91 protein-coding genes, 1 tRNA gene and 1 pseudogene (1 of these 93 only partly in view) are annotated in these 115,343 nt (G+C 43.5%); 66 read left to right on the forward strand and 27 right to left on the reverse strand.

The window, feature by feature from the left end; translation table 11 throughout:
• The first annotated feature begins 197 nt into the window (after window positions 1-197).
• Genes ALT761_RS01185 through ALT761_RS01195 form a run of 3 tightly spaced genes read left to right on the forward strand, consistent with a single transcriptional unit; the run spans window position 198 to window position 3,076 of the window.
• Window positions 198-1,538 (forward strand): MFS transporter, encoded by a 1,341-nt coding sequence (locus tag ALT761_RS01185; protein WP_129735766.1) that lies wholly within the window; start codon window positions 198-200, stop codon window positions 1,536-1,538.
• A gap of 54 nt (window positions 1,539-1,592) precedes the next feature.
• A complete protein-coding gene (locus tag ALT761_RS01190) occupies window positions 1,593-2,186 on the forward strand; it encodes an HAD family hydrolase (RefSeq protein WP_126872643.1) in 594 nt (197 codons plus the stop codon).
• Between the two features lie 29 nt (window positions 2,187-2,215).
• A complete protein-coding gene (locus tag ALT761_RS01195) occupies window positions 2,216-3,076 on the forward strand; it encodes an alpha/beta hydrolase (protein ID WP_129735767.1) in 861 nt (286 codons plus the stop codon).
• A gap of 371 nt (window positions 3,077-3,447) precedes the next feature.
• Here ALT761_RS01195 and ALT761_RS01200 read toward each other — a convergent pair whose 3' ends face one another.
• On the reverse strand, window positions 3,448-4,449 hold the full coding sequence (locus ALT761_RS01200; RefSeq protein WP_129735768.1) for a LacI family DNA-binding transcriptional regulator: 1,002 nt from the start codon (window positions 4,447-4,449) through the stop codon (window positions 3,448-3,450).
• A 284-nt stretch (window positions 4,450-4,733) separates the two neighbouring features.
• Between ALT761_RS01200 and ALT761_RS01205 the strand changes: the two genes are divergently transcribed.
• The 11 genes from ALT761_RS01205 (at window position 4,734) to ALT761_RS01255 (ending at window position 19,778) form a co-directional block, all read left to right on the forward strand.
• Complete coding sequence (locus ALT761_RS01205) at window positions 4,734-5,750, forward strand: aldose epimerase family protein (protein ID WP_129735769.1); 1,017 nt, start codon at window positions 4,734-4,736, stop codon at window positions 5,748-5,750.
• Between the two features lie 201 nt (window positions 5,751-5,951).
• The gene (locus ALT761_RS01210; RefSeq protein ID WP_129735771.1) at window positions 5,952-7,007 is read left to right on the forward strand and encodes a UDP-glucose--hexose-1-phosphate uridylyltransferase; all 1,056 of its coding nucleotides are present in this window, start codon (window positions 5,952-5,954) and stop codon (window positions 7,005-7,007) included.
• Window positions 7,000-8,139 carry a galactokinase gene (galK, locus tag ALT761_RS01215; RefSeq protein ID WP_129735773.1) on the forward strand — a complete coding sequence of 380 codons (1,140 nt, stop codon included), beginning with the start codon at window positions 7,000-7,002 and terminating at the stop codon, window positions 8,137-8,139. Before ALT761_RS01210 ends, galK begins: the two co-directional genes overlap by 8 nt.
• A 271-nt stretch (window positions 8,140-8,410) precedes the next feature.
• Window positions 8,411-9,973 (forward strand): sodium/sugar symporter, encoded by a 1,563-nt coding sequence (locus tag ALT761_RS01220; protein ID WP_129735775.1) that lies wholly within the window; start codon window positions 8,411-8,413, stop codon window positions 9,971-9,973.
• A gap of 282 nt (window positions 9,974-10,255) precedes the next feature.
• Window positions 10,256-10,843 (forward strand): single-stranded DNA-binding protein, encoded by a 588-nt coding sequence (locus ALT761_RS01225; protein ID WP_129735777.1) that lies wholly within the window; start codon window positions 10,256-10,258, stop codon window positions 10,841-10,843.
• Between the two features lie 256 nt (window positions 10,844-11,099).
• Complete coding sequence (locus tag ALT761_RS01230) at window positions 11,100-13,292, forward strand: DUF3857 domain-containing protein (protein ID WP_129735778.1); 2,193 nt, start codon at window positions 11,100-11,102, stop codon at window positions 13,290-13,292.
• 18 nt (window positions 13,293-13,310) lie between these two features.
• Window positions 13,311-14,654: a tetratricopeptide repeat protein gene (locus tag ALT761_RS01235; RefSeq protein ID WP_129735780.1), complete on the forward strand. Its 1,344-nt coding sequence runs from the start codon at window positions 13,311-13,313 to the stop codon at window positions 14,652-14,654.
• 123 nt (window positions 14,655-14,777) lie between these two features.
• A complete protein-coding gene (locus ALT761_RS01240) occupies window positions 14,778-15,695 on the forward strand; it encodes a dihydrodipicolinate synthase family protein (protein WP_129735782.1) in 918 nt (305 codons plus the stop codon).
• Window positions 15,696-15,702: 7 nt separating this feature from the next.
• A complete protein-coding gene (locus ALT761_RS01245; RefSeq protein WP_172602833.1) occupies window positions 15,703-17,001 on the forward strand; it encodes an MFS transporter in 1,299 nt (432 codons plus the stop codon).
• Between the two features lie 161 nt (window positions 17,002-17,162).
• Window positions 17,163-18,440: an alpha/beta hydrolase family protein gene (locus tag ALT761_RS01250; protein ID WP_129735785.1), complete on the forward strand. Its 1,278-nt coding sequence runs from the start codon at window positions 17,163-17,165 to the stop codon at window positions 18,438-18,440.
• Between the two features lie 222 nt (window positions 18,441-18,662).
• Complete coding sequence (locus tag ALT761_RS01255; RefSeq protein WP_129735786.1) at window positions 18,663-19,778, forward strand: tetratricopeptide repeat protein; 1,116 nt, start codon at window positions 18,663-18,665, stop codon at window positions 19,776-19,778.
• A 45-nt stretch (window positions 19,779-19,823) separates the two neighbouring features.
• Here ALT761_RS01255 and ALT761_RS01260 read toward each other — a convergent pair whose 3' ends face one another.
• From ALT761_RS01260 to glpK, 6 genes are all read right to left on the reverse strand, one after another.
• The gene (locus tag ALT761_RS01260) at window positions 19,824-21,968 is read right to left on the reverse strand and encodes an alpha-galactosidase (protein WP_129735788.1); all 2,145 of its coding nucleotides are present in this window, start codon (window positions 21,966-21,968) and stop codon (window positions 19,824-19,826) included.
• A gap of 156 nt (window positions 21,969-22,124) precedes the next feature.
• A complete protein-coding gene (locus tag ALT761_RS01265) occupies window positions 22,125-22,868 on the reverse strand; it encodes a SapC family protein (protein WP_129735790.1) in 744 nt (247 codons plus the stop codon).
• Between the two features lie 31 nt (window positions 22,869-22,899).
• Window positions 22,900-24,447, reverse strand: a complete 1,548-nt coding sequence (locus ALT761_RS01270) for a tryptophan halogenase family protein (protein WP_129735792.1) — start codon at window positions 24,445-24,447, stop codon at window positions 22,900-22,902.
• A 12-nt stretch (window positions 24,448-24,459) separates the two neighbouring features.
• On the reverse strand, window positions 24,460-25,902 hold the full coding sequence (locus ALT761_RS01275; RefSeq protein WP_129735794.1) for an SLC5 family protein: 1,443 nt from the start codon (window positions 25,900-25,902) through the stop codon (window positions 24,460-24,462).
• 67 nt (window positions 25,903-25,969) lie between these two features.
• Window positions 25,970-28,714, reverse strand: a complete 2,745-nt coding sequence (locus tag ALT761_RS01280; protein WP_129735796.1) for a TonB-dependent receptor — start codon at window positions 28,712-28,714, stop codon at window positions 25,970-25,972.
• A gap of 292 nt (window positions 28,715-29,006) precedes the next feature.
• On the reverse strand, window positions 29,007-30,491 hold the full coding sequence (gene glpK, locus ALT761_RS01285) for a glycerol kinase GlpK (RefSeq protein ID WP_129735798.1): 1,485 nt from the start codon (window positions 30,489-30,491) through the stop codon (window positions 29,007-29,009).
• A 157-nt stretch (window positions 30,492-30,648) separates the two neighbouring features.
• Between glpK and ALT761_RS01290 the strand changes: the two genes are divergently transcribed.
• The 27 genes from ALT761_RS01290 to tldD all read left to right on the forward strand — a co-directional run bounded on the left by ALT761_RS01290 (window position 30,649) and on the right by tldD (window position 58,881).
• Window positions 30,649-31,407, forward strand: a complete 759-nt coding sequence (locus ALT761_RS01290) for a DeoR/GlpR family transcriptional regulator (protein WP_013785874.1) — start codon at window positions 30,649-30,651, stop codon at window positions 31,405-31,407.
• Between the two features lie 346 nt (window positions 31,408-31,753).
• The gene (gene glpD / locus ALT761_RS01295; RefSeq protein WP_129735799.1) at window positions 31,754-33,280 is read left to right on the forward strand and encodes a glycerol-3-phosphate dehydrogenase; all 1,527 of its coding nucleotides are present in this window, start codon (window positions 31,754-31,756) and stop codon (window positions 33,278-33,280) included.
• Window positions 33,281-33,412: 132 nt separating this feature from the next.
• Complete coding sequence (locus ALT761_RS01300; RefSeq protein ID WP_129735801.1) at window positions 33,413-33,961, forward strand: histidine phosphatase family protein; 549 nt, start codon at window positions 33,413-33,415, stop codon at window positions 33,959-33,961.
• Window positions 33,962-34,053: 92 nt separating this feature from the next.
• Window positions 34,054-35,019 (forward strand): hypothetical protein, encoded by a 966-nt coding sequence (locus tag ALT761_RS01305; RefSeq protein WP_129735803.1) that lies wholly within the window; start codon window positions 34,054-34,056, stop codon window positions 35,017-35,019.
• On the forward strand, window positions 35,016-35,645 hold the full coding sequence (locus ALT761_RS01310; RefSeq protein ID WP_129735805.1) for a PilN domain-containing protein: 630 nt from the start codon (window positions 35,016-35,018) through the stop codon (window positions 35,643-35,645). The genes ALT761_RS01305 and ALT761_RS01310 overlap by 4 nt, the downstream gene beginning before the upstream one ends.
• On the forward strand, window positions 35,642-36,286 hold the full coding sequence (gene gspM, locus ALT761_RS01315; protein ID WP_129735807.1) for a type II secretion system protein GspM: 645 nt from the start codon (window positions 35,642-35,644) through the stop codon (window positions 36,284-36,286). The genes ALT761_RS01310 and gspM overlap by 4 nt, the downstream gene beginning before the upstream one ends.
• Window positions 36,279-36,620 carry a hypothetical protein gene (locus ALT761_RS01320; RefSeq protein WP_145988251.1) on the forward strand — a complete coding sequence of 114 codons (342 nt, stop codon included), beginning with the start codon at window positions 36,279-36,281 and terminating at the stop codon, window positions 36,618-36,620. The genes gspM and ALT761_RS01320 overlap by 8 nt, the downstream gene beginning before the upstream one ends.
• Window position 36,621: 1 nt before the next feature.
• Complete coding sequence (mshL, locus tag ALT761_RS01325) at window positions 36,622-38,295, forward strand: pilus (MSHA type) biogenesis protein MshL (protein ID WP_129735810.1); 1,674 nt, start codon at window positions 36,622-36,624, stop codon at window positions 38,293-38,295.
• Window positions 38,296-38,297: 2 nt separating this feature from the next.
• A complete protein-coding gene (locus ALT761_RS01330) occupies window positions 38,298-39,212 on the forward strand; it encodes an ExeA family protein (protein WP_129735812.1) in 915 nt (304 codons plus the stop codon).
• Entirely contained in the window at window positions 39,209-40,435 is a 1,227-nt protein-coding gene (locus ALT761_RS01335; protein ID WP_129735813.1) for a tetratricopeptide repeat protein, read from the forward strand. The genes ALT761_RS01330 and ALT761_RS01335 overlap by 4 nt, the downstream gene beginning before the upstream one ends.
• A complete protein-coding gene (locus tag ALT761_RS01340; protein WP_126872561.1) occupies window positions 40,432-42,168 on the forward strand; it encodes a GspE/PulE family protein in 1,737 nt (578 codons plus the stop codon). The genes ALT761_RS01335 and ALT761_RS01340 overlap by 4 nt, the downstream gene beginning before the upstream one ends.
• Before the next feature lie 11 nt (window positions 42,169-42,179).
• The gene (locus ALT761_RS01345; RefSeq protein ID WP_129735815.1) at window positions 42,180-43,406 is read left to right on the forward strand and encodes a type II secretion system F family protein; all 1,227 of its coding nucleotides are present in this window, start codon (window positions 42,180-42,182) and stop codon (window positions 43,404-43,406) included.
• Window positions 43,407-43,489: 83 nt separating this feature from the next.
• Window positions 43,490-44,008, forward strand: a complete 519-nt coding sequence (locus ALT761_RS01350; protein WP_129735817.1) for a hypothetical protein — start codon at window positions 43,490-43,492, stop codon at window positions 44,006-44,008.
• 44 nt (window positions 44,009-44,052) lie between these two features.
• Window positions 44,053-44,676, forward strand: a complete 624-nt coding sequence (locus tag ALT761_RS01355) for a prepilin-type N-terminal cleavage/methylation domain-containing protein (protein ID WP_013785861.1) — start codon at window positions 44,053-44,055, stop codon at window positions 44,674-44,676.
• Window positions 44,677-44,784: 108 nt separating this feature from the next.
• Window positions 44,785-45,288: a type II secretion system protein gene (locus ALT761_RS20850; RefSeq protein ID WP_013785860.1), complete on the forward strand. Its 504-nt coding sequence runs from the start codon at window positions 44,785-44,787 to the stop codon at window positions 45,286-45,288.
• A gap of 14 nt (window positions 45,289-45,302) precedes the next feature.
• A complete protein-coding gene (locus tag ALT761_RS01365) occupies window positions 45,303-45,860 on the forward strand; it encodes a prepilin-type N-terminal cleavage/methylation domain-containing protein (RefSeq protein WP_129735818.1) in 558 nt (185 codons plus the stop codon).
• A complete protein-coding gene (locus ALT761_RS01370; RefSeq protein ID WP_129735820.1) occupies window positions 45,850-46,392 on the forward strand; it encodes a prepilin-type N-terminal cleavage/methylation domain-containing protein in 543 nt (180 codons plus the stop codon). Before ALT761_RS01365 ends, ALT761_RS01370 begins: the two co-directional genes overlap by 11 nt.
• Complete coding sequence (locus ALT761_RS01375) at window positions 46,392-47,255, forward strand: prepilin-type N-terminal cleavage/methylation domain-containing protein (RefSeq protein WP_129735822.1); 864 nt, start codon at window positions 46,392-46,394, stop codon at window positions 47,253-47,255. The genes ALT761_RS01370 and ALT761_RS01375 overlap by 1 nt, the downstream gene beginning before the upstream one ends.
• The gene (locus tag ALT761_RS01380) at window positions 47,245-47,805 is read left to right on the forward strand and encodes a pilus assembly PilX family protein (RefSeq protein WP_129735824.1); all 561 of its coding nucleotides are present in this window, start codon (window positions 47,245-47,247) and stop codon (window positions 47,803-47,805) included. Before ALT761_RS01375 ends, ALT761_RS01380 begins: the two co-directional genes overlap by 11 nt.
• Before the next feature lie 270 nt (window positions 47,806-48,075).
• Entirely contained in the window at window positions 48,076-49,119 is a 1,044-nt protein-coding gene (locus ALT761_RS01385; protein ID WP_013785855.1) for a rod shape-determining protein, read from the forward strand.
• Window positions 49,120-49,156: 37 nt separating this feature from the next.
• Complete coding sequence (gene mreC / locus ALT761_RS01390; RefSeq protein ID WP_129735825.1) at window positions 49,157-50,074, forward strand: rod shape-determining protein MreC; 918 nt, start codon at window positions 49,157-49,159, stop codon at window positions 50,072-50,074.
• Window positions 50,067-50,543 carry a rod shape-determining protein MreD gene (gene mreD / locus ALT761_RS01395; RefSeq protein WP_041453083.1) on the forward strand — a complete coding sequence of 159 codons (477 nt, stop codon included), beginning with the start codon at window positions 50,067-50,069 and terminating at the stop codon, window positions 50,541-50,543. Before mreC ends, mreD begins: the two co-directional genes overlap by 8 nt.
• A 17-nt stretch (window positions 50,544-50,560) precedes the next feature.
• Window positions 50,561-51,148, forward strand: a complete 588-nt coding sequence (locus ALT761_RS01400) for a Maf family protein (RefSeq protein ID WP_129735827.1) — start codon at window positions 50,561-50,563, stop codon at window positions 51,146-51,148.
• The gene (rng, locus tag ALT761_RS01405; protein ID WP_013785851.1) at window positions 51,148-52,614 is read left to right on the forward strand and encodes a ribonuclease G; all 1,467 of its coding nucleotides are present in this window, start codon (window positions 51,148-51,150) and stop codon (window positions 52,612-52,614) included. Before ALT761_RS01400 ends, rng begins: the two co-directional genes overlap by 1 nt.
• A gap of 25 nt (window positions 52,615-52,639) precedes the next feature.
• Entirely contained in the window at window positions 52,640-56,635 is a 3,996-nt protein-coding gene (locus ALT761_RS01410; RefSeq protein ID WP_129735828.1) for a YhdP family protein, read from the forward strand.
• Entirely contained in the window at window positions 56,628-57,446 is an 819-nt protein-coding gene (locus ALT761_RS01415) for a carbon-nitrogen hydrolase family protein (RefSeq protein ID WP_129735830.1), read from the forward strand. Before ALT761_RS01410 ends, ALT761_RS01415 begins: the two co-directional genes overlap by 8 nt.
• Window positions 57,439-58,881, forward strand: a complete 1,443-nt coding sequence (gene tldD, locus ALT761_RS01420) for a metalloprotease TldD (protein WP_129735832.1) — start codon at window positions 57,439-57,441, stop codon at window positions 58,879-58,881. The genes ALT761_RS01415 and tldD overlap by 8 nt, the downstream gene beginning before the upstream one ends.
• A gap of 119 nt (window positions 58,882-59,000) precedes the next feature.
• Here the strand turns inward: tldD and ALT761_RS01425 are convergent, their stop codons facing one another.
• Both ALT761_RS01425 and yjgA read right to left on the reverse strand, forming a co-directional pair.
• On the reverse strand, window positions 59,001-61,424 hold the full coding sequence (locus ALT761_RS01425; RefSeq protein ID WP_129735833.1) for an Ig-like domain-containing protein: 2,424 nt from the start codon (window positions 61,422-61,424) through the stop codon (window positions 59,001-59,003).
• Window positions 61,425-61,442: 18 nt separating this feature from the next.
• Window positions 61,443-61,988 (reverse strand): ribosome biogenesis factor YjgA, encoded by a 546-nt coding sequence (yjgA, locus tag ALT761_RS01430; protein ID WP_013785846.1) that lies wholly within the window; start codon window positions 61,986-61,988, stop codon window positions 61,443-61,445.
• Window positions 61,989-62,060: 72 nt separating this feature from the next.
• On the opposite strand from yjgA, the gene pmbA reads away from it, so the two are divergent.
• A complete protein-coding gene (pmbA, locus tag ALT761_RS01435) occupies window positions 62,061-63,392 on the forward strand; it encodes a metalloprotease PmbA (RefSeq protein WP_129735835.1) in 1,332 nt (443 codons plus the stop codon).
• A gap of 66 nt (window positions 63,393-63,458) precedes the next feature.
• Here pmbA and ALT761_RS01440 read toward each other — a convergent pair whose 3' ends face one another.
• On the reverse strand, window positions 63,459-64,493 hold the full coding sequence (locus ALT761_RS01440) for a helix-turn-helix transcriptional regulator (protein ID WP_129735837.1): 1,035 nt from the start codon (window positions 64,491-64,493) through the stop codon (window positions 63,459-63,461).
• 116 nt (window positions 64,494-64,609) lie between these two features.
• Here ALT761_RS01440 and ALT761_RS01445 point away from each other — a divergent pair, with 116 nt between their 5' ends.
• Entirely contained in the window at window positions 64,610-67,792 is a 3,183-nt protein-coding gene (locus ALT761_RS01445; RefSeq protein ID WP_129735839.1) for a beta-galactosidase, read from the forward strand.
• A 151-nt stretch (window positions 67,793-67,943) separates the two neighbouring features.
• Here ALT761_RS01445 and arcA read toward each other — a convergent pair whose 3' ends face one another.
• From arcA to ALT761_RS01475, 6 genes are all read right to left on the reverse strand, one after another.
• Window positions 67,944-68,651 carry a two-component system response regulator ArcA gene (arcA, locus tag ALT761_RS01450; RefSeq protein ID WP_013785842.1) on the reverse strand — a complete coding sequence of 236 codons (708 nt, stop codon included), beginning with the start codon at window positions 68,649-68,651 and terminating at the stop codon, window positions 67,944-67,946.
• 155 nt (window positions 68,652-68,806) lie between these two features.
• On the reverse strand, window positions 68,807-70,462 hold the full coding sequence (locus ALT761_RS01455; RefSeq protein WP_129735841.1) for a sensor histidine kinase: 1,656 nt from the start codon (window positions 70,460-70,462) through the stop codon (window positions 68,807-68,809).
• A 101-nt stretch (window positions 70,463-70,563) separates the two neighbouring features.
• Window positions 70,564-71,988, reverse strand: a complete 1,425-nt coding sequence (gene glgA, locus ALT761_RS01460) for a glycogen synthase GlgA (protein WP_013785840.1) — start codon at window positions 71,986-71,988, stop codon at window positions 70,564-70,566.
• Window positions 71,989-72,140: 152 nt separating this feature from the next.
• Entirely contained in the window at window positions 72,141-73,220 is a 1,080-nt protein-coding gene (locus ALT761_RS01465; protein WP_129735843.1) for a methyltransferase, read from the reverse strand.
• On the reverse strand, window positions 73,220-73,939 hold the full coding sequence (gene trmB, locus ALT761_RS01470) for a tRNA (guanosine(46)-N7)-methyltransferase TrmB (RefSeq protein ID WP_129735845.1): 720 nt from the start codon (window positions 73,937-73,939) through the stop codon (window positions 73,220-73,222). The genes ALT761_RS01465 and trmB overlap by 1 nt, the downstream gene beginning before the upstream one ends.
• Window positions 73,940-74,042: 103 nt before the next feature.
• Entirely contained in the window at window positions 74,043-74,747 is a 705-nt protein-coding gene (locus ALT761_RS01475; RefSeq protein ID WP_129735847.1) for an alpha/beta fold hydrolase, read from the reverse strand.
• Between the two features lie 111 nt (window positions 74,748-74,858).
• On the opposite strand from ALT761_RS01475, the gene mutY reads away from it, so the two are divergent.
• The 3 genes from mutY (at window position 74,859) to ALT761_RS01490 (ending at window position 76,444) form a co-directional block, all read left to right on the forward strand.
• Window positions 74,859-75,920 (forward strand): A/G-specific adenine glycosylase, encoded by a 1,062-nt coding sequence (gene mutY, locus ALT761_RS01480; protein ID WP_129735849.1) that lies wholly within the window; start codon window positions 74,859-74,861, stop codon window positions 75,918-75,920.
• Between the two features lie 26 nt (window positions 75,921-75,946).
• Window positions 75,947-76,219, forward strand: a complete 273-nt coding sequence (locus tag ALT761_RS01485) for an oxidative damage protection protein (RefSeq protein ID WP_013785835.1) — start codon at window positions 75,947-75,949, stop codon at window positions 76,217-76,219.
• Window positions 76,220-76,368: 149 nt separating this feature from the next.
• A tRNA-Phe gene (locus ALT761_RS01490) sits at window positions 76,369-76,444 on the forward strand.
• A gap of 751 nt (window positions 76,445-77,195) precedes the next feature.
• On the opposite strand, the gene ALT761_RS01495 is transcribed toward ALT761_RS01490, so the two are convergent.
• Genes ALT761_RS01495 through ALT761_RS01525 form a run of 7 tightly spaced genes read right to left on the reverse strand, consistent with a single transcriptional unit; the run spans window position 77,196 to window position 85,115 of the window.
• Window positions 77,196-78,461 (reverse strand): aromatic ring-hydroxylating oxygenase subunit alpha, encoded by a 1,266-nt coding sequence (locus ALT761_RS01495; RefSeq protein WP_129735850.1) that lies wholly within the window; start codon window positions 78,459-78,461, stop codon window positions 77,196-77,198.
• A 46-nt stretch (window positions 78,462-78,507) separates the two neighbouring features.
• The gene (locus ALT761_RS01500) at window positions 78,508-79,620 is read right to left on the reverse strand and encodes an ABC transporter permease (protein ID WP_129735854.1); all 1,113 of its coding nucleotides are present in this window, start codon (window positions 79,618-79,620) and stop codon (window positions 78,508-78,510) included.
• A complete protein-coding gene (locus ALT761_RS01505; RefSeq protein WP_129735855.1) occupies window positions 79,617-80,531 on the reverse strand; it encodes an ATP-binding cassette domain-containing protein in 915 nt (304 codons plus the stop codon). Before ALT761_RS01505 ends, ALT761_RS01500 begins: the two co-directional genes overlap by 4 nt.
• A gap of 13 nt (window positions 80,532-80,544) precedes the next feature.
• Window positions 80,545-81,993: a hypothetical protein gene (locus ALT761_RS01510; protein WP_129735857.1), complete on the reverse strand. Its 1,449-nt coding sequence runs from the start codon at window positions 81,991-81,993 to the stop codon at window positions 80,545-80,547.
• Window positions 81,993-82,826 (reverse strand): SagB/ThcOx family dehydrogenase, encoded by an 834-nt coding sequence (locus ALT761_RS01515; protein WP_129735858.1) that lies wholly within the window; start codon window positions 82,824-82,826, stop codon window positions 81,993-81,995. The genes ALT761_RS01510 and ALT761_RS01515 overlap by 1 nt, the downstream gene beginning before the upstream one ends.
• 15 nt (window positions 82,827-82,841) lie before the next feature.
• Window positions 82,842-84,176 carry a YcaO-like family protein gene (locus ALT761_RS01520; RefSeq protein WP_129735860.1) on the reverse strand — a complete coding sequence of 445 codons (1,335 nt, stop codon included), beginning with the start codon at window positions 84,174-84,176 and terminating at the stop codon, window positions 82,842-82,844.
• A gap of 9 nt (window positions 84,177-84,185) precedes the next feature.
• The gene (locus tag ALT761_RS01525) at window positions 84,186-85,115 is read right to left on the reverse strand and encodes a TOMM precursor leader peptide-binding protein (protein WP_129735862.1); all 930 of its coding nucleotides are present in this window, start codon (window positions 85,113-85,115) and stop codon (window positions 84,186-84,188) included.
• A 1,042-nt stretch (window positions 85,116-86,157) separates the two neighbouring features.
• Between ALT761_RS01525 and ALT761_RS01530 the strand changes: the two genes are divergently transcribed.
• The 6 genes from ALT761_RS01530 (at window position 86,158) to ALT761_RS01555 (ending at window position 96,002) form a co-directional block, all read left to right on the forward strand.
• Entirely contained in the window at window positions 86,158-87,558 is a 1,401-nt protein-coding gene (locus tag ALT761_RS01530) for a TolC family protein (RefSeq protein ID WP_129735864.1), read from the forward strand.
• The gene (locus tag ALT761_RS01535) at window positions 87,558-88,745 is read left to right on the forward strand and encodes an efflux RND transporter periplasmic adaptor subunit (protein WP_129735865.1); all 1,188 of its coding nucleotides are present in this window, start codon (window positions 87,558-87,560) and stop codon (window positions 88,743-88,745) included. The genes ALT761_RS01530 and ALT761_RS01535 overlap by 1 nt, the downstream gene beginning before the upstream one ends.
• Window positions 88,745-91,888, forward strand: coding sequence for an efflux RND transporter permease subunit (locus ALT761_RS01540; protein WP_129735867.1), 3,144 nt, complete (start codon window positions 88,745-88,747; stop codon window positions 91,886-91,888). The genes ALT761_RS01535 and ALT761_RS01540 overlap by 1 nt, the downstream gene beginning before the upstream one ends.
• A gap of 1 nt (window position 91,889) precedes the next feature.
• Complete coding sequence (locus tag ALT761_RS01545; RefSeq protein WP_232043515.1) at window positions 91,890-92,564, forward strand: response regulator transcription factor; 675 nt, start codon at window positions 91,890-91,892, stop codon at window positions 92,562-92,564.
• Window positions 92,561-93,814, forward strand: a complete 1,254-nt coding sequence (locus tag ALT761_RS01550) for a sensor histidine kinase (RefSeq protein WP_129735871.1) — start codon at window positions 92,561-92,563, stop codon at window positions 93,812-93,814. Before ALT761_RS01545 ends, ALT761_RS01550 begins: the two co-directional genes overlap by 4 nt.
• Before the next feature lie 1,294 nt (window positions 93,815-95,108).
• Window positions 95,109-96,002, forward strand: coding sequence for an aspartyl protease family protein (locus ALT761_RS01555; protein ID WP_129735873.1), 894 nt, complete (start codon window positions 95,109-95,111; stop codon window positions 96,000-96,002).
• Between the two features lie 75 nt (window positions 96,003-96,077).
• Here the strand turns inward: ALT761_RS01555 and ALT761_RS01560 are convergent, their stop codons facing one another.
• On the reverse strand, window positions 96,078-96,893 hold the full coding sequence (locus ALT761_RS01560) for a hypothetical protein (RefSeq protein WP_129735875.1): 816 nt from the start codon (window positions 96,891-96,893) through the stop codon (window positions 96,078-96,080).
• Between the two features lie 365 nt (window positions 96,894-97,258).
• Here ALT761_RS01560 and ALT761_RS01565 point away from each other — a divergent pair, with 365 nt between their 5' ends.
• Window positions 97,259-97,435: a DUF2986 domain-containing protein gene (locus ALT761_RS01565; RefSeq protein ID WP_129735877.1), complete on the forward strand. Its 177-nt coding sequence runs from the start codon at window positions 97,259-97,261 to the stop codon at window positions 97,433-97,435.
• A 1-nt stretch (window position 97,436) separates the two neighbouring features.
• Here the strand turns inward: ALT761_RS01565 and ALT761_RS01570 are convergent, their stop codons facing one another.
• On the reverse strand, window positions 97,437-98,399 hold the full coding sequence (locus ALT761_RS01570; protein ID WP_129740537.1) for a TDT family transporter: 963 nt from the start codon (window positions 98,397-98,399) through the stop codon (window positions 97,437-97,439).
• Window positions 98,400-98,667: 268 nt separating this feature from the next.
• On the opposite strand from ALT761_RS01570, the gene ALT761_RS01575 reads away from it, so the two are divergent.
• Window positions 98,668-100,722 (forward strand): TonB-dependent receptor, encoded by a 2,055-nt coding sequence (locus ALT761_RS01575; RefSeq protein ID WP_129735879.1) that lies wholly within the window; start codon window positions 98,668-98,670, stop codon window positions 100,720-100,722.
• 18 nt (window positions 100,723-100,740) lie between these two features.
• Entirely contained in the window at window positions 100,741-102,000 is a 1,260-nt protein-coding gene (locus tag ALT761_RS01580) for a PepSY-associated TM helix domain-containing protein (protein ID WP_129735881.1), read from the forward strand.
• A 45-nt stretch (window positions 102,001-102,045) separates the two neighbouring features.
• Here ALT761_RS01580 and ALT761_RS01585 read toward each other — a convergent pair whose 3' ends face one another.
• Together ALT761_RS01585 and ALT761_RS01590 are read right to left on the reverse strand one after the other, a co-directional pair.
• A complete protein-coding gene (locus tag ALT761_RS01585) occupies window positions 102,046-103,440 on the reverse strand; it encodes a sensor histidine kinase (RefSeq protein WP_129735883.1) in 1,395 nt (464 codons plus the stop codon).
• Complete coding sequence (locus ALT761_RS01590) at window positions 103,437-104,126, reverse strand: response regulator transcription factor (protein ID WP_013785779.1); 690 nt, start codon at window positions 104,124-104,126, stop codon at window positions 103,437-103,439. The genes ALT761_RS01585 and ALT761_RS01590 overlap by 4 nt, the downstream gene beginning before the upstream one ends.
• A gap of 174 nt (window positions 104,127-104,300) precedes the next feature.
• Between ALT761_RS01590 and ALT761_RS01595 the strand changes: the two genes are divergently transcribed.
• The 11 genes and pseudogenes from ALT761_RS01595 to ALT761_RS01640 all read left to right on the forward strand — a co-directional run.
• Window positions 104,301-105,038, forward strand: a complete 738-nt coding sequence (locus ALT761_RS01595) for an META domain-containing protein (protein ID WP_129735885.1) — start codon at window positions 104,301-104,303, stop codon at window positions 105,036-105,038.
• A 278-nt stretch (window positions 105,039-105,316) separates the two neighbouring features.
• The gene (locus tag ALT761_RS20855) at window positions 105,317-106,504 is read left to right on the forward strand and encodes a methyl-accepting chemotaxis protein (protein ID WP_269472491.1); all 1,188 of its coding nucleotides are present in this window, start codon (window positions 105,317-105,319) and stop codon (window positions 106,502-106,504) included.
• A 59-nt stretch (window positions 106,505-106,563) separates the two neighbouring features.
• Window positions 106,564-106,929: a response regulator gene (locus ALT761_RS01605; protein ID WP_013785776.1), complete on the forward strand. Its 366-nt coding sequence runs from the start codon at window positions 106,564-106,566 to the stop codon at window positions 106,927-106,929.
• Window positions 106,930-106,965: 36 nt separating this feature from the next.
• On the forward strand, window positions 106,966-109,092 hold the full coding sequence (locus ALT761_RS01610) for a chemotaxis protein CheW (protein ID WP_129735887.1): 2,127 nt from the start codon (window positions 106,966-106,968) through the stop codon (window positions 109,090-109,092).
• Entirely contained in the window at window positions 109,089-109,592 is a 504-nt protein-coding gene (locus ALT761_RS01615; RefSeq protein ID WP_129735889.1) for a chemotaxis protein CheW, read from the forward strand. The genes ALT761_RS01610 and ALT761_RS01615 overlap by 4 nt, the downstream gene beginning before the upstream one ends.
• 51 nt (window positions 109,593-109,643) lie before the next feature.
• Window positions 109,644-109,790, forward strand: a pseudogene (locus ALT761_RS20920) (hypothetical protein); the annotation flags it as partial.
• A 270-nt stretch (window positions 109,791-110,060) separates the two neighbouring features.
• Window positions 110,061-112,184, forward strand: coding sequence for a methyl-accepting chemotaxis protein (locus tag ALT761_RS01620; RefSeq protein ID WP_442858138.1), 2,124 nt, complete (start codon window positions 110,061-110,063; stop codon window positions 112,182-112,184).
• Window positions 112,185-112,187: 3 nt separating this feature from the next.
• Window positions 112,188-113,018 carry a CheR family methyltransferase gene (locus tag ALT761_RS01625; protein ID WP_129735893.1) on the forward strand — a complete coding sequence of 277 codons (831 nt, stop codon included), beginning with the start codon at window positions 112,188-112,190 and terminating at the stop codon, window positions 113,016-113,018.
• Between the two features lie 14 nt (window positions 113,019-113,032).
• Window positions 113,033-113,665, forward strand: a complete 633-nt coding sequence (gene cheD, locus ALT761_RS01630; RefSeq protein ID WP_013785771.1) for a chemoreceptor glutamine deamidase CheD — start codon at window positions 113,033-113,035, stop codon at window positions 113,663-113,665.
• Entirely contained in the window at window positions 113,637-114,683 is a 1,047-nt protein-coding gene (locus ALT761_RS01635) for a protein-glutamate methylesterase/protein-glutamine glutaminase (RefSeq protein WP_129735895.1), read from the forward strand. The genes cheD and ALT761_RS01635 overlap by 29 nt, the downstream gene beginning before the upstream one ends.
• 411 nt (window positions 114,684-115,094) lie before the next feature.
• A protein-coding gene (locus ALT761_RS01640) for a hypothetical protein (RefSeq protein ID WP_129735897.1) crosses the window boundary here: on the forward strand, window positions 115,095-115,343 show its 5' portion. The gene runs 15 nt beyond the window's last position; only the first 249 of its 264 coding nucleotides appear in the window; the start codon lies at window positions 115,095-115,097; its stop codon lies beyond the right edge, outside the window.

Here is a 115,343-nt window from a genome sequence, read left to right on the forward strand (position 1 = left end):
GAAAAAAAGAATCAGTATGCCATAGTCGTCAAGCAAATTGATATTGCATTGCATGATCAAGTTATACTGATTGGCTATCAATGAGATCAACTTAAGATTACATTAATCGATTATTGTGAACGTGGGCAGCTTATCAATATATGCTACACTTCGCGCCCACACTATCTGTCAGACTGATTTAGAGGAACGGTACAGCTTTGAACGCTTTGGAATTGCGCGCCTCGCTAGCGCTAGCATCGGTTTATGTATTACGCATGCTGGGATTATTTATGGTGATGCCGGTATTAGCCGTCGCTGCTATGGATTATTCAGACTACTCACCTTTAATGGTGGGGTTAGCGGTGGGTGGATACGGTTTAACACAGGCTGCTTTGCAAATTCCAATGGGGATGATGTCTGACAAATGGGGGCGCAAGCCGGTCATTTTGTTCGGCTTGGCTGTATTTGCGTTCGGGAGTTTCGTGGCGGCCAACGCCGACACTATGGCATGGCTTATTGTAGGTCGAATATTACAAGGAGCAGGCGCCATCGCCGGTGCCATTATGGCATTAGCCACTGACGTTAGCCGTGAAAGCCAAAGGGCAAAAGTACTGGCTGTTATCGGCATTGCTATTGGTTTTTCTTTTTACATGGCTGTGTTGTTAGGGCCATTAATTGCTAACAATTGGGGCTTGGCGGGTATTTTCGCTATTACCGGTGTGTTAGCTATTGTTTGTATGCCTCTGGTGCAATGGGTTGTGCCTAATGGCGAAATACTCAGTAGCGGCGATACGCTACCGCAAAAGGGTCAACTTAAACGCTTAGTGTTCTCTTCACAGCTTTGGCGCTTGAACGTCAGTGTGCTTATTTTGCACATGCTTATCACTTTGTTATTTGTACAACTGCCCTTAACGTTACTGCATTTCGACATGGCCCTTGATACCCATTGGACCGTGTATTTACCGGTATTAGGTATTTCCGTGGTGGGACTAGTCATAATGATGGGGATGGCCCGAGGGCGTACGCCGAAATCCTTTCTATTTTTCGCCGTGGTGCTGATGGGCAGCGCGTTTGCAGCCCTTGCCATGAAAGACCATAGCTGGTGGGTAACTACGGCAGCTGTTGTACTGTTTTTCACTGGTTTTAACTATTTAGAAGCCAACTTTCCCTCTCTTGTTTCGAGTATTGCGCCAGCAGGTCAAAAAGGCACTGCCATGGGAATTTATGCTAGTTTCCAGTTCTTCGGCGCATTCTTAGGCGGAATGTTGTCTGGCTTTGTGACCGATATTTGGACGCCTGATATTGCTTATATGGTTGGGGCGTTAAGCACATTGGTTTGGCTGTATATTATTTGGGGGCTAAAGGAAGTAAGCCGCGTTAAGCGTGTCATGATGAACGGTAGCTTTACTGAACATCAGCAAGACGCGTTAGAGAAAAATATTTCTTTGGTTCCAGGTGTTTTAGAGGTGACTTTAAATAGTCAAAATGGCACGGTATATTTAAAAGTAAATCGAGATTTCGATGCTACCCAAGCTAGAGCGGTAATTGATAGCGCTTAGTAGAAAACACATTGGCTTTCATTGCCTAGAATAACGAACGTAAGGAGTGCGACCGTGATAGATTTATCGTCTTTTAAAGGCATTATATTTGATATGGATGGCACCCTAGTCGATTCAATGGGTAGGCATATCAATGCGTGGCAAGTGACTTGTGAAGTATTCGGCTACCCTTTTGATGCCGATTACATCCACAGTTTAGGCGGCGTACCAACACTCGAGACCGTCGAGATGTTGAATGCTAAATACAATATACAAAACGATGTCGAAGAAGTGGCAGGTTTTAAAAAGCGTGCCTCAGAAAAGTTACCTGATATCCCTATGTTAATTCCAGATACCCTCGCCGTATTTAATCATTACATTAAAAGTCATCCAATTTCTGTGGGCACCGGCTCTGACAGACAACATGCTGAGTGGTTATTAAGCCATCATAATATTATTGATCAATTGAAAGTATTGGTCACCGCCGATGATGTCAAAAACGGCAAACCCCACCCAGAAACCTTCCTAATGGCTGCAGAAGCAATGCATGTTGCGCCAGAAGATTGTGTAGTATTTGAAGATACTGAAATGGGTCAACGGGCAGCGCTAGATGCAGGGATGACATGTGTTATGGTAAAAGACGGTAAGATAGTAAATTCATTGGTATAACCAAACACGTAGCCAACAAGGATTGTGATATGACATTTTCAAAAATATTCACTGTGGCTGTTATGTCATTAGGCTTGGTCGCCTGCGCGATTAATGTAACCCCAAGCGCTTTTTTTCATCAAGACAGCCAAATAAAACCACTGACTACCACAAAGCTACATGCCGCCATCGAGCAAGACCAAACTTCGGCTGGGATTACTCGCGTAGAAATTGATAATGATCAAGGCCTCACCTTAAGGGGGGTAGCGGTGTCGTATGCTGAGCCTGTAGTGAATATTGTTTTTTACGCCGATAACCGTATGCCGGTGAGTGAAAACAACAGCGTATTGCATCGCTTAGGCAAGATTCCAGCGAATATTCTTTGGATGGATTATCAAGGTGTGGGTGCCAGTGATAAATCTGAAAAGCTTAGCATTAATGCAATTAAAGCCGACGCATTGACCGTATTCGATTACGCCGAGGGTATTTTCGATAAGTCACTACCCACTATTGTGCATGGCCGAGGCGTAGGCAGTTATTTTGCAAGCTATGTGGCGGCCAACAAACCTATTGGCGGGCTAGTGCTCGATGGGGCGTTTAACGACATATCCGATCTTATTGCCAATATGGTGCCTGGGTTTTCTAATTCACTAACCAGCATGAAACTTCACCCTGAAGTACACTTAATGCAAATAGCGCCTATTTTGCGACATTACGAAGGCCCACTTTGGTTATTGGTAGGCGAGAAAGACGTCATCACACCATTTGAAATCAGCAAGCAATTATTGGCGACCGCCGCTAGTGATGCAAAGTACATTAGTGTGGTACCGGGTGCTACCCATAACGCCACGCTGAAACACGACTTCGCGATAGAAGAATATCAAAGGTTCATCAGCCATATAAGCCCGTAAAATCAAGGTTTATCCCATTTTCAAGCCTGTGGATAAAGTGTGGATCAAGTTGTTGGTAACTCCCTAAGCTTATAAATTTAAAATAAGATCATGATCGACCTAGACTAACTGGTCAGATCACGTTAGCTCAATTAAATCAAGGGCTGTAGCAAGTTTATTTTAGATCGGTTGATAAGTAGATCTTTAGCGGCATCAGGATCGTTAGTAGTAGGGGATTGGGGATAAAAATTTTCGCTAACAGATCAAGCTCAGTAAGTTGTCAAGATCTATCATCCATGAAATTTTCTAACAGATAGCGACTTACCTTCATAATTTTTTCCTATTTATAAAGGTAAGTACCAAACCACTTGCCAAAGTAAGAAAATAGCGGGCTAGACCCTTACAACCGAGTCACGTTTAACGATAGTGGGCGTGTATTTAAAGGTTAGGCCTTCTTCAGGTTTTGCCCCTGCAGCGTATTTCAGTGCAAGTTCTGCCGCTTTTGCTGCCATCATTTCTATGGGGTAACGTAAGGTTGTCAATTTAGGGCGACAATATTTAGCTAACAACACATCATCATACCCCATCACCGACACTTGCTCGGGTACGGCAATACCATGGTCTTGTAACATGGTCATTGCTCCAGAGGCCATAGCATCGTTATAGGCAAGCACCGCAGTAAATTCAGCACCAGTAGCGAGTAAGTTCTGCATAGCTAATTCGCCGCCCTCTTGATCTGGGGTCGCATACTCAATCATGCTTTCAGGTAAGGTAAGCTTAGCGGCTTCGGTAGCGTTTACGATGCCTTCTAAACGGTGATTCGGATCATCGATACGGTATTGGCTGCTAATGACGGCCAATTTCTTATGCCCTTGGCTAATTGCATGTTCAGCCATCAAGCGCCCACCGGTTACGTTATCTAACCAAACGCAACGATTAGCAATTTCAGGAATGTAGCGGTTGATTAATACAAAGCCCGGTACTTGCTTAGCAAAGTCGATAAGGGTTTTATCATCCAATGCTTTGCTGTGAACCACCATGGCTTCAACGCGGTGTTCCAGCAAAATTTCGATGGCACGCAATTCGGTTTCTTTTTCTATCGAGCCCGCACTTAATAGAATTTGAACGTTATTCTTACGAGTAACCGTTTCAACGCCATGAGCCAGCATAGCGAAGAATGGGTCGTGGAGTTCAGCTAATACTACGCCTAGCGACGCACTGCGCTTAGTCACCAAAGCTCTGGCATTCGCATTGGGCCTATAACCCATTTCTTCCATGATAAGTTTTACCCGTTGACGGGTATCTTTGCCAACTTTAGGGCCGTTATTTATAACGCGTGAAACGGTTGCAAGCGATACACCTGCAGCCTGGGCAATGTCTTTAATCGTAGCCATACAGAAAAATTAGCAATTATTATTAGGTTATAGAAGTGAAGACACGCAGTTTAGGTAGGCCAGTAAGCAATTTTGCTACTTAATTTAGCCATATTGGCTGCAACTATCCTCTGTTATGGCGTACAGCGTACAGTATATTTACAAAAAAACATAAAAATGTTCTATCAAATAGCACTATAAACAAAATAAGAAAACGTATACCCTTCTTGCTGTTGAGGTCGTGCCAGCCTGCTAATTAAAAAATGGTAATCTTCATTTCTTGCAAAAAAGGTTAATGCATTGTTATGAAAGTTGAAGCGTCTGATTTTGGTGTCGTTGATGGTGAGAATGTCACCCTTTACACGTTAAGTAATTCACAGGGTATGCAGGCAAAAATTTTGAATTATGGCGGCATAATTCACGAATTAAATGTGCCAGATGACCAAGGTAAGCTTCATGCTTGCGTGCAGTCTTATTCAACGATAGATGGCTACGTGGACGATCCCAGCTATAGAAATGCCATAGTGGGGCGCTTTGCCAACCGTATTGGGCATGGAACGTTCACATTAGAAGGTACGGAGTATCATCTAGATAAAAATGGCGGTGAACATAACTTGCACGGCGGCATTCCTGGTTTCCATAAAAAGCTGTGGAAGGCTAAAGCAGAAACGCATGCAGACAGTGCTTCGTTGTCTTTAAGCTTAAGTAGCCCCGATGGCGAGGGAGGTTTTCCTGGCAACGTAAACGTTGAGGCTATTTATACCCTAGATGATGCTAATACGTTATCGTTGTCATTAAATGCTACCACAGACAAAGCGACCCCTTTCAGTCTCACCCAACATGCTTATTTTACGTTAAGTAAAGATAAGACAGTGGGAAGCACCTTCGTGCAAATTGACGCAAAGAAAGTTACTGATGCAGACAATACCCTGTTGCCAACAGGCAGCCTTGTAGAAGTAGCAGATACGCCGTTCGACTTTAGCGTACTTACGCGGGTGAACGAGAACAGCGCGAAATCACATGATTTGTATAATCTAGTGGGTGGATACGATCATAACTTCGTATTAAATGAATCGGTTGCTGGAAAACCTCAGGCTCAAGTTTTTGCTGAAGATACACACCTGCAAATGGATTTATATACCGACTTACCGGGTATTCAGTTTTACACTGGAAGACTACAAACTGACAGTCAGCTTGGCGCATTATGTTTAGAGCCTCAGCACTTCCCCGATGCACCGAATAAGCCACAGTTTCCTGATTGCATTATTTATCCCGATAAACCTTTTACCGCTGAAATTCGGTATCAATTTAAGCTGATTTAAACGAATAGATAGTAAACTTCAATTGTTAATTTATTTAACAATGTATTATCTTTATTCGATAATTGATAATCGCGAGCCCTTAATATATCATTGAGGGTAAACGTTTAACCTTTTGGTTTGATTACACCCATTCACACAAAGTTTGTTTGGTGACGGTGTGGCAAAATTGCAACGAAAGCCAAATAAATAGTGAGAGAAATTATGGGAAAGCCCTTCGACCCAACTGACGACCCACATCGCCGTTATAACCCACTACTAGGTGAATGGGTTTTAGTGTCGCCACATCGCGCTAAGCGCCCTTGGCAAGGACAATCTGAAGAGCCTTCGAACGAGCAAAAGCCTGTCTACGATCCCACTTGCTACTTATGCCCAGGAAATACGCGGGTAAACGGTGAAGTGAACCCAAGCTACACGGGCACATTCGTTTTTGAAAATGACTTTGCCGCATTGAAAAAAGATACTCAACAAGCCAGTGAAAAAAGTGGGTTGTTCCAGTTTGAAACCGAGCAAGGTTGTAGCCGTGTTATCTGCTTCTCTCCTGATCACAGCAAAACGTTGCCGGAACTTACCGACGATGAACGTGCCGATGTGGTGAGTTGTTGGAAAGCACAAACCAAAGAGCTGGGTGAAGAGTTTACCTGGGTTCAGGTGTTTGAAAATAAAGGCGCTGCAATGGGGTGTTCAAACCCGCATCCTCACGGTCAAGTTTGGGCGCAGCAGCATTTACCTTCAGACCCAGCTAAAAAGCTGGTTCAACTAGGTCAATACTATGCAGAAAACCAACGCCCTATGTTGCTCGATTACGCCGAACAAGAAGTGGAAAAGCAAGAGCGAGTAGTTTGTCAAAACGATGACTGGGTTGTAGTAGTACCGTACTGGGCAGCTTGGCCATTTGAAACCTTATTGCTTCCGCGCTTTAACGTGCAGTCATTAGATAAAATAACCGATGCGCAATCTTACTCGTTGGCGCAAATTATTGGTGATGTTACCAGTCGCTACGACAATTTATTTGAAACGTCATTCCCTTATTCAATGGGCTGGCATAGTGCGCCGTTCGATAACGAAGCGCACCCAGAATGGACTGTACACGCCCATTTCTTCCCGCCACTTCTACGCTCAGCAAGTGTACGTAAATTTATGGTTGGCTACGAAATGATGGCGGAAGCTCAGCGCGATCTTACGCCCGAGCAAGCTGCAGACCGATTAAAAGCACTGCCTGTAGTGCATTATAAGAAACGCGAGAACACCAATGGATAATCAGTTACTGTCATCAGAATTTACACGTTGTTTCGGCACAGAACCTACACTTATTGCCCACGCGCCGGGTCGAGTGAACCTAATCGGTGAACATACCGACTACAACGAAGGATTTGTGTTTCCAGCCGCCATTAACTTTGGTACTTGGGTAGCTGCGTCCAAACGTGAAGACAACGATATTGTTGTGTCTGCGCTTGATTATGAAAACCAACAAAACCAGTTTTCACTTAACGATATTCAGTATGACGATAATCAAGGCTGGGCGAATTATGTGCGTGGCGTGGTTAAAGTGCTTAAAGATGCCTTACCTGATTTTGCTGGTGCTAATCTTGTCGTTACGGGCAACGTTCCACAAGGCGCAGGCTTAAGTTCGTCAGCGTCTTTTGAAATTGCCATTTTGAAAGCCCTTAGCGCGCTCTATGCATTACCTTTAGATGGCGTTCAAGCGGCCTTGCTTGGTCAAAAAGCTGAAAACACCTTTGTAGGTTGTTCATGCGGCATTATGGATCAACTGGTATCGGCCATGGGGCACGAAGGCAATGCAATGCTACTTGATTGCCAATCGCTGGCAATTGAACATTCTCCGCTGCCTTCATCACATCAAATTGTGATTATCAACTCAAATGTAAAACGTGGTTTGGTAGACAGCGAATACAACTTACGCCGTGAACAGTGTGAGCAAGGTGCGTCGTTGTTAAGCGTTCCTTCGTTACGTGAAGCAACGATAGAAATGCTGGAAACCGCTAAGCCTCATATGCCTGAAGTGGTATATCGCCGTGCTCGTCATATTATTACCGAAAATGCCCGAACATTAAGTGCAAGTGAAGCATTGAAGGTAGGTGATATCACTACGGTGAGCGAGGCGATGGCAGAGTCGCATGTTTCTATGCGCGATGACTTTGAAATTACCGTACCGCCCATTGACTACCTTGTAGAAATTATTGGTGAAGTACTAGGTAAAACCGGTGGTGTTCGTATGACTGGCGGTGGCTTTGGCGGCTGCGTTGTGGCGTTAGTCCCCACCGATTCGGTAGATGCGGTTAAGCAAGTGGTTGCTGATAAGTACTTTGACGAGACTGGCTACAAAGCCGATATATATGTATGCACTGCTACTCAAGGAGCATTTGCTTAATCATTATATGTAATACACAAGATTCCCGTTAACAATTACTTGTGCCCCTTGCGTTGTTTTGAATTTCAAAACAACGCTTTTTTTTGCCTTAAATTTACAATTCTTGTTCATCTACGTTAATAGAATGTGATATTAATGATGCGCTTTTTGGCAAAGTCATAAAGAAAGTCATGGTGTGGGCTTTAACTTTAATAATAATACCAATAGCCTTCATCGACCCTGCATCGAAAAATTCACACCGCAAAATTAAAAATAATCGTTGGGAAAAACTATGAAATTAGCATCGTTAGATATCACAGTATTTGTGATCTATGTGGTGGCGCTTATCGGCATCGCATGGTGGGTATCAAGGGAAAAGCAGGGGCACGAAAAAGATACGAACGACTACTTCCTAGCCGGCTCTAGCTTGCCTTGGTGGGCAATAGGTGCGTCGCTTATTGCAGCAAATATATCGGCAGAACAAATTATTGGTATGTCAGGTTCTGGCTATCAGCTAGGTTTAGCCATCGCGTCTTATGAGTGGATGGCAGCCATCACACTTATTATTGTAGGAAAATACTTTTTACCTATTTTCTTAAAGCACAAAATATATACCATGCCGCAGTTCTTAGAGCAGCGTTACGACCATCGAGTGCGTAAAGTCATGGCAGTATTTTGGTTAGGGGTTTACGTATTTGTAAACTTAACCGCGGTATTGTGGTTAGGCGCTTTAGCCATTAACACCATTGCTGGTGTGGACATGGTGTATGGCATGATATTCCTAGGTGCGTTCTCGCTGGCTTACTCGTTATACGGTGGGCTAAAAGCCGTGGCACTCACCGATATTATACAAGTGGTGCTGTTAATATTCGGCGGCCTGTTTTTGTCTTACACCGCGCTTAATTTAATCAGTGGTGGTAATGGCCCCATTCAAGGCTTTATCGACCTTAGCGACCAGCTGCCTGAAAAATTCGATATGATTTTATCGAAAGACAATCCGCATTATATGGACTTGCCGGGCATTTCCGTACTCATTGGTGGTATGTGGATAATGAACCTGTCGTACTGGGGCTTTAACCAATACATTATTCAGCGCACATTGGCGGCGAAAAGCCTACAAGAAGCCCAAAAAGGGATTGCGTTTGCGGCATTCCTTAAACTGTTAATGCCATTGATTGTGGTGTTACCAGGCATTGCGGCAGTGTTATTAGTGCCGGAGCTTTCAAAGCCTGATCAAGCCTACCCATCACTAATGAGCATGATGCCAGTAGGGTTGAAAGGGGTTATTTTTGCCGCGTTAGTAGCAGCCATTGTGTCGTCGTTAGCTTCGATGACCAACAGTGTATCGACTATTTTTACGATGGATTTATACAAAGACAAACGGCCAAATGAAAGCCAACATCACTATGTAAAAGTAGGCCGTATAGTGAGCTTTGTATCACTAATTATTGCCATGATTACCGCAAAACCATTGTTGGGTAATTTCGACCAAGCCTTTCAATATATACAAGAATTTACGGGCTTCTTTACGCCAGGTATTTGTGCCTTGTTTGTATTGGGTATGTTCTGGAAGAAGACCACAGCAACCGGTGGACTGTGTGCGGCATTAGGTTCCTTTGTGCTTAGTATTGTCTTCCGTCAATTCTGGCCTGAACTGCCGTTTATCGACCGCGTTGGAATTGTGTTCTTACTTTGTGTGTCTGTGGCTATTATCGTGTCACTTGCCGAGAAAAAAGGTGTACATGAAAATGCGGTAGATTTAGATGAGGTCGAATTCGCTACAACGAAAGGGTTTAATATTGCCGCGTTCGCCGTAGTGTGTTTGCTTATCGCCTTCTACGGCGCTTGGTGGTAAAGCGCTGCTGATAATAAAGAGCCGCTGGAGTTAGAAAGTAATTGGTAATGGTTTGGGCGCTTAAGCTATCAAGCGCCCGATAAAACCATGCGAAAGTTCAGCCGACAAGCGATGAATATTTTGATAGCGTTCAAATTTGAAAGCACACGGGAGAGAAAAAACTTAATTTCTCCCGTTCAAAATAAGATATACTAATCGGCTAATATCGATGAAACTTTCGCACTTGTTGTTGTCACAAAGTGATAGAGCAGCAAGGCACTAAATACGTTACAGGAGACACCAATGGCAACGAAAGGCGTTAACAAGGTCATACTTGTGGGAAATCTAGGTAATGATCCTGAAGTACGATACATGCCTAACGGTAACGCCGTTGCGAACCTAAGCTTGGCTACCAGCGAAAGCTGGAAAGATCCGCAAGGCCAAATGCAGGAACGCACTGAGTGGCACCGCCTTACTATGTACCGTCGCTTAGCAGAAATTGCCGGAGAATACCTGAAAAAGGGTTCTCAAATTTACGTTGAAGGTAAATTGCAAACGCGTAAGTGGCAAGATCAGTCAGGCCAAGACCGTTACACTACAGAAATCATTGTAGACCAAATGCAAATGCTTGGTGGTCGCGGTGGTGAAGGTGGCGGTGGTAATGCGGGTGGCGGTTATCAACGCCCTCAGAATAACCAGCAAGGTGGATACCAGCAACAAGGTGGCCAGAATCAAGGTGGTTATCAGCAGCAAGGCGGTCAAAATCAAGGTGGTCAAAACCAAGGCGGTTACCAACAACAAGCGCCTAATCAAGGCGGTGGTCAGTCACAGCCTAAGCAGCCTCCAATGGCTGAGCCAGACTTTGACTTTGATGACGACATTCCGTTTTAAATTCTGATAAAGCTTTTTTGTAAATCAAAAATAGATACTAAGCCCTTATTATAAGGGCTTTTTTTTGTTCTAAATTAATCGATTAGTAGCTAATTAGCTCGTTGTGAAGCGCGATATTTATCAGACAAATTTAAAGGGGCACTGATATAAGAAATCTCTTATCGACAATTAACGCAAGATACGGCAGCATAACTTAAAAAATAAACAGTTGAACGCACGCGTTTGGTTGGAATTTGTATCAACAAGGAAGAATGGGATGGCAATATATATCCGAGTGTTCGTTATCTTTTTGAGCTTCTTATCGATAACTAACGCAAGTGCAGAAACGACGAGTATAGGTCCCGATGCCGAGACCTTATTAGCACTCAAAACAGACGCTACAGAATATGCAGACAGCGGGGCGGTAATACTCAGTCGCAGAACCGAAATTACGGTCGACGAGCAACGTTTAGAGTCCACCAAATATTACCGTGCTATCTATATTGCAAGCGAAGAGGCGGTATCTGACTATTCAAAATTAGTTAACTCGTTCAATGCTTATTATCACACTAGCAGTATCGATTTTGCTCGGGTAATTGCTGCCGACGGTCAAATTTTCAATATGCAAGATGATGCTATCTCTGAAGTGTCAGCTAATAATGACGATTACCTTGATGATATGAAGCGTATTGAGTTCGCTGTACCTCAGTTAAAAGTCGGTAATATTATCGAATACCAAATTAACGAAATGCAGACGAAAGCGATTATAGATGGTGAATGGTTCACAGGCATTCGCTTTAATCACGTAAAATTTTTACCGCAAAAAAACTGGGTGAGAATCGATCCTATTCTGTCCTCGTTAACCACACTCACTATTCCAAACGCCGTTGATTTATATATCGAAAATCGAAACACGGATTTGTCTCCGCTTGTGACAAAAAGTGAAAGTACAACGCAATACGTGTGGAAAATGGATAAGCTAGAAGGCATAGAAATTGAGTCTGGCATGCCGCCTATCGATGAAACCCTACCTCTCGTTTACGTCTCTACGATGAACAATTGGAAAACAGTAGATGATTGGTACTGGGACTTATTCAAGCCAAGCTTGATGCCAGCAGATAATGTTACCGCGTTAGCGAATGAACTGTTTAGTGAGCAGGACACCCAGACCGATAAAGTAAAAGCGGTGTTTGATTACATGCAAAAAAATGTTCGTTATATAGGTGCACATGTTAATCGTGGGGGCTATCAGCCTCATACTGCGCAAGAAGTGCTGCAGAACGCCTATGGTGACTGTAAAGACCAAACAACTCTTATTGTGGCGCTACTCAACGAAGCCGGTATAAAAGCATCACCAGCACTCGTAAATACCTACAATGGAAGTGTTGTATTTGACGATTTACCAGCACTTAACTTTAACCATATGATCACTTACGTTACCACGGATGAAGGTAGTTATTGGCTAGATACCAGTGGCCAAACGGGCACTTTCCCGGGCTTAAGTGCCATGCTTGGGGGCAAACGTACATTTGTGGTAACCGGCAGCGCGGGTGAACTAGTAAAGGTTCCCCATGTTCAACCTGAAGAGAATGTGGCAAAAGTGGCGGTTGATTATTCGCTGAATGATTCTGCATTAGACGCATCAGTGAAGATGAGTTTTGACGGTCAGGTAGAAACGAACCTTCGTAATTATTATCAATTTTCGCCAGAAAAGCGCGCTGTAGTAGAGCAACTTCTGTCGCCATTTGTTCACGATAATCGAGTAACGTCGTTTACCGCAACGGATCCCGCAGACTCGGCTACACCTTTTGAAATAGAGGGAGATTTTGTAGATTTACTCTCTATTACTGAAGACATTTCTCGTTTTCATTACAGCATGAATTATGCGCAAATTTTAAAAGTCTTTACCGGTTTTTCCATCATGGAACCTGTATCTGAGCGCGACCAAGACCTTTATATACAAATACCCATTACGGTGGAACTTTCTATTACCTATCCAGCTCCATGGCCGGATGCTGAGCTAGTGCAAAATGGCCCTGCCAGCAATTATCAAAACCAATTTTTTGAAATAACACATACTGCGCAGCCTAGTGATAACGAAGTAATAAGTACCTCAAAATTCGTACTGTATGCGCAAACCATACCGGTTGAAGAATACGCAGCCTTTTTTAATGCTATTGATGCCTTTCAAAAAGGCAGCGAGAGTATGTTCGTATACGACAAGGTCATGGCAACATCACCGCAAAGCCACGAAGCGTTATCTATAGAAGAGCAAATAGCGCACTCGCGCGCCCTGCTTGATAGTGGACACTTTGACGAGGCGTTAGAATACGTAAGCGAACTTGCTAATAACAATAAAGACAATGGAGAAGTGCAGTATTTATTGGGTATTGTGCATGGTTTCAATGGTAAAGACGCGCTGTCTGAAGCGGCGTTTGAGCGTGCTGAGTCTCTTGGCTACCAGTATTAGTACATAAAGGATTATTAGATGATGTTTTACCGAATTGTACTACTTGCTTGTGTGATATTACTGAGCGGCTGCGAATCTACTTCAACCCAGAATGCAAATGCCTCGCCTGAACTCGTCGGTTTAGAGCAACAGGTTGAGCGTTACCCAAATGATTCTCAGGCATTGCGTAATTTGATTGAGTACCAGTTAAAAGCGTTTGACCGAGAGCCAGATTATGACTTATTGAATAAGCTGCAAAGTAATTTGCAACAAGGCATAAAACAAGCGCCTAACGATCGCTATTTTGCTTTTCACTACTATCGATTGAATTTGCAATTGGCATTTGTAGAGCAAGAGTACGACGAACAAAAGTGGCAAGCGTTTTATACACAGCACCCGTTTTTAAGTACATTAGACATTGCGCCGCCGGTGTATGTTTCATACTTACTCGAGCAACCCCAAGATGAAAAAATGTTAGCGGCGTTAAAGCAAACGGTTCGTGACAATCCATTTTTTATGAATGGGGCTTTAGAGTTAGCTTATTATTATTATGATCAGGAACAGCTCGAATTAGCCATTTACATTGTTGAGGCGGCGCGAAAGCGAGATGATAGTAATCCTGATGCAAAGTCGGACTGGGTGCTTTATCAAACGGAATACGCACTTAATAATATGTGTGATACGGGCACTTATAAACCATTAGACGATATCATTACCGAAAGCCGTCTTCTGACGCAGTCTTTTCCTAATGATCCATTTCATTTTAATTTACTCGCGGAATTATTCCGTATTAGCAATAAAACCACGTTGGCCGTCTATACCGCACAAAAAGCGGCTAAATTAGATCCTAGCTATCAGAGTTATTTAAATGAAATGTATTTATGGGATACCAAAATCGATAAAGTCATCGACTATGAGATAACAGATGTTGATAGCAAAGCAGAGATTTTACTTACCCAAATTTACGCAAATATTGCGGCGGGAAATTGGGATAAAGTAGGCAATCTTGCTAGTCGTTATAGTCAAGCTGATGAGGCTCGAATCTATGGGGTAATATATGGTGCGTATGGCTATAGAATGCAGGGTAATAGCCAAGAAAGTCGTGAGCTATTAAACTTTGCCTCTGAGCAACTCGAATTGGACGATTGGCAAAAAGGGATGCTTAACTTTGCCAAAGGTAATATGGATGAAACTCAACTCATGGCACTGGCAAATGATCGTTGCGAACAGTCTGAAGCCTTATTCATTGCAGCCTTAAATCACATAGAAAACGACAACGAAGCGCTTGCAGACACTTACTGGCAGCGCATTTACGACCTTGATATACGAACGTTTTTTGAATTTGCAGTAGCAAAAAATAAAATCAAAGCAGCAAATAAATAATAGTACTCGACTCGTACCAAAGTAATGGGGCACCCGCAAGGTTTGCCCCTTACAGCCTCTTTTTATTAAAGAAATGGTTAGTCTTTTAAATACATCGTCTTGCCTTTCGCATTAGGAGCCTTCATGTTCACTGGATTGTGTGCTTTTCCTCTTACGCCCTTTCATAATGAAAAAATTGATTATCGCGCTTTTGAAAAACTTATTGGTAACCTTAAGCAGGCTAATGTTGAGTCAATTTGTGCAATGGGATCGACAGGTTTGTATCCCTATTTATCGAAAGATGAACTAGCTAAGGTAACAGAAACGTCAGTAGAAATAGCTGGCGACACGCCGGTAATGGTAGGCATTGGCTCACTGCGTACTTATGATGTATTAAAAAATGCAGAGGCAGCGCAAAGAGCAGGGGCGAGAGCCTTATTACTCGCGCCGGTCTCTTATCATCCACTACACGAAGCCGAAGTGCTTGCCTTATACGAGAAGGTTACCGCTGAAATCTCAGTACCCTTATGCATTTACGAGAACCCCGGGGTGACCCAGTTTAGTTTCAGCGACACGCTATATAGCCAAGTTACCCAGCTTCCCAATGTAGGCGCGATTAAGATTCCCGGAATGCCTTTTGCCGATACTGATGCAGATGGCAATGGCAATGCGGCTGGGAAAGCACGACTTTCGAGCCTACGAAATGTAGTACCAGATCATGTCGCCATTGGTGTGAGTGGTGATAAATTTGGCGCGTTAGGAATGCAGGCGGGATGTGATTTATGGTTATCTGTGCTTGGGGGTTTATTCCCTAATACGGTGAAAACCATGATTGCATCAAGTCAATCAACATCGTCGCAAGCAGCAATAGCAGAATCTGAACGCTTAACGCCGTTATGGGATTTATTCGCCCGCAATAAGGGCGGTATGCGCGTAATGGCCACCGCAGCGGCAATACTGGGTTACACAGAAGCAAACTGTTTACCTCATCCGCTACAGCCCCTTCAGGCCGAAGATAAACAAAAACTCGAAGCGATTTTAACGCAACTATCATTGGATTAAGTTATACGTGATCCCGTCTGATTCTGACGCTAACGCAAATGCCAGCGCCAAGAGCAGCCCTGAGCCAATAAGCAGCCTTGAGCGAATAAGCAGCCCTGAGCTAAAGAGCAGCCCGGAACCTAGAGTATTGAATAAAGAACGTTTTTCACCATTACTCAAATATGTTGTAGCCGCCATTATCGCGCGCACCGCAACAGGTGGCGCTATTGTGGCCATCGTATTGCTTGCTAGAAACCTTGAGCTTGATGGAAAAGCGGCAGGCATTTTAGCGGCATGCTTAACACTGCCTCATTTGTTAGGGCCGGTATACGGGCGTTGGTTAGATGGCGTTTCGCAGCCTAAATACCTTATTAGCGGGGCGGCGTTGAGTTATACCTGCTTTTTTCTTTTGGCTATATTCAGTTTTGAAAGGCATTTGGCTTGGTTGTTGGCGTTTTCGTTGTTGCTAAGTGGTGTTTGCAGTTCGTTTATTATGGGGGGACTAGGCACCCAGTTACCAAGTTTAGTTAGCGCAAGCAATACATCTCTTAGAAAAGCGCAAAGCTGGGACACCATTACCTATGGGGTAGGGCACACATTGGGCCCATTTATTGTTGCTTCGTTGTCGGCGCTATTCTCGACGAAGGTGGCTGTCAGTGTGCTTGTGTTCACACCTCTGTTAGCCGGCATACTCATTTTAAGCTTCCCTAAAAAGCATGCACTACCAAAGACTCACGCCTCGTTAGAGATAGGGTTTAAAAGCGTGTTTTATGCGTTTAAAAACTCGAGCGCATTGATACGCACCATGGTGATGACATCGGGAGCAGCATTTAGTATTGCAGCCTTACCCGTGTTAGCAGTATATCTTAGTGAATATTGGCTGCATGCAGAGCATCATGGCGCTTATCTGGTCACAGCATACGGGATAGGAAATTTAAGTGGTGCGCTATTGCTCATTTTTAGGCCATTATCGAAAGAGCCCCTTACATTATTAAAACGGGCAGGAAGCTTTCTGTTGGTGGCGTTACTGGCCACAACTTTAAGCTCTTCTTTTGTTCTTGGAGCCGCGAGCTACTGGTTATGTGGTGTAGCCAATGCCATATTCTTTACTTCCAGCCTAGCGGCACGAACTGAGTTTGCCCCAGCGCATAGTGCGGCGCAAACGTACATGTGGGTTGCTGCTGCCAAAGTAGGCGCAGGTGCAATAGGCGCCTTAGTCGCTGGCACTTTATTGGTAAACGGTGTAACCGTTCCGTTGGTAACATCTTGCGCAACCCTCGCACTCATTCTTATTGCGTGTTTTGCTATATTCAGAGTGAAAAAATAACTTTTGGGTTATACGTTTACCTCATCCGTTATCAAAGGCGCAGTTTAAATTCACTAGTGTTATTTATTACAATTCATTTAATAAATGGGCTGTGCCTTGTATGTTTAGAGCATGGCGTTAATATATGCTATGCACAAAAATTAACAAAAAATTAGCGAATTATGAAAACGTTATCCCTTTTACGTACTGCAGCATTATTAGCAGCCACACCGGTATATTCAGCGCAGACGCTGTATCAAGATTTTCCTAGTGATATTACGCCTGAACTTAGTGAAAAAGGCGGCTATCAAGTGGGCGTTAAAACCTTAACTGTTAACTATCCAAAGCCCGTAGTTACCTTACAAGGGCAAGTTGTTGACCGAGCATTGAAACTGGAAGTTTGGTACCCCACCACTGACAATAGCGCGGCCACAACGTATGAAAATCAAACCCGTAGTGGTAACGAATTTAGTATTCAGGCTGATGCTATTCGCGATGCCAGTGTGGCAGAAACGCAAGGCAGTTACCCTGTTGTTGTGTTGTCACACGGCTATACGGGTTATCGCACAATAATGTATTACCTTGGTGAGCATTTAGCATCTCATGGTTATATTGTGGCTGGGATAGATCATACCGACTCTACTAACGAAGATGTCGATTTTGCCAATGCGCCCTTTGCTGGATTTCCTAGCACGCTATTAAACCGCTCACGAGATCAAGTGTTAACGTTGAATGCGGTAAGTGAGCATGCGTTATTTAAAGATGTTGTCGATACCCAAAACGCTGGGCTTATTGGTTATTCAATGGGCGGTTTTGGGGCGGTTAACACCGTTGGCGGTTGTTATAACTTTGGCGCTGAAGCTACTGCTAGCTTTACTGGCGTGACAGACCCTGCGGTTCTCAGTGCGCTACAGAAAGTACTTAACACCTGTGCCGGTGGTAATGCTGACGCTGACAGCGTAGATGTGCGCTGGAAAGCGGCGGTGGCATTAGCGCCTTGGGGCGGTCAACATAAAGTGTTTTCAGAAGATGCACTTAATAATATTCACGTTCCCATGCTATATGTCGCTGGTGATCATGATGATATTTCTGGTTACCAAGGTATTCAGTGGTTATTTGAAAATACAGGTAACGAAGACAGTAAACTGCTAACGTTCAAAAATGCCAGACACAATATTGCACCCCATCCCGCTCCTAAAGAAGCATTTGGAAACGAATTCGATATTGGCCACTACCTAGAACCAGCATGGCGTTCAGAAACCATGAATGACATAAACGAACACTTTGCGTTAGCTATGATGGAATGTCATGTGAAAGGAAAAGCTGATGTTTGTGCCTATTTAAATGTTGAGGGTGATAGTGGGCAAGTTGCCGTAGACGGCAAAGTGCCAGAAGTCTGGAAAGGCTTCGACAATCGCTATGCGTTAGGCTTAATAATGGAAGGAAAACCTAAGAAATAGGCGTAACCTTTACTATCTCCAATAATAAAGAAATACCGTAAAGGCCTAACCGTGTTAGGCCTTTTTTTGTTTCGCGCTGTGCTATACCCATACGTATACCCATACCATACCCTCAGGCCAAGGGGTCATTCTAGAAGACATGCTTTGTTACTTATTCAGTTAGGGAAGTCGTATTAAGCATGCTAATTTACTACCTCACGCTTATTTACTTAAGGCAAAGGAATGTTCCCCCAACGAAATCAAAACAAATTAACTTTTCTCCATTGTTTGTGTCTGCCAGCTATTGCTGCGTTTAAGGGGACAAATATAGCCGCTTTACTGTGTTTATCATTCTTTGTGTCATTAGCGAACGCCAGCGCATTACCTTCTGACGACGCATTAGACGCTATGTTTCAAGCGCAGGATTATGAAAGTATAGTGAAGGCACTTGAGCCCATACCATCAAAGACCCCGAAGCAATATAACGTGTTAATTTCGGCGTTAATGAATACAGATTTAGATGATGCTGAGGATATGGCGGCTCAATTTGTTGACGATCATAAAGACAATTACCGCGCTTACCATATGCAGGCTAACGTGATGGGCGCGCAAGCAATGGATAGTGTTTTTTCCGCCCTAGGTTATGCCAAAAAAGCCAAAGCGAGCCTACAAAAAGCGATTGAAGTGGCACCAGATGAAATTGAGGTTTATCAGGCGCTAATGCAATTTTACATAGTAGCGCCGTCTATCGCTGGTGGTGATATAGATGAAGCCAAAAAGCTTGCTGATAAAATTACGCAAATGGATGCACTAGAAGGCAAGTTTGCGACAGCAACAATTTACGCTGCAGACGATAAAGCTGCTCAAGCAAAAGCAATGTTAATTGAGCTTAGCGAACAGCCTGAATTTGAAACTCGTGCACGCTACGAGCTAGGTCAATTGCATATCAACGAAGAAGAATACGATGACGCGATAGCAGCGCTAACCCCTCTATTAAATACTAACGTAGTTAAAGCTCACAAAGCAGATGAACAAGCATGGGACATGTATTCTGAAAGTAAGTTTACCCAACTATATGGCACTTATCGTATAGGCTGGGTGGCAGTAGAAACCAGTCAATATACTAAGTCGGGAATTGATGCGCTTAACTATTACTTGGCTGAATTAGAGGCGACAGATATTGATACTAATCAGTTACCAAGTAAGAATTGGGCTAATTTACGTTTAGCTGAGCTGTTCCTAAATGCTGATGATGTTTCAATGGCATCTAGCACCCTTGCGAAAGTGACAAAAGACGGTGATAAGCGTTTGGCAAAAATAATGAAAAGCCTCAAAAAACAAATAAAAAAGCGAACCTAGTGGTTCGCTTTCTTTAAGCTTTATGTAGCGTGTTTTTTTATTACACTACACTGCTTTAACGGTATAGATAAGCGAAGTCTGCGGGAATAAAACCGGCATTTGCATACCGTATTTCATTAACGCTTCACCGCTAAATACTTGTCCGTCTGTTTTTTGCAAAATAGACGGTGAGTATTCTTTCAATGTACCCGGCCAAACCCGCTCAAGGGTGTAGGACTTATCGGCATCAAGCCCAGCAAAATAGAAGCGAGATGGTGTAGTACGCCCTGTCTCTTTCACGCTATTGTAGGCAAAAATTCCCTCGGTTTTGTCTTTTGATACATAACCAAACTTCACGTTAAGGCCATCATCATCCATGCGGTATAAATCGCCGCCGTGGGTAATATGACGATACTTTTTATACAGTGAAATGGCGGATTGCAGGGTGTCTTGCTCGTGCTCAGTAAGTTCACGGGGGTCCATCTCAATACCCATATGGCCAAACATCGATACAGCCGCACGAATCTCAATTGGTAAATTACGGCCAGTAATATGGCAATCGCGGGGGCCTACGTGTGCGCCCATCACTTCAGAAGGGAAGAAGTAAGAGAAGCCGCGCTGTATGTACAAGCGGTCTAACGCGTCGTTAGAGTCTGACGTCCAAAAACGGTCGGTGTGAGGTAATATACCTAAGTCCACACGGCCCCCGCCTGAACAACAGCTTTCAATTTCAATACCCGGATGCGCCGCTTTAACGCGATCGATTAACGTATACAAAGCCGCCATTTGGCCATGCATAGCTGGTTTGCCATGTAAGTTACCAGGATGATTTACATCGCGGTTCATGTCCCACTTAATGTAACTAATTTTAGGGTAAGTGCTTAGTACGTCGGTGATGACTTTGTACAAGTACTCAACCACTTCAGGGTTCGTTAAATCGAGTACGTACTGATTACGAAAGGGTACATGGGGGTTATTCTTGGTGTGCAACGCCCATTCAGGATGTGCGCGGTACAAATCGCTATCTGGGTTAACCATTTCAGGTTCAAACCATATGCCGAATTCCATGCCTTTATCGGTAACGTGGTCGATAAGCCCATCTAGCCCTTCTGGGTAGATAGCTTCATCAACTGTCCAGTCGCCTAAGCCAGCTTTGTCATTTCTTCGGCCTTTAAACCAGCCGTCATCTAACACAAAGCGCTCAATACCAAGCGGTGCTACTTTGTCAGCAAGGGCTTTAAGTGTGGTTTCATCATGGTCGAAATAAATGCCTTCCCATGTGTTGTAATGCACTGGGCGGGGCTTGTGCTGTGCACTGGTGATATCAGCGCTGTGGGTTAACACATTGTTTCGAATAAAATTATGGAACTGCTGCGAAAGGGATGAAAAGCCAGCATCGCCAAACCCTGCATAAAGCACGGGTGACGTATAACTTTCACCTGCATCAAGCGTTACTTCACCAGGAAACAATAGCTCGCCAAATTGAACGTAGCTTCTGCCATCGGCCATCATTTCCGCGCGGAATTTATGGTTAGCTGAAGCACCTAAATGGAAGCCGAAACACTCACCAACTAGCTCACCAGTTCCATTAGCAAACGCGATTAAGCCAGGGAAAGTATCATGAGAAGTTTTGCCGCGGCGGTTTTCACGTACATAACTACCGAAGAACAAGTCATGGTCGGCAGTTTGAAATTCATTAGACCATCTTCCTTCAAAGCTTTTAATCTTGCTCATGGTCGTTGGCAAGGCAAGACTAGCAGCGTTTAAGTAATTTAACTGTAATGTGCTTTCGCCTTGGTTTTCGATACTAGAGGTAAATGTGGCCACGGTTGTTTCAGCATCTAACACAACCCGTGTAACTAACTGCATTTGTCTGTCGGTATCAACCGCAGTAAACGTTAAGCTGGTATCGGTTTGCTCAATGTTTGACAAGGTAAAACCTGCCGACCATTGATCTGCATCCCCTGAAATTTCTAAACCAGGTGAACCGGTAACACCTTCACCATGGGTGGGAACTAATGAGATAGGTGGCTCGATAACCGGTGCACATTTCGCTTCTTGGCGAGTGTTAAGCAGCGCTAACATGTCTGGCGTCGTTGTAGTCTTCAACTGCTGGCCATAGTAAATCAGGGTAGGCATGCGCCCTTGGCAGTCGAAAATTAAAGTCGTTTTTTCATTGGATAAGCGGACAAAAGCCGTGAGTGATGACATGTTAACCTCTCAGGTTTTAAATATGATTGAATACCGCACACCCATTTATATCGCATTTATAGAATAGAAAAAATGCGGAATAAGGCGTTTATCTAAACTGGGTGAAACGTTTACATTGCATGTAAAATACCATGCTCTTTACTTCTCCACCAATAATTAGTCATTGGTTTTTAGCCCGATTTTAACTACAGGGTTGTTCGCACTTTTAGTGAGTTGTACTAAACGGTTGTATTGCCTAAGTGAAAGCATCATGGCATTTATTGCTACCAGTAACCCTTGGGTATGCAATTGGTGAATAATATCTGCGTTTAGCTGCGCTAGCTTATCTTCATTAATAGTCATAAGCCCAGTGCTTTCACGGGTTTCACCATTTTCAAAATGCAAGGTAGTTGATAGATTAGATAGCAACTCAAGGTCGGTTAAGGCCTGAATAAAAGCACTTGCTTGTTGAGAGCCGCTCGCTAAGTTAGATAGCATACTTTGATATTGTTTAAGACTTGCAGAGGGGGAGCCATCTGATGAAAATAAAGCGCTGGCGCCTTCGCTACTATTGTTAGAAATCAAAGGGCTGTCTTCGTCAAATAACACAGTGAGTTTATCTTGCTCAACAGCGTAATTGAATGGATGGCTTTGGATGCTCAGCGGTACGGCATGACCCATCCATTCAGTGTTGCTACAATATACGTTACCAAACTCGGGCCAGCCCACCACTGCCGCCAACGTGTGAGAATGGTTTATATCATTTGCAGTAACTACTATAGGCATACAGCCGCCAATACTGGCAATCTCATTGAAGCCTAAAGACACTAGGTTAAACTCGGCGCTGTGACTAAAATTTTTATCTACCTTAATACGAAGGTTGCGATGAGCTTGGCTATCTAACGGCGTATATGACGACATAACAATACCTGCTGGATTAAATTAAGGTGTATTAGGCTGAATGCTTATTAAGCATTGTATCAATTAAGCCGCGATGAGAAGGAAGGCGCGCTGTTAACTGAGCGATAAGGGCTTTATTCAGTTGTAAATGCTTATCGGCGCCCTCGTATTGGCTCATTGAACGCTCATACTGGCTCAAGTCGGTTTTATGTGACATTCCATAAAGTATATAGCGATAGCTTTGTGCGCTAAATACGTCATCTCTATCAGTAAAGTCGCTATCAAGAATAGGGCGGTATTGCCACTCTTCAAGCAAAGATGTTAGCCGTTTTGGAATGCTCTGAGGTGCTCTGTTTGCTAACCAGAAGTCTTCGTTACGATTACTAAGTACATAGTGCAGCTTTAAAAATTCTATAGTGCTTTGCCACTTATTAGTTAACGCGCGATTAAAGCGGTTTGCCACGTGGGGCATCACCTGTGTATAAGCGGGTAATTGCTCAGCAAGTTGGATTGCACTTTGCTCAATTAACATTAGTGATGAGGCCTCAAGGGGCTCTAAGAAGCCACTAGATAAACCTATGGCTACGCAATTTTTTTCCCAGAAGCGTTTTCTATAACCAGTTTTATAGTTAATTTTTCTAAAAATAGAAGGTAACTCTTCGTCGGGGTTTATAGATTTTAGATAAGCAGCAAATGTTTTAGTTGCCTCGTCGTCTGATTGAAATTTCGACGAATAAACATAGCCCGTGCCCCGGCGGTTTTGCAAACCAATATCCCATATCCAACCAGCTTCTTGCGCGGTAGATAGGGTGTGACAAGCAATAGGCTGATGTTCATCAGAATATGCAATTTGATGCACCAAAGCTGAATCTGAAAACAATACAGAGGAAGCATCTTCCATAGGAACATCTAGTGCTTTTTCGATAAGGCGTGCAGTGAAACCTGTACAATCAACAAAAATATCACCGTGAATTTGGTCATTATTTTTTGTGACGACATGCTTTATACCAGCATCATCAGTAGCAACATCGGTGACATCATCAATAATATGTTCGACGCCTAACTCTTTCTTACAATGATCACGTAATACGCTAATAAATTTACCGGCATCAAGATGATAGCCGTAATTGGCACTGAAGTTTTGCTTTGAATCCGCCGTTAATTTGGGGGCTAGACCTTGTTCACACAGGCTTGGTTGAAAACACACATCTGAGGCATACTCGTTTAATGCGTTGTTGTGTAACCAGTACGGGGTTATATCTACACTGGCCGAGCCTTGAGGCGCGCTAAAGGGGTGATAGTATCCAGTGCGTTGCCCTTCAGTGTGCCAGTGAACAAACTTACTCGCCTGTTTAAAGGTCGCACTCGCTTGTTGGACGAGTGCAGCTTCTTCAATTCCTATTTTAGCTAAGGTGCTGCGCATAGTAGGCCAAGTGCCTTCGCCCACACCAATAGGATGAATCGAATCAGATTCAATAACCTTTACAGACAAGCGTGCGCCGGTGGAGCCTTGTTTAGAGTGGGTAGCCGCCAGCAGACCAGCAGTAAGCCAACCCGCCGTGCCTCCGCCTACAATAACAACACTATTTACCGGCGTCATACGCTGCGCTACCTAGTCTGCATCTACCAATCTGCCACGCCACTGTGCAGACTGTTTAAACACGAGTTTATTAACACCAAGTGCTACCGTAATACAACAAATTAACGTCACTAGCATTAGGTGAATGTAATGTAGTTCAAATGGGGCGTGAACAAAGCTAAAGAAGGCATAAAGTAAGACACCAAATATAACTGCCGTAATTCCAGCATATGGATTTACGTTGTTAAACATCAAGCCAACTATAAATATAGACAGTATCGGCATACTAAGTAAGCCATAAAGCTGTTGTAGTAAGTTTATTATGCTTTCTGCTTGGGCGTAGATAGGTACCATTACTAAAGAAACAACAGTCAGAATAGCGGTAACTACTCCACCTAACTTGGCTACTTCAGGTTTCTTATTAATATACGCTTCATGGATATCGCACACATATAACGCTGTAGCCGAGTTGAGGTTACTGTTGTACGTAGTTAATACGGCAGCGGCTAACGCAGCGGCGAATACGCCAGCTAGCCAATCAGGTAGCACATCGCCAACTAACGTACCATAAGCCGCATCGTTAATATCACCATAAAGCTTAAACGATATGATACCTGGCACGACAATAATTGTAGGCACAATAATGAAGCGAATAATTGCCGCGGCATATACCCCTTTTTGCGCTTCTTTAATATTTGGCGCAGCCATAGCACGTTGGGTAATTGTTTGATTAGTGCTCCAATAAAAGGTTTGGATGAAAATCATACCGGTAAGCAGTGTTTGCCATGGAAGTGGCGAATCGGCATCACCAATCAGGGTTAGACGCTCTGCTGGAATACCCGAGAAGTCGAAATCGATAGCAACCATTGCAAGTACTACGACGACGATGGCCATAACAAGTAATAGTACACCTGAATAGGTATCTGAAACCGCGACCGCGCGTAAGCCGCCAAATATAGCGTACAGTGCACCTATTACAGCAAACGCGGTAGCTACATACATTAGTGGAAGGTCTAGGTTAAACATATTGATCATGAACAAAGAGCCAGAATAAATAACCGCTGGCATGAATATGAGACTACTTCCTAAGAAGAACAGCAGCCCAATAAGAGCACGAATATGTTTGTTGTTGTAACGCTTCTCTAAAAGCTCAGTAGTGGTTGTACATTGATAATGATAATAAACAGGAAGAAAAATTCGAGCTAGAATTATTAAGCCTATTACAGCTGCAAATTCCCACCACGCTAGCAACGCCATTTGGTTTCCATTCATACCTACCAATTGATCGGTGCTTAAGTTTGTTAACGTAATAGAGCCCGCGACAAAGATCCACGTAAGACCGCCGCCAGCTAGAAAGTATTCTTTGGTTTCACTTGCTGTACTGTGTCCATGTCCGCGGCACTTTAAGTAGGTGAGTAACCCGATAAGAGCGGTAATAACGAAGAAGACGATGATTTGGATTAAGCTGCCTGACACAAAAAACTCCTCAGCAGTAGAAACAACAAAAAGGGGGCGAGAGTGCCCCCTTTCATTCTAGGTATAATTAAAAGTTAGCACGTACGCCAACTGCATAGCGAGCACCATCATTCACTTGTTGAACAAAGTGTTCTGATAGGCGACCACGACGCGTTAGCTCTTCTTCAGTAATATTGATACCTTCGAAGAACACGGTAACGGTTTCATTAATATCGTAGCTTACGCTCATATCCACCTGGGTGTACGTCTCGGTGAACAGAGGTTCAGTACCACCAAGTGAACTTACTGCTTCTTGCATGAAAGTTTCACGGTTGTTCAAAGCAACACGTGCTTGGAACGCGTCTTTTTCATAGAAAAGCGTAATGTTTTGAGAGTTACCTAAACCCGGTAAGCTAAATTCAGCGTCTGAATTTACGATAGTGGCATTCGCTTGAATACCGAAACCATTTTCTAGCGTGTGTAACCATGCTAGCTCAAGACCTTCAACATTTAATGTCTCGCCATTGCGTGGACGAAGCACACTAAATACGTACTCACCACTATCTAAGAACAACGATTCTTCTTCCGTAGATGAAGAAATAAAGTCTTCTACTTCTTTATTGAATGCGGCTGCTGAGAAGTAACTCGTGTCATCGTAATACCACTCTAAAGACACATCCCAGCTGGTAGCTTGGTAAGGCTGAAGTTCAGTATTACCAGCTTGAGCTTGAAGGTTGCCAGGACGAGATACAGTTACATTAAACACTGGCACTAAGTCATCCATCATTGGACGCGTTAATGTTTCTGAATAAGCGTAACGTAAATACAATTCGTCAGTCAGTTGCAGTTTAACGTTTACATTAGGCAACAACGATGAGTAGCTGTTTTTCTCATTAATAGGCGTACCAACATCGGTAGCATAAACAATGTTGTAGTCTGATGGATCGTTAGGAATAGGCTGTAGATCTTGAACCTGTTGAACAGTGCCATCTACGGATGTATCTGTTTCTGTATAACGGAAACCGAAGTTGATATCTAAAGGCAAATCTGAGATTTCAGTCTGGAAGTAGAACTGCGTGTAAACACTTAATAGTTCTTCGCCTACCACGTAAGAATCAGCACTTGCTTGGGGGTCACTAATATTTGTTGCATCAAGGGTCGCACGAACATCATCGAATGACAGACCTGTAGCATCTGCAATTTGTTGTGCAGCTTCATCAGAGTTGGCGTAATCGAAGAATGCTTCTGGATCGTAAGTTAACCATTGGTTAGGTACGCCTGCGAAGTAGTTCTCGGCAGTGAAAACCGTCAGCAATTCATCTGGGAAGTCGAAACTGTAACCACAGTAAACGTTACACGATGAAGCGAATCGGCGGGTATTGTCTTTTTCGCGGTCTTGGTAATAAACACCAAAGTCCATTTTATAGAAGGCATTATCCGAATCTGGTACCCAAGTAAAATCTGCACGGTATTCTGAAATAGTGTCTTCGGTATCGAAGCCGTTACGCTCGTTGTAATGCATGCGCCCTAGAGAAGGCGTTTGTAAAGCCGCATCACCACCATCAACAGTTAATGTTGGTGTTGTACCTGAATAATCCACACTGTAGGCATTGTTGTAACCCACTACTGTGAAGAAGTTATCACCACCACTGTTATCTTCAGCTGTCGATGTTGAAACATCAAAAACGGCTGTTAGGTTATCATTTACAAGCCATTCAAAGTTTGCTCCGAACGCTTGAATTTCAACGTCACGACCAAAACGACGACGGATAAAATCAGTGGCACCACCCACGCCTTCAACCAAAGTGCTATCTAAACTAGTTAGCGAACCGTTGTCGTTGAAAGTCATGTTGTCTAAATTACTATCGGAGAACCAGTGCCCCACGCTGTGAGCATCTGAATCAACTTCGAACTTCGAATAAAGGCCATCTAACGTAAGCGTCATGTCATCGTTAGGTGCGTATTGAACAACTAAATTTCCAGATGTTCTTTCACGATCTACCAAGTCAACAATTTGGTCGAAGTTCTGTGGAATATATACGCCGTTGTATTGCGCGCTATCAGCATAGTCTGGATTATCAAGCTCAGAACGATCTGTGATGCTAACACCTGGACGCCAGTAGCGTGTTTCCAACATATTAGTTTGTAATTTACGCTGCTGGAAAGAAGCTGCCGCTAAGACGCCTAGCTTCCCATCCATGAAAGTATTTGTTACAAGGCCAGATACCTGAGGCGTAGTTTCTTCAGAAATATCTTCGTACATACCTTTAACACTTGCTACAGCTTTAAAACCGTCAAATGCGAAAGGGCGAGCAGTGGTAACTTCTACCGTCGAACCAATACCACCTTCTTGAAATGATGCTAGTGGGCTTTTGTAAACCTTTGCTCCACTAATTAGTTCTGCAGGTAGTGTGTCGAAGCTGAAAGAACGGCCTTGGTTTTCAGTAGCTATTTGACGTCCATTAACTAAAACCGTGTTAAATTCAGGGCCAAAACCACGTACAGTAATAAATTGACCTTCACCGCCACTTCTATCGATTGCTACACCAGTTATACGCTGAAGCGATTCTGCAACGTTTTGGTCTGGGAATTTACCGATATCTTCGGCAGTAATACCGTCGTAAACAACATCAGATGCTTTTTTATCTAACATTGACGCTTTTAGAGAGCTGGTAAAACCTTTAACTTCAATAACTTCAACTTGGTCATCTGCAGGTGTCGCTTCTTCTTGAGCGAATACCAACGGGGCGTGTAAGGCAGAAGCAATAGCCACACCTAGCAAGGAGCGTTTTGCAATTGGGCCTAGTAATGATGTGTTAATTTTATGTGTCACTGTGTTTTCTCCGTAAGTAGGCTATTTTCTACTTGGTTAGCGTACAAATAGCGTAATAAGTATGTTCGGATCAATGTTATTAACATTCTTTTTACACATTTAATAACCTAAATTCCTAATTATTGTTATTAAGATATTGAAATTAAAGGTTTTTAAAAATTAAGGAAAAAGGTAAACGTTTTCCTTAATTTTTGATAGTAACACAAATTTACATTGTAATGACAATGTTATAAAAATATTTTTTTATATTAATGGCGCGGTTTATTACCGCGCTTTATAAGGAAGGGATAAATTAACTACAGCGGATACGGGCGACAGCGTTTTTCCAACCGTCATAGGCCTTGTCACGCTCGTCTTTTGAAAGCCGAGGAGTGAAAATACTGTCACTTTTCCAGCACTCGGTAAGGGAATCAACAGAGGTGAATACACCAGCTTGAAGGCCAGCAAGAAATGCGGCGCCAAGTGCGGTGGTTTCAGTAATTTCGGGGCGTTCCACTTCTGCGCCCAATACGTCAGCCAAGAAGCCCATAACCCAATCGTTTCGAGACATACCGCCGTCTACGCGGATAGTGGTTGGTCTTGCACCATCACTTTCCATGGCTTTTTGTAAGTCTTTGGTTTGATAGCATACCGATTGCAAACCCGCGGCAACAATTTCGCTTATGCCGGTGTCTCTAGTTAGGCCTAAAATAGCGCCTCGTGCATCGGGGTCCCAATAGGGGGCACCTAATCCGGTAAAGGCTGGCACAAGGAAAACACCATTATCTTGTCGCGCTCTTTGCGCCAACGCTTCGGTTTCGGAAGCATCGTCAATCAGTTTCAAGCCATCCCGTAGCCACTGCACCGTAGCGCCGGCCATGAAAATACTACCTTCAAGAGCGTAAGTGGTTTTTCCGTTTAGTCTATAACCTACGGTAGTTAACAAGCGGTTCTTAGATTGAAGAGGCTTGTCGCCTGTATTCAAAATCATGAAACAACCCGTACCATAAGTACTTTTTGCCATGCCTTTTTCGAAGCAGGCTTGGCCAACAAGCGCAGCCTGCTGATCGCCGGCTACACCTTGAATAGGGATAGCAAAGCCCAAAATATCTTTGCTTACAACACCAAATTCAGCCGCACAATCCATGACTTCAGGAAGCATTGATTTAGGGATATTAAAGGTGGTGAGTAAACGCTCATCCCAACATTGTTCATTAATATCGAACAGCATGGTGCGTGAAGCATTCGTCGCATCGGTCTTGTGTGATTCGCCGTTAGTCAAACGCCAAATTAAGAAGGTGTCCACCGTACCAAACAGAAGATCGCCTGCCTCGGCTTGTTCTCTAGCGCCATCCACATTATCTAAAATCCACGCTAGTTTGGTGGCCGAAAAATAAGGGTCAAGCAGTAATCCCGTAGATTCAGTAATATGCGCGACTAAACTTTCATCGTCGTCGAGTTCGCGACATTGCTGCGAGGTACGTCTGTCTTGCCAAACAATAGCCGGGTACACAGGCTTGCCGGTGTTTTTATTCCAAACTAAGGTTGTTTCGCGTTGATTGGTAATACCTATAGAGGCTATATCTTCAGGTGATACCGAGCACTTATCAAATACCTGATTCATGGTTGTGGTTACGCTTTCCCAAATTTCTTCTGGATCGTGTTCCACCCAACCATCTTGTGGGTATTTTTGAGAAAACTCTTGTTGTGCAACGGCTACAATAGCGCCGTCCGCTGCAAAGATAATGCTACGTGAACTCGTGGTTCCTTGGTCTATGGCAAGAATATATTGGCCCATGACACGTCTCCTGAACATAATTTGGTAAGAGTTTGCACCATTTACACCAGTTTAACAATGCTATATTTTCGAAAACGAACATTTCAGTGTTCGAATTACCGTAGGCAGGGTAGGATGAACCACGTATAATGGCTAAATTGCCACAAGGAATGACCCAATGAACCAAACGCAAAGGCACGAAAAAATTGTTAGCTTTATCAAACAAAATGGCTTCATGTCTATTGACGACTTGGTCACTCGTTGTGACGTTACCCCCCAAACTATTCGCCGCGATCTAAACCAGCTCGCCGAGGCCGGTATTGTTAGTCGATACCATGGCGGCGCTGGACTTAATCGAAGTTGGGAAAACACCCCTTATCAAGAACGCAAAACACAAAACAGTGAAGTAAAAGAAAGAATTGCTGAGGCAGTGGCTAGCATGATCCCCGACGGGGCTTCATTATTTATAAACATAGGCACGACGACTGAAATGATAGCAAGCAAGTTACTTAACCATAAAAACTTGCACGTGGTAACGAATAACATTCATGTCGCGACCATTCTTTCTGCTAAAGAAGACTTCTCAGTTATTATCGCTGCGGGCGAAGTACGTTACCGAGATGGCGGTATCATTGGGGAAGCAACCTGCGACTTCATCAGCCAATTTCGAATGGATTACGGCATTATAGGCATAAGTGGAATTAGCGCCGATGGTGCATTGCTCGATTTTGATTTTAGGGAAGTAAAGGTATCACAAGCGATATTAGAGCATACTCAGCACGTTATTCTTGCAGCAGATTATAGTAAGTTTGAGCGCCGCGCCATGGTGGAACAAGGGCATATTTCTCAGGTGGATTGCCTGGTATGCGATCAAACACCGCCCCCTGCTATTCGAAAAATTATTGACGAAAACAACATCAGTTTCATTAAGGCGTAAACGGCCAACTTATTACCTTGGTAGTCACTTAACAGTTTACTATCTACTTCCAAAAAACAGAACGCTGCCCAGCATTGTTGTAACGGCGCGCCATCCTTGTTACCCACGTATTAGTTGCTATGATTAACTAAGCTAAATGCTATGCATAGCAGTAGGCATACCTAGTACCTGTAAAACCTATATATCAAACTTTTTTCTGAAACGATGAGGCTATGTTTAACCAGTGTTTCAATTACGAGGGTTAAAATTGCGCAAGAATGTTCGTTAATGTTCGTTTTGTGTTGACATGTTTTCTTTTTGGTTGTCAAATAGCCAGCATGCTAGTGAAGCCGAAAGGGGCGAGAACATGAATCAGAATACAAATAGTACACAAACCGTTGACGTATTAGTGGTTGGCGGCGGTGTAAATGGTGCCGGAGTAGCATTAGATGCGGCCGGTCGCGGACTTTCGGTAGCACTATGTGAAAAAGGCGATCTTGCAGGTGCAACGTCTTCCTCTAGCAGCAAGTTAATACATGGTGGTTTACGCTATTTAGAGCATTATGAGTTCCGCCTTGTGAAAGAAGCGCTCGCTGAGCGTGAAGTGCTATTAGAAAAAGCCCCACACATCATGTGGCCTTTACGTTTTCGTTTACCTCATCAAAAGCATCTTCGTCCCGCATGGATGATACGAATTGGCTTGTTTATGTACGACTCACTAGCCAAACGTAATGTATTACCACGTTCAAAGAAAATGTCTACGTCACCGACAGGCCCTTTGGTGAATGATATTACAACGTGTTTTGAATACTCAGATGGCTGGGTAGATGATGCTCGTTTAGTGGTATTGAATGCATTAGCAGCGCAAGAGAAAGGTGCTAGCATCTATACCCGTACGGAATGTATTAGTGCCGAGAAGCAAGACAAGTTATGGAAAGTGACTTTAAAAGACGCATTAGGGAAAACGTTTACAATTAATGCCGAGGCTGTGGTTAACGCCGCGGGACCGTGGGCCGTTTCATTCCTAGATAGACTTGCCGACACTAAAAACCCAAATGCGATGCGTATGGTAAAGGGCAGTCATTTTATTGTGCCTAAACTTTACGACACAGAAGAAGCTTATATTCTTCAAAATAAAGATGGCCGTATTGTTTTTGTTATCCCTTACGAAGACGACTTTTCACTTGTTGGCACTACCGATGAAAATTATGTTGGTGAGCCATCGCAAGCCGCTATTTCTGAAGCAGAGACTGAATATCTAATTGAAGTTGTTAATACGTATTTTAAAACCAAAATTGACGAAAGTGATATTGTTCACAGCTACAGTGGCGTGCGCCCATTGCTGGAAGAAAAAAATGCGTCTGCGCAAGAGTTAACGCGCGATTATAAAGTGGAGCTAAGCGGCACTGAGTCTTCGCCAATATTGCTTAATATTTTCGGTGGAAAAATTACTACCTACAGAAAATTGGCAGAGCATGCAGTAGATAAGCTAACTAGCTTGTTTCCCAAGGCAGGTAAAGCTTGGACCAAAAATGTAGCACTTCCGGGTGGCGCTTTCACCAATAAAGCAGATCTGATTAAACAGCTACAAAAAGATTACCCATGGTTACCTGAATCTGTATGTGTTCGTTATGTACGCCAATACGGCATGTTATGTACTAAGTTTCTTGAAGGAAAAGCAGATTTAGGCAGTATGGGTGAGAACTTTGGCGCTGACATGTACCAAGCAGAAGTGGACTACCTTATTGATCACGAATGGGCAATGTCTCTTGAAGACGTCATTTGGCGCCGAACTAAGCATGGTTTACGTTTAAGCCAAAGCGAGCAAGCCAACTTAGAAAGCTATATAACGGCTCAGGTGTCTAAAAGTTCCGATATGCAGCAATCTGCATAAAGATTTACTCTAAAATCTTAAAGCCTGCATTTTGATTTAACAAATTGCGGGCTTTTTTATGTCCAAAATACATAACTACAGCGATATAGTTGGCCTACTGGTATTAAAGCTATTCATAAAGAGGAAGATAGGATGAAGGAAATAATTCTAATTCGGCACGGAAAGCCGCTGTCTGCTCACAACAATAAATTAAGTGCGGGTGAATTTACCAATTGGGTTCGCCAATACAATCAGTCACCTTTAGACAGCGCCCATTACCCAGATGAAAAGCGCGAATTTGCCGCGCATCACATCATTGCTAGCCCGCTTAAAAGAGCACAGCTTTCAGCAAACTATTATATGGGTGAGCCCGCCATTGACGTTATTCCCGAATTAAAAGAAATGGATATTCCCTACTACAGGCTACCGCTGAGATTAAGAGCTTGGCATTGGGTTTTATTAAACAGATTAATGTGGTTTTGCGGTAAAACAGGGCGGTTTGAGTCTTTCGTTGAGGCTAAAAATCGCGTGAGTAAAGCGGCAAAGGAACTCGAAAAGAAAGCCGAAAAGCACCCTCAGATTGTTGTGTTTGGCCACGGTATGAGTAATCGTTATATTCGTATTTTTCTGGCTAAAAGAGGCTGGGAAATAACGGAGAAAAACAATGGTTATTGGGGTGTGACGCGTTTAATAAAAAATTGAAATATTCTTAAAAATAAACAACTTTCGTCTACTGGTGCTATTGTTATTACTTTGTTGTAATAACAATATTATTCATGGTCAAAGATTTTACAATGCACATAGGATGGCGCCAATACCTAACGCAGAAATTTAGACGTGTTCCCAAGCACTATGTACTCGGCGTTTCTGTAGACGCTGAATCTGTATCCTTCTGCATTGTAAAGCGTGAGCAAGATTCAATAGTTTTAGTTGACGAAGAAACAGTAACGCCAGAAAAATGGGGTGAAAAGCTTCATGCTTGGCTAAAGGAAAAAAGCCTTCTTGGTATATCAACGTGCGTGTGTATGTCTCACAGTTGGTACAACGCGTTACAGCTAGACCGGCCAAATGTTGAGGACAACGAAGTTCACGGCGCACTGCAATGGTCTGTTGCCGAAATATTGGGTAGCGATAAAGCCTACGTATTTGATTATGTCGATTTGCCAGTTCCGCTTGCAGGGACTAACAAGGTAAACGTATTCGCACTACCTCGCTCTGTCATTGCTGACGTTGTCAGTCATATCCAATCTGCCGACGTAACGCTAAAAGAGATCACCACTGCTGAATTAGCGCTATGCGAACTTATGCCATCGATGGAAAGCGCCACCGTACTATTAACACAAGAAGCTGGTGAAGAAGTGGTTTTGCATGTCGTTAAAGATGGCAATCTTTATTCTTCTCGGCGCCTAAAAGGTTTTGAAAATATTGGCTCGTTTTCCAAAGAGGAATTGGAGATGGGGCTGCTTGATAATTTGGGTGTGCAAATTCAACGCTCTATGGACCACTTTGAAAGTCAGTTACGTCAACCGCCCATCCGGTCGGTTTTATTTCGGTTAGACTCCCCGCATTCTACTACGCTTAAGATGCAGCTCAGTCAGTTAATTCCAGCAGAAATCGATCAGTTAATATCGCCTATTCAAGCAAACGAAGACATTGATGTATATCGGGTGAATTTGGTGAGCTTGAGCGCTGCGTTTTGTGCATTGGTTCCACAACCTATTGCGCCTCCTACAATGAGTACTGCAGGAGCGCCAAAATGAGACAGCGGATTAACCTTTATTGGCCAGAGTTTCAGCCGGAATTTCGGTGGTTGAATGTAGGCACAATGCTTGCGGTGTGGTTACTTACATTGCTGATAGTGGTGTTGGTTACAATGAGGTTGAGCGCTACAGTTCAAAAACAAAGTGCAGTGTTAAACCAAGCGCAGGAAAGAACTATCCAGCTTGATGAAGACTTAGCCATGGCGAAATCTCAATTGGCCGAAAGAAAGCCATCAGAAGTTTTATCTGAAGAGCTCGAAACATTAAACCTTTCGGTCAGCCAAAAAACATTACTTATAGAAGAATTGAGCGGGCAAGAAACCCGAGAGCAGGCGCCATTTTACCAAGCCTTAAATGGTTTTGCCGATGTTGCAGACGGTTCGCTTTGGCTAACGCGATTTGTAGTGCGCAGTGAGCGATTGTCATTATATGGCAAAGTAAACGACCCAGGTGCACTGCCAGCGTGGTTAAAACGACTAGGAAACAGTGCTTACTTTGAAGAAAAAGAATTTGAAGTCATAAAATTAAGCCGTGATATCGACAAAGATGGCAATCCAAACGGCGTGTTGTCTTTTGAATTACTCAGTGAGCCAGCTAACGAAGACGGTGAGGTGGCACCAGAATGAGCAAAGATAGCTTAAACAGTAAATTAGCCGCTATGAGCCCCCGAGAACTCATCATGCTCTTTGTCGCGGGCTTAGTGGTGATAGTACTTATTGGTTTCACGTTTTTTATCGAGCCACTTTGGAAAAAGTCGCAATCGATGGAAAGAAGGCTTGCGTCTGAAGCCACGCAAACCTCTTCGTTAGACCAACAATTGCAAATTTATCTCGAGGCGCTTAATGAGGATCCCGACAAGGCCTTGATATCGAGCATTGCAGAATTAAAAGAAAAAGACGCGGTATTGGAACAGCGATTTAGAGATGAACTTAAAACCTTAGTCACCCCTGATGAAATGCCAGCTTTGGTTAGTCGTATGTTTGATGATGCACAACAAGTGCGCTTGGAATCTATGGCAACCATTGCGCCTGTTAATATATTTGCAGGGCGTGAAGACTTATCGGCGCTTACGCTTTATCGACATGGACTAACCCTAACGTTCAGCGGTAGCTATTTTGATATCAGAGACTTTCTTCAACGTGCTCAAAAAGAAAATATAAAGCTTTATTGGGAAGCGATGGATTACCAAGTCAGCGATTACCCTAACGGAAAAGTGACAATAGAGTTTTATACCGTTAGCACGCAAAGGACATTTATCCGTGTTTAAACTAATACTAACGATTGTGCTCACTTTTAGCTCATTTTTGTTGTTTGCACAGCAAGACCCAACTCGTCCTGGGAATACCAAAATGACAGGCATTGGTGCTACGCAGCAAGGGGACTTTTCCTTAAGCGCAATTATGTATTCTGCGCAACGTAAGCACGCCATAATTAACAATAAAGTGGTCAGAGAAGGCGACGATATCGCAGAAGGAAAAGTAGAAAGCATCACCCAGAACACCGTTGTAATTTTGAAAACGCATTCTGCCAAGCCGGTACGCACTGTATTGACTTTAGCGCCAATAACAATAATTAAAAAAAATGTATCAGAGGATTTGTAAAATGGGCAAGTTACCCCGTCTATTTGGTGTATTAAGCATCGCTTTAGTGATGGCCGGTTGTCAGAGTACGTCAGAGCCTCAAAAGCAGCTAGTGTCAGAAGTTGAACAAGACTTACAAGAACAAATTGATGCAGAAAAAGCGCGTAAATCTTCACAACTAAATACCCCAGTGCCCATTCCCTCTGCGGTATCAGCTGCATTGGCAGCACCCGAAAGTGTGTCTTCAACTAACAGCTTGTTCGGGCCACAACGTTTCGACGTTAACGCGCAAAGTGTGCCTATCAGCGCCTTTTTCGCAGGCTTGGTTGAAGGTACGCCTTACAGTGTTGCTATTCATCCGCAAGTAACTGGGTCGGTATCGCTGCAACTCAAGCAAGTCACAATTGACGAAGTTATGTCATTACTCAGTGACCTATATGGCTACGACATTGCGCGCTCAGGAACGGTTTTCAAAGTACGCGCTGCAGGTATGCGTACTGAAACCTTTGCCGTGAATTACCTCTACATGCAGCGAAACGGCGCAACCCAAACCAGTATTACCTCCGGCGGTGTAACGCAAAATAATAATCAAAATAACAACAATGGTTCTTCTACGGGCTCGTACAGTGGCAACTTCAGCAGTTCCGATAGCTACGGAAGTCAAAACAACAGCAATACTAACGGCACAACTATAAACACTCGCACTGAAACAGACTTTTGGGCTGACTTGAAGGTTAGCCTTGAAGCCATGGTAGGCAAAGAAAACGGCCGTGCTGTATTTGTTACTCCGCAAGCTAGCTTAGTTACTGTGCGGGCTATGCCTGATGAATTGTCTGATATACGTCGCTTTTTGAAAACCTCAGAAGCGAACTTAACTAAGCAAGTTATTTTGGAAGCCCGTATTTTAGAAGTGGAACTGAATGACGGCTATCAGCAAGGTATTAATTGGAATGAAATATTGGCGAACACCGGCAATACAGACTTTTCACTTTCAACCACTGCTGGCACGTTAGGCAATGACATCAGTGCTACCTTGGGGGGCGTGACAAGCCTCGCATTTTTGAACAAAGACTTCTCTGGGGTGCTGTCATTACTGTCTACTCAAGGGAATGTACAAGTACTTTCTAGCCCACGGGTAACCGCTATTAATAATCAAAAAGCGGTTATAAAAGTGGGTGACGATGAATATTTTGTTACTGATGTGTCAAGCGACAGCACGGTTACCAGCACTACAACGTCTATATCACCGGATATTGAACTTACACCCTTTTTCTCGGGAATTGCGCTAGATGTAACACCGCAAATCGATGACAAAGGCACGGTGCTATTGCATGTTCATCCATCGGTGATTGAAACTGCTGAGCAGCAGAAAGTCGTGACCATGGATGATGAGCAAATTGTATTACCATTGGCACAAAGCACCATTCGAGAGTCAGACACTATAATACGTGCAGGTTCTGGCGAGATAGTGGTGATAGGTGGCTTAATGCAAACCAGTCAGACCGATGTGGTTTCAAAAACCCCATTACTGGGTGACATTCCGCTGTTTGGTGAATTGTTCAAGAATCGCCAAGTTAGTGAAACAAAAAAAGAACTTATTATTTTACTCAAACCCACTGTTGTAGGACACGACACGTTCGAACAGCAACTGGAAACCAGTCGCCAAAATATGGTTGATTGGTTGTATGTGGATTAAGTATGTATTTGTATCATTTTGGCATTAGAGAGCTACCGTTTACTTTAACGCCAAACACCAGTTTTTTTTATGGCCTACCCAGTCATATTGAAGCCAGTGAGGTGTTACTCACTGCGCTTAAATCTGGTGAGGGCTTTATCAAAGTGACTGGTGAAGTCGGTACAGGCAAAACCCTTATTTGCCGGAAGTTTCTTAATGAATTACCCGCGCATTTTCAATCAGCCTATATTCCTAACCCTCTTTTAAGCCCAGACGAGTTGCGCCGTGCAGTGGCAAGTGAGTTAGGAGTAGATATAGGGCAAACCTGCGATCAGCAGCGTTTCACCCAATGTATTCAAGAGCGACTTATCGATATTAATGCCCAGCAGCGCAGTGCTGTTTTGGTGATTGATGAAGCGCAAGCGTTACCGGTAGAAAGTATTGAAGCACTTCGGTTAATGACTAACTTAGAGACAGAAAGCCGTAAATTATTGCAGGTGGTGCTATTTGGGCAACCAGAGCTCAATCAAAAGCTTTCAATGCCGGAGCTGCGACAGTTAAAGCAGCGCATTACATTCAGTTATTCGTTATCGCACATGGATACCGACCAAATATACCATTATGTAAAACATCGTTTAGTGGTAGCAGGGCATACCGGAGAAGAGGTGTTCGACTTAGCGTGTTGCCGATTAATGTTTATGGCTACGAAGGGGACGCCAAGACTGGTCAACGTACTGTGTCATAAGGCCATGATGCTGGCGTATGGCGAAGGCAAGTACAACGTGGATGTATCGCATATTAAGTTGGCTATTGCTGACACCGAAGCCACTACATTGCCTTGGTACGCTTCTTTTGCCCTGTGGCCTTCTTTGGTAGCCGCCGGTGTGGTGGTTTCGGTAACCCTTGCCAGTGTACTCGAGTTTGGAGGCATGGCATGAGTGTTGTGAATAAAATGCTGAAAGATCTAGAAGCTCGCGAAGGCGTTGAACAACCGCAAGCTCGATACCAGGCCCCACAAAAAAAGTCAGTAAGTGCGCTTACTATCGTTGTGCTCTTGTTAGTTATCGCAACCATCGCGTTAGCTGTGTGGGTGCTGCTTAACCCCGCGCCATCGCTGTCATCTGCGGCGTTGCCCTCTGAATCAATGGCGATAACAGATACTGACGAGGTTTCATTAACCGAACAAAGCCCAGCTATATTGCCGACTTCCCTGACAGCAAGTGCTCAACCAAGTACTACATCTGCCGACCAAGGGAGTGCTGAAAAAGAAAGTGCTAAAGCTAACATCTCGCAAAACGACGACACGAATAAGCCGCATAATTTATCAAAACCAATGCAGACGTTTGCCCAAGTAGCACAGGATACATCTTCGGAAAAGGCGAAAGCCACTGAGGGGGAATACCTAAAAAGCCCGCGTGCTGCTTCTGATGCAAGCATTAGCCCTACTTCCAACCCAGACAATAGCCCTAATGGCATCTATGTAGCGAAGACTGTATCAAAGTCGGTAGACAGCCTAAAAACAGCTGAGTCTGCACCAGTGCCACGTTTTTCAAAGCAGATTGATAACAATAAAAACGCCCCTGCGATAGAAGAGCAGGTGCGCTTGGCTCTTGATAATAACGACTACAACACAGCCATCGGGCTAATGCAGCAGAAAGTGCAAAGCCATCCAACCGATATTGGTGCTAAGAAGAAGCTAGCGTCCTTGCTGTTTGCCAGCGGCCAGGTCGAAAAAGCCCAGGCCTTATTACAACGTATGCTTGTGAATTCACCGGATGATCACAGCGTTCGCCTTATGTTGTCGCGGTTGTATGTGAAACAAGGGCTAACAACGTTAGCGATAGAAAGCGCGAACGGTGCTGTTTCTTCACCTCGCAACCCACTGTCTATAGAGTTACTTAGTTTTAGAGCGAATTTACTGCAGCAACATGGCGAGTTCGACAAGTCACTTAATGATTATTTAGTGCTAACTAAGCGGCGACCTCTCGAGCCCAAATGGTGGTTAGGTGCTGCGATAAGTGCTGACAGTTTGCATCAATCTGCACTGGCGTTTCACGCTTTCTCCCAAGTAGTAAAGATTGATACGCAGCAGACCCTATCACCAGATGTACATCATTATGCGCAAGAGCGCATGGCTAGGCTTCGGGAAGTAGTAAAATGAATAAACCTAGAGTTCGCCTTGGCGACCTTCTTGTTCAGCATAATTTGATTAGTGCTGATGAGCTTATGACGGCATTGTCTGAGCAAAAGAGTACGGGCCGCAAGTTAGGTGCTACGCTAATTTCGATGGGGTTGGTGACTGAACACCAAATGCTTGAATTGTTATCACGGCATTTAAATGTTCCGCTTATCGATATCGATCAATACCGGGTAAATCAACAAGCTGTGCTGCTTTTACCTGAAATTCAAGCTAGGCGATATCGCGCACTCGTAATTGATGATAAGGGTGACAGCCTGCTAGTTGCCATGTCAGATCCCGCCGATTTAACCGCGGTAGATCATCTTTCAGAAACGTTAAACAGACAGATTGAACTTGCCGTAGTTAGCGAGCAGCAGCTGTTCACCGCTTACGATACTTTTTATCGAAAAACCCAAGAAATTGCGAGTTTTGCCCAAGAGCTGGCAGAGGAATACGATACTGAAGATAACTTCAATATAGAACTTGGTGGTGCGGGCGACCAAGACACAACAGTCGCCCGCTTGCTGCAATCCATTTTTGAAGATGCTGTGATAGCAAAAGCGTCTGATATTCATATAGAACCTGATGAAAATCAGTTGAGAATACGACAACGGGTAGATGGGGTTTTACAAGAAACCGTTATACCCGAGAAAAGTATAGCGGCCGCGTTAGTGCTGCGCTTAAAACTGATGGCGGGGTTAGATATTTCGGAAAAGCGGCTACCGCAAGATGGCCGCACTCAAATAAAAGTTAAAGGGCACAAAATAGACGTGCGTTTGTCCACCATGCCAGTGCAAGGTGGTGAGTCTGTGGTCATGCGTTTACTTGATCAGTCCGCAGGAATACTGACCCTTGAACAAACTGGTATGCCTTCAGCACAGTTAACCCGCTTTAGAAATTTGCTACGACGCCCTCATGGGATGATTTTGGTTACCGGGCCTACCGGTTCGGGTAAAACGACCACTTTGTATGGTGCATTAAGTGAATTAAATACGGCAAAGTCGAAAATAATTACCGTAGAAGATCCGGTGGAATACCGCTTACCCCGCATTAATCAGGTTCAAGTGAATCCTAAAATAAACCTGACTTTTTCAAATGTACTTAGAACCACACTACGACAAGACCCCGACATTATTATGGTAGGGGAAATGCGCGATCAAGAGACGGTAGAAATAGGGCTTCGTGGCGCATTAACCGGTCACTTAGTACTATCAACACTGCATACCAACGACGCTATATCTAGTGTAGTGCGCTTACTCGATATGGGCGCGCCAGGTTACTTGGTGGCAAGTTCTCTTCGAGGCATTATTGCTCAGCGTTTGGTACGCCGAATTTGTGATAATTGCACCACCTCTTATACGCCAACGGATGATGAAAAGGTGTGGTTGAACGGTATTGATGAAAATGCCGCAGACGTTGCCTTTAAACAAGGGCGTGGCTGTCAGAAATGTAATCAAACAGGATACAGAGGGCGAATTGGGGTTTTTGAGTTACTCGAAATGACTGAAAACATGATGAATTATTTAAAATCCAGTGATATCCAAGGCTTTAGTGATGCCGCGACTAAAAGCGCGGGCTATCGCTCTTTGCCTCAATCTGCTCTGACTTACGCAAAAATGGGCGTAACCAGTGTAGAAGAGGTGTTAAAACTGGTAGAGATGGTGGCCCAAGATGCTCCCACCTCTGAAATCACTGACGACACAACAGTGCAATAAGGCAATGATAGATGGCACGGTTTAGCTACAAAGGGCGAGAAAGAAATGGCGCCCTGACAGAAGGCGAGTTAGACGCGAACGATGCAGGAAGTGCAGCGGCAATGTTGCGCGCTCGTAGTGTAACGCCAATTGCTATTGCCCCCATGAGTGATAAAAAAGAAAGTGTCGTGTCTGGTTGGCAAGGCTGGTTTGTCCCAGAAGTCACTTTGGACGATTTAGTTATTTTTTGTCGCCAAATGTTCTCGCTAACCAAAGCGGGTATTCCCTTACTGAAAGCGGTGTCCGGCTTAGCTGAATCCTGTAATTCTATTCGCCTTAAACTTGCCCTTGAAGACGCTATCGTTAGTTTAGAGCGGGGGCGCACCTTATCTTCTGGTTTAAACCAGCACCCTAAAATTTTTAACCAGTTGTTTGTGAGTATTATTCATGTTGGCGAAAACACCGGTCAGTTAGAAGATGCCTTCGCTCAACTAGCGGTATATTTAGAGCGCGAACAAGAAACTCGCAAACAAATTAAAGCGGCCACGCGCTACCCCATTTTTGTGCTTATCGCCTTAGCGGGCGCGTTTGTAGTGCTCAATATCTTTGTTATCCCCAAATTCGCCGACATGTTTTCTAAGTTTAATGCCGAGTTGCCTTTAATGACCCGAGCGCTCATTGGCACATCAGATTTCTTGCTGAACTACTGGTACTTGTTAATTGCTGGCGGGATATTCATTGCCTACATAATTAGGCGTTCATTAAACACGAAAATTGGGCGTTTAAATTGGGATAGACGTAAGCTTTCATTACCTATAGTGGGCAGTATTTTCAATCGTTCTTTGCTAAGCCGCTATTGTCGAAGTTTTTCAATGATGTTGCGCGCGGGCGTTCCCTTAACCAGTGCACTAAACTTAACCTCAGAAGCGGTGGGAAATGTGTACATGGGGCAAAAAATTATTGCGATGCGCGAGCGAATTGAAAAAGGTGAGGGGCTAGCACGAGTCAGTGCAGCAAGTGGACTATTTACACCTTTGGTGATGCAGATGATTCGTGTTGGTGAGGAAACCGGTCGCGTAGATGAATTACTGGTTGAGGCGTCGGAGTTCTATGAGCGTGAAGTTGACTACGATCTTAAAAATTTAACAGCAAAGATAGAGCCTTTTTTAATTGTCGTGGTGGCAGCCATGGTACTGGTGCTCGCGCTGGGTATTTTTACCCCCATGTGGGACATGATGAACGCAATAAAAGGCGTATAACTTCCTAGCTTAAAGATGTGTTATAACAGTTCGTTAAGAACAATATATGGCAGCTGAAAAGTAATAGCAGCAAGGGTAGTAACATGGTGACGAAAAGCGAAGCCGCAAAAAATAATAACAGATCCATATTTATCAACATTATTGTGATCACGTTGTTTGCTTCACTAATGGCTGTTTTTATCGTGCGACTGAATACCAGCGAAGCTAATTTTGAAGCACAGATGCTTAGGCAACTAGCGCTCAAGTTGGAAGAATCTGCAGTAACGGCTCATTGGAAGTGGCAATCAGAAGGGCGGCCGGTTCGTATTCTGCTTACGCACTATGATAGGCAAGGTAATGAAGTTGGACGTACGCCCGTGCTAATGAGTCATGAGGGATGGCCAGAAGTCTCGCCTTCTGTACAAGGGTGTAAAACCCTTTGGAACGCATTGCTAACCGTACCTATGGTAGTGAATGGTTTTAATGTGCGCGGTGAATATTTTCGTGGAGAGTTAGTCGACGATGAGGCCGTGAATGCACGTTGCCGATTTTCCTTAAGCGCGGGGGATTACTTTGACTACTTTGTATTTCGTGGTGATGTGGTTCCAGAAGACGAACAATAACAAACAGACTGAATTTTAATAATGAGAAAACTGGGGTGGTCCAAATGAAAAAGCAACGACATCAAATAGCGGGAAAACAATTAGGTTTTACGCTAATAGAGCTTGTGATTGTAGTCGTATTACTTGGGCTATTAGCGGCAGTGGCCATTCCACGCTTTCTTGATATTACTGAACAAGCTGAAGATGCCACGGTTGAGGGCGTTGCCGGTGGTTTCGCCACAGGTGTTGGGCTTGTGCGGGCACAATGGGAAATAGAAGGTCGGCCAGAAGAGAATGCGTCCACCAATCAGACCTTTGTAACACTTGATGGCATTAATGTCGCGGTTGATCAGGATACCGGCTATCCGACAGGCCTGCTAAACGGTGACGGTAACAGTCAAGACACTGCGATTACCGCATTAGATTGCGAAAGTATCTTTAGCCTGATAATGCAAAGCGCACCCTCTATTACATCGAGTTTTTCAGAATCACCATTTGACGGTTACCGATACTTTGCTACAAATAGTAGTGGCGGCGGCGCAAGTGGTAATGACCTTTGCTATTATTACCTTAGCCAATCTATAAAAAATCTGAACAGTAGCCCTACCAATGATGCGCAAGGCGATGGGTTTCTATACGACCCACGGATAGGCCAAGTTATCGTTTTTAGTAATGATTCAAACTCATAACTATGTATTGAGTTTTATACGTAAAGTAGTGATTTTTAAACTAAAGTTTTATATTCAATCACGTCTTTTTTGCAATAATAAACGTAATTGAAACAAAAGGACATTTTTATGCAGCAACGCGGTTTTACCCTTATTGAGCTAGTCATAGTTATCGTTATTCTTGGTATTTTAGCGGTTACCGCTGCGCCTCGGTTTGTAGGTTTCCAAACTGATGCTCGCATTGCCACGTTAGAAGGGGTGGAAGGCGCACTGATTAGTGCTTCGGAAGCTATTCATGCAAAAGCAATTATTGCTGGCGCGACTGCATCGTCAAACACGACCATCAACGTGAATGGCACCGATATCAACGTTCGTTATGGCTACCCGTACAGCACATACTTCGATGACAACAATAACACAACCACTGTGCAGCTAGATTCGTATATGAACCTAGATATTCGTGCAGTAAACACCACCGCAGACCAAGGCACTACAGATTGGTATGTGAGTGCTAACGGTACATGGGCTCGCATTTACCCCGACGGTTTTGAAGGTGCTAACTGCTATGTCGAGTACAGAAATGCGGCAGCGGGTGGCTCTCCTACTATCACATTGACTTCGACTGCTTGTTAAATATTATCTAGCACATGGCCAGGCATTTCGTTCCTGGCCAGCGTCAGGCCCGAGGCGCTGGCTTTACGCTCCTTGAGCTTATTATTGTCATCGTCGTTATTGGTATTATAGGCGTGGTCGCTTCTGCGCGAATACAAGATGATACCGGCTACACAGAATACTCCCTTCAAATACGTTTTCTCTCTACCTTACGAAATATTCAGAGCAAAGCCATGCAAGATAACCGCGTAGGCTATTGTTATCGCACTATTGTAAGCTCGTCTGGTGACGGTGCTTACGGCCCTACTGTTGTTAACTACGGTAGTGCAAATCAATCAGCCAGCTGTGGCGCAAATATTGCCGCCAACGCGCCCACATTTTTAGCGGCGCGGGGTGATGAAATTGGTGGCAAAGGGGTATCTATCACCTTTTCAGAAGGTGTTGCTTCGCCTTCTTACATTGACTTCGATTACCTTGGTCGGCCAATAACCGCCACCGGCAGTTGTGCATCAGATATTTGCAGAGTGACCTTTGTGGGAGCATCAACAGTTGGTGTCTGTATTGAAGGTCAGGGTCTTATTTATGCGTGCTGAGCGAGGGTTTACACTACTTGAAATCGTGATTGGGTTAGTGGTGACCAGTATTGTGATGCTTATTGTTACCGATTTACTTGGCGCGCAAGCGCAACAAAGCGTGGCGCCTGTAACGCAAGCCCGCGCTAATATTTTAGCCCAAGGATTACAACGAGAAATACTGAGTAAGGCATTTGACGAAAATAGCAGTGGGCATAACGCCGGTGAACGATGTAGCGACACTATTAGCTGTACGACTAGCGCAAACTTGGGGCCTGATAGTGGAGAAAATCGTTCTACCTTTGATGATGTGGATGATTACCACGGCTACAGCGTTATTAGAAACAGTGCGGGTCAAACCATCACGCAAAGTGGGCAAAATTTATATCAAGGTTACCAGCTCAACGTAGTGGTGTTTTATGATGATAACCTTGACGGTATTGATGATGCTGGCGTGGGTAGCTATACGGGCAACACCAAATTGGTTCGCGTGTCTGTACTTACCCCTAACGATGAAACCATAGTCTTTAGCGGTTATCGGTGGAATTACTGATGGCAAATAGCACACCAATGAACAAAGCTCGAGGCTTTACGCTAGTAGAGCTTGTCATCGTGCTGGTGGTTATGGGGGTGATAGCCACAGGGATCGCAAAAGTGGTTACCAGTAGCATGTCTGTATTTGTTGGTGTTAGTGAAAGAGAGCAGCTTGTTGCCCAAACGTCTTTTGCCATAAATCGTATGGCTCGTGAACTACAAAACGCCGTGCCTGCCAGTGTGAGAGTAAGGGGATCATCGTCTCAACATTGCCTACAATTCGTTCCCGCTGATGTGGTAACAGGTTACAGTGATATTTCCGTTCAGCCAGCCACCGAAAATACTATCGATATCTTATTTCCTGCGGATGCCCTTGATAATACTCAGCCCTTTAACACTAGTGCATCTGTGATTGTTGCTCCACGTAGTGTATTAGATGTCTATAACGCCGCTAATGATTACCGACAACCTATAGTAAGTTGTACCGATGACGGCGATGGCGATTGTGCGACGAGAGACAGCACTGACGATACCCTCAAGATCACGGTAAGTGATGCCTTTGCAGAAGCCTCACTAGCTTACCGTGCTTATATTGCCTCAAAAGCGGTGAGCTTTTGCTTAAGAAATTCGGTACTTCACCGGATTGAGTCTGGGTTTACCACATCGCAGCCTTTGGCTTTGGTAAGTAGCCCGAGGCTTGGGGTGGACTTCATTAATGTTTTATCTGCCTCACCTGCTAGCGGTACCTCAAACGACGACCCTTTTCAGGTTCTTAGTGTGAACGGTGGGGTTAATAATATGGTGATGTTGCGCCTACGAGCCCAAAAAGGCGACGAAGTATTAAGTCTGACGACTGAGGTGGCAATTGAAAATGAGCCGTGAAACTTTATCCCAACAATATCTAGTACATAAAGCACATAAAGCACATAAAGCGCTTTCAAGGATTGATAGAACTAGAGTCGAGAAAACACCTCCTAGTACGGCAACGTTAGGCGGTTCGTTCTTTATTGCCTCGCTAAAACATCAGCGAGGAAGTATGTTGGTCATGGCGTTGTTTATTATGATAGTGCTGGCTCTGTTAGGGTTAACCCTAGCCTCGTCACTCTCTTCTACGGGCAACAAAGTCGCTGCGGATAACCTAGGTTTTCGCGCTCAGCTTGCAACACAAGCGGGCATGGAGCATATAAAGGCCACTGCAAACCCTGCAGGTGCCACCCCATTATCTTGTAACGGCACCATTAATAGCCCCGCTTCGTTTGGCCAAGTAAGAGGCCTTGAAGGGTGTGCTTACCAAGCCAGTTGTCAAACAAGCACTACGACTATTGCAGGCGTAAACTATTATTTCTATCGTTTTGCCTCTACCGCCCAATGTACCGCTAGCGAGTTAATTTCAGCGCATACACAGACCGATTCAATGATGATTGAACAATAAATATTTTATTAACGTGAAACTTCCGGTTCAAATGCTTGTCTACTCTCACTGGTTTAAAAATAGCCACTTAACAAGAAGTTGGTAGGAAGTGAGTAGAAGGCGCAGTGGGTTTCCACTTAATCGCCACCTAATTGTTTAAAAAATGGTTCTCTGCTTGCCCAAATATGCCCCCATTGTTAAAGTGTGCGGATAAACATCGACTTCACGTTAAAGCGCTGTCATCTCACCCTTGCTAACACGCGATAACACAGAAACAGGAATACACTTTTCATGTTTAAAAAGCTTCGAGGCATGTTCTCTAATGATCTGTCCATCGACCTCGGAACAGCTAATACGCTGATTTACGTTAAAGACCAAGGTATTGTACTCAACGAACCCTCTGTAGTGGCTATTCGCCAAGAGCGTGCTGCTGGACCTAAAAGCGTTGCCGCTGTAGGTGCAGAAGCGAAACGAATGCTAGGTAGAACGCCTGGTAACATTCGCGCTATCCGCCCGATGAAAGACGGTGTTATTGCCGACTTTTATGTAACAGAGAAAATGCTTCAGCACTTTATCAAACAAGTGCATGACAACAATTTCCTTCGCCCTAGCCCTCGTGTTTTAGTTTGCGTTCCATGTGGCTCAACCCAAGTAGAGCGCCGCGCCATTAAAGAGTCTGCGCTAGGTGCAGGTGCACGTGAAGTGTATTTGATTGATGAACCTATGGCCGCCGCTATTGGTGCAGGTTTACCTGTATCAGAAGCAACCGGCTCAATGGTGGTCGATATTGGTGGTGGTACAACCGAAGTGGCTATCATTTCACTAAACGGTGTAGTGTACTCTTCATCGGTACGTATCGGTGGTGATAAGTTCGACGAAGCTATCATTAACTATGTACGCCGTAACTTTGGCTCACTTATTGGTGAAGCGACGGCCGAGCGCATCAAGCATGAAATTGGTGCAGCTTACCCAGGTGAAGAAGTTCGTGAAATTGAAGTGCGTGGTCGTAACCTTGCTGAAGGTGTACCGCGTGGCTTCACATTGAACTCCAATGAAATCTTAGAAGCCTTGCAAGAGCCGCTTACTGGTATTGTTTCTGCGGTTATGGTTGCCCTCGAGCAATCTCCACCAGAACTCGCGTCTGATATTTCAGAACGCGGCATGGTACTTACCGGCGGTGGCGCATTACTGAAAGATTTAGATCGTTTGTTAATGGAAGAAACGGGCATTCCAGTAGTTATTGCTGATGATCCGCTAACTTGTGTAGCGCGTGGCGGTGGTAAGGCATTCGATATGATTGACCTACACGGTGGCGACCTGTTTAGCTATGAGTAAACAGGAAAGGCAACCTTAAGGTTGCCTTCTTTGTATTATGGATACTATTTTTACTCGCGGTCCCTCACTGAATAATAGATTAGCGCTGGCAATTGTTTTGTCAGCGTTACTTATTTTTGTGGATCACAAAGTGGAAGGGTTTAAATCGACTCGGGTCTATTTAAATTCATTCATGAGCCCCCTTCAATATTTAGCCAATTTACCTCGGCTAATGCTAAGCGAAAGTGCCCAGCGCTTGACCTCACATGAAGATCTTCTCGAAGAAAACGACAAGCTAACGAATCAACTGTTGCTCATGAGCGAGAAGCTCCAGCGGTTTGATGCCTTGTCTCAAGAAAATAAACAATTAAGACATTTGCTGGATGCACCTGTACGTAACGACTTACGTAAGATGGTGGCCGAGCTGATGGCGGTGGATAAAAACCCTTATAGCCAGCAGGTGGTCATCAACAAGGGCGCCATTGATGGCGTTTATTTATCTCAGCCCATTATTGATGAAAAAGGCATAGTGGGGCAGGTGATGGAAGTTGGCACCACCAATAGCCGCGTGTTATTGCTTGCCGATGTTACCCATGCCATCCCTGTTCGCTCCCAGCGTAATGATATTCGCTTTATTGCCACAGGTAGCGGTGGGTTAAACGAATTGTATTTAGAGCATGTTCCTCATAGCGTTGATATTAAATCGGGAGATGTAATGATTTCTTCCGGTTTAGGTAAGATTTTTCCAGAAGGTTATCCGGTGGGTACGGTAAAAGAAGTGCGTCGGGATGAAAGTCGCCCGTTTTCTATTGTAACCGTAACGCCTATGGCTAAATTAGACCGGTTAAAGTATTTGTTACTCTTGTGGTCTGATGAAGGCAAACCTATCGACAGTGATGTGGATAGTGAAAGTGATGCGGATAATGAAGATGAAAGCAACACAGTAAGTAATGAGGAGGCTGAAGGTGATTCGTAAGCGTCATTCGGTTATCGTCACTACGCTTTTGATTGCGCTAGTCCTTCAAATTGTGCCATTGCCTATTCAGGTTGATTTATACCGTCCTGATTGGGTTTTGATTGTGCTTGCGTACTGGAGCATGGCGCTTCCTCATCGAGTGAATGTGGGCGTGGCCTTCTTAACTGGTGTGGCGGTAGACATACTAGTCGGCACTACCTTGGGCATCCACAGTTTAAGCTTAAGCATTTCAATCTATATTTTAGCCGCGAACTACCAGCGGCTTCGAAACTACTCGGTATGGCAACAAGCTATTGTTATAGGATTGCTTTCTTCGCTGTACCACTTGCTAACATTCTGGGTGCAGCACTTACTTACTGATATCTATTTCCAACTGGATTACTTGTGGCCTGTGCTTACCTCTATGCTGTTATGGCCTTGGGTATTTTGGCTACTTCGTAAAACCCGTCGTCAGTTTTCCATTAGTTAAAGTGTGAGGCTCTTATCGTGAATTACTCAGTGGTTTTAGCCTCTGCTTCCCCTCGTCGTACCATGCTGTTAGATCAGATGGGCATTGCCCATTCAGTAAAGCCAGTGGATATTGATGAATCAGCCCTTGCTAATGAAACGCCTGAAGCCCAGGTAGCTCGACTCGCTGAGCAAAAAGCACAAACAGCACTCGCACGGCTACACGATGAAGATGTACTTAATGAAAATACGCGTGTATTAGCGTCTGATACGCTTATTGCCTTTAACGGGGTTAGTTTAGGTAAGCCAGAAGATAAAGAAGACGCTAGACGTATTCTTTCAATGTTATCGAACAACGAGCATGAAGTACTGACGGCCATTAGTGTGGCGTCTACCACTAAGCAAGTAACACAAACTATTACCACCAAGGTAACTTTTGCCGCATTGACGAACGATGAAATTGACGCATACTGGGACACAGGTGAACCTGCCGACAAAGCAGGCAGTTACGCCATTCAAGGTATTGGCGGTCAATTTGTAAAAGCAATAAATGGCAGTGCTAGCGCAGTGGTTGGATTGCCTTTGTATGAAACAAGGCAGTTACTTAGAGAATTTGGAGTCGTGTAGTGAGTGCAGAGCTACTAATCAATGTTACACCGTCAGAGTCTCGTGTTGTTCTCATTGAAAATGGGATATTGCAGGAAATTCACGTAGAGCGTCATACCAAGCGTGGCTTAGTGGGTAATATCTATCGTGGTAAAGTGAGTCGGGTACTCCCTGGTATGCAAGCCGCTTTTGTGGATATTGGCCTTGAAAAAGCCGCTTTTCTGCATGCCTCAGATATTGTTATTCACAATGAAATAGCAGAGGAAGTATCTGCCAGTCATATTCAAAAACAAGACATTCGTGAGCTTGTTCGAGATGGCCAAGATATTGTTGTGCAAGTAGTGAAAGATCCGATTGGCACCAAAGGTGCTCGCCTTACTACCGATATTACTATTCCAAGTCGCTATTTGGTGTTTATGCCAAGTGTTACTCATGTTGGCGTCTCTCAGCGTATTGAAGAAGAAGCCGAGCGGGAGCGTTTAAAAACGCTGGTGCAGGAATTCTGCGATGAAAACGGTGGTTTTATTTTACGAACTGCCGCTGAAGGGGTAGGCAAAGCTGAATTACAGCAAGATGCCGCCTTTTTACGCCGACTGTGGGACAAAATTCAATCGCGGATGAAAAAGCGTAAGTCTAATGTGCTGTATGAAGATTTACCGCTGGCGCGCCGTGTGCTTCGCGATTTTGTCGGCACCGAGTTAGACAGAATTCGAATAGACTCTAAGTTGTCTTTTCAGGAGCTGTTCCAGTTTACTAAAGAATACGTGCCTGAAATGAACGGCAAGTTGGAATATTACACGGGCGACAGGCCCATATTCGACTTGCACGATGTTGAAAATGAAACCCAGCGAGCGCTTGAACGTAGGGTCGATTTGAAATCAGGCGGCTATTTGATCATCGATCAAACCGAAGCCATGACCACCATTGATATTAATACCGGCGCATTTGTTGGGCACCGTAACCTAGAAGAAACTATCTTTAATACCAACACCGAGGCAACACAAGCCATTGCTAGGCAGCTTCGGTTACGTAATTTAGGCGGTATGATCTTAATCGACTTTATCGATATGATTGAACCAGACCACAAAAGACGTGTCTTACATAGTCTAGAAGTGGCGACAAGTAAGGACAGGGCCAAGATTAATATTCACGGGTTTACGTCGCTAGGGCTCATAGAAATGACCCGCAAGCGCACTCGTGAAAGTATTGAGCACATACTGTGTGGCGAATGCCCCGTATGTAAGGGCCGAGGTACGGTGAAAACCGTTGAAACCATCTGCTTTGAAATTATGCGTGAAATCGTTCGTGTAAACCGCGCATACGATGCCGATAAATTTGTTGTTTATGCTTCCCCTAAAGTGGTTGAAGCATTGATGGGCGAAGAATCGCATATGCTTGCAGAGCTGGAAGTGTTTGTATCGAAGCAAATTAAAGTACAAACCGAAACCTTGTACAACCAGGATAAGTACGACGTCGTCATGATGTAATGCATTAACTATACGAAGGCGAAGTGTGACAAATTTAACGTCGGTAGCAGCCTATTTAGTTAAAAAAATATGGTTGCTGCTTGCCATCCTGCTTGTTCTATTCGCGCTGTTAATCAGCGCCGCTCGCTATGCGCTGCCGCATATTGAACACAACAAGCATCTGCTGGAAGACTATATCAGCCAGCGCTATGGCGTAAATCTTACTATTAACAGCGTGCATGCAATATGGCAACGCTCTGGGCCGAGTATTGTCTTAAATTCGGTCTCCATGGCGCAAAATGATGCGTCTCCTGTCGGGCTCAATATTCGTCAAGTCTATGTTGAATTAGATTTTTGGCAGTCTCTTAGACGACAAATGATCTCATCTACACGTTTTGAACTTCGCGGCCTTAAGCTCGATGTTGATGCCGATAGGTTCGAGCGTGCAGGCGATAACAACTTTCCTGTTGTTGATGCATTAAAAAGCTTATTTCTAGAACAACTTCAAAGCTTCTCTCTTGAAGAAGGGGAAGTGCTCCTCTCTAAAAGTGGCGAGACTCAATCTTTCATCATCGACCAGTTAACGTGGAACAACAGCGGTAAACGTCACCAAGGCTTAGGGCAAATGAAGGTGGCCCATGTATCGTCGAATTCTGCTTCTTTCATTATTGATGTGACTGGCAACAAAGATGCCTTTGAAGGTGTGTTTTATGCCCGCGCTGAAGATTTAGATATTTCACCTTGGGTGAGCGACTTAATTAAGACCAAACGTCCCTTAACTGAAAGCCGAGCCAATTTCGAAATATGGGCCGATGTACAAAGTAATGGCATTACGGGTGTTCAAGCCCAGTTTGAAGAAAGTTTATTGGAATGGGGCGGAGAAGAATACTCAACCTTAGTCACAGGTATTCGCGGTGGCAGCATTGAAGCTGCACCTACGCAAGATGGGTGGAGCGTTAGGGTAGATCAGTTGGTGATAGGCTCTGGCCACGAAACCATTGAAGCTGACTTCGTAGGTAAAGTAACAAATGCAGGTGACGCCGTCGTCAGCATTGTAAAACCGGTTCAGATAAATCCATTCCTGATGCTTTTACCCTTGTTTATGGATGACACCAGCGAAGAGGAAATTCGCGCGTTAAATCCTACAGGGCAACTTGCCACGTTGGAACTTCAATTCAGACATCGCCAACCGGAATTAACCGCTAAAATACTTGATTTGTCGTGGGAACAAGCCGGAAAAACCCCAGGTCTTACCGCATTAGATGCCGACATTTATTGGTATAAAGATTCTGGTGCTGTTTACTTAAAAAGTGAAAACAGTACCTTATCTGCTGACAATATTATTAAGCAAAATTTGGATATCAATGCTTTCAACGCCAACCTGTATTTTCATACCCTAGCGGTAGGTGACGAGAAGCAATGGGTGATGACGGGCAAAGATCTCGTGTTCGACAGCGAACAATTAGTATTAGAGCCCGCATTTCGTGCCAATTTAACCACGGGCAACCTAGACATATTTGCCAATATTGAGCCTCTGGCGTTAAACGCCGTAAATAATTTCTTTCCTGCCTCGTTAATGGGCGTGAATACCGATAAATTTCTTACCCGCGCCTTCGCTGGCGAAGGCAGTATAAGCAAAGCGCAAGTGTTGTGGCACGGTAACCCTAAAAACTATCCGTTCAACGACAACAGCGGAATTTTTCAAGCTTATGTCGATATTGAAGATAGCGACTTTGTGTTTTCATCAAAATGGCCTGCTTTAAATGAACTCGATTTGTCGGTACGTTTTGAAAACGCCGGCTTAGTCATGGAAAGTGACAAAGGAACGTTAGCAGGTATAGATGTGGCGGCTATGTCGGCAGAAATTCCACGTTTACACCCATCTTCAATGTTAACAATTAAAGCAGAAGGTTCTGGAACAGGGGAAAAATTAACCTCGTTGATGAAGCAGTCTTCAATTGCCAGCTCACTAGGCAAAGTGCTCGATAAAGACGTGCAAGTTTCAGGGCCATTATCCGCAAGCTTAACATTAGATATACCGCTTAAAGGCAAAGATATACGTGTTCAAGGCGCAGCCCAGTTAAACAACAATGATGTGTATATTACTAGCACACGTATGCAGTTCGATGACGCCAGCGGAACGCTTACCTTCGACAACGCAGAAATTGACGCTAACGGGTTAACTGCGAGTTTATTAGGCCAGCCTGTGGAAATGTCAGTTCAGGGTCGTCAGAACGATAGCTACGACGTTAATGTGAACCTTAAAGGGTTATGGCATGTTCACCCGCTAGTGAAGTATGTGAAAACCGACCTTATTGATTACCTAGACGGTGAAACCAATTGGCAGGCCGATGTTAATTTGAGCTTATCTAATAGCGACTTTTCCTACAATGCCCAAATTAACGCTGATTTAACGGCAACTCAAAGCTTGTTACCAGCACCGTTTGCAACAGTGCAAGGCACTAGTCTGCCACTACAAATTAACAGTGAGGGTAATCTACAAGCGTCCAATATAGAGGCAAGTCTAGGTGACAACATTCATTTCGACGGCGTATTGCCCCATAAAGAGATGCAATTTTCTCGAGCGCTCCTTTCCTTGGGCGACGCAAATGTGGGCGATAGAGGCACCGGGTTTAGCATTGCTGCAAACCTAGAGCAGGCCGACATTGTTGAATGGTTCACTACCTTGCAGACGCTGATTATGCCGAGCAAAATGGACGAAGCTAGTGCAAGCTTAGCCGTTAATACAAACACCAGTGGCATTGCCAACAAGGATACCAATAGCGATACGTTATCGACGCAAAACCGTGCCCAAAAGCAAAGCATCTTCGGGGTGCCATCACGCATATTTGTGACCGCAGATACCTTAACGGGGTGGGGGCACTCACTGAATAACGTGTCTTTAACTGCTCGGGAACAAGACAAAGATTGGCTGCTACAGGTTGATGCGGCAAAAGCGCGAGCAACCATTAGGGTGAATAACGACATTAATAACCAAGGTATCGATATTAATGCTGATTACTTAGTACTGGATAAACCTGCGACTGAGACTGAATTAAACGACACACCAGTAGAAGAAATCGAAATTGCTAAGCAGCAAGCTGAGGTCGTGGAGGTTGACCCGCTAGATGTGCCTCCTATCTACTTTTATTGCAATGTGTGTAGTGTTCATGGCCTCGATTTAGGCGAAGTCACCCTTGATGTAGCGAAAACAGACAAAGGATTGCAAATAAGACAATTGCTCACGCGCTCTTCCAGTGCTGATGTAACTGCAACCGGATACTGGCAGCATGAAAACGGCGACATCACCACCCGTTTAAACGGCACGCTTTCTTCCCCAGATGTAGGCCAAATGTTAAAGCAACGAGGAATAACGTCAGGTATTAAAGACTCTGAAGCCGATGTTAAATTTGATTTGGGTTGGCCTTCCGCTCCATTCGACTTTTCGTTAGACAAACTAAATGGTGACGTAGATTGGGCCCTCACTGACGGTTATCTCACTGAGGTCAGTGATAAAGGATCGCGCATATTCACGTTATTCAGCCTAAACTCTTTAGTACGTAAATTAAGCCTGGATTTTAGAGATGTATTTGCCACTGGGTTCTTCTACGACAAAATGGGTGGAAGCTTAAAAATTGCGGACGGGACCGCCTTTACCGACGATACTGAAATAGACGGCGGTGCAGGTGAAATTGAAATTAAAGGGTATACCAATTTAAATACCGGTGGCCTCAATTACAATATAACCTTTGCCCCTAATGTAACGGGCAACTTGCCCTTTTTAGTGTACTTTTTAGCTACGCCCCCAACCGCATTGGCTGCGCTGGCGTTAGATCAAGTGTTAACATCAGCTAAAGTTATATCGAACGTGAATTATAAGGTTTCTGGTACCATTACTAATCCACAGTTCGAAGAAGTAGAACGACATAGTAAAGATATAAGCTTACCGGCGAATGTGTCGCCAGAAAGCACTTCGCCATTAGATCGGCCGCTTACCGAAGATGATTTACGCAGAGTAAAAATGGAGGTTATCGATGGTTAATCTAGTTGCAGTTCAAATGACATCTACACCCAGTGTAGAAGACAATTTGAATCATGTAGAACAGGCGCTTGCCAACGAACAAGTCCCAAAAGACAGCTTGGTGGTATTGCCAGAATGCTTTGCTTGTTTTGGCACCAAAGATGGCGAGCTACTCAATGCCGCCGAAGTCAAAGATGAAGGGCTGATACAGCAACGCTTATCGGCGCTAGCCAAAGCTCATGAGTGCTACATTGTTTCGGGCACGTTTCCTATGGCTACCAACGATGCGTCAAAGTTTTCAGCGGCGTGTTTATTGTTTGGTCCAGACGGCACAGTATTGGCGGACTACCGTAAAATTCACCTTTTTGATGTGTCGGTTGATGACAATACGGGCAGCTACAAAGAATCTAAGTTTACAAACCCAGGCAGTGAAGTTGTTACGGTAAAAACCCCAATTGGCAACATTGGGCTAGCGGTATGTTATGATGTGCGCTTTCCAGGCTTGTTTACTGCCATGGGCGATATCGATATTTTAGTGTTGCCCGCTGCCTTTACGCAAAGAACAGGTGAAGCGCACTGGCACACGTTAGTGAAAGCGCGAGCCATTGAGAAACAATGCTATGTGGTAGCTGCCAACCAAACCGGTGAGCACCAAAATGGCCGTGAAACTTTTGGTCACAGCCTAGTGGTTTCGCCGTGGGGTGAAACCTTGAGCGAGCTACCTCAAGACATTGGTGTCATTCAAACCAGTGTTAATATTGAAGCGCGACAAGCCATTAAACAAAATATGCCGGTTGCCGAACATAACCGATTCAGGAGTCACTTTGTCTAAATCTGTTGAACGCCATTTACTGTCTGACTCTGGACTAGATGTAGCGTCGCTAGAAAAAGCCCTTTCGGGTATCCATCGTCACGATACCGATTATGCTGATCTTTATTTTCAGTCGAGCCAACACGAAAGTTGGGTGCTCGAAGATGGCATTATAAAAGAAGGTAGCTATAACATTGAACGTGGTGTTGGCGTTCGCGCCATCAGCGGTGAAAAAACCGGTTTCGCCTATTCAGATGAAATCAGCGAAGATGCCTTAGTAAAGGCGTGCAACGCTGCGCGAAGTATTGCCCCGGATGGCGGTTCGCAAAAAGTATCATCGTTAGGGCGTAGCGACTATCAAGCGCGCTACGGTGAGAAAAACCCTATTCTTACTATGCAAGATGCAGAGAAAATCTCTTTGCTAAAAGCCGTGGACGCGTATGTTAGGCAGCAAGAGCCATCGGCCAATCAGGTTGTGGTGAGCATTAGTGGTGTATACGAAGAAATTTTAGTGGCTGCCAGTGATGGTACATTTGCCACCGATATTCGCCCCTTGGTTCGCCTTAATTGTTCTGTGTTGCTTGAAGACGGTGATCGTCGTGAGCGTGGCAGCGCGGGTGCTGGCGGCAGATACGCGTATTCTTTTTTTGAGTCAGATAAAGACGGTCGCCCCTATTATGAGCAATTAGCCGACGACGCCTTGCATATGGCCCGGGTTAACATGCAAGCGGTAGCATCACCAGCGGGTGCTATGCCGGTAGTATTGGGTAATGGCTGGCCTGGTGTATTGTTACACGAAGCGGTGGGTCATGGTCTTGAAGGCGACTTTAACCGTAAAGGTGCATCTACCTTTAGCGGGAAGATTGGTCAGCGAGTAGCTGCAAAGGGTGTAACAGTAGTAGATGATGGCACATTGGCTGATCGTCGTGGTTCGTTGTCGGTAGATGACGAAGGTACACCAACACAGCACAATGTACTTATTGAAGATGGCATTCTAAAAGGCTACATGCAAGATAAGCATAACGCCAAGCTAATGGGTGTTGCGCCAACTGGAAACGGTCGCCGTGAGTCTTATGCGCATTTACCTATGCCGCGCATGACCAATACCTACATGTTAGAAGGACAGTACGATCCGAAAGAGATTATCGCCTCTATCGAAAAGGGTATTTACGCGCCTAACTTTGCCGGTGGGCAGGTTGATATCACATCAGGTAAATTCGTATTTTCTAGTGCAGAAGCATACCTCATTGAGAATGGTAAAATTACCGCACCAGTTAAAGGCGCTACTTTGATTGGAAATGGCCCTGAAGTTATGCAGAAGATTTCCATGATTGGCGACGATGTGGCATTAGACAACGGCGTTGGCGTGTGTGGTAAAGACGGCCAAAGCGTGCCTGTTGGCGTAGGCCAACCTACATTGAAAATAGACGAGCTTACTGTGGGCGGAACGGCGTAAATTACGCGTTACGCTAGTGTGAGAATTCGAGAAAAGGCGCCGGTTGGCGCCTTTTTTATTGCAATATTTATGACTGTCTATATACGCTCAGTGCAGCATGTTAGCTGCGAAAGAGCCTTCTATTCTAAAGTGACTACCATATCAAGACTGGTAGTAACGCCACTGGGAGAGGTCACTAGCGCACTTACAATCGCACTGGTGCTGGCTTCCGACTCATCTAATAGGTTTGTCAGTACAAAAGATAGCTGTCTACTACCTGCTTCGTTGGTAGAAGGTACTGTGGCTTCAAGAGAACCTGAAATACCTCCTTCAGAGCTTGTAATGCTAATTTCGGTATCTTCCGCTAATGGCTGATTGGCGGTATCTGAATACGCTAACGATAGCAACGCATTGCTTCCTCTTGGGATACTCAACACAGGCGTTAACCCAGGCGGATTAGTGTTGTTCGCTAGCGCATCGGTACTGCTGTTAAACGTTAGTAATGCAGATGACGATGACATAATAATCACCATGGCACGCCTCACATGCAGCGCGCTATTTCCGCAGCTTGTGGCATCGCACTGCGGGCCATCAAATAGTCCATTGGCCAGGGTAAAGTCACCTGAACTGTCGTAATCGAAAAAGGGCTCTGTGGCGTCATAGCTACCGTTTTCGTTATCGTCTCTCCATGCTTCAGGGTAATCGATAAAGCCGGTGGTATCAGGAAGCAATATGGATAGTCCGTTACCCGTGCTGCCGGTAATTGCGCCGCCATCAGCATCGTCGTATAGGTTATTGCCGTTAGCGTCTATTAAGGTTTCATGGCCTACCGCTGTCACCATGACCGTAATTCGGTGATCGGCGACTCTTGGCTCGGCACTTGTCCAAGTCACACTGCAACTGCCGCTTTGGGTGGTACAGCTTGGTTCAATTAACCCGCCTTCGGTGGTGAAGTTTAGCGTGGTGCCGTCTGGCACTGGATTGTTAAAAGCATCAGCCGCGCTAGCGGTAATGGTCAGTTCGTTGCCGTTAATGGTGTGCGCTTCAGGGTTCAAACTCGATGGCGACAAACTAATACTGTTTTGATCTGGCAACCCAGTGTTCACGCTAAGTAAGTCAGACTGAGACTGAATGCTAGTATCATCAATTTCAGTAACAGCAGTGACCCGAACTGCAGTAGGTACGCTACCGGCAGTCACAAAGGTACTGACTTGGCCTTCAGAGTTAGTCAGTGCAGTGTCAGGGGAGAGCGCTAGGCCACCAATATTACTGTTTAAGCTAAACGCCACTTCTTGTTGAGCAAGCGGATTACCCAGCGCACTATTAACTTGAAAAGTTACTCTTGATACTGAGCTTGCATCTTGGCCGCCCGTACCACTGATTACAATCGATGACGGAGACGCATCGATAAAGGCGATGCTACCTGCGGTTTCAGGCAGAATTTCTATAGAGCGGGACACACTTAACGTACTGCTATTGATAGTAACCGTTGCACTTATTTCGTCGTCGAAACCGGTATTTCCCGCGCAGCTGTTGTCTTGAAATGTAGAGCGGGCTTGTCCGCTAGCGGTAAATACGGTTTCATCAATATCGGCACTATCGTTCGCCACACAAACAGAACTAAAGGTAACGGGAATGCTGGTGGCATAAGTTTCGCCTTCAGAATTAACCAGTGCTACGTTAACACCAAGGGTTGCGCCAGCGGCGATGACAACGTCTTCGTCCGTAGTGTAACCGTCTATTCCCAATAAACCAGCGACAAATTCGCCGTTATCAAACGTACCAATTCGAATAACTTCATCGGTTACCGCAGAAGACTGAATTTCATAATTGAGCGTGGCTGTTAAAGTTTGCTCATTATAAACGTATGACACAGTGGCCGTGCCAGCACCTAGGTCATCGTCGGTAGGGAGTAACTGACTATTGGCAAGGCCGTCACTAGTAGTTAGCGCATCATCTATGCTTACCGAGCCGCGAGATACCTGGAAGCTAACAATGGCATCTGTAATTGGGGTGTCATCGATATTTACTAGCGACGCACTAAGGGTGCCGGTTTCATCAGCGGTAATTCTACTGACTTGATTGCCTGCACTGTCACTTAAGGTGAGTGAAAGGGTGGGTAAAAATACGGTATCGGTGTCGGCAATCAAAAACTCAATGTTTGCTTCTGACGATGTGCTGTCGTATGTCGCGGTTATCGTGCTAGCACCAGCGATAGCGCTGTCTGAGTCTAAATACACAATGGCTTCACCGTTACTGTCAGTGAGCTTATCGCTAACAGAGAGCGTGCCTATACCGCTTGTAAAACTGACGATTTCTCCGGCTAACGCGGCACCATCTTCCGTAATGGTCGCAGTAATGCAGGCAGTATCACCAATATCGAAACTAGCCTGATTAACCGTATTACAATTAGCATCGCCTATCTCAAGAGAAAGTGCTACGACTGGAGAGGTGGTGCTATCGTCATCCGAACTGCCAAAGGGGTCGTCGCCGTTTGCCCCCGAGGTACCGTTACATCCTGATAATACCCAAACGAAAGCAAATGCCGCTAAAAGCCGCCCCATATACCTCTCCTTATGTTGCTACTCTTTTTGAGTAACGTCTTTTAAATATTGGAATAACTCCCTGTAAGCCTTAGGGGGAGCATTCTTTTCTTGTTCTTTTTTCACTTGGCGGTGGAACTGCCTTAATTTTTGTCTATCTAGTTCAGGATATTCTTCAATAAGCCCCTGAATAGCGTCGTCACCACGGGTGATCACATCTTCGCGAGCACGTTCCAATTCATGAAACGCAGCGTTATTTGCTTGATGTTGATGGGTTATTTTAGCCAAGGCGACTTCAATAGGGGAATTATCCCTTTGTCTAAGCAGCTTACCAATGAACTGAAGTTGCCTTCTGTAGCCGTCTTTTTTCTTATTGATGACACGGGCAATATCTAACGCATCTTTCAATTCTTCATCAAGCGGAATGGTGGCGTAGTGAGCAGGGGTAAGGTTTACTACGGTTTGCCCCAGCTTTTGTAAGTCTTTAGATTGGCGCTTTAGTTCGCTTTTACTAATGAGCTCTTCTTCTGGCTCGGCGCTTTCTAACTTAGATTGTTGTCGTGATTTAGATTTCTGATCGCTCATTTCAAACTCATAAGTGTTACACTTTAGCTAAATTGTAACTATCACAGTCGGATTTAGACAGCGAAACTTACTATGCAAATTGAGCAACAGTTATCAGAAATTCAGAATGTCGTTGATGATGTACTGAAATTAGCCCTAAAAAATGGGGCAACCCAAGCAGAAGCAAGCATGTCAAAAGTGGAAGGTATTGCGGTATCTTCACGTATGCAAGAAGTTGAAAACGTAGAGTTTACCAACGATGGCGGCTTGGGGATTAGTGTTTACGTAGGTAAGCGAAAAGGCAGCGCATCAACGGCTGATTTAAGCAAAGAAGCCCTTACCCGGGCCGTGGAAAAAGCCGTAGATATTGCGAAGTACACCAGTGAAGATCCTTGTACTGGTCTTGCCGATGCTGAACTTATGGCCACAGAATTCCCCGATTTAGATTTATATCACCCGCAAGAGCTTGATACCGAGAAAGCCATTGCCACCACGATTGAAGCGGAATCTGCGGCATTAGGTTACGACCCTCGCATTACAAATTCAGACGGTGCATCGTATAACGCTAACCTTGGTATGCGTGTTTACGGTAATACCCACGGTATTAATGCTGGGTATCCAAGTAGCCGATACAGCTTAAGCTGTATGGTGATTGGTTCGCAAGATGGTGATATGCAGCGCGATTACGCGTACACAGTAGACCGCCAGGCGCCTTTGTTACAATCGGCAGTATCTATTGGGCAAGAAGCGGCAAAAGCCACTGTAGAGCGTTTAGGAGCTCGTAAGATTAATACGGCTCAGGTGCCTATTCTTTTGCACAAAGACATAGCGTCTAGTTTATTTGGGCATTATGTGGGTGCTATTAGCGGTGGTAGTTTGTATCGTCGTTCATCGTTTTTGTTAGATAGCTTAGGTAAACAAATTTTTCCTGAGTGGCTAAACATTGAAGAACGCCCATTTATAAAGTCGGGCTTAGCGAGTTCTAGCTTCGACAATGAAGGCGTTGCTTGTAAAGACATGACAATAGTTGATGGTGGAAAGCTTTCTACTTACCTTTACACAACCTATTCGGCTCGTAAGCTAAACACTCAAACCAATGGTCACGCAGGTGGCATACACAACTGGTTAGTGGGCGACACAGGTCATAGCGACAGCGACCTGCTAAAAGAAATGGGCACTGGCTTATACGTTACCGAGCTTATGGGGCAGGGCGTGAACACAGTGACCGGCGATTATTCTCGCGGTGCCGCTGGGTTCTGGGTAGAAAATGGTGTTATTCAATACCCAGTGCATGAAGTCACCATTGCAGGCTGCTTACAAGATATGTTCGCAGGCATTGTGGCAATTGGGAAAGACAAAGATTTGCGCGGTAGTGTGCATACCGGTTCTATTCTTATTAATCAGATGAAAATAGCAGGAAGCTAGTTTCTCTGTTTCGATTTAAGTCGTTCAAACCCACTCGGTTTACCTAGCGCGTTTGAACGAACTTGCTTAATGTAAAGACTGCCGCTGGCGAAATTCGCTGGGCGGCATACCTTCTGATTTTTTAAACCGCTTTGAAAACGTAAACACATTGCTGTAGCCCACGTAGTTGGCAATATAAGCAATGGGCCATTGCGTGCTTATCAGTAAATTTTTAGCCCTTACCATGCGCAGATAAATAACATGCTGCATGGGACTTCGACCAAACTGCGCAAGGCATAGCCTATGTAGGTGAGGGGCCGAGTAGTGTACTTTGTCTACCAAGGCGTCTATATCCCAATTGAACTGCAATTGCTTTTCTACCGCAGCAAACAGGGCCGATAATCGTACTTGGTGCGTGCTTTTCACCGGGGTGGCAATATGCTGCAAATATTGTTGAATAATTGGAATCACCGCTTGCCTATGTTGGCTATTGGTTTCTAAATACAATAACTCCATCGCATGATGTAGCCCTGACAACTCAATGTTGTGCTGAACGGGGTGTGCTACATCAAAGAAATGCTGCCATCGAGGGCAATCAGATAAATTAAGCCAAATAATGTCCCACTGCTCTTGATCCGCTCGCGGCGCTTGATCGGCACGCGGCGCTGGCTCGGAACTTTGCTCTATTTGAGCTTGCGGCGCTTTCCCAGCGTTAATTTTATCTTGTACTTCACTGGCTTCGCTTTTCGTTACTTCAGTTGCATCCGCCGTTGCGCTGGTTTCATTAAAATATTCAATTTGTACTTCAAAACTTTGGTGCGCTGGCAAAATAATCACACTTGAAGCTGGTAGTGCGTACTCGCCAGACGGGGTGAGTATTTTACCGCTGCCTTTTAATGAATAAAAAATAGTGTGGTTAGGAGGGGTAACTCGGCCTACTTGATAAGTACCCGATAAATTCGAGCAACCCGCCAACTCAATGTCTAGCGCTTTAATTTCTGGCGCATTTGTACTGTCTATAAAGCGTTCAAGGCAGTGTGGCCCAATATTCACGATATCGCGAAAGGTTCTCTGCGCATGCACATTTTGGGAGCCAGAAGAAGCTAAGTTAATAGGTTGCATAATTGTAAAATGAGAGTTTTGGATAAATTAAAGAGAGAAACAAGCATAAAGGATTGCGCGTGTTTCCGCTATATTTCACCTGTTATTAAAAAACCTTATCGTAAAAGGAGCCAGTAATGGCAAATGTTGCTCAAGTTGTTGCGCAAAAAGATTGGCAAAACCCTGTCGTATTTCAAAGAAATCGCGTGAATGGACATAGTCCATTAAACGGTTTTTTAACTCAAGAAGATGCTAAACATAACGCTAATGCGCAAAAACAAAGTTTGAATGGCGAGTGGGATTTTAGATTATATCCCCAACCTGAGGCCGTTACAGAAGACTTACTGAGCGAGGTATTGTCTGACGCACTGCCTGAAGCTGCAAACTGGCAGCCTATTACCGTGCCTTCAAACTGGCAAATGCAGGGGTTTGATAAGCCTATTTACTGCAATGTTAAATATCCTTTTCCGGTAAACCCGCCAGAAGTACCTAGCGATAACCCCACAGGCTGCTACCGCAAAACGTTTACGGTAAGCGAAGAAGCAGTACAGCTGCGTAATCATATTGTGTTTGAAGGGGTTAATAGTGCCTTTCATCTTTGGTGCAATGGCGAATATGTAGGGTATTCGCAAGATAGCCGTTTACCTGCCGAATTCAATTTAACGCCTTTTTTAAAGGTTGGTGAAAATCGCTTAGCGGTAATGGTAATTCGTTGGTCTGACGGAAGTTATTTAGAAGACCAAGACATGTGGTGGTTAAGCGGTATATTCCGCGATGTGGTATTGGTAACGAAACCTCAGCATCATATTCAAGATGTGTTTGCTACGCCAAAGCTTGATGCTTGTTATCGGGATGGCAGCTTAGAGGTGCGTACCGCGATTAATGCACCAGTAAGCTATACCGTGGGCATTCAGTTGTTTGATGGTGAAACCGCCGTTACTGAACAAGCAGTGTCAGGCACCAACAACCGCCGTATAGATGAGAAAGGCGGGTGGGATGATGTGATTTTTCAATCGCTAGCGGTTACAGAACCAAAGAAATGGACGGCCGAGACTCCTTATTTGTATCGCCTAGTTGTCACTTTGTTTAACGACGCAGGCGATGTGGTTGTTGCCGAAGGCTACAACATAGGTTTTCGTCAGGTAGATATGCTTGATGGCCAGTTGTGCGTGAACGGAAAGCCTATTCTTATTCGTGGTGTAAATAGACACGAGCATCATGAAAGCAAAGGTCATGCGGTAAATAAAGCCGACATGATTGAAGATATAAAGCTTTTAAAGCAAAACAACTTCAATGCAGTACGCACCGCCCACTATCCCAATCATCCACGTTGGTACGAACTGTGTGATGAATATGGGCTGTACTTAGTAGATGAAGCCAATATTGAAACCCACGGTATGTTCCCGATGGGGCGTTTATCGAGAGATGCGGTGTGGGCAGGGGCTTATTTAGCCCGTTATACGCAAATGGTAGAGCGGGACAAAAACCACGCGTCTATTATTATTTGGTCATTAGGTAATGAATGTGGTCATGGGCCTAACCAAGATGCTATGTACGGTTGGTCGAAAGCCTTTGACCCTTCACGACCTGTGCAATACGAAGGCGGCGGTGCGAATACTACCGCTACCGATATTATCGCGCCTATGTATGCCCGAGTAGATACTGATGTACTTGATGATGCCGTACCTAAATGGGCCATTAAAAAATGGTTATCACTACCTGGTGAAACCCGCCCTGTTATTTTGTGTGAGTACGCTCATGCCATGGGGAACAGTTTAGGAAGCTTTGCGGACTACTGGCAGGCATTTAAAGACTATCCACGTTTGCAAGGTGGCTTCATTTGGGATTGGGTCGATCAAGGCTTAGTGAAGCATACAGACAGCGGTGAGGCCTATTGGGCCTACGGAGGCGACTTTGGTGATGCCGATAACGACCGTCAGTTCTGTATTAATGGTTTGCTGTTTCCTGATCGCACGCCGCACCCTGCTTTATTTGAAGCTAAATACTGCCAACAGCATTTAGCATTCACGCTTAAATCTTTACAGAACGAACAAGCTGGCAGTTACCAGTTAACCATTGCAAGCGACTATGTATTTCGCTCAACCGATAACGAAGCACTGCAATGGCAATTGCTTAAAAACGGCGATTGCGTTGCCAACGGCACTGAAACATTAAGTATTGGCCCCCAGTCGTCACAAACACTTGTGATAACCCCAAGCATTGAGTTTGTGCCCGACGCGACGTACCACCTTAATATTGATGTGGTGCTTAAAAATGATTGTGACTGGGCGAATGCTGGGCATGTATTAGATACAGAGCAGTTCGAGATTGCCAATACTGCAGGTTTTTCTGGACTGACAGCCGCAGATTTTTCTCCTTTAGCATCAGCCAGTACGCATACTGGTGACGCTAGTAATAGCGAGAATAAAGACAAAGCTAAACAAAAAGTAACGGTAGAGCGCACCGAAACTCAGGTGAATATTCACGCGGCAAGTAATCACTTCGTGCTTGATGCTAACACTGGGTTACTTACTTCTTGGTTAGCCAATGGCGAAGAGCAGCTTAGTGCACCACTTGAAGATAACTTCTTCAGGGCACCGTTAGATAATGATATTGGCGTAAGTGAAGTGGATAACCCCGATCCAAATGCATGGGAGTCGCGCTGGCGCCGCGCTGGAATAGGCCAGTGGCAACGCAGCTGTGTTGATGTCGATATTGTTGAATGTGCACACGATGTACGTGTTACGGCACTGTTTAACTACCACTACAACAATGCGCTAGTCGCTGCTACAAGTTGGTGTTACCGCGTAGATGCAACAGGTACATTAGCATTAGATGTTCAGGTTAAGTTAGCCGATACATTGCCACCTATGCCGCGTATCGGTTTGCAGTGGGCAGTGCCTCACTCAAGTCAGACTGAAGCTAACATTCAGTGGAAGGGGTTAGGGCCATTTGAAAATTATCCAGACCGATTAGCAGCAGCAAGGTTTGGTAGTTACAGTGAAAGTATTGCAAGTATGCATACGCCTTACATCTTTCCTACCGACAATGGGCTTCGTAGTGATTGTCGAGAGCTTAGTATTAACGCTGTAAAAGTAGCGGGTGATTTTCACTTCGCTGTAAGCCCGTACGGGCAAAAGCAGCTTGATGAAGCTAAGCACACCTGCGACTTAACTACTGCCGACAGTACTTACGTGTACATTGACCATGCCCACATGGGGGTAGGCGGCGATGACTCGTGGAGCCCAAGTACGCACAAAGCCTATTTGTTAGAGAAAAAAGCCTATCGGTATTTTTTATCTTTTACTGCATGCTCATAAGAGCATCGCACGCTAGCTAAGCTTAAGTGCGTTCAATACTTACATGATAAATTTTGGACGTAAAAAAGCCGCTCTATTGAGCGGCTTTTTGGTATTTAATCAGGCTATTACTTACAACGGTAACTACCGTTGGTGTCTCTACTTGGGCTAATTAGCCGTCGACAGAGCCACAGAAGCGGTAACCTTCACCGTGAATGGTTACAATCAATTCTTCATCAGAAGGATCTGATTCGAAGTGCTTACGAATACGGCGGATAGTTACATCTACTGTACGGTCATTAGGGCGAAGTTCACGGCCTGTCATTTCCATAATTAGCTGTTCACGGGTAAGAATTTTACCTGGGTTGCTAAGGAATAAGTGTAGTGCACGGAATTCACTGCGTGGTAAACGGAACTCTTTACCTGTTGGTGAAATAAGTGAACGGCTGTCGCCATCCAAAATCCAGCCATTGAAGTTTACACGGCTTGGTAAATCATCGTCTTCTGCAGAGTTTGTGGTGCGAGATAGTAAGTTACGCGCACGAATAGTCAGTTCACGAGGATTGAAAGGCTTGGTTAGATAGTCATCTGCGCCAATTTCCAGACCTAAGATACGATCAACATCGTTATCACGGCCAGTAAGGAAAATAAGACCTACATTTTTACGGTCACGTACTTCACGCGCCAAAATTAGGCCATTTTTACCTGGCAGATTAATATCCATAATAACCAAATTAATTGCGTGATTTTCAAAGAAGTCATGCATTTGATCACCATTTTCAGCTTCAAATACATTGTACCCTTCTGCTTCGAATAAACTCTTTAGCGTGGTACGTGTTACCACTTCATCTTCAACAATTAACACATTTGGCGTCTGCATGGTGTTTTACACTCTTTATAAAATCGGTTTAAGCAATTACTGATTAAATTCTAATATTCGTTTACTTATATGCAAGTTACTATCGAATATTACTAAATTCAAGGTATTGGGGTTAGCCAACAAATTTCAAGCAAAGTTCAATAGTTATACAGGTATTATGACGTTTTCGCACTGGAAACAGGAAAAACAATAACAAATTCTACACCACTACCTACTTCGCTGGTAATTGAGATAGAGCCATTGAGCGCTTGAGTGACTAAATTGTACACTAAGTGCATGCCTAATCCAGACCCCCCTTGTCCACGTTTTGTGGTTACGAAAGGGTCGAAAATACGTTTACGAATATCTGATGGGATCCCGATGCCGTTATCCCGATACACTATTTTTAGCTTGTTCGTTGTAATTAATTCAGCACAGATATCAATCTGGCCTTTTTCTATGTTCTCAAAACCATGAATAACCGAATTCATAATAAGGTTAATAATGATTTGATTAATAGGACCAGCCTTCGTTTCAACGCATAAGGTAGGGTCGCAATCTACGTTGATGTTGTGTTGTAATTTTTTTAAGCGAGGCTGTAACGACAGTAGTATCTCATTAACTAGCTGTGCAAAGCAAAAAGTTCGGCTACTTTCGCTCGATTGATCGACTGCAACCTGTTTAAAACTGGAAATTAGCTCGGCTGCGCGGTTCAAATTGCGATAAATGATGTTTAAATTTTCATGACTTTCATCCATGAAACGTTTCATTGCACTGGCTTTTAAGGTTTTATTCTCAAAATCCCTTTCAATAACCGCAAGTCGGTCGAGCATCATTGTAGAGGCTGTAACCCCTAAACCGATGGGGGTGTTAACTTCGTGGGCAACCCCAGCAACCATGTCACCCAACGATGCCATTTTTTCATTTTGTACAATTTGACGTTGAAACTCGTGTAGCTTTTCAAGGGTTTGAATTAATTCTTGGTTAGCGTCTTTCAATGCATTAGTGCGTTGGCTTACCATTTCTTCTAAGCTGGCATTTAGCTTTCTGTGCTGCTCTTCGGCCTGACGCTGTCTGTGCATGTATTCTTGTATGCGAGATAGCATAATATTTACATCATCTGACAGCACATCTATTTCTTTAATATTCGACGGTTCTGCGCGTGCTGAATAATCCCGCTGCCTAGAAGTTCGCTGTAAGAAAAAAGAAAGCTTTTCAATAGGCGCAGTGGCACGACGCTGAAAGCGCAATGCTAGAAAAAAGCTGAATCCGAGTAAGAAAAGCATAACCCCAAGGTTAACCAGAACCGTTTTAATAACGTGTTGGCTAAACCCGTCTGCAGACATGCGAAGATAAACCCATCCCAAAACTTCATTGGTCTCTTGGTCAAAAATTTTCCGACTACTTTCTAAATAATCATTATCTTCGGTAAGTAAGGGAGTTTGATCTAAATTGATTAGCTGTTTTTGCTTTCCAGGAATAAGTAACTGGCCGCCTTTGTTGTAAGAAGCAAAACGTTCAACGGCGTTTAAGGTATTAGAGCCATCCGGTAAGGTTTTATAGATATGAACGTTTAAAACTTTGTCAGCAGCATCTAAGAATTGCAAAGATTCTTCCACCAATGCTTGGCTAGCATTTCTTAGCGGGTTGGCAACCGCGTTAGCTGTCATCTTAGCGAGTAGATTCGCGCGGTTATCCAATTCGTATCGATAAGCATTTATTTGGGTGTAGATAGACAAACCGGAGGTGCTTACCAGCGAAATTGCGGCGATGGTCATTACCACCCACAAAAATAAACTTCGTATAGAAAGTTTTATAGCCCGCTCTGTCATACTAATTATCAGATTTTCTAATTCAATGAACGCTTAATAATAGTGGCGCATTCTTTAACAAAAAGAAAGAAACGCCGTACAAGCCTCTAAAGGCCGCATACTTAAACGAACATAGATTCGTAAAGTTTTATATATTCACCAGCAGCACGTTCCCACGTAAAGCGGGTGTTCATGCCTCTTTGCTGCATTTCTCTGAACTTCACTGGATGCTCGTAATAAAACAGTAAAGCGCGACGAATACAGGCAAGCAGGGCTTCAGGGCGTGGTTGTTCAAAAACAAAGCCGGTAGCGTCTTCGCTATGGCGGTTATCCACCACTGTGTCTTTTAAGCCACCTACCGCTCGCACAATAGGAATGGTGCCGTAGGCCAAACTGTACATTTGATTCAGTCCACAAGGTTCAAACTGCGATGGCATTAAGAAAAAGTCAGCGCCGGCCTCAACTAGGTGCGCGTGCTCTGAGCTAAACCCATTAATAAAAGCGAACTGAGAAGGGTGATTTTGTGCAAATTCACCTAAATCCATACACATTTTAGGATCGCCAGTACCTACTATAACGATTTGCACATTATGCTGAACCAGTTCATCAAGAATAGGCAGAATATAGCCAAACCCTTTCTGCTCGGTAAGACGACACACCATACCAATAAGTGGAATGCTTACATTCATCGGCAAGCCGGACTTTTCTTGTAGGGCGTGCTTACAGGTTTGTTTAGGCAGTAAGTTGTCTACGTCATAATGTTCTGGCAAAAACGAATCTGTAGCCGGGTTCCACTGCGTATAGTCGCACCCGTTTAATATGCCGGAAAGGTCGGTTTTGCGTCTAACCAAACGCTCGTGCAAGCCATGGCTGCCTAAATCGGTTAACAGCTCTTGCGCGTAATGGGGGCTTACCGTGGTTACTTTTGTCGCAAACTCGATGCCCGATTGCAGCATATTGATATAACCGCCATGAACCTGTGCCAGTATGCCGGGGTGGTGGCGTAGAAACGGTACTTTTTCTAGTAGGTTTACCCCTTGAAACGCGGCATTGTGAATAGTGAACACGGTACGGGTTTTGTCAAAAAATCCGGTGTTATCGTAAGCAGTCAGGTAAGGCAGCATGGCCGTATGCCAATCGTGGCAATGGATAACGTCTGGCGAATAATTGATAGCTTGAAGGGTAGCCAATACTGCGCCACTAAAGAAACAAAAGCGCTCGCCATTATCTTCATAGGCTTCGTATGCGTTGGAATACAAACCTTCACGCATAAAGTATTCAGGGTAATCGACGAAATATACGGGTATGCCATGCCAGTCCATAACACGCACTTCGAAATTATATACTTTGTACTCGGTGAACAGCGTTTGTGTTTCACATGCCGAGGGTAAGTTTAACGAGTCTGCCAATACCTTGTAGTAAGGCATAACAATAACTACGTCTTCTCCTGCGTCTTTTAATGCAAGTGGAAGTGCTTTGCCTACATCTGCTAAGCCACCTGTTTTTACCAGTTCTTCTACTTCAGAGATAGCGAATACAATTTTCACACGAACGCCTCGTATTATATGAACGCGCCTATGGCCTCTGAGTGGGCTCTATAGCTGTTGCGCGAATTAGGGCTGACATATCTTCAGCCCCATATATCGAATATAGGGGGAATCTATTTACGTTAGCACAGGCTTTAGCAAAAGTGCTATTACTATGCAGCCTGATACAACGAAAATTGTGTGGTTTGTGCAGTGGTTAACACGCGTGGAAAATGTTCAGACAATAGCCCCGGGTAGGGCAGAAAACGATTAGCAACCATTTGCAAAGTGCCGTTTTGACTTAGCATTTTACGAGCATCTTCAATAAATCGCTTAGTAATGGTGTAGTCGGTTTTAAGCCCAGTATGAAATGGTGGATTGGTGACAATATGCTGTACTTTACCCTCGATGCCATACAAACCATTCGCAGCATGCAAGGTGGCTGACTGACCATTGGCCGCTAATGTCATCGCGCTGGCATAAATGGCAAGCGCGCTAATATCAGACAGCTGCATTTTTAGGTGAGGGTAGGTTAGCATTAAGTAACTAGCAATTACCCCAGCGCCACAAGCAAAGTCTAATACGTTGCCGCTCATACCCGAGGTATGTTTTTCTAGTAGTAGTTTAGTGCCCTTGTCGAGTTCGCCATGGCTAAATACGCCAGGTAAAGAGCACACAGGCCAGCTAGTATTGCCAATCTCATAAGTGTCGGTTTCAAGCCAAGCTTCTGGTTCAAATGCTAAGTGAGGCTGTTCAACAATGGTGGTAATTAAACTGCAGTGACGGGCAGAGTCCACTTTATGCGTAACCCCGTAAGGTTGCATGAGTTTAGCCGCGCTTTTTATACCGCCTTTGTTTTCGCCCACTACATGGATACGGCCATTTTGACCCACCATACCTGCTGCCATACGCAATAACATTTGGAAATGCGATTTCGCTTTAGGCAGAAAAATGAGCACGTCAGTGTGGGTATGTTCATTACACATAAATGGCGTAAAGTGATGAGTGTGCGCCCCCACTTTTTGTACTACCTCAAAGCCCTCTTTAGTAATATCTCGGCTATCAAAGCTGGATGAAGATATCACACGAACACATTCAGAAAATATGTCGAAGTATTGGTGCATTACCGTTACATTTTTATGCTTAAGGGCATCAAGGAAGTAGGCATCTGAAGGATTGATAAACAACCATTCGCCTTGCTCAAAAATGTTGATATTGCGTTCTAATAGTTGGCTTTGGGGCGTTAAAATCATTACTGCGCTCGCTCGTAAATAAGATCCCAAACACCATGACCTAGCTTTTGGCCACGGGTTTCAAATTTAGTGATAGGTCGATATTCAGGGCGAGGCACATAGGTACCTTCTTGTGCAGTATTTGCATAGCCTGAAGTTGAACTCATTACTTCGGCCATGTGTTCTGCGTAAGGTTCCCAGTCGGTAGCCATATGGAAACAGCCACCTTTTTGTAATTTGGTTAGCACAAGGGCAGCAAATTCGGGTTGAACAATACGGCGCTTGTGATGACGCTTTTTATGCCAAGGATCGGGGAAGAACAATTGAAGCCGAGATAAGCCACCCTCCGGGATCATATTCTTAAGCACTTCAACCGCGTCATGATCCATCACGCGCAAGTTGGTTAAACCCTGTTCGCCAGCTTCAGCTAAACAAGCACCAACGCCTGGGCGATGCACTTCAATGCCAATAAAATTTTTCTCAGGGGCAGCTGCTGCCATCTCTACCAAGGACTTGCCCATACCAAAGCCAATTTCAATGACAACAGGCGCGGTTCTGCCAAATAGCACTGATAAATCCAGTTCGGCATTTTGGTAGTCGATACCCATGGTTGGCCAAAATTCTTCAATGGCACGGGTTTGCGCTTTTGTTAAGCGGCCTTCGCGCTTTACAAAGCTTTTAACTTTACTTACGTGAACACCAGCGGCTTCAGCCTCGGCCTGGCTTTTGAATTGCCTCATTTGCAATACCTTTCTTGCCCCAATTTACTGGTGGCGCATTATCCAGTTAGCGGCATGTTATGCAACGCTATATTTAATAAAGAGCGCATAAAATGCGGTTTTTTTAAACATCTATACAATTGCTAAGCAGTGTAGCAAGCTTTTCGGGTTGTTCCAGCAGCATCATATGGCCTGCATTTTCAACCTTGTACATGTTCGCCGTGGCGATGTTATCTGCCATAGTTTGCAGCGAAGCAAGCGACACAACTTCATCGTCTGCTGCCGCAATAATATTGACAGGCACCTTCAATTTCGCCAACGCTTTTACAAAGTCTTCCCTTGGCGTTGTGGCTTGCGTATGAGCCAGCAAAGTATTTTTGCCTAAATCTTCTGCCATAGACTGTACAACGCCCATTACATCAGGACTTTCCTGATGAGTTGGATGCACAAAACGCGTGAAATAGGCAGGGGTTTCTGGCTTGAAGTCGCCACTGTTTAGCATAGTGATCAGCTGCTTGCGCCTTGCTATCTCTTCTTTCGATAAGCCTTTAGCATCGTATCCAATAAGCGTAATAGACGCCACGTGCTCCATATTCTGCGATGCCCATAGCGCGGCAACGTAGCCACCCATGGAAAAGCCCACCAAGTGGACTTTTTCATCTTGAATAACGCGATCAGAAGTAAGCGCTAGCATGTCGTCTTTAGTCGCCGCCCACTGTAAAGGGACATAGCGACGTTGGGAAATTTTCATGCGTTGCCAAACGGGCAACCAAACACGTTCATCGCATAAGGTTCCGGGTAAAAATAGAACAGGGGCGCTGGTGGTCACAAAGACTCCTAAAATACATTTATACCTTCACATGCTAACATAGCAGGCCATTTATCAATAAAACCTAATGGCTATTAAATGTAGCTAACGGTCATTCATTGCGCAGTTTTTATGACAAATATGGTTACCCCAAATACTTTTGCTGAGCGAGTACTTGCTTGGTACGACATTCATGGCCGCAAGCATCTGCCATGGCAACAAGATATTACCCCGTACAAAGTGTGGGTATCTGAGATTATGCTACAGCAAACGCAAGTCACCACCGTCATTCCGTATTTTGAGCGGTTTATGCAATCTTTCCCCAGTGTGGGGGAGCTTGCTAATGCAGCGCAAGATGACGTACTGCATCATTGGACGGGTTTAGGTTACTACGCCCGCGCTAGAAACTTACATAAAGCGGCGAAGCAAATAGTAGAAGATCATGGCGGTACGTTTCCTGACAATATAGACGATGTTATTGCCTTACCTGGAATAGGGCGCTCTACTGCGGGTGCGGTATTGTCTATTTCACGAAATCAGCGCCACCCTATATTAGATGGCAACGTAAAACGCGTGCTTGCTCGCTATTACGCTATTGGCGGCTGGCCTGGCCAAAAAGCGGTAGAAAATGCGTTGTGGGAAGTGGCAGAAAAGAATACGCCTGAAAAACGCAGTGCCAACTACACTCAGGTGATGATGGATTTGGGGGCCATGGTATGTACGCGTAGCAAACCAAAGTGTGATGAATGCCCGTTACAACATGATTGCTTAGCATATGCTCAAGGGGCACAAACTGAATTCCCCGGTAAAAAGCCCAAGAAAGCGATTCCAGAGCGAAGTACGTTACTAATAGTGCCATTGTTCCAACAGCAGGTTTATTTGGAACAGCGGCCTTCTAGCGGCCTGTGGGGCGGTTTATATGGTTTTATTGAAGCCCAAGATATAGAAAGTGCAGAAGCAGAACTTGCCAAACGAGGTATTGAAACCAGTTCATTTGAAACCCAAACGGCGTTTAGGCATACCTTTAGCCATTTTCATTTGGATATAACACCGGTGTTTGCCGTGGTAAACTCTGTACCCAGAAAGCAGGTGGCAGAACAAAAAGCCCAGTGGTTTATGTTTAACGAACCTATTGAGGTAGGTTTAGCAGCTCCTACTAAGAAAATCATTCAACAATTAGTGCATGTGCTTTAGCGCATCGAATAGGTTAAGGACATACAATGAGTAGAGTGGTATTTTGCCAGCGTTTACAAAAAGAAGCGGACGGCTTAGATTTTCAGCTTTACCCTGGTGAGCTAGGAAAACGTATTTACGACAACATTTCGAAAGAAGCATGGGCCGACTGGCAAAAGAAACAAACCATGCTAATTAACGAAAATAAGTTAAATATGATGGAACCGACCGCCAGACAGTTTTTAGAGCAAAGTATGTCGGCTTACTTGTTCGACGGCGTAGAACCGACAATTGAAGGCTATGTTCCGCCTGAAAAGTAATCAAAAAAGCGTAATTTGCATAAACAATGTGCAAACGGTAACAAAACCGAAAAAAAACCGACAAAAACGGTTGACTTGTTAGTCGGAAATCCGTTTAATACGCACCCACAGCGAGACAGGCAGCAAACGCCCAAACGCTAAAAGATTTTGCCTCGATAGCTCAGTTGGTAGAGCAGCGGATTGAAAATCCGCGTGTCCCTGGTTCGATCCCGGGTCGAGGCACCATTATTCAGGAAGCCCTGCAAGCAATTGCGGGGCTTTTTTGATCTAGGTTGTTGTATCAAGTTAGCGGAACACGCTGGCGTGCCCCTGCGGCTGCACCGCGCGTTACAATCCCGGGTCGAGGCACCATTATTCAACAAAGCCCTGCAAGCAATTGCGGGGCTTTTTTGATCTAGGTTGTTGTATCAAGTTAGCGGAACACGCTGGCGTGCCCCTGCGGCTGCACCGCGCGTTACAATCCCGGGTCGAGGCACCATTATTCAACAAAGCCCTGCAAGCAATTGCGGGGCTTTTTTGATCTAGGTTGTTGTATCAAGTTAGCGGAACACGCTGGCGTGCCCCTGCGGCTGCACCGCGCGTTACAATCCCGGGTCGAGGCACCATTATTCAACAAAGCCCTGCAAGCAATTGCGGGGCTTTTTTGATCTAGGTTGTTGTATCAAGTTAGCGGAACACGCTGGCGTGCCCCTGCGGCTGCACCGCGCGTTACAATCCCGGGTCGAGGCACCATTATTCAGGAAGCCCTGCAAGCAATTGCGGGGCTTTTTTGATCTAGGTTGTTGTATCAAGTTAGCGGAATACGCTGGCGTGCCCCTGCGGCTGCACCGCGCGTTACAATCCCGGGTCGAGGCACCATTATTCAACAAAGCCCTGCAAGCAATTGCGGGGCTTTTTTGATCTAGGTTGTTGTATCAAGTTAGCGGAACACGCTGGCGTGCCCCTGCGGCTGCACCGCGCGTTGTGTTGGAAAATTTTAACTGCTAGAACGTAATAAAAGAGCACCGTTGGGCGCTGGAACTCGACTAGTAGCGTTTTGGGAAATAGCTGCAATCCTTTCTCGATACCATATAGAAAATAATGCACTATTGTGTTCCAAAGCGTTGTAAACAGCAGGTTGAAAAAATCTGGAACGAGCCCCGGCTGCAGCTCTCTCTATAGCGATAATATCCTGCTTCATTGTTGTCTTCCAAAACCAGCTTAAATCAGTGACATTGTAATCTACATCTTCCTTTGCATCTTCATCAACTAGCCAGTGTAGCTCAATAGTTGTTTCACTAATTGATCTCACATTGATCCTAAATATAAAAGCAAAATCGGTAGGCATACTAAAGTGTGTCATGGGTCCACAAAAACCAAAAGTTTCGCCATTATCATTGACTTTGTATTTACCCATTAATGGAGCCAATGATTCCCCATCTTTGCCATAGGACGCGGTGTTCGTATTTAACACTGAACGAAGTGTAACTATAAACTGATCGGCATTGACATCGACATTCTGATCACCACCTATTGGATGACCCAAAACCGCCGTTTTCTGACACCAGTCGACATACACCTTTTCAAACTGTTTATATTGGGTAGGAGATTCGGTTGAGGTGACCTTAGGATGGATCAATTGCTTACACATTTCTGGATGATTAGCATAACAATGGTAGCATTCCATAAAGTTGTCTACGGCCAACTTCCAATTAGCGCTTAGGGTGAAAGTGCAGGTATGAGCAACCTTTGCTTTACTTAAACCTTGCCATGAAAAAAGAGGATTCAATTCTCGTTTTACGGTTTCAAAATCGACCATTGACCCTACGTTTAAGCCAGCAAAAAGTATTCCTTCAACATCCTTAATATCGACTTTTTTTAAACTATTTTCGCTTTTCTGTAAGCTAGTCATTGAGCAAGATGGGGCACTTTTTAATTTGCCGTCAATTTCAAAGGACCAGTTGTGATAAGGACAAGTGAAGGCTTTAGCGTGACCTTGTTTTTTTTCACACAAAGTAGACCCTCGATGAGAGCAAAAATTAAGGTGTCCAGAAAAACCATACTCAGTTTTGACCACGATAACTGACTCTTCGAGAAGCTCATAGACTTTGTAATCCCCTACTTTTTTAAAACTAGAAATATGATCGATAAATATCCACTGGGAACTAAGAAGAGCCAGCTCACGTTGGTAAAGTTCTTTATCTTCCAATTCAACTTTGGTGTATGAACGGGCTGTCTTTAAGTTAGCTTCTATATTTTCCATAATAATTTACCGACATTTAATAGTTAAAAAAGTGCTAGGACATGAGTTACCTATCTGCATTCCATACAAAATTACTTTGAGAAATTAAAAATGGGATGCCTCCCCATACGAGCATTAATATCAAAGTACTAGTGAAGCTTAAGAAGCTAGTCTCAGTAAAGATTATCTGCTCGAACATTTCGGCATACTCCTTAAGAGGAAGATAGGAGGCGATGGTATTCAACCACTCGAAATTCGAACTGATTGGGAAGAAAAGACCGCTGAGAAAAACCAAGGGAAAATACAGAACATTAATGATACCGTTGGCAGCACTTACTGAGCTGACTCTGGAAGCGACTAAAATGCCGATACTAATAAACGTCATCGCTCCTATTGAAACCAGCGCAATAAAACTCACAAAATTACCGAAGGTATAAGTAATGCCAATGCCATAGAGTAAATCTGCAATAACAATAAAAACGATCGCGAAGATTAAGATGATAAGCACGCGACTAATCATAAATGCACTAGAATATATGGCCTTGTGCAAAGGCATTACCTGATACATTTTAAGCGCATTTGCCGCCCTCAGTTGCACTAACACGACCGAAAACCCAAAGAAGCAAGTAGACATTATTGACATGCATATTAAGCCTATCGTCAGGCTTCGGGCACCTTCTATTCCTGATCTCGCCGAGTCCGACTCGTGCGCTTGAATAACGATTTTGTAGGCATTAGTAGTGGTGTTATTCTGAAACTCACGGCTTCCTGCCAACAGCTCAATAATATTAAGTAAAACAAGTGACGCTTGTGTTGGTTTACTTGCATGGGTAATTTGTAACAGAGGTTGGTTGTCATTAGTATCTTGCATCAGTGCAATGCGAAGCTGATTGCTTGGAAAGTCGGCATCTGCTTCAAAGGTTGAAACCGAACTGAAAGAAACGGTTACAGGACTTTTAGTAATGCTTGCCTCTAATTCAGTAAAGTAGTCTCGTGCTTTATCACTAGCGTCATGCTCAATAAATACCACGTCTGTGGCCTGTGAATTATCTCTAGATGGGGAGATTGACATAAAAATAACTAGGATAAAAAACGGAAACAAGAAGGTCCAAAACAACGCAATATGATCTCGAACATATACCTTAAGTTCAATTTTTACTAATTCTAAAAATTTGTTCACTGTTGTTCCCTACAGTTAGAAATAGTTGAAACGATATCGTTTAAACCACACTCACTAATGCTAATATTTGAAAAAACATCGTCTCCAAAAGACTTAATAAGCTTACTTAGAATATTGGTCTGCAGATACACAATGACATTTAGTTGCTGAGTATCTATATCTACTGATATGACATCATCGAGAGATTTGATATAACTAGCGACAAAATTGAAGCTTTTTTGGTCAACGCATCGCGCAACAAGTTTAAACTTGCCAACAGATTTAGCGACCACCTGTGCATAAGTATCAAAAAATTTGACCCGCCCGTTTTCCATTAAAATAACTTTCTCGGATACATCTATCTCAGCCGCAGAATGCGAAACCATCAAAATAGTTGTGCCTTTAGCTTTCATCTGTTTAATTAAATCTGATAGTGTTTTTTGGTATTTTGCATCCAGTCCAGTATTTGGTTCATCTAATAAAAGCAGCTTGGGCTCATGAGCAAAGGCAAGATATAGGTCGATTCGCTGACATTGGCCTCGAGATAACTTTTCATATTTCAAAGGCATCAACTCTTCGATGTTTAGCGCCCCAAAGATCGATTTGCTAGACTTGCCGTACACAACTTTGTATAGTCCAACGAGATCACTGATCTTCATTTCCTTATGATATTGTGATTTCTGCAATTGCACGCCTAAATTGGCTTTGTTCTTAGAGTCTTTTTCAAAATCTCTTATGTTCATGCCCCAAAGCGAAAAGTTTCTCGCCTCGCTAGAATTTAGACCCAAAAGGGTTTCCATGAAGGTCGTTTTCCCCGAGCCGTTAGCACCAATAATTGACACTGCCTGATTTTCTTCAATGTGAATGTCACTCACATCGAGTTGAAAGTTATCTCGTTTGTGAGAACGTAAACTCGTTACACCTAGACACATAATATTTTCTCCCTTAAACGAGTGCCACGTCAGCTCTAACTTTGTTTATTTCGCATTGATAGTGAGCATCGGTCTCTACTTCTGAGAGTAAATCGTTCACTTTCTGTAAGTCACGGCCGAATGTCGCGGGAGCGGCAAGTTCAAATTTTGCATAATCAATATGAGCTTCTGTTTTCAGGGAATGTTCACCTAACGATTTTTTAAAGAGTTCATCAACTTCAGAGAGCAAACTGAACTTTTCCATTGTATCGGTGCTGACGAGCAACCTAAGCAGTTTCGTTTTAGCCTTAAAATACGACTGCTCCAGTGAGAACTTACTAGGCGGCAGTGAAGTCGTTAAATTTTCTATCAAGCCTAGGGAGATTAGGTCGATCTTTTTTCTATTACTGGCATGCTCGAAAAGCTTCACCAATAGCAGTCTGATTTGTATACTAACGAGATCGCCATTTTTATCGCTATTGGCTGCGTCCGCAACAATATCATCGTAATATTCATCAAACGAAATGTGTTCATTCGATAATCTATCTCTGCGAATCCGAGACTCAATTTGTTCCAGGCTAATATAGTTCTTTTTATTTTTAACTGGTATTGCTTGCGGCTGGACAAAACGAGTTAATGGTTTTTTAAAAAAAGTAGAAAACACGGTGAAAGCTTGCTCGTCGTCATTTTCATTAATTTGATTTATTAGTGCGTTGACATCTTTTGAATTGGAATCGGTCAAAAAGTCATGTATCAATAAATATGCAAGGTTATAGATCAAAAACTGCTCGTCAGAAGAGGAGGTGTTGTCAGTAAAAAAAACGTCGTTTTTAAAGCTATTTGATAGTAAAGACTCTATTGAGGGAATAATTCCAGAGTATTTATCTATATAACTGAAAGCTTTCTCATGCGAAGAAATATACGCTTCACGTGGTGATAATAGACATTCATAAAACAAAGCAATCCCTTCACTAAGCACTCTGTTTTTACACGGCCAAAACACATGGCTTAACTCATGGGCGATCGCCGCGCTGAATTTTTCCGGCGTATCTAGGTTGCCACTTAGTTTGATGTGGCTGAGCCCCTTAATTGAATAATCTAACAACGATACTGGGGCTTGCGTTATTTCAAACAAGATTATTGACTCTACTGAAAGCCCTTTTATTTGAGTTAAGCTCTTGTAATGAGTCACTGCTAAGTCAATGATGATCTGCTGACCATCGGGGTGACTATTTCTAGGGAAAACAAACCAGAAATGCCCGTTTGATATTAGTGTTTTTGAGCCATCTAGCAAAGACATCAATAGTTTATTCTGATCATCAATTCCTGGCAGTCTAGCTAGTGTATCGGTTACTTTTTCTATGCCTGCCAAATTGTAGCTTAATAGGCACCAGAGCCCTTTTTCGAAAAGCAAATCTACCCGATAAGGATCTTTTGCTAGCTCGGCTTCCAAAATAAAGATTTTCTCAGCTGCATTGACCACTAGCTTGCTCCTTTACCCACAAAAGCGACATGAACAGGTGGCTCACTCAATACGTCTGTTTTTAACAAGGCAGAAACTTCGTTATCCATGTAGCCACCCCAAGAGAGGCTAGCAAGATTTTGAGCCGTAGCCGATAACAACACGTTTTGCATTAGGTGCCCAGATTCTATAAGTGAAAGTCTATAAGCACGGTCACTATACTTAGTGACTTGTCGCTCAAACATAGAAGTGACTATCAGCATAAAACCAATTTTGTTAGAGAAATCTTCCGCAAGAAAAATACGAATTAACTCCTTACGGTCTATATTTAAATCGATAGGGTCCAAGGCGTGTTTTATGTTGTTGTAGTGATACACACCCTCATCCAATTCTTCGACGTTAAGAGCGATAATATAAGTTTCACAAGGGTACAACCCGCCACCCGAAGGATATGAACGCATAGTGAGAACTTCATCTTCCAAGCCTAAATTTTTAATTTTTCTGGTTCCTGTAACTCCAGCAGCCCACCCCAATAGATTTGAGATCTGCTGAAAGCTCGTCGCTTGACCAGAGAAATTATGACAGCTTCTACGATTCTTTAATAAACTATAAAAATTCACATCCAGAGATTCAGGTTCAAGCAATGGTATGGCATCTTCTGTCAAATACTCTTTAAAATTCCTAGCCGTTTCTAAAATGTTTCGAGGAGCACTCATATATTCAAGGATACGAGGCGACTTCTTCATCAGTTCCATTTCGCTATACTTCGTGTACTCGTGAAGCATCGCCGCTTGCGACGCGAGCCATCGATTTTCGATAGACGTACTTTTTGATTTTCTTTTTAATGTAGACATAAATTTTGTCCTATATTAAGGAAATGGATGAGGTTCAAGGTTTAATGTCTCAGGAAAAGTGATATTCCAACGCTTAGCTATTTTTTCGAGTCGCTTGGTATCTAGATACTCCACTCCAAGGCCAACATGTAATGGTTGCAAACCAGGGATCACAGCCTTTGCTGCAAAGATATCTAAATCGGTAAACTCTGATTTGGAAATATCCACGGCATAGGACTCATAACCTGCAGCTTTTATCCGCTTTAATATTTCTTTGAGTTGTACACTGTAGTTATCATCAGAAAATCTATTAGCGTAAAACGTTTCCGTATCCAAATACTCACCGTCTAACAAAAACTCCAAAAACTGATGGTTTTCAGAATTGAAGTAGTAGCGGATATGATGTTCAAAGTCAGTAATTTCTGACTTCTCGGTCATTTTCAGAGAGCTTCTTCTCATCTCCAAAATCCAGTTGTAAGTATGTAAGGCCTCTACTATTGCCTTTTCAGACGCAATAATGCTGTCCAGATGGCAAGACATACCTACGGAAATGCCCGCTTTTTTAGGTAATCTAATAACGCAAGTTACGCATGGAATATTTAAGTCTGTCTGCATCCACAATAGGTGAATTTCAAGCTTAGTATTTTTCAATAGCGAGGCTATTTGAGGGTGCTTTTCTGTCACATTATCGAGACGGATCTTCTTCGGAGTATTTTTTAATAACCAATGTGTCGTAAAAGCGTCTCTTTCAACAACTTCGCGCAAACCGGTTAAAACTGCGTGATCCATCGTTGCACCTGCGGCAAGACCAGTGCTAATTTGTGTGAAGATAACTTCATTTTCTTTTTTGTGAGGAAAACCCAACCACACCATTTGAGCTGGTAAATAAGTAGGTTCATGGGCGTCTAATGAATAGCCTTCCGCCCAGTAAATTTCTTTATTTGCATCTGGTCGATGATATCTAAATGAGTCACGTTCATATTGCTCATCACTGAAAAGAACATAGTCTTCTAAAGGCACGACCTTTTTACCAAGCGTTTTCTGATTAGCATAAATGGTTTGGTCGATAAAAAAATAAGATGCAATATATCTCTCACACGCCTCGCCAACAGTTGACCATAACGCCTCTTCTGGATCTAAGGCTGCCCCCGAAGCAAGCTGCTGTGCCCGCCCTTTTTCTGAGTGTTTAAGCTCAATGGCATAGCGCGTGTCAGAACATTCAGCCGAATAAATATATAGACCGCTTTCTGCCGCTTGTAGAGGGATTTCAACCAACTGCTTAATTAAGCCTGTTTTATTGTCTACAAGTTGATTTAGCACTGACTGCAATTTATCTGATACCGGTAATCTATTGTAAGATGTGTCTCTCATACCCGTCTCCTAGATTAAAGCTCTAACTGCCGTAGCAGGCAACGCGTTTTTTTCAGAATAGCAATGTTCACAACGGGGGACTCGAATGACTGGACGAATATCCAGTTGGTAGTCCAACAAATTAAGCTCTAGAACTTCATTGATAAGACAAAGATGAAATGCTCTATTTTGAAACTTAACTATCTGAGAAATTACGTGGAAACAGGTTTCTAGTGCGTACAACGAAGGCACTGCTTTACTTGCCAATAAGTTGCCTTTGTTTTGTTGTATGGCGGCAGCTTCTTCTACGAAATTAATGTTTGGCTCAGCTCTGTGCACGTAACAGCTGTAACAACTAGTTTCGTCAGGGACTACCAAGGGGCCAACCACAGCAGTATTTGAATTCAGTTGAGCAAATAAGGCTGGGATTTTCTCCTTATTAGCAATGGCATTTATTTGCTTAAAAAAAGCGGCGTTTGGTCGATCTGAGCAACATAGTAAAATGCCACTTCCCATTTTATCAGGCTCTGGGTTTTCGAAAACCTGTATGCTTTGGTTTATTAGCTCTTTCACTACTCGAGCAAAAAGCACGCCCTTGCCAAATACATTTACCGTGTTGAGATCAATGTTTTTCATGCATTTTGGGTAAGTAGTCTCATAATCAGGAATAGTGATTTTATTCTGTACTTGCAAATCAAGGCTAAGAGCATCGTGATTTTCTACTGCTTTACATACTAAAAAATGATGTGCAATAAAAAATTTGAATATCTCATTTAAAACGTCGGAGTTACTTTGCTCTTCCAGGCAAGCGGGAAAATTTGGGTTATCTACTAAGCCTAAAAAGTCTTTGAGATTTACATTCTGGTGCTCTAGTGTTATTTCGTTGGCACAGTTGGACAATTGTACTTTTGTCGGAGATACTACAGTTACATTTAGTGATGGTTCTAGGTAGTAAGGCATAATTTCACCAGATTAAAGTATTTAGTTGAACTTCATTTATTGATGGTAAGTTATGGAAGACATTTACTTTATTAAATGCTGGGAAAAATTATATTTTTACCGTAAGTAAATTATTTTGATCCAATCTATTTACCTGCTCGTATAAATTTGTGTATACTAGCTGCTAAATGGTCATATTATTAAATGACAAGTTGCGATATTTTAACTTTGTAATTTGAACGGAAGGACTTATACAGTCTTTTACAGATTCGAAATGAAGATTAGGCAAGAGATTGTTTATATCTCTGTCCCTTGTATTAATAGTTAGCATGGTGAACTTCCTTGTGTTTATCATGTATATATGGTTCAGTGACAAGTTTTGACGAACCGAGATCACTGAACCACCAAGCTAAACGCTAGCCAAAAATAGTTCTACACTAATTCTATAATTTTTGTAGAAACTAGCTAGAAAGTAATGTTTTTCTTGAATAGGTTATTCTTATTCAAGAAAATCAATGCAGCAACAAGTACAACGTCCAGCCATTTTTACTGCTTCTTGACTTTCTACTTTGTTTTCTGATGAGTTGTAAAATTTTAAAGTGTTCATATTATTTCCTTAATAAATTTATGAGCAATATGCTCGTTGTTTTTTTAATTGTACCTGCACGACGGCAATTCCCTTCTTGTCGTTTAGCGAAACTCTGTCAGGTTCAATTGCAACCTTTCCAAGTTACAAATGACATTTCTGAAAATGTTCTCCGTGCTGGCCTTTTAAAACTTGCACAGTAAATTTCGCATGTCAAATTTTTTTTGTTTTATTTCAAATAATCTATAAATCCTCTGTATCCCAGTAAAAACAAGGCATCCAACAAATATTTTTTTTGTTCTAAAAAAAAATTTAAAATAATTGGAATTTTTTTTTCTCTCTGCAACGTCACATTCTTTAAGGCTTAGACGCTTTTTTGACCACTCCAAAATTAAATTTTTTAAATCAAATTCGATTTTCTTAACCTTTTCTTAACCACTCTTTCGGTAATATGAAATTCATATCTTGGAGGAGCATATGAATAATTTATCAACTTTCAGTCGCACGAATATAGTCATTGTGAGCTTAGCCTTGCTTCTTACAGGCTGTGCAGGTCTTGGAAAAAGCCAAGATTATAAAGCGAAGTTGAACGATTTTTCGGTCCGTACTGAACTAGCCCTTGCCAAAGCTAGCAATCATATATCCTTAACAACGAATTCAAGCAAAAGACTGTGCTTAAACGAGCTAATTGAAATACCAGCGTTGAATGCTTACATCACACAGGCCTTAGATGGTAATCCAGAACTTCAACAAAGCATTCAGGCCCTGAACATCGTCTACTATCAAGCGGACATAGTCAGTGCGCAACTTCAACCCTCTGTTGAATTAGGTGTCAGCGGACAGCGAACAGAAGACGTAGTGCAAAATAGATATACCACTGCACTGAGCACGAGCTGGGAAATCGATTTATGGAACAAGCTGAACGATGAAAAAAACGCTGCATTGCTAGATATAGAGTCGCAGAAACAAGAGTTAGCTCAAGTCAGAAATCTACTTGTCACCAATGTTATGCGCGCTTGGTTGGATATCGCGTTACAACAAAAGCTAATTGAAATTGAGTATTCACGTTTGGAAAACCAACTACAAAATCTTGAATTAATTGAATCTCGATATGGCTCTGGCTTGGATAATTTGGACTCATTAGATAATGCCAGAGCGAGCGTTTCTCAAACTAAAGCAAATATTGCTGATAAAAAACAACAAAAGTTTGAAGCAAAGCAGACGCTCAATTTACTCGTCGGTGTGTTTAGTACAGAAGTAAAGATTGAAGATAGTGAGTTATTTTTCCCCGAAGTATTAATGCCTACCGCCTATATGCCAGTGCAGAATCTTTCACAAAGACCTGATGTTAGAGCAAGTTTTTTCTCTATTGAAGCAGAGGCGTTTAGAACCGATGCAGCTTATAAGGCAATGTTACCTTCATTATCATTATCGGCAACATTGTCGGAGACTGATACTTCACCCCTTGCTTCTTTACTTACAGATCCTATTTGGCAAATTTTAGGTCAACTTTCAGCCCCCATATTTCAAGGTGGACGATTGAGTACCCAAGCAAGTATTGCAGAATTAGAATTGGCACAGCAAGTTTGGATATATCAAGAAACATTACTTGAGGCTATAAGTGAAGTAGAAATAGCTTTATCCAAGGAAACTAATTTAAAGGCGCAGCAGGAACATCTTCAGGATGCTATAGAAAGCGCACAAAGAAGTTACTACTCGTTTCGTGAAAAATACCAACAAGGATTGGTGGATATTTTTGATTTGCTGTCCACCCAAGAGCAAACCTATGATTTACAGTCTCAATTAATACAGGTTACTTACAATCGTCTAGCAAATCGTATCGACCTGGGCCTAGCACTCGGATTAGGAGTAATCTAATGTCTATTAAAAATCTTGTTTTCATTTTTATCGTTATTTTTATCGCTACTACAGTCTCAGTACTGAGTCTTAGTTCTTCTAAAGCGGAATCACTTCCCACTGCCTCTGATAGTGAATCTGTCGATATTGCAATTAGAGAAATTCCTATTGCAAAAAGGCCTAAAGTCAGTGTTACTGAGGCAAATTTAGGTGAATATCGACCTGTTATTGTCGGTTATGGTGAAGCTCGCTCAACTCATGAACTTTTGTTAACAAGTGAAATTGTTGGACGAGTTAACTTGTTATCTGAACATTTCCATACAGGAAAAATAGTCCCAGAAGGGACAGTTTTAGCACAAATCGAATCAACCAATTACGAGCAAGCACTTGCTGGAGCAAAATCGACCTTGGCTCAGGCACAATTGAATCTGTTAGAAGAAGAACGCAAGAGTAAGCAGGCTTTGAACGAATGGGAACGGTCAGGTCTTAACGGGCAGCCGGCATCTGAGTTAGTTCTTCGTTCACCTCAATTAGCATTAGTAAAAGCGAAAGTCGAAAGTGCAAAAGCCGATGTAGCTAAAGCAAAACGAGATTTAAAAAACACCCTGATTCGAGCACCCTTTGAAGCCCTAATTGTGACTCGTGATGTGCAACCGGGGAGCGTACTTCAAATAGGAACACAAATTGCCACTATATATAGTACAGAAAAAGTTGAAATCAGAGTGCCATTGTCTGATGACCAGTGGGCAGATATGCCATCTCAAGTTGATTTGGCGAAAGATCAACAATCAGTAACAATTATAAGTGCTAGCGGAATTGCAACATGGCAGGCAGATATCGAGCGCATTGAAAGGCATATATCCAGCGATACTCGTCAACGTGCTGTCATATTATCGGTACTCAATCCTTTTAAACATGGAACAGGCTTGTACCCTGGAACCTTTGTGCGAGCAGATATCAAAGGTAAATTAATAAATAACCTGTGGGAACTGCCCGCCTCTGCAGTTTCGCAGGAAGGAAATCTGTGGTTTGTCGAAGGCAGTGGTGAATTACGAAAAATAAAAGCCAAGCGCTCTTTTGACATTGATGAAAATACCTACGTTAGCCCGTTGAGTTCTGAGGCAACTGGAATAAAGCATATAGTCAAACGCCCACTTAGTCATTTTAAAGAGGGTATGTTGGTTCAAGTTAATGGGGCTAAAAACTGATGGACAATAATCGTAGCATAGTTGCATGGTTTGTTAATAACCCAGTCGCTGCAAATTTACTTTTAATCGCTGTCATCGTAGTCGGGTTATTATCACTTAGCTCCCTAAGAAAAGAGGCTTTCCCTAGTCTTGATCCCAGTAGATTAACAGTATCAATCAAATTTGATAGCGGTGATCCTATCCAGGCAGAGGAAGGCATTGCGATAAAAGTCGAAAATGCACTTGATTTAGTGCCTGGTATAAAACGCATCACTTCTGTATCTGATGGTAGAGGAAGTGAAATAACGGTAGAAAAGCAAAGTGACTATGATCTTGATGTTTTATTAGCGGATGTCAAAACCAAAGTGGATGCCATTTTCAACTTTCCTGAGGAAGCGGAAAGACCAGTTATTAATAAAGCACGTCAACGAGAACATGCGATCTGGATACAGTTATATGGTGATGTTGATAGAGTGCAATTACAATCATTAACCGAAAGGTTGCGAGATGATCTGCGTAGACAACCTGCAATAAGAGATCTTGTCATTCAGGCTAAAGCTGAACCTATAATATCAGTGGAAGTTAATGAAGCGAAACTCCAAGCATATGGGCTGACATTTAGCGATGTATCAGATGTCATTAATGCAGAATCGGGTGCAGCTCTCACTACTAGTCTGCGATATAAAGATAAATCTGTTCGTCTGAAAGTTACCGACCAAGCCTATGACCTTGAGGGTTTCAGTCAAATTCCTTTTTTAACAAGTACCGATGGCACAGTTATTAGATTGGGTGATGTTGCTAAAGTAAGCAATAGCTTTGAAGAAAACATCTTCGTATTATCCCGATATAATCAGCAAAATGCTACCGCCATCCAAATCCTTGTTGATGAACGCAGTGACGTTGTCGACATTGTTAAGCAAGCCAATGAAGTGGTCCAGCAATGGAAAACTAGTTCAATTATGCCAGATACTTTATCCATAGATACTTGGCACGATCAAAGTACGCTGATCACTGAGCGTTTAACCTTACTGGTGACCAATGCACTCACTGGGATAGCGTTGGTATTTTTTGTTCTAGCTATTTTTCTTAATCTAAGAGTAGCTTTTTGGGTAGCGGTAGGGCTACCTTTTGTCTTTTTAGGCACCCTTTATTTTATGACTGATACATTCTTTGACCTCACCATTAACGAGCTTACTACCCTAGGGTTCATTATGGCTTTGGGGATTGTCGTAGATGACGCTGTGGTGGTAGGAGAGAGTATATATAGTACACGTAAAAATGAAGGTGACTCCATAGCAAGTACAATAAAAGGCACGATGAAAGTCGCAACACCAACCATATTTGGTGTGTTAACCACTATTGTTGCCTTTATCAGCCTGGCAAATATTGCTGGCTATGGAGGGCAAATCTACGCCCAGTTTGGCACTGTCGTTGTCATTTGCCTGCTACTATCCTTGTTGGAATCGAAACTCATATTACCCAGCCATTTAGCGAATATGAGCACCAGAGATGAGGGTAAGCAATCTTGGTGGTCAAAAATACAAGAGATGGCAAATAGCCTGCTTGGTAAGTTTAATGAACGTATCTACACACCTATTATTCGTTTGGCGTTAACATGGCGTTATGCCATTGTTTTACTATTTGTGGTTCTATTTATATTCGTAATATCAATGTTATTTACCGGCGCAGTTAAAGTCGCCTTTTTTCCTGCGATTTATGGCGATACAGTTAACGCACAAATTAAAATGTACAATGATGCAAGTTATGGCCAACTGCAGCAAAACTTGCTTGTTTCAGAGCAAGCAGCGTTAGAGGTCGATCAGTTACTTCAGCAACAAAATAGTATCCAAGAATCTGGTATTGGCAGTCTTCAAGTAATAGCTACTGGAGATAACGATGGTTCGATACGGATAGAATTAAACAATTCCGCTCAATACACTATTTCCGAATTTGCCGAGCGCTGGCAACAATCTATAGGTCAATTGGAAGGTGCAAAAAAGATTAAGGTTTTATCAACCTTAGAGGTAATAGATAGCTTTAAGGTGGAACTAAAAGCTTTGGATAGCGATGTTCTGCAGTCCGCAGGAGATGAACTAACCGCATATTTACAGACTGTAAATGGAGTGAGTGGTATTGATCATAATTTAGATTTGGGTGAACCAACATACCGTTTTGTCTTGACCGAACAAGGACGAGCCTTAGGTATGGATAGTTCATCACTAGCGACTCAAGTATTGCAATCATTTGGTGGCGCAATTGTTCAGCGTTTTCAACGTGAAGATGATGAAGTCAAGGTAAGAGTGCGTTATCCCGCCGATGATAGACAGACCATAGGCGATATTGAACGGGCAAACATTCGGACACCCGATGGAACTGTTGTTCCACTAATGAGTATTGCAGTCGTTGAAACCGTATATCAACCTCAAGAAATATCTCGAATTAATGGTGAGAGAGCTGTCTTTATTTCTGCAACGGTAGATAAAAATGTTCTATCACCAAATCAGCTAGTAAAACAGGTGAAGAGCGATGTTATTGGGGGGTTATCATTAAAATACAATGATTTACGTATTTCTTTTGCCGGAGAAGCTGAAGAGCAAGCCGAAACAACAAGTTCTATGACGAGCATGTTTGCTCTTACCATACTGGTAATTTACTCCCTATTAGCGGTTCCTTTGAAATCTTATGCTCAACCTCTTATCATAATGATGGTAATTCCTTTCGGCATAATTGGTGCTATTTTAGGGCACTGGTTTAGCGACCTTACCCTCAGTATTTTATCATTAAATGGTATTTTTGCGCTGAGCGGGGTAGTGGTTAATGACGGAATTTTGCTTGTATCAAAGTACAATGCTTTACGTAAGGCCCAAATTGCCAACCCACAAGATGCGATTATTGGCGCGTGTAACGGTAGACTGCGGGCGATAATTCTGACTTCGTTTACTACATTTGCTGGTTTGCTACCCTTGTTAAGTGAAACCTCTTTACAGGCGCAATTTTTAATTCCAGCAGCGGCATCGTTGGGCTATGGTATTTTATTCGCTACCCTAATCACGCTAGTTTTGATACCTGCTATGTTGATGATTAAACATGATGTTACTGATGCTATTGAGTACATCAAGTTACGCTATAGCCATGGTGTTAAACCAATTAGATTGGAGGGATAAAATGCTATTGTTAATTGTTGAAGATGATATTGATCTTGCAGCGGCTATTTTAGACTTTTTAGAGCTTGAGGACATACGCAGTGATCATACAGATAACGGCGAAACCGCTCTTAGTTTAATTCGCCAGCATCCTTATGACGTAATTGTTCTTGATATAAATCTACCACGAGTAAGTGGCTTAGAAATATGTTCCGTGATTAGAAACGAAGGTAATGACGTTCCAGTTTTAATGCTCACCGCAATGGATACATTAAAAGATAAGATTACGGGCTTTGAGAAAGGCGCAGATGATTATTTGATCAAACCTTTTGATATGGAAGAACTTATAATACGTTGTAGAGTATTAGCCAAAAGAAGAAGCGGACAAGTTACACAAATGTCAGTTGGGCCTTTGGTTTATAAATTGGAGAACGATGCTTTTTATCGAGATGGTAAAGCCATAAAAATATCTCCAATTGGCATGCGAATTCTTGAGGTTCTCATGCGTGCCAGCCCTTCGATCGTACCACGTGAAAAGCTCATTAACGATGTATGGGGTGATGATGCGCCAGACAGCAATAGCTTAAAAGTACATTTATTCAATTTAAGGAAACAACTGGACGCTGGCTTTAGTCCCAAATTGTTACATACGATACCTGGGAAAGGGATCGTTTTAAGAGAAGAGTCATCCCTATGAACGAAAGACTCAGTTTGCGCATGCTTGTTACATTAGGTGCATTGGTGACTGGGAGCGTTATGATTGTTGCCTTTTCAATGCTCAGTGCCAAATACTTTGTAGACGGCATGGATATCTCTATGAGAGAGAGTATGGAAAGTGTCGCAGGACTTGTAACACCTGAGGATGGCCGCCCTATTCAACTTAATAATTTTACCGTCGCCAGAAGATGGGAGGACCTCCCCGAAGAATTGCGAGTTCATATGGGACCGTTAAACTCTTCCGAGAAAAAGTTTGTACAGAAGGTTATTCAACCCACTTACTTCAAGCCTCCTGAAGCTGCTTTTTTTGCCATGAGTACAGATTATCAAGGTGACCCAAGGTTTGTTTCTATCATTCTGGCCGATCCCAAAGACGTAATACCACAGCCGGGTTTAAAATATTTTCAAACGATATTTTTTACCTGTATTGGTGCGTTGGCGGTTTTTGGTCTCATATTGACAGTATTACTTCGTAGATTAACTGGTCCACTACAAAATTTAAGTAGTTGGGCAAAGTCACTGACTACAGACAACATGCAATTAGCAGTTCCAGATTTTGGATTTTCAGACCTCAATAGCATGGCTCAAATTATTCATACAAGTATGAACTCAGTGGAGCAAAGTCTGCTAAGGGAGCGTCAGTTTCTATCGCATGCCAGCCATGAACTTCGCACGCCAATATCGGTAATTAAATCTAACATTACTTTGATGAAAAGGTTGCTAGACGAAGGCCAGTCTTTGGAAAAAAAGCAGAGCGTTGCAAATCGGATTGTGCGTGCGGCAAATACTATGGCGCAGTTAACCGAAACGTTACTATGGATAAATAGGGAAGAAGGCAGAGAAACTGAAGTTTATCCTATTAATATCGGTGCGCTAATAAAAAATGTAACTAGTGACTTACAGTATTTAATCTCTCAAAAAGCAGTATCGGTAACATTAAATACCGAAGATAATTCGCTCTCCTTACCCGAAACGCTATGTACCATAGTTGTTTCAAATTTAATTAGAAACGCCTTCCAGCATACTCACAGTGGCTCAGTTGATATTCGTCAAGAGGGCAGTGTGATAACTATCACAAATGTAAATGAGCCCATTAGTAATTCAAAAACAGATCTCGGTTTCGGTGTCGGTCTTCCATTAACCGAGCAGTTGGTTGAACGATATGGTTGGAGGTACGAAGTGCGGGAGTTTGAAAATGGTAGATCTGTTACTTTAGATTTTAGTGTCTAAAAATAAACTCACCAACGGTTTTGTTTCTATAAAGCAATTTTCACTTTTATTAAGGGCTTTCATTTTTAGCCCTGTACACATCCTAAGTATTGTCCAGCCATATCCATCGGAAATACATCTGTTATCGTACAACGATGCTAATCAGCACATGCGTCATAGTTGTAGGTTTTTAGAATGATCGCGCTATGGTCTATTTTTATTCTTGTTGCCTATTGATTTTAGAATCGATAATACATATTGAAAACTACGCATCTTTATCATTTTATTGATAAAATCAACTGCTAACCTGGCTACCTAGGTTAGTGTTTCGTATTCTGTGTGGTCATTTTTTTTAACCCAATTCTATACGTGTATATCGTCAACGTTTAAATCTGTTTCATTGTATAGATTAGCATTCCTAAATAAAGTGGTAGTTTGCGACTAACCTCATATAATCAATAATATTATATGCAAAAGGAGCTTGCTGTTCAAAATAGATGGAGTTTATATTGAATGGTTAATTATGTGCGATTTTTCCGAGTTCGACCAATTTCGTTTATTCAAGCTTTCAGAAAGTTAAATTCAAAGCTTAAGTCGGAAGACTTCTGTATTTGAATCACTTGTATTTCTCAAATTTTCCTTTTTACAAAACGGTTAATTTACGGTGTAGATTATTATGATTGAAACCAAGCAATCACGGCATAAACCTCTAACTTTTATTGTTACGGTTTTTTTTTCAACGCAATGCCATGCTTCTGGCTTTTCTGGTATAGCGGAGCTTTTTTTCGTACTAATTGCCATAGCAAGTGTCATTTTAAGTATACCAAGTAGCATTTTTTCCAAATCTATTTGGGGCGCTCTGTTAACGTTTGTATTGCTGCTCCCAAACTTTCTAATCAGTATTGTAATGTTCTTGGATTCCCTCGGTCTTCAAAGGGATGACGGCGCCAATCAAGTTATCATGTGGACTTGCTTGACTACTTTTTGTCTAGGAGTTTACTTGATATTTATCGTAACGATTAGGGTGTTCAGGCTCAATAATATTGAAACACAGAAAATGAATCGACCAACCAATGAAAGCAGGAGAGTACGAGAGTTTAAGTCTAAGACTACTGCAAGATAGAGTCAGTCATTCATCATGGGTTCTGATATAGGTAGTTTCAGTTACCCAGTATCGGATTGAGGTTGCCCTATAGTTCTCCACTATTTGGGGGATATCAGATTTTACACCATAACTATTTCTGAAAATCGACTGCTCTTAATCTATATGGTAATTTAGAAACCTAAAGGACAATAATAAAAAGGGATTTTTATAATGCGGTATCTTTCACTATTTTTTCTTCTTCTACCATTTAACACTTTCAGCGCAGTTACTCCGTGGACTGATTTTACGTTAGACAATGGCCATATATTCTTACCAGTTTCGATTGAAGGCATTGAGTCAAGGGCTGTGTTAGATTCTGGGGCTCAAATTAATAGCATTAATCAAGCATTTTTAGGTAAGCATAACCTCTCCTTAGATACAGGGCGCCCTGTTAATATTAAGGGGGTTTATAAAGTTGAGAAAAGGCGTACTTATAACAATGTAAAGGTGGATATCTTTGGCACCGAGTTTGAACTCGATTCTCTGGTAGAAATTAGTTTAGGCCATCATTCCAATGGTATGTTGTTAGGTGCAGGCTTTTTCACGAACTTTATTGTGCAGTTAGATTATTCACGCAGTAAAATGCGCTTATTCTCAAGAGATGCTGTTGATATGGCGAAAGTAGCAAACGTAATGGCCGTTTCCCAAAAAGGGAGTGGAATGCCCATTGCCCGAATCCATATAGACGGCGAAGCATTTTGGTTACGTGTAGATACAGGAAATTCGGGTACAATTTTAATCGACCGTCGCTCTGCGTCAAGGGCTGGATTACTTGAGCAGGTTGAGGGGACTTCAACGTCTTTTGGCGCAAATGGGTCAGGTGTGAACGAATTTGCCACTTCAAAATTGGTAAAATTTGGCCCTTACGAAATAAGTGACGTAAAAGTGAGTTTTCCTGCAGAAGGGCAAAAAACGCATTTAGAAAGCCAATATGAAAGAACGGGAACTCGTATAGGTGGGAAGCGTGTCGTGGGGCTAATTGGTTATGACTTGTTAAAAGATTTCATTGTTACCCTAGATTATAGATACGGCAAACTTCATATAGTACTGCCTGAATCAGAATGAATATTAGTAGGGTATTCTCTGTCTCACCAAAGGCGAGAGTTTTGGTTGGAGCGCGTCCTTGCGCTTCAGCGAGTATCACGAACCTGAATTAAGTTCTGATTTAGCATCAAGCACTAATTGATTAACCTCTTTAATTCTATCACTGGGTGACATAGAAGTAGTCGTGTTTTGCTCTGATGATGAGTCTAATGATGAAGATGATTTTATAGCACTAGCACTTTGCAGAGGTTGAAACGTACTACTGCTAGATTGGCGAATGGAAGAAAAGAAGCTGTTGTATACCTTATCAAGCTGCTTATTGTAATCAGTCCAACCTTCCATCCCTACACGGAATTCTAGATTTGATTGCGCATACTCGTACAACGCATTTATATTTGTACTATTCCACTGCTGTTCAGGTGGCAAAGCCGCATCGGGGTTAACGCCGTTTATCCCAAACCCGTATACCATAGAAAACATAGTCAGTTCTAAACGTGCTTTCTCTCCCCAATCCATTCCTTCTGTTGCTTTTTCCCATGCGGCTTTTACATGAGCGGGGGCATTTACGGGTGGGAAGTGAATAGTTCTACCTATACCAATTTCAACAATGCCATCATTGTTTAAGTCGACTAAGTCAGAGCCATCTGGCTGACTTAATAGATTTTGGGCACCTTCTTGACTAAGAGAGTCCACATCAATATTTGCTGCAAGGCTATTGGCTTTTTTGACTAATTGCAGTTCGTCGGATGACAGTGATTTCAAAAATTCTTTCGACGTAGTCGTTTGCTCATTCGCTTGGCGAAGAATGTCGCCGAAGCCGGATATTTCGTCTTCGGTTAAAGAGCGAACCTGAAGTTGGTTTAATGAGGATTGACTGAATTCTGTATTGGATTTGGTAATACTATCAAGCATAAATATCTCCGTTCTAAATGAGTACTTCCAAGAAAGCTACAATGGGGAACCTGCCTTGCGAGGCTAAGTAACGAGTTATCAAACTATAAAGCGGCAACAAACCACCTATTTTCCCTAAGGGGCGGAATAACCTCACCTATTTTTCAACTGGCGATAGCCTACTTTCAGTAATTGGTAGCAACAGCCTAATAAGTGTTCAATAAGTGTGCCGCAACTTAATTAAAAGTTAGGGAAAACTGTTGTTACTAAAATCCAATAGTGACTGCTAATACAAAAATTGTAATCGTTAATACGCTTATGGCAGGTTGAGCCATGAACGCTGTATAATATGAAGAATCAGTAAGGCTGTTTGTGAAGGATTGGGAATGAACCGTCGTAAAAAAATCATCAAGAAACTTCAGAAAAAAGATAAAAAGGCGAACGCTAAAATTCATAAGAGCAATAAGCCGGCTTATATTTCTAAGGCAGAACGGGAAAAGCTAGCTGAACAGAAAAGCAGTGAACAGGAAAGTAATGAGCAAAAATTAGAGCCAGAAAATTAAGTTAGTTCGCTCGCTCACTCGTCAATTTGAAATGGAAAAAATATCGAATGCTGATATAGCCCACTACCGTGGTGGCAACTAAGAGTTCTAAAATAGCTAATTGGTTAATTATTGAAATGTAAGCGAAATCTTGGTTTGTACTTTTCATCCAATCTTTCATGTTAAACAGCGCTGTTGTACCAACAACCATAGGAAACGTGAAAGCAGCGTAACTAGGTGAAAATGGCTTATTTATCAGTTTTATAAAAAGAAAATACACAATAAGGGTTTTTGCTAGTGCCAATATGAATAAAACCTTTACGATGGGTATTGATGGCTCTGCAACCAAATGTAAATAACCTATCAATGTTAAGCTGGCTGGCGCAGCTAAAATGGCTAGTATAGGCTTTATCGTGTAATTGCTTTTGAGCGCGATAAAAAAACGATAAAGCATGATGGGTAGCATAATACTGTACATTGACATACCAACGATTAATGCACCGTGAGCTAACCATGCTAATGACGGGTTACCTGAAAAAGTCATTTCCGCAATAATTATCCCAACAGGCGGAACAAACCAACTAGGGCCCATTTCTTCGAAGTTAAACTTCTTCGCACGGTGATATAAAAAGCTTGTTAAGAACAGAAGGTGTAGCAGAAAAGCTAAGCTCCAAAGCACATCACCTGAAAATGAGTTAATTAGCCCTACAGAATTTGAAATGACAAAGTTAGCCATGGCAAACGTTGGGATAACGCTACCAGCAACAGGGTGGGCTAAGTCAGCTTTTAATAGCTCGGGGTGCAGTAAATATTTAGCGGTTATAAATATTATCAAAATAGCGGCTAAACCAGCCCCTAAAAACTGCCCATTATTGTTCAGCTCGATAACGCTTTCCCACACCCAACCTAAGCTAGCAATGCCCAGTGCTAACCCCGACATTGCTGAAGGCGCGTGCATCACTTTGTTTTTAAATTGGGTTAGCAAGGCATATCCTAATAATGCGTTGGTAAACGAACCTACTAGCCCGTTTAATCGTGTCATTAGTAGAACGTACTTAATATTCGAATATTTCACGGGTACGCAAATTTTTCCAGCGCGCTAATTTTTTATCGCCAAGACAGCGATGATAGAAGGGGGAGAAACTAGTTCTTAATAGCAAAATGTAACAATTGTAAAAACACTACCTTTTTTTCATCAAGTAAATGAGAATGTTTCTTATTAAGAATAACTAAACATTTAATTGGAGCTTTCTTTGAAAAAACGAGTGTTCATTGGTGCGGTTTGCACTCTATCTAGCGCGTTTTCCTATGCCCAAGTACAAGCAGTTGATGAAACTAAGCCTGTCGAAACGGCCGCTGTTGAAAAAATATCGGTCGTAGGCGCTGCAACAAACCTAAGTATTACTGCTGAAGAAATCGAGCAATACCAAGCTAATGATCTCGCCGATATATTTCGCTACTCGCCTTCAATTAGTGTTGGTGGTTCAGTTGGCGTGGCACAAAAAATATATATCCGCGGACTAGAAGATGCTTATTTAAATGTCACCGTAGATGGTGCACAGCAAACCTCCACACTTTTCCATCACATTGGCCGTGTCACTATCGACCCAGATTTGTTACAACAAATTGATGTGCAGGCTGGCGCTGGTGAAGCAACCAGTGGTCCAGGCGCTATCGGTGGTTCAATTCGCTTTAAAACCAAAGATGCGGATGACCTGTTAGCTGAAGGCGAGAAATTTGGTGGCCGTGTTAAAGCAAGCTACTTTTCGAACGACGGTACACGCTATAGCGGCAGCCTTTACGGCAAGCTAAGTGATACATGGGGCGTGCTAGGTTATTACAGCACTGTCGATCGCGACAATATGGAAGATGGCGACGGTAACGAAATTTACGGTACAGCGGCCGATCAAGACATGTTGTTCCTTAAAGCCAGTGGCGATATTGCTGAAAATCACTATTTGTCGCTAAGTGTTGAGCAACGTGACGAAGACGGTGAGTTTTCAGCACGCCCGAACTGGGTAGTATTAGAAGGTGCCGCGCTTTACCCAAGTGAAGCCGAGCGTGATACCTATGTAGCAAACTATCGTTTCGCACATAGCGATATGGTTTACCTAGAAGCCACCGCTTATCAAACCGATTCTTCATTTCAAGGTGGCCGTTTTAACTGGTTAGCTGAAATAGACACTTACGGTTTTGATATTCGCAATACCAGCGAAACGGCAAACCACAAATTTGTTTACGGGGTAGATTACCGTAGTGATGAAGTGGAAAGTGGACCAGCTGCAGGAGCGGTAGAGAACGCGGAAGAAAGCAGCGTTATGGGCATCTACGCTCAAGTTTATAGCGACATTACCCCTGAACTATTGCTTAGCTATGGTGTGCGCTACGACGACTATGATTTCCAGCAACGCATTTTGCTTGAAGAGTATTACGGTACACCGGTTACCGACAGCGAAGCCTCGTTAGACGACTCTGAACTAAGCTTCAATATTGGTGTTGCTTATCAGCTTACCGAAGCATGGACCTTAGGTTTGGGTTATGCCGAAGCGGCTAGAGGAAAAGAAATTGGCGATGGTTTTACTATCGACGGTTACCTTTACGATGGCTCAGACATTCCTGTAGTGGCTGATGATCTTGTACCCGAAACAGTACAAAACATTGAAGCGTCTATTGAATACAGCGCGAATAACTTAAATGCGAGATTAAGCGTTTATAACTCAACCCTAGATGATGTGATTTTTGAAGGTTACGAAGGCAATTCTGTTTTCAATAACATCGGTAGCGTAGAAAGCAGCGGTATTGAATTCGACCTTGCTTATCGCGTCGATTCATTCGACTTCTTCTTTGGCTTCTCGACCGCCGATACTGAATTAGACCCAAGGGACGGCCTATACAGCGTTGACTATTCATCTATTGATTTAAACGGTTATGAATTTGTGGGCTTAGGTAATAGCCGCGGCGATACCATAGTGGTTGGCGTAGATTACGCCGTTAACGCCGATATAAGTGTTGGGACTAGCATCAGACAGGTTAGGTCTATTGATATTGATACCTTGCACCAAGCAGTTGATTTGGGCTGGACAGACAGCTTGTATAGCTTAAACAAACCAAGCTACACCCTTGTTGACTTGTACGGTGAGTGGCAGGCAACAAGCAATATTCTTGTTAACCTAGCGGTATCTAACTTGTTCGATGAGCAATACATCGACCATTCAAGCGTGGGTGACTATAGCGAAGTATTTGGCACTGTTATTGGCCCCCATGAAGCAGGTAGAGATATCAGGCTATCAGTAACCTACGACTTTTAGCACTAGGTCGCTAACCTGATGGTGTCTAAAACGATAAAAAAGTGGGTCTTTTGGACCCACCTTATTGCCGGCCTAATAGCCGGCATATTTGTTTTGTGTATGTCCTTTACGGGTGTATTACTGACTTATGAACGGCAAATTGTAGAGTTCAGTGAAAGGCTGCATGATGTAGAGCCTGCTAAGTTGTCTACACATGCGGGTGAAAAGGCTGTGCGACACGAAGACGAGCACATAGGCGAGTACACTGAAACACAAGCGCATAGCGCCGTTAGCGCGCGCATTAGCACCGCTAGGGCACGCATTAGCACCGATGAAGTAGTTACAATTCTGCAGGCATTGAAGCCTAACGAACCACACATTTATGTTCGTTGGGTAAACCGCGAAGGCGCAGCTATCCCAGCTTGGGCGGGGCGACACAGCTTTTTACTACACCCTTATACTGGCGAAATTCTACGAGAAGGCGAGGGCATGGTGGAGAAGTTTTTCCATGTAGTCACCGACTTTCATCGTTATTTATCTCTTGCGGGCGACTATCGCGTGGTGGGTAAAAACATCACGGCGTACGCCAACTTGGTATTCCTCTTTCTAATCGTAAGTGGCCTGTATTTATGGTTGCCTAAGCGTTTAAATTTAAGAGCCCTAAAACAGCAGTTTCTATTACCCAAAACCTACCAAAATTCCCATCATCGGAATCGTCAGTGGCATATCGTCTTCGGTATCTGGTGTTTAATACCGCTATTTGTTATTGCCTTAACGGCCACTATTTTTCATTTCGATTGGGCCAATAAAGCCATATATGGCGCCTTTGGTGAAAGCGTACCGACGCGGAAGCAGCATGAGGAAATTACCAGTTTAGCGGCTGACGTGGTGCCCTATGAAACGCTGTTTAATGCAGCCCAGCAACATGCCAACGCGAATGGCTACGCAGATTGGTATTCAATGTGGATGGAAATAGGTGAAGATATCCATGAAGCACGTTTTTTCATTGATAAAAGCATAGGGCATAGACAAGAGCTTGCGTATTCGCTGTTTTTCGATACCCAAACCGGCAAAGTAACCAAGGTACTAAGAAAGCAAGATTGGTCTCGTGGTGGTCAAGCGTGGGGCACGGCGCGCTTTCTACATACCGGTGAATACTTTGGGGTTGTCGGTCAAACCGTGGCAGGGCTGGTGTCATTGCTTGCTTGTGTGCTGGTGTATACCGGCATTGTGTTGGCGTGGCGCAGATTAGTCAGCGAGCCTAAACGGTTACGTGAGAACGCAGGGGCAAATTCTTAAATCAATATCACTCTTAACGCTAAAATACGCACGTATGAGTGAATATTAGCGAGCTGTAGCGGATGAGCTAGGTAATTCAATTTGAATTTTTAGCCCACTGCGCTGGCCGGCGACATCAGTATAATTTTGAGCTTTGATAGTACCGCCCACGGCCTCAATTTGTCGGTGGGCTAACGCCAACCCTAAACCAAAGCCAGTGCTTTGCGATGTATCTATTCGTTCGCCTTTGGATACTCTGGCCTTATCTACTCGAAAGAAGGGCTTAAAGATGTCTCCAAGCATATGTTCAGGCACACCGGGGCCATTGTCTTTTACACATAGCCGGTAACCCTTCTCGGTGCTGCTGAGCAGTACCTCTACTTCCGATTTTTCAGGCGTATGGCGCAATGCGTTGCGAATAATATTCTCTATTGCTTGGCCCAATGCTATTTGGCTGCTTTGGGTCAGCGGCGCTTTTTTTGGCAGCGTGCTAACAAGGTTTTTGTCGGGGTATTCGAATCGTGCGCCTTCGCATATAACCTGTATTAATTCCACCAAATCGAAGTCTTCCGCGTTTAACTGTGGAGACTCGGTATTTAACCAAGCAAGAGTAAGCGTGTCTTCCACTAGGTTGCGCATAGTAGATGCTTCGTAGCGAAGTCGCGCTAATGCTTGTTGCGGGTTAATTTTCTGCTCTACAAAATCAACCGCCATATCTATACGTGTTAAGGGTGTGCGCAATTCATGAGACAAATCTGCTAGCAACTGACGTTGATTATAAATAAGTTTGCTGGTTCTATCGGCCATCATATCGAAAGTAACGGCTAAGCGGGTAAGCTCGTCATTCCGCTCAAGCAGCGATGCATTGGTTCTTACATCATAATGCCCGGCGCTGAAAGATTTTGTGACGTTTTCCAGCTTTCTTAAAGGCGACATAACGTGGCGGTATAACACTAAACTTAATATGCACAGTAATATGAGCGGCAGTGCAATTTGCAGCATGGCATTGGCATATAGCAGCATGGCACCTGGGCGCATGCGTTGGGGTAGTTCAATTAAAAGGTGGGTATTGGCGTCGGCAAAGGGAATTTCCATTACGGGGTTTTGCTGAAAATATAAGTGTATTTTCCACTCCACACTTCTGCCGTATTGGAAGCGGTCGAAAAAGGGTTTGTAGATAGTGGAATCGGCTATAGGATTTAGGTTCGAAGTAACCACACCAACCCAAGTTTGCTCTTTCTCTTGTAGCGCTTTAACCCAAACCGACAAGGCTTCTTCGCCTTCATTTGCCCAAATTTCATCGGCTTCTTTTCCGTAATCTAGCAATTGCTGTTGATGTTCTTTTGCAATAAAGCTCATGCTAGATTCGGTATGATTTGTTAACCAGTCAATGGCCCAAAACAGCAGTACAGTACCCACGCCAATAACAGTACACATTCGCCAAAACAGAGTATATTTCATGAAAACCGATAGCCCTTTCCGTGTAGCGTAGATAGCCTTTCTGGCGGCATACCTGCTTCTACTAGCTTTTTACGTACACGGCTGATGTGCATGTCTAAACTTCTATCGTAACGGCTGAATGGCCTGTTAAGCACGCTTTGATATAAGAAGGCTTTGGTCATCACTTCATGGTGGTTTTCTAGCAACACCCATAACAACTTAAATTGAATGGGGGTGAGCTCAACGTCGTGACCGGAAAAGCGAACATCTTGCTTTATTCGGTTAAGTTGAAGCTCATCAATGATTAACTGTGAAGCTTGTTTTGGGGGGATAGCGTCTCGCTGGCTACGACGTAGTAAAGCCTCTATTCTAAGCATCATTTCTGTGAAGTTAAACGGCTTAGGCAAGTAATCATCAGCGCCTTTTCTATAGCCTTCAATACGCTCTTGTTCAGCGCCACTGGCGGTAATCATCATTACCGGAGTATGCTTAACTTTTCGAATTTGATTCAAAACAGCCAAACCATTCAGCGAAGGTAACAAAATATCGAGTAAAATAAGATCGAAGCTTTCCTGCAGCGCCGCTAACAAGCCTTTCTGGCCATCTAGGCACTGCGTAGTGGTAAACCCTTTTTCTTTTAGCAGCCTAGCTACCTGATCGCTAAGGGTTATATCGTCTTCTATTATTAAAATGCGAGCGGCAGACATAGTAAGTACTCAAGTTGTGAGCTTACATGCTATTGATAATTGTTCTTATTTGCAAGTTGGTTGAGGTATCGCTTCCAAATAGTGAGCATATTTGCTACTTTCAGGCTTCATTACGCAATATTGTACATAAGTACTTTTATCTTTTTCTTCATCTTAAAACGGCAAGGATTAGTCATGCCTTCTTATTTTCATAATTCACTTTTAATTGTATTAAGTCTGCTTTTTATCATCACTGGTTGTAGTAATAACGCCAGTCAAATGTCCTCAGACGCAGACTCAGTGAGCGAAGATGAATCTGCAACTACCCTAACCGGTACTTGGCAGGTGGAGAGCATCGACATGGGTGGCATTATCGATAGCAGTATGATGACCGTAGAGTTGGTGACAAAAAATAGAATTTCCGGCTTTACTGGCTGTAATCAATTCTCAGGCATACTTAATTTACAAGCGAACGAATTAGCAGAAGGTGAATTTGCAACGTCTAAACTGGTAACGACTCGCCGCGCGTGTGTAAGTGCCATGTCAGCGCAAGAACAGCGATTTGTGAAAGCGCTAGAAGCAGCAAGCCGTTACGAAATTAAAGAGGGCACCTGGTTGGTTATTTATGATAACGACGGTAAGCAAAGACTGAAGTTAATAAGAATGTCGGTACAAGACACGGCGAAGAACGAAAAAATGGATGCTGCTACCACAGGAACGCATCAGTTTAATTGTGCGACAGCAGGAAAGATTGTGGTGCGCTTTTTAGGCCCAGATACCATTAAGTTATCTGAAAATGGTAATATTCATATATTACAGCATGCGCGTTCAGCCTCAGGAGCGCGTTATATTGGAATGAATACAGAATTTTGGAATAAGGGGAATTCAGCCGTTCTCAACCTTCAAAATCAATCTTATTCATGCAGTAAATAACAAACTAATGACTTTTGAGTCTAAAACCACACTTCCCCGCCTTTTATAGGTTTTTTTGCACATATAGCAGTTTTTCGCATCTCGTTACTTGCCAACTTTCCAAATTGGGTACTACGCTTAGTCCATATTGTAATCAACACTGACTAACGCGTTGCCTACTTACTCCTCTTCAACGTTCAGAGTAAGTACCTTTATGACATTGAACACACGTCATGCATATTTCGCTCGATTTAATCGGGCGTGATGAAGGAGTAGTGGCAGGGTATAAGGAGATCCTTTTGCATTCAAACGTGGAAAGTTCATCTACACACTCTAAAAGTAGCGCTAACCTTTATCTGGTGGGCGTAGTGGTAGGGTTATTAGGGGCTTGGGCTCTGTTCTTTTTAGGCTCAGCGCTGTTCGGCTTTATTTTGCTTACGGTGGTATTAATCGGCTTTGTCGCTTATACGTCAAGTAAGAACACCTCGTCTGATGATATTTCCTCTTATGAAGAAACACAGTCCAGCACCAGTCATGTAGAAGATAATATTGCATTAGCAGGGGGGGAGATTGCCCACTCGCTAACAATATGTGAAGGAAACCTATCCTCTATCAAAACAACCCAAGACGATGCTGTTGTTACCCTTAGCCAAGCCTTTACCAGTTTAAAAGACCTAGTGGCAGAACAGGTTAATTGCATTGATGCCCTGCTAAGCGTTGATGCATCAAACAGCACCGCTTACTCAGATAAAATGCGCAATTTTGCTCAAGATACCGACAGCACCCTTGTGAGCTTTATCGATTCCACAGAAAAAATGTCGTCTTCAACGCAGCATTTAATGAGCCAAGTACAAATCATTCAACAAGCAATGCCTACGGTTATCGATGCACTTAGTGGAATAGACGATATTTCAGCCCAAACTAATTTGCTAGCGTTAAATGCAGCCATTGAAGCGGCGCGAGCCGGTGAAGCGGGAAGGGGCTTTGCCGTGGTGGCCGATGAAGTACGGGCGTTATCTACCCGCTCAACCCAGTTCAGTGATGTTATTAAGAAGCAGGTAGAAAATATTAAAGGGCTGGTAGATAAGCTCACCGAAACTGCCGAGTTCGTTGCTTCTCAAGATATTTCGCATGTGGTTGAAGCTAAAGACCATATCAGTAAAGAACTAAAAGACATTATTCGCAAAGCAGAATCAGACCAAGTTACCACCAAGCAACTAGAGGGTATTGGGCAACAACTAGACGATGCAATAAATAACGCGATAAGAGGTATGCAGTTTGGCGATATAAATGGCCAGCACATTGATTATACAAAAGATATTGTGAAATTTATTATCGAGCGACTCCAACAACTAGAGCCTGAAAATTTGGAAGCATTTGCTTCTGAATTAAAGGCTTACCAACAAGCGCTTGCCCAACGAGGAAAAACCGACCATAACCCTGTTTCTGCAACATCCATGCAGTCGGGAGAGGTAGAGTTATTCTAGGGTACATAGGATTTTGACATCAAAAGTTATTACTTTTAAGCAGTGAGGGAATAGAAAGGATGAGCAAGCATATTTTAGTAGTCGACGATTCTATATCAATTCGTCAAATGGTAGAGATGACCTTAAAAGGTGCTGGCTACACGGTTACTACCGCACAAGATGGTCAAGAAGCATTAGACAAATGTAAGTCTCAGCAATTTGGGTTTGTATTGACCGACCAAAATATGCCTCGCATGGACGGTTTAACACTCATCAAAAATTTACGTAGTTTAAGCGGTTTCAATCGCACGCCTATTGTAATGCTTACCACAGAAGCAGGCCCAGAGATGAAAGCCAAAGGGAAAGCGGCGGGTGCTACAGGTTGGATGGTGAAGCCTTTCGATCCTAATAAGCTGCTAGATGTGACAAAGCGCGTTTTGGGCTAATCCTCTTCACATCATACCGGCCTGGAAGGATTCAGAATGAGCATCGATATTGAGCAATTTCATGGCGTGTTTTTTGACGAGAGCGATGAGCATCTCGACGACATGGAACAACTGCTAATTAGCCTTGATGTAGACTCGCCTGACCCGGAAGAACTCAACAGTATTTTCCGCGCGGCCCATTCTATAAAAGGGGGCAGTGGCATTTTTGGTTTCAATGCCTTAATGAACCTTACCCATGTAATGGAAAACCTGCTAGATAAGGCCCGTAATCAAGAGATATCTGTTACCACCAATATCGTTAACCTGTTACTAGAAACCCTTGATGTATTAAAAGCGACGTTATCTGCCTATCGCGATCAGGTCGATGTGCCAGAACAAGCCATTGCCGTCAGTATTACCAAGCTGGAAAGGGCGCTATCTGAAACCCAAGGTGCAGCCGCGCCTGATACTTCTCACGAGGCTTCCAATCCTAACAATGTCGCTAACGCTAACGGCTTTGACAATAGCAACGGCAGTTCAGATGCTGACAGCAGCGATAGTTCAAATGACAACAGCGACGCCTTTGGCTTTTTTGATGATGAGCCCGACCTCACCACAAACATTAGCCAACAGACCGAGATTAACGACGTTGAGTTGTCGACACAAAGTGATGATGGTTTTGGGTTCTTTGATGATACGCCCAGCGAAGCAGTCGCTAGCGCAGAAGACGACGGCTTCGGCTTTTTTGATGAACCAGAAATGCAGGTCTCTACACCAGCAGCCAGCGATAACAGCTATGGCTTTTTCGATACAACAGAGCTGCCTGAAAACAAGGCAACGCCTGACAACTCTGAAGCCGTAATTTCACCTAAACTATTTGTGCTAGACCCTATTGCGGCAAAGGGTACAGGTGAAACATCTGCATTAAAGAAAAAGTCACCGCCAAAGGCGAGTGATGCTGCGCCGCCTATTAAGACGAATAAAAAAAGTGTTGGTCGCGATAGCGCTTCCATTCGAGTGGATACCAAAAAAATCGACTCTATGGTTAATTTAGTCGGCGAGCTCGTTATCACTCAATCTATGCTGTCGATGATTGGACAGGAAGTAGATGGGCAAGTAGGTGAGCGTTTGCAAGTGGCGATAGACGAACTGCAGCGCAATACTCGTGAAATTCAAGAATCGGTAATGTCAGTCAGAATGTTACCGCTAACAGCTACATTTAATCGCTTCCCTAGGCTAGTTCGTGATTTGGCTGGCAAGCTAGATAAAAAAGTTGATTTAGTTTTACAAGGCGCTCATACCGAAATTGACAAAAGCCTGATTGAAAAGCTTGTCGACCCTTTAACGCATTTAGTTAGAAACAGTATCGATCATGGTATTGAGTTGCCCGAAAAGCGACGTGCCGCCGGTAAGCCCGAAATGGGAACCGTCATTCTGGGCGCTGAGCAAAAAGGCGGCAGTATTATTATTAAAATCATTGATGATGGCGGCGGGCTGAATAGGGCGCGTATTTTGGAAAAAGCACGTTCCAATGGTTTAACTGTTGACGATGACATGCCAGACAGCGAAGTCTGGCAGCTTATCTTTCAAGCCGGTTTTTCAACTGCCGAAGCGGTAACCGATGTGTCAGGCCGTGGTGTGGGTATGGATGTAGTAAGGCGGAATATTGAAGCCATTGGTGGGCGGATTGAAATAGAGTCTTCATTAGGAGAGGGCTCAGGCTTTTTCATACATTTACCGCTTACCCTCGCTATTGTTGATGGCATGTGCGCGTCAGTTGGCAATCAGATTTTTGTCATACCTTTGCTTAACATTGTGGAGTCTTTTCAGCCCACTGCCAGCCAACTTAAAACCCTAGGCAACGATACGGTGCTTTATGTACGTGACCAATATTGGCCGCTTGTTCCTCTTCACGATTATATGGACGTAGAAAACGCCAACCGTAAACCCACAGAAGCCATTGTTGTATTACTTGAAAGTAGTAAGAAACGCTTCGGCGTGCTGGTAGACGCCTTAGTTGGCCAGCAACAAGTGGTAATAAAGAGCCTAGAAGCTCACTATCGAAAAGTGGCTGGACTTGCCGGCGCTACTATTATGGGCGACGGAAAAGTTGCGCTTATTATCGATGCCGACTCTATCGCAACTACTTATACGTCAAGTCAATTAGAGGACATGCTCGCATGAGTGATACCGCATTACATCAGGCTGTTATCGGGGGCGATGACAAGGAATATCTAAGTTTCGTACTTGCCGATGAGCACTACGCTTTAGATATCAAAACGGTAAAAGAAATTCGTGGTTACGAGCAAGTCACTAAAATTGCTAATGCGCCAGCGTTTTTAAAAGGGGTAATCAATTTGCGAGGGGACATTGTGCCTATCGTAGATTTACGCCTTAAATTCAACGTTGGCGAAGCCACATATACCGAATTTACTATTGTGATTATGCTCAATATACAAGATCGCATTGTGGGCATTGTGGTAGATGGTGTATCGGATGTTATTCGGTTAATGGAAGATCAAATTCTAGCACCGCCTGAATTTGGTGTGGCTTTTGATAGCCGGTACTTGCACGGGTTAGCAGATGTAGATGGTCAGATGGTTATTCTGGTGAATATTGAAAGCCTTATCACCAGTGAAGAAATGGGCTTAGTTGCTCCCCAAAGCGTTAACGAAGACGCGTAACAGCTAAGACGGCAACGGTAAAAAATTTCGCAAATTTAGGATGAACTGGTTATGGGCGTGTTTAACTTTCTCAACAATGATGAGCTTAAAGCTGCACAGCACGAGGCGCAGCTTAAAACGCAGATCCTCAATGCAAGCACCGCAAGCATTATGGTAATTGATGGCGCAGGTAATATTGTATATCACAACCCTGCTTTTTTAGCGCTGGCGAAGCAATGCCCTGATGATTTTACGGTTTCCACTCATGGCGGCCATGCTTCTTTAAAAGGGCAAAATTTATCGGCAGTCATAAAAGGCAATACCCAACTGCTGAATCAAATATTGCAGTGCCGAGAAGAAAGTCTTTATGCGCAATTGGCTGAGAGTGTGTTTACCCTCAATATTACCCCGCTTAGTGCGTCAAGCTCAGAGCCCGCTCAGTACGTTGTGCAATGGAGTGATAACGAACAGGAAGATCAGCACGCGGGTATGGTTAGTGCCATTAACCAAAGCCAAGCGGTTATTCTTTTTTCTCCCGATGGCAATATTGTCAAAGCGAATGAAAATTTTCTGTCAGCCATGGGCTACTCAGAAAGCGAAATAGAAGGCAAACATCACAGCCTTTTTGTTACTCGAGAATACGCCAGTAGCCAAGAATACAAAGATTTTTGGTCGGTATTGCGAAGCGGTGAAGCACACAGCGGTGAGTTTTGCCGATTAAATAACAAGGGTGAAGACGTTTGGATCCAAGCTTCTTATAACCCTATTTTTGATCACAATGGCAAGGTTACCGCTATTGTGAAATTTGCTATTGATATCACCGCTGAGAAAAAGCAAAACGCCGATTATAAAGGGCAAATTGACGCCATTAGTAAGTCGCAAGCCGTTATCGAATTCGACTTACAAGGCAATATTCTTACCGCGAATGATAACTTTCTTAGTGTAATGGGGTATTCCCTAGAGGAAGTAAAGGGTAAGCATCACAGTACGTTCGTGGAAAGGGAGGTAAAACTTAGCCCTGAATACGCTGCTTTCTGGAAAGATTTGCAAGCGGGGAATTATCGAACAGGTGAATTTAAAAGGTTAGGTAAGGGGGGGAGTGAAATTTGGATCCAAGCTTCTTATAACCCTATTTTAGACAGCAACGGGCAACCTTTTAAGGTGGTAAAATTCGCCACTGATATTACCGCCGAAAAAGCTAAGAACGCTTACTTTGAAGGGCAGTTAACCGCAATAAGCAAATCTCAAGCGGTAATCGAGTTTGATTTAGATGGCGTGATTTTAGATGCCAACAGTAATTTCTTATCGGCGCTTGGTTACACCCTAGATGAAGTGAAAGGAAAGCATCACAGCATATTTGTAGAGCCTGCTTTTAAAAACAGCCCAGAATACGCCGCCTTTTGGGAGCAATTGCGCAAAGGGGTTTATGCTAGTGGCGAGTACAAGCGTATTAGTAAACTAGGTAATGCTGTTTATATTCAGGCTTCGTACAATCCCATACTCGATCAAAACGGCAAACCCTTTAGGGTAGTGAAGTACGCTACCGACATTACGGGGCGCACGGTAGCAGTAGACAGTATTAAAACCGTGATGTCCAAGCTTACTGAAGGTGACTTACTGCATAACATTGAAGAACCACTAGATGGCGACTTTAAAGTGCTTGGTGAGTCTATTAACCAGTTTGTAGATGAACTACGCGATACCATTATCAAAATTCACGATGCGGTAGAAACCATCGATACCGCCTCTAATGAAATTGCGACAGGAAACGCCGACTTATCCAGTCGTACCGAGCAGCAAGCATCTAGCTTGGAAGAAACTGCATCGGCCATGGAAGAGCTCACAGGTACGGTAAAATTAAATGCGGAAAATGCCGAACAAGCAAAAGGTTTGGCTAGTCAGGCATCTGATGTGGCATCAGAAGGGGGTAAGGTGATTGAACAAGTAGTTCATACCATGGGGGAAATCAACGATTCGGCCCAGCGCATTTCTGACATTATTGGTGTTATTGACGGCATTGCATTTCAAACCAACATATTAGCCCTTAACGCCGCGGTAGAAGCGGCGCGAGCTGGCGAGCAAGGCCGCGGGTTTGCGGTAGTAGCATCGGAAGTTCGCACATTAGCCCAGCGCTCAGCAGAAGCGGCTAAAGACATAAAAGGCCTTATTTCAACCTCGGTAGAGAAAATTACCAACGGCAATGTATTGGTGAACAAATCTGGTGAAACCATGGCGGATATTGTGACGGCAATTAAGCGGGTGAACGACATTATGTCAGAAATTGCCGCAGCAAGTTCCGAGCAAGCCACCGGTATTCAAGAGGTCAATAACGCTGTTGTACAAATGGATGAAATGACACAACAAAATGCTGCGCTTGTAGAGGAAGCGGCAGCCGCCGCAGACAGTATGAGGCAGCAGTCTGGGCAATTAGCACAGCGGGTAGCTGTATTTAAAGTGGGGCAACAGAGCTTTAGTTCAGCCTCTACGTCATCGAATAGCATGGCATCGTTTCCTACATCCGCTCCAAGAGCGATATCGGGGCCTGGTCCTTCTAAGCCAAGAGTATCGTTAAACCCAATGTCGCCGGATGAAGCAGAGTGGGAGGCCTTTTAGTGTATGACCGAGTTACACGAAGTAGTGGCGCAAAGGGAATTTGCCTACAGTCGGCGAGACTTCGATAGAGTTAGGCGGCTACTGTTCGAGCGTGCCGGTATTCGCCTAGCCGACTCTAAAGATGCCATGGTGTATAGCCGCTTAGCGCGGCGCCTGCGCATATTAAAATTAACTCGTTTCAAAGACTACTTGGAAATGGTGGCCCACAACCACCAAGAACAAGAACATTTTGTTAATGCGCTAACGACAAATTTAACCTCTTTTTTCAGAGAACCTCATCATTTTGAAGCGCTCTCAACGTACTTAAAGCAGCACCCCAATACCAAACGCATTTGGTGTTCGGCCAGTAGTACAGGGGAAGAGCCCTATTCCATCGCGATGACAGTAGCGTCGGTATTTGGCACCTTTACTCCCCCTGTCTCTATTGTTGCCACTGATATCGATAGCCGTGTGCTACAAAAAGCCGCCGCAGGGATTTACAGTGCAAGCGGCATTGAACAATTACCTCCTCATTATCGCGAACAGTTTTTCTACAAAGGCAAAGGCGCACAGTTAGGGAAAGTGCGTGTGGCAGATGAGCTTAGGCGCATGGTGCAGTTTGAAACCCTAAACCTGATGTCGCCCACATGGGACATTGAAAGCCCAATAGATATTATTTTTTGTCGAAACGTCATGATCTACTTTGATCGAGACACTCAGCGCAAAATTCTATCCCGAATGGTTAAGTTAATGACACCTGAGGGAATGTATGTAGCCGGTCATTCTGAAAACTTCACTATGTACCCTGAGTTGGTACGGCCTATGGGTAAAACTATTTACCGGCCAGTAAATTAAAAGGGGTTAGCAGTATGAGCCAAGATGAACAACCTATCAGTTACTTCGACAACCGATTTCGAAAAGAAGCCGTTAAATTATTACCAGGGCAGTACGTTGCCACCGCTTCTAATAAGGTGTTAGTCACTATTTTAGGGTCTTGTGTTGCCGCATGTATTTACGACCCAGAAAAGAAGATTGGCGGTATGAACCATTTTATGTTGCCTGAATTGAATTTAGCCAGCGAGCTAGATAGCAACCTTGCATCTAAATACGGTGTGCATGCTATGGATATGCTTATTGAAAAACTCATCACGCTAGGGGCAAGAAAGGAAAAGCTAGTGGCTAAAGCTTTTGGGGGCGGCAAAGTGCTTGCTGGGTTTGTGCAACAAGATATTGGCAGAATTAACGCTGAGTTTGTTGTTAACTATTTAACTAGGGAAAACATTCCACTATTAAATAGTGACTTAATGTCCGACTACGCCCGCAAAATATACTTTCTGCCGGATGAAGGTAATGTATATATGAAGCGAATTAGAAATTTTAATAATACCAGTTTGTATGAGCGTGAATCTAGCCACCGCGTGCTGCTATCTCAGCAAGCCACCCCCGATGATTTCTCGCTAACGGAGCCTGACAATGCCCATCAAAGTTCTCGTGGTAGATGACTCTGCACTTATCAGGCAGTTATTATCTGAAATTATCAATAATGAAGCTGACATGCTTTTGGTTGGTGCGGCACCCGATGCATTTGTAGCGAAAAGAATGGTGCAAGAGTTTAAACCTAATGTGATCACTCTTGATATTGAAATGCCCAAGGTGGATGGCTTACGGTTTTTAGAAGTTATGATGAAAGCATGCCCTACACCGGTTGTTATGGTGTCTACATTAACGGAAAAAGGGGCTGATGCTACACTTCGTTCGTTAGAACTAGGCGCGGTAGATTTTGTACCAAAACCCAAGCTGGGTGTGGCTCAAGGTATGGAAGAGTATCGTTCGGTAATAACGGAAAAAATTAGAATGGCGGCGCACTCCACACTAAGTGCACCTACACAATCGCGCGCATCCCAACATGCTGCTATGCGCTACACGGGTAGCGAAAAAGTGATAGGAATGGGGGCGTCTACTGGCGGTACAGAAGCGATTAAAGATGTACTCATGCATTTCCCTAAAAACGCGCCTGCTACTGTTATTACCCAACATATGCCGCCGGGCTTTACGACAACCTACGCCCGTAGGCTAAACAGCCTGTGTGAAATAGAGGTAAGTGAAGCGAAAGGCGGTGAGCGTCTGTTACCGGGGCATGCCTATTTAGCGCCGGGTGATAAGCACTTGGTTGTTGAGCGCAGCGGCGCAGATTATCGTATTGCCTTATCTGATGGCCCAAGAGAATCGGGGCACAAACCGTCTGTAGACGTACTTTTTAATTCACTAGCGGCTAATGCTGGGGCAAATGCTGTAGGGGTGTTGCTAACCGGTATGGGACGTGATGGCGCTAACGGTTTATTGCATATGAAGCAACAAGGCGCCACTACGTTCTGCCAAGATGAAAAAAGCTGTGTTGTGTTTGGTATGCCCAAGGTGGCAATAGAATTAAATGCGGCCAGCTACGTTACACCGCTAGCTTCGCTAGCAGATGCTATACTCGATACGTTAGAGTCGATTGGCGTGGGTACACGGCTTTAATTAGATTTTGTTTAATCTATGTTGTCGCTAAGTTTTCCACTTGGCTTGTTAGCTGATTTAATTGATGTTTTAATAAAGCGGATTTGTTGTCACGATAACATTGCTGTTACAGAAAGCTGTTACTGTAACCTCAACTAAGGAAGGGTTCTCGTGAAAGCTTACACCAGGTCGATAACAAGATAAGAAACATTAGCAACACCTTTAAAATCATGAGCAATACGAATACATGATGAGGTAAATAAAAGGCATGGGACGTTGCGGTATACCTCAATTTATTATCATTGGGTATAATTCGTAACACCTAAAAATAAGATCATAATTGCTATAGTTTCAACACAATCAGGGTATCGGATAGCCTTATCTCTATCTAAATAAATGAGCTTGAACTATATCAGGCCGTTGGGGAATCGTATGAAACAGCAAGCTATAATCGCATCAGTCGCATTATTAATTTCTTCTGCAGCCTTAGCAAATGGCGGGTTTCAGCCAACCGCTAAAGCGTGCGTGAATGTGGGTAAAGAAATTTCACGAGTTAGTGGCGAAATGGATGCAGCGAAATCGGGTATTCAAAAGTCTTGGTTAAAGCGTCAGTTGGGTGCGCTAGAAACTAAGCGTTCAAACTGTTCGACTAACGGGTTTAAAGGCAGACAATTAGTTGCT

The organism is Alteromonas sp. 76-1 (assembly GCF_900654235.1).
Taxonomy (GTDB): domain Bacteria; phylum Pseudomonadota; class Gammaproteobacteria; order Enterobacterales; family Alteromonadaceae; genus Alteromonas; species Alteromonas naphthalenivorans.

Bases quoted from the DNA above. Each gene is read 5' to 3' on its own strand.
- ALT761_RS01195 (WP_129735767.1), top strand. From the start codon at position 2,216: ATGACATTTTCAAAAATATTCACTGTGGCTGTTATGTCATTAGGCTTG.
- ALT761_RS01200 (WP_129735768.1), bottom strand. From the start codon at position 4,449: ATGGCTACGATTAAAGACATTGCCCAGGCTGCAGGTGTATCGCTTGCA.
- ALT761_RS01205 (WP_129735769.1), top strand. From the start codon at position 4,734: ATGAAAGTTGAAGCGTCTGATTTTGGTGTCGTTGATGGTGAGAATGTC.
- ALT761_RS01210 (WP_129735771.1), top strand. From the start codon at position 5,952: ATGGGAAAGCCCTTCGACCCAACTGACGACCCACATCGCCGTTATAAC.
- galK (WP_129735773.1), top strand. From the start codon at position 7,000: ATGGATAATCAGTTACTGTCATCAGAATTTACACGTTGTTTCGGCACA.
- ALT761_RS01220 (WP_129735775.1), top strand. From the start codon at position 8,411: ATGAAATTAGCATCGTTAGATATCACAGTATTTGTGATCTATGTGGTG.
- ALT761_RS01225 (WP_129735777.1), top strand. From the start codon at position 10,256: ATGGCAACGAAAGGCGTTAACAAGGTCATACTTGTGGGAAATCTAGGT.
- ALT761_RS01230 (WP_129735778.1), top strand. From the start codon at position 11,100: ATGGCAATATATATCCGAGTGTTCGTTATCTTTTTGAGCTTCTTATCG.
- ALT761_RS01235 (WP_129735780.1), top strand. From the start codon at position 13,311: ATGATGTTTTACCGAATTGTACTACTTGCTTGTGTGATATTACTGAGC.
- ALT761_RS01240 (WP_129735782.1), top strand. From the start codon at position 14,778: ATGTTCACTGGATTGTGTGCTTTTCCTCTTACGCCCTTTCATAATGAA.
- ALT761_RS01250 (WP_129735785.1), top strand. From the start codon at position 17,163: ATGAAAACGTTATCCCTTTTACGTACTGCAGCATTATTAGCAGCCACA.
- ALT761_RS01255 (WP_129735786.1), top strand. From the start codon at position 18,663: ATGTTCCCCCAACGAAATCAAAACAAATTAACTTTTCTCCATTGTTTG.
- ALT761_RS01260 (WP_129735788.1), bottom strand. From the start codon at position 21,968: ATGTCATCACTCACGGCTTTTGTCCGCTTATCCAATGAAAAAACGACT.
- ALT761_RS01265 (WP_129735790.1), bottom strand. From the start codon at position 22,868: ATGTCGTCATATACGCCGTTAGATAGCCAAGCTCATCGCAACCTTCGT.
- ALT761_RS01270 (WP_129735792.1), bottom strand. From the start codon at position 24,447: ATGACGCCGGTAAATAGTGTTGTTATTGTAGGCGGAGGCACGGCGGGT.
- glpK (WP_129735798.1), bottom strand. From the start codon at position 30,491: ATGGGCCAATATATTCTTGCCATAGACCAAGGAACCACGAGTTCACGT.
- ALT761_RS01290 (WP_013785874.1), top strand. From the start codon at position 30,649: ATGAACCAAACGCAAAGGCACGAAAAAATTGTTAGCTTTATCAAACAA.
- glpD (WP_129735799.1), top strand. From the start codon at position 31,754: ATGAATCAGAATACAAATAGTACACAAACCGTTGACGTATTAGTGGTT.
- ALT761_RS01300 (WP_129735801.1), top strand. From the start codon at position 33,413: ATGAAGGAAATAATTCTAATTCGGCACGGAAAGCCGCTGTCTGCTCAC.
- ALT761_RS01305 (WP_129735803.1), top strand. From the start codon at position 34,054: ATGCACATAGGATGGCGCCAATACCTAACGCAGAAATTTAGACGTGTT.
- ALT761_RS01310 (WP_129735805.1), top strand. From the start codon at position 35,016: ATGAGACAGCGGATTAACCTTTATTGGCCAGAGTTTCAGCCGGAATTT.
- gspM (WP_129735807.1), top strand. From the start codon at position 35,642: ATGAGCAAAGATAGCTTAAACAGTAAATTAGCCGCTATGAGCCCCCGA.
- mshL (WP_129735810.1), top strand. From the start codon at position 36,622: ATGGGCAAGTTACCCCGTCTATTTGGTGTATTAAGCATCGCTTTAGTG.
- ALT761_RS01330 (WP_129735812.1), top strand. From the start codon at position 38,298: ATGTATTTGTATCATTTTGGCATTAGAGAGCTACCGTTTACTTTAACG.
- ALT761_RS01335 (WP_129735813.1), top strand. From the start codon at position 39,209: ATGAGTGTTGTGAATAAAATGCTGAAAGATCTAGAAGCTCGCGAAGGC.
- ALT761_RS01340 (WP_126872561.1), top strand. From the start codon at position 40,432: ATGAATAAACCTAGAGTTCGCCTTGGCGACCTTCTTGTTCAGCATAAT.
- ALT761_RS01345 (WP_129735815.1), top strand. From the start codon at position 42,180: ATGGCACGGTTTAGCTACAAAGGGCGAGAAAGAAATGGCGCCCTGACA.
- ALT761_RS01350 (WP_129735817.1), top strand. From the start codon at position 43,490: ATGGTGACGAAAAGCGAAGCCGCAAAAAATAATAACAGATCCATATTT.
- ALT761_RS01355 (WP_013785861.1), top strand. From the start codon at position 44,053: ATGAAAAAGCAACGACATCAAATAGCGGGAAAACAATTAGGTTTTACG.
- ALT761_RS20850 (WP_013785860.1), top strand. From the start codon at position 44,785: ATGCAGCAACGCGGTTTTACCCTTATTGAGCTAGTCATAGTTATCGTT.
- ALT761_RS01365 (WP_129735818.1), top strand. From the start codon at position 45,303: ATGGCCAGGCATTTCGTTCCTGGCCAGCGTCAGGCCCGAGGCGCTGGC.
- ALT761_RS01370 (WP_129735820.1), top strand. From the start codon at position 45,850: ATGCGTGCTGAGCGAGGGTTTACACTACTTGAAATCGTGATTGGGTTA.
- ALT761_RS01375 (WP_129735822.1), top strand. From the start codon at position 46,392: ATGGCAAATAGCACACCAATGAACAAAGCTCGAGGCTTTACGCTAGTA.
- ALT761_RS01380 (WP_129735824.1), top strand. From the start codon at position 47,245: ATGAGCCGTGAAACTTTATCCCAACAATATCTAGTACATAAAGCACAT.
- ALT761_RS01385 (WP_013785855.1), top strand. From the start codon at position 48,076: ATGTTTAAAAAGCTTCGAGGCATGTTCTCTAATGATCTGTCCATCGAC.
- mreC (WP_129735825.1), top strand. From the start codon at position 49,157: ATGGATACTATTTTTACTCGCGGTCCCTCACTGAATAATAGATTAGCG.
- ALT761_RS01415 (WP_129735830.1), top strand. From the start codon at position 56,628: ATGGTTAATCTAGTTGCAGTTCAAATGACATCTACACCCAGTGTAGAA.
- ALT761_RS01425 (WP_129735833.1), bottom strand. From the start codon at position 61,424: ATGGGGCGGCTTTTAGCGGCATTTGCTTTCGTTTGGGTATTATCAGGA.
- yjgA (WP_013785846.1), bottom strand. From the start codon at position 61,988: ATGAGCGATCAGAAATCTAAATCACGACAACAATCTAAGTTAGAAAGC.
- pmbA (WP_129735835.1), top strand. From the start codon at position 62,061: ATGCAAATTGAGCAACAGTTATCAGAAATTCAGAATGTCGTTGATGAT.
- ALT761_RS01440 (WP_129735837.1), bottom strand. From the start codon at position 64,493: ATGCAACCTATTAACTTAGCTTCTTCTGGCTCCCAAAATGTGCATGCG.
- ALT761_RS01445 (WP_129735839.1), top strand. From the start codon at position 64,610: ATGGCAAATGTTGCTCAAGTTGTTGCGCAAAAAGATTGGCAAAACCCT.
- arcA (WP_013785842.1), bottom strand. From the start codon at position 68,651: ATGCAGACGCCAAATGTGTTAATTGTTGAAGATGAAGTGGTAACACGT.
- ALT761_RS01455 (WP_129735841.1), bottom strand. From the start codon at position 70,462: ATGACAGAGCGGGCTATAAAACTTTCTATACGAAGTTTATTTTTGTGG.
- ALT761_RS01465 (WP_129735843.1), bottom strand. From the start codon at position 73,220: ATGATTTTAACGCCCCAAAGCCAACTATTAGAACGCAATATCAACATT.
- trmB (WP_129735845.1), bottom strand. From the start codon at position 73,939: ATGAGGCAATTCAAAAGCCAGGCCGAGGCTGAAGCCGCTGGTGTTCAC.
- mutY (WP_129735849.1), top strand. From the start codon at position 74,859: ATGACAAATATGGTTACCCCAAATACTTTTGCTGAGCGAGTACTTGCT.
- ALT761_RS01485 (WP_013785835.1), top strand. From the start codon at position 75,947: ATGAGTAGAGTGGTATTTTGCCAGCGTTTACAAAAAGAAGCGGACGGC.
- ALT761_RS01495 (WP_129735850.1), bottom strand. From the start codon at position 78,461: ATGGAAAATATAGAAGCTAACTTAAAGACAGCCCGTTCATACACCAAA.
- ALT761_RS01505 (WP_129735855.1), bottom strand. From the start codon at position 80,531: ATGTGTCTAGGTGTAACGAGTTTACGTTCTCACAAACGAGATAACTTT.
- ALT761_RS01515 (WP_129735858.1), bottom strand. From the start codon at position 82,826: ATGTCTACATTAAAAAGAAAATCAAAAAGTACGTCTATCGAAAATCGA.
- ALT761_RS01520 (WP_129735860.1), bottom strand. From the start codon at position 84,176: ATGAGAGACACATCTTACAATAGATTACCGGTATCAGATAAATTGCAG.
- ALT761_RS01525 (WP_129735862.1), bottom strand. From the start codon at position 85,115: ATGCCTTACTACCTAGAACCATCACTAAATGTAACTGTAGTATCTCCG.
- ALT761_RS01530 (WP_129735864.1), top strand. From the start codon at position 86,158: ATGAATAATTTATCAACTTTCAGTCGCACGAATATAGTCATTGTGAGC.
- ALT761_RS01535 (WP_129735865.1), top strand. From the start codon at position 87,558: ATGTCTATTAAAAATCTTGTTTTCATTTTTATCGTTATTTTTATCGCT.
- ALT761_RS01540 (WP_129735867.1), top strand. From the start codon at position 88,745: ATGGACAATAATCGTAGCATAGTTGCATGGTTTGTTAATAACCCAGTC.
- ALT761_RS01545 (WP_232043515.1), top strand. From the start codon at position 91,890: ATGCTATTGTTAATTGTTGAAGATGATATTGATCTTGCAGCGGCTATT.
- ALT761_RS01550 (WP_129735871.1), top strand. From the start codon at position 92,561: ATGAACGAAAGACTCAGTTTGCGCATGCTTGTTACATTAGGTGCATTG.
- ALT761_RS01555 (WP_129735873.1), top strand. From the start codon at position 95,109: ATGCGGTATCTTTCACTATTTTTTCTTCTTCTACCATTTAACACTTTC.
- ALT761_RS01560 (WP_129735875.1), bottom strand. From the start codon at position 96,893: ATGCTTGATAGTATTACCAAATCCAATACAGAATTCAGTCAATCCTCA.
- ALT761_RS01565 (WP_129735877.1), top strand. From the start codon at position 97,259: ATGAACCGTCGTAAAAAAATCATCAAGAAACTTCAGAAAAAAGATAAA.
- ALT761_RS01580 (WP_129735881.1), top strand. From the start codon at position 100,741: ATGGTGTCTAAAACGATAAAAAAGTGGGTCTTTTGGACCCACCTTATT.
- ALT761_RS01585 (WP_129735883.1), bottom strand. From the start codon at position 103,440: ATGAAATATACTCTGTTTTGGCGAATGTGTACTGTTATTGGCGTGGGT.
- ALT761_RS01590 (WP_013785779.1), bottom strand. From the start codon at position 104,126: ATGTCTGCCGCTCGCATTTTAATAATAGAAGACGATATAACCCTTAGC.
- ALT761_RS01595 (WP_129735885.1), top strand. From the start codon at position 104,301: ATGCCTTCTTATTTTCATAATTCACTTTTAATTGTATTAAGTCTGCTT.
- ALT761_RS01605 (WP_013785776.1), top strand. From the start codon at position 106,564: ATGAGCAAGCATATTTTAGTAGTCGACGATTCTATATCAATTCGTCAA.
- ALT761_RS01610 (WP_129735887.1), top strand. From the start codon at position 106,966: ATGAGCATCGATATTGAGCAATTTCATGGCGTGTTTTTTGACGAGAGC.
- ALT761_RS01615 (WP_129735889.1), top strand. From the start codon at position 109,089: ATGAGTGATACCGCATTACATCAGGCTGTTATCGGGGGCGATGACAAG.
- ALT761_RS01620 (WP_442858138.1), top strand. From the start codon at position 110,061: ATGGTTAGTGCCATTAACCAAAGCCAAGCGGTTATTCTTTTTTCTCCC.
- ALT761_RS01625 (WP_129735893.1), top strand. From the start codon at position 112,188: ATGACCGAGTTACACGAAGTAGTGGCGCAAAGGGAATTTGCCTACAGT.
- cheD (WP_013785771.1), top strand. From the start codon at position 113,033: ATGAGCCAAGATGAACAACCTATCAGTTACTTCGACAACCGATTTCGA.
- ALT761_RS01635 (WP_129735895.1), top strand. From the start codon at position 113,637: ATGCCCATCAAAGTTCTCGTGGTAGATGACTCTGCACTTATCAGGCAG.